Raw genomic sequence first — 115343 nt, 5'->3', positions numbered from 1 at the left:
CACTTAGGAATTGAAATAATATATTTTCCTGGGAAAATTTGCGTGTATCTATAGTTTTTTAAGGCCTCAGGATAATTCTCATGTAAATCTGCAACTACTTTTGGTTTGGTCCTTAACTTTCGTCGTGCTTTTAAAGCTGGTGGCAACATATATAAATCATTCGCATGAATAAAATGTATATCCTGTGTTGTTGCTACTTTCTTAATGTGTTTATACCAAAAGGAAATCCAAAAATCAAAGGGCGTATTACCCAATCCCTTCATTTTGTTTTTCTTGAACAATGAAACTGGAATTCTAATGATTTTTGCACCATAAAAATCTTCGGTTGGCTTTTGGTCCCCATGATTGAGACATAAAACAGTTACGTTGAAGCCAGATTTACTCAGCGACATAACTTCATTTTCGACTCTCATATCACTTGTAAATTCATTGTCAAGTAACATCAGAATATTAGAATTGGCCATAATACACAGTTTTCAGCTAAATTAATAAATCAATGGAAATATTATTCAGTTTTGATTATATAAACAAAGGTTTTTCTATTGTGAAGCCTTAAATTCATAACATTTCAAACGCTGCTCTGAGCAGTTCTTTAACCTCTTCCGTAAGTTCAATTTGTTGCTCATTTATATGAAAATCTGTTTTATACAAAGGCAGTTGAGTAATCGCATTCGATTCTAAAGCCAAAAGCGAAAAAAGTAAGGATTTCATGGCATGTTCTCCCCTTGGTTCATGTGGAGTAAAAGTAATAGGAATAATCTTTTTATTTGAAAACTCTCCAGAATGTGTGCACCACTCTATCATATTCTTCAGCACTGCGGGAATGTTATGTGTGTATTCAGGAGTGGAAATAATTACTACTTCAGCTTCTGTTAATTGTGTTTTGTATGTTTTAATCTTTTCAGGAATACCACTTTTTAGCCGTTCGGTTGTAAATAATGGAAATTCAGATAAATAATCAACTATATCAATTGAATGCTCATCTTTAAACAATGTTTTAATTGCTTTTAAGAGTTGGTAATTACTCCCATTTTTACTTGCCGAACCAGATATTGCCAGGATTCTCATGTTTAATCTCTATTTATCTAGCAAGATAATGATTTTTTAGTGTCTTGATGTTGACTTTTGGGTAGTTGCCTTCGAAGGGATATTAAATGTAGCCTTCGAAGGGCTCAGTCAACATGGTCACACGCAAACACAGGTCCTGCCGAAGAGAACAACTGAATCACATTGAAATACTAGAATCCATTTTTATTTCCAGGTCCTTTAACTTCGCATCCAGCTCCTCCTCTATTTTCATTAATGAATCTATTGAAATGTGTGGTTCTAAATCTTCAATTTCTATTTGTGTACTGTCAATATTCATTAGCACTTCATTCACATCGTTTTCAATTTCAGCTTGATGATTACATCCTAATGATAAGATCATAATTCCAAAAACAAGGATTATTTGTTGGTAAAAAAGCATAATTCAAAATTATAAAAACATGTTGATTGAATCCATTATTTCAAAAATTATTGCTAAAAAAAACTGATTTTGGATACTTTTCTTGAATTTACTAAAGCCATTAAAACCTTGGACTTTTGAATAACTTATAGACTAAATTTTATTTTTTTTCAATTAAAATCACTCACTTTTCAATTTGAGTTTCGTTTAACTTATAACACAAACACTAAAATGACACTCATGAAAAATCTTCCACATGTATCAGCAGAAATTTCTAAGAATTCACTTTTTGAAATAAATTTAAATGCCTATTTCCAGAAAATAATGGCTTTTCTATTCGTCCTGGTCTTTTCCACTCACCTGCATTCTCAAACAACAGATTGTATAGATTTTACATCATTTCCAGTTGATCATTGTGATACTTTTTACTTAAATTCAAATCCTAACCAATTCTTATATGTGGGTTGCACGAACCAAAGTTATGGGGTTAATTTATTTGATGGAATTTACAATACTGGCATCAATATGGACTTCAATTTCGATGGGTCAAATCAACAGATTGAAATCGAAGGTTATGGTTTTATAGGTCAATATGGTCAAATGGGTTACAGCATAAATGGTGGACCTTTTTTCTACCTTGATGATACTTTCCCTCTTGTTTCTAACGGTGTTACCATCGATTTGCAATTATCAGGTCAACAAAATAACTGGGACTATTACGAAATCACTTTCACAGGAGCAATTTCAACAATCACGCATGAACCTTTTGAATCTGGAATTACTGAAATTTGTACAGAAGAAATCACGCCAAGTACAGAAGATTGTATAGATTTCACATCATTCCCAACTGATCATTGTGATACTTTTTACTTAAATTCAAATCCTAACCAATTCTTATATGTGGGTTGCACGAACCAAAGTTATGGGGTTAATTTATTTGATGGAATTTACAATACTGGCATCAATATGGACTTCAATTTCGATGGGTCAAATCAAGAGATTGAAATCGAAGGTTATGGTTTTATAGGTCAATATGGCCAAATGGGTTACAGCATAAATGGTGGACCTTTTTTCTACCTTGACGATACTTTTCCTCTTGTTTCTAACGGTGTTACTGTCGATTTGCAATTATCTGGTCAACAAAATAACTGGGACTATTACGAAATCACTTTCACAGGAGCAATTTCAACAATTTCGCATGAACCTTTTGAATCTGGAATTACTGAAATTTGTACAGAAGAAATCACGCCAAGTACAGAAGATTGTATAGATTTCACATCATTCCCAACTGATCATTGTGATACTTTTTACTTAAATTCCAATCCTAACCAATTCTTATATGTGGGTTGCACGAACCAAAGTTATGGGGTTAATTTATTCGACGGAATTTACAATACTGGTATCAATATGGACTTCAATTTCGATGGGTCAAATCAAGAAATTGAAATCGAAGGATATGGGTTCTTAGGTCAATATGGCCAAATGGGTTACAGTGTGAATGGAGGACCTATGTTCTACCTTGATGATACTTTCCCTCTTATTTCTAACGGTGTTACCATCGATTTGCAATTATCAGGTCAACAAAATAACTGGGACTATTACGAAATCACTTTCACAGGAGCAATTTCAACAATTTCGCATGAACCTTTTGAATCTGGAATTACTGAAATTTGTACAGAAGAAATCACGCCAAGTACAGAAGATTGTATAGATTTCACATCATTCCCAACTGATCATTGTGATACTTTTTACTTAAATTCCAATCCTAACCAATTCTTATATGTGGGTTGCACGAACCAAAGTTATGGGGTTAATTTATTCGACGGAATTTACAATACTGGTATCAATATGGACTTCAATTTCGATGGGTCAAATCAAGAAATTGAAATCGAAGGATATGGGTTCTTAGGTCAATATGGCCAAATGGGTTACAGTGTGAATGGAGGACCTATGTTTTACCTTGATGATACTTTCCCTCTCGTATCAAGCGGAGTAACTGTCGATTTACAATTAACAGGTCAGCAAAGCAATTGGGACTATTACGAAATTACCTTCACAGGAGCAATTTCAACAATTACGCATGAACCTTTTGAATCTGGAATTACTGAAATTTGTGTGGAAGAAGAAATTTTGTCTACGGAGAACTTTTCAAAGAATGAAATCGAAGTCAATGTTTTCCCGAATCCTACAAATGCTGGAATTACGATTCAAACTGACGAAAAAATTGAATCTATTCAATTAATTGGAATGAGTGGACAAATCTTTGAAATAGAATTAACCAACAACAACTATCTTGATTTAAGCATTTTAAGTTCTGGTGTCTATCTTTTGAATATTTACACGAATGATGCTGTTATTAGAAAAAAGGTATTAAAAAGGTAGATCTTTATTCGTAATTTAAGCCTAATAAAACTTAAAGCGTATGAAAAGCATTAATTCTTTTGAACTCAAACGACTCAACAAACAAGGCTTATCAACTTTAATGCAATGGGCATTAAAAGAAGGCTGGAATCCAGGAGAGAATGATATCGATGCATTTTGGGATGCAGATCCAGATGGTTTTTATGGAATCTATAATGAAAATGAATTAATAGCAGGCGGAGCAGTAATCTCCTACAATCAAGAATTTGGTTTCATGGGATTATTCATCGTTCATCCAGATTTTAGAGGAAAAGGTATAGGAAATAAATTGTGGTACTTAAGAAGAGATTTACTAATTAATAGGCTAAACACCGGTGCTCCAATTGGAATGGACGGAGTTGTCGCTATGCAACCCTTTTATGAAAAAGGTGGATTTAAAAAGGATTTCAGAGATGAAAGATACGAGTTTCAAGGTCAAAAATCATCGGTGAGCAACAAGCTTTCAAGTATAAAGTCAGCAGATATAGACACTATCATGGCTTATGATTTAAAAAGATTTGGATTCCCAAGAACCGAATTCTTAAAAACCTGGCTCACCCTCCCCAACAGTAAAGGTTTTAAATACGTGGAAAAAGACCTTATTAAAGGTTACGCAGTAATTCGAAAAGTTAAATCAGGATATAAAATAGGTCCTCTTTTCGCTGAAAATAAAGAAATAGCGGAAGAAATCTTCAAAGCATGTCTTAACACTGTTGAAGGACAATCTGTTTACCTAGATATTCCGGTAATCAACGAAGAAGCTGTGAAATTGGTTAAGAAATATAACGGAAAGTACGTCTTCGAATGTGCGAGGATGTATTATGGAGAAGTTCCAAAAGTGGATGTTGGGAAGGTTTTTGGAATTACGACTTTTGAGTTGGGGTGATTTTAGAAAAACTGAGTTAATTACAGTATTTGCGGCAATCAATTCATTATTAAAATCTTTGATAATTTCGAGAATCTCAGTTTTTAAACTCTTCAGAAAAAGGACTTTCAGCCAACGATTTAAATGTAAAACTTAGTTTTTCAAATCACTCAAAATCGAAGTGTCTGGGATTCTACAACTAAATTTGAGTTTTCATTACTTGCTTTTTCCCTTTTAGAACCTGAATTAGTGACTTAAAATTTTCGTTAAATTCATGACATTTCTTTGATGTCATTACTTTTTCTTTAATACTCAGATGAACTGCAGACAACAAGTAATATTCCATTGGTTAAAACAATACACAATATTTTAAATTTTGTTCATATTCGAAGAATAATTAGAGCCAATTTTCATCTTCAAATCGATAAGCTATATCTTAAATAATTATATATTTGACCTCGAAATGGGGTGCTTACAATTTATTTGTAGGCTGAGATGATACCCAAGTGCTTCAATGAACTGAGCCTGATCCAGGTAATACTGGCGTAGGTATTTTACAAGTGGAAATGAATAGTTATTCATTACATGTGCTTGATTCGTCGTCCTATTTCATGAATTATAATAATATTAATCATGGAATGGATATATTCATCATTAACGTCTTGGCAAGTTATAGGAACTGCTTTTGGAATAACGCAAGTATTACTAGCGCGAAAGAACAATGTCAATAATTATCTTTTTGGATTAGTTTCCATCATTATTGGAATTTGGGTTCGTTTTAGGACCAAACTTTACGGAGATATTTTACTCGACTTATACTATTTAGTAATGAGTATCTATGGTTATTTTTACTGGAAATTCGGAAAGAATAAAAAACAGGCACCAATCGCTTATTCAAATAAAAAAGAACACATCAAGGCGATATCAATTGTAATGATTAGTTTCATTCTCATTCTTATTTGGTTAAAGAACTTTACGAACTCAGATGTTCCATATTGGGACGCTACGACAAGTGCTTTCGCTTTTGCAGGAATGTGGTTAATGGCGAAAAGAAAAATTGAAAACTGGGTTTACCTGAACATCAGCAATTTCATTTCATTGCCTTTACTTATTTATAAAGAACTATACATCTACGCTGGACTTACAGCATTTCTATTTATTGTAGCTATTTCGGGTTATATAAAATGGCGTAAAATTATTAAGAATGAAGAAAGAATTGTCGATGCAACAAATTAAAGAAGCTTGTCTCAATGTCCAAGAATTTCCAAAAGAAGTATTGGACTGGACACATGAAAACAACTGGTGGAACATTTGGGTGCCGAAGGAATATGGCGGGTTGGAGTACTCATTAACCGAAGGACTAAAACAGCTAAAAGATTTTGCTAAAATTGACGGCACATTAGGATGGACCCTTACATTGTGTAGTGGTGCTAATTTTTTCATTGGAAACTTACAGAAAGACGTCGCGAAAGAACTCTTTAATACACCAAACATCTGTTTAGGAGGCAGTGGCGGAAATTTCGGAACTGCAGAAAAGAATGGGAATGAGTATATCCTAAATGGAAAATGGCGTTATGCAACAGGATCAAAATACCTTACTCACTTCACACTTAATGCACAGGTAACTGAAAAAGGAATCGCGTTAAAAAATGAAGATGGAACACCTCAAATTCGCTCCTTCATTATTCCTAAAGAAAAAGTGACCATCATTGAAGATTGGAACACGATGGGACTTGTTGCGTCGATTACCAACTCTTTTAATGTGGAGAATGTTACTTGCGATAAAAAATATAGCTTCTTGTATAAAGAAGTATACTTGCCTCAACCCTTATATCAAATCGACTTTTCAACGTTTGCTGATTTAACCTTGTGGGTAAACTATATTGGAATGGCTGAACATTTTTTAGAGCAGGTTAAAATCTTTAATGAAGAAAGTTTATATGCAGAACTTGAAGCAATCATTTCAAATGTTAATCAAGAAATAGCTGTAATTTCAACAAGTATTGAAACCTTGTTAAACAATGGAGATTTACTTTCTCAAGACCAAATTCAAGACATACATTTGAAAGCTAAATCAAATGTGCGCGCCATTTCTCTAGCCATAATAAGCATTTATCCTTTCTTGGGAATAAAAGCAGCTTCTTACACCTATCCTATCAACCAGATTTTTAGAGATTATTTCACAGCGACGCAACACCATATTTTTGTTAAGCGGTAATCCTATATTTATCAATTTAGTAATGCTAGAGATTTCTGGCATTACTTTGAAAAGGCGAAAATCTAAATATTGAAAGTCGTAATTGAAATCAGTCAACGGAGAAATTGGTGAGATTTTATGGCGGTAAAGAAGTCCTCCATTTGTATTATTTGAAACAAGAAGAGTTATTAGTTTGCAATCCTAACCCTTTTAATAAGTTTTCAACTTTTTAAACCTCAAGCTCACACTGCTTCTCACTCCCTAGAATCCTCTGCCTGTCGATTTATCGGTTACTTCCCAATACAAAAATTAGCAAATATATTCCCCAACAAATCATCAGATGTAATCTCTCCAGTAATACTCGACAAATGTCTTATCGCGCTTCGGATATCCATTGCCAATAAATCCCCAGAAATTTGCATTTCTAAAGCTTGCTCTACTTGTTTCATATCTGCTAGTGCATTTGAAAAAGCTTCGTAGTGACGAGCGTTGATTACGATAGTGTCACTTTCTGTAGCCAATTCTGAAACTGATTTTGCTAATTCAGCTTTGATGTCATCTAAACCATTGTGTTTTTTCGCTGAGATGGCAATTACAGGATATTTCTCGCTGTATTCGGCAAATTTATCTTTGTTCAATTCTTCGGTTTTGTTGGCCAATAAAACGATAGATAATCCATTGCGTTCTAATTTATTTAAGTCAAATTGAACCTCTTCCTTTGATAAATCATTGGCGTCGAAAACATAAAGTAGGATGTTGGATTTACCCACCTCTGAAATGGCGCGTTCAACACCGATCTTTTCAATTTCATCAGTTGCTTCACGAATTCCTGCAGTGTCTATGAAATTATATAAAATTCCATCAATTGTTAGTCGCTCTTCAATCGTGTCTCTCGTTGTTCCAGCTATCGAAGAAACAATCGCGCGTTCTTCATTCAACAAGGCATTCAACAAAGTGGATTTCCCCGCGTTTGGTCTTCCTGCAATAACAGTACTCACACCATGTTTGATTGCATTTCCATAAGCAAAAGAGTCCGTTAATAAAGTCAATTTTGCTTTCAATTCGATGACTAAATCATTCAATTCAGTTCGGCTGGCAAACTCAACATCTTCTTCCGAAAAATCGAGTTCTAGTTCGATTAATGATGCGAAATCCATCAAACGTTGGCGTAAATGAGCTATTTTATCTGAATAACCACCACGCATTTGATTCATTGCAATTTCGTGACTCTTTTTAGAATCGGATGAAATTAAATCTGCTATTGCTTCGGCTTGAGAAAGGTCCATTCTACCATTGAAATATGCCCTCATGGTGAACTCTCCTGCTTTTGCCATTCTACAACCTGCTTTGAAAAGTAAGTTTAGAATTTGCTGCTGAATAAATGTTGAACCGTGACAAGCGATTTCAGTTGTGTTTTCACCAGTAAAACTTTTACCTTCTTTTAATACAGTAACTAGAACTTCATCGATGACATTATTTTCTTGATCTCGAATCGTACCAAAAAGAACAGAATGCGAATCAACTTTCGTTAAATCCTTTGAAAATATTTTAGAAGTCAATGTCAGTGCATCCTCACCCGAAACACGAATAACAGCAATTGCTCCCACTCCATTTGCAGTTGATAATGCACAAATTGTATCTTTCTCGATTAATAAAGCCATGGTAAATGTTCTATTTGTTTAGGCTGCAAAGATAGGAAATTGTTTGAAGCCTTTTGCACTATTTAATTATTGAACGTGGTATTGGTTGGATGGAACGCGGTCCCCAAAGCTTTCGGGAACACGGATGCAAGCAGAGCGGATTATGGCGGATTTTTTATTCCCTTGAAAAGATAGTTACCTTAGACAAGCTCAGTCAACGAAGCATTATCCCGTTGACTGAGCCTGTCGAAGGCAGATAAATGAGCCTGTCGAAGGTAACGGGATCGAACTCTCAAAAGCAACGGAAACTTACCCCAGCTCCTTCTCAAACCACTTCCAAAGTGGATCATTTGGAACATCTGCTGTAATATGAACTGGTTCTTTTTTTACGGGGTGGATAAAATTCAACCTTCTGGCATGTAAAGAAATACTTCCGTCTTTATTGGATCGTTTAGCTCCATATTTTACATCTCCTTTAATGATACAACCAATATTGGCCAATTGTGTTCTAATTTGATGATGTCTTCCTGTTTTCGGATGAACTTCCAATAGAAAATAGCGATCACTTTGTGCAATCAATTTATAATCCAAAACAGCCTCTTTCGACTCTGGCGTATCTTTTTTTACTGTGTAACTTTTATTTTGATCTTTGTTTTTCTTCAGATAATCAAGTAAACTTCCAGAATCTTCTTTGGGTTTCGTTTCCACAATAGCCCAATACACTTTCTCTACGTCTCGTTTCTTGAACAATTCGTTCATTCTAGAAAGTGCTTTACTTGTTTTAGAGAAAACAACCAATCCAGAAGTTGGGCGATCTAAGCGATGAATAACACCACAAAAAACATTTCCCTGTTTATCATATTTTTTAGCAATCCACAATTTTAATTTATCAGGCAAAGGAGTATCCCCTGTTTTATCACCTTGGGTAATATCACCGGAAGCCTTATTGACAGCAATTAAATGGTTGTCTTCATAAATAACATCAACCTCCATTCTTAATATTGTTCTTCTTTATTTGGGAAATCTCCAGTTCTCACGTCTTTAATATAACTCTGTACTGCGTTTGTCATTTCTTCAAACAAGTTATGGTATTTTCGTAAGAATCTTGGATTAAAGTCATTATTGATTCCTAACATATCGTGGACAACCAAAACTTGACCATCAACTCCACCACCAGCACCAATTCCAATAATTGGAATACTCACTTCTTTAGCAACTCTTTCAGCTAAATCGGCTGGAATTTTTTCTAAAACAATAGAAAAACAACCAGCATTCTCCAAAGCTTTAGCATCTTCAATCAATCGTTTTGCCTCTTCTTCTTGTTTTGCTCTTACAACATAAGTACCAAATTTATATATTGATTGTGGAGTTAATCCCAAATGTCCCATCACTGGAATTCCAGCTGTAAGGATACGAGAAATAGATTCCAGCACTTCTGTTCCACCCTCCAGTTTCACTGCGTGACCACCAGATTCTTTCATTATTCTAATTGCAGAAGAGAGTGCTTCTTTAGAATTTCCTTGATAAGAACCGAAAGGCATATCCACAACAACCAGAGCGCGTTCAACCGCACGAACAACAGAAGCTGCATGATAAATCATTTGGTCTAAAGTAATCGGTAAAGTTGTTTCATGACCTGCCATAACATTCGAAGCAGAGTCACCTACCAAAATAACATCTACCCCAGCAGAATCAATGATTTTAGCCATCGAAAAATCATATCCAGTCAACATTGAAATCTTTTCGTTGTTCACCTTCATTTCTTGCAACGTATGTGTAGTCACACGCTTCACGTTTTTATGTACAGACATAATCAAAATTGTTTAGACACAAATGTAATAGAACAAATCAAATTGGTGGTTGAATTTTGAGAAATTTGTGTACGGGCGATTTGCAAATCGCCCTTTCACAATCCCTACACCATCACCAAATCATGTCTCTTATTTTTTTTCTTCTCTCCAAGATAAAAATCAATCCTCCCCAAAGCCAATCCTGCCCATCCAACTTGATTAATCAACACCTTCTCTCCTATTTTATTTAAGTGAACCTCTGGTTTTGGTAAAAATGTATGAGTATGTCCTCCAATAATCAAGTCAATATTTTCAGTTTCGGAAGCTAATAATTGATCATTATCCACGAATTGTTTTGGTTCATATCCTAAATGTGACAAACATATTACTAAATCACATTCTTCCTCGAAGCGAAGATGTTTTGCAATCCTGTTTGCTATTGGAATTGGTTTTAGCCATTCTGTATCTTGATAGTTCGCTTTGGCAACTAATCCTTGTAAACCAACGCCTAGACCAAAAACTCCAACTTTGAATGGTCCTTTGTTGAATATTTGATATTCTTTTGTTACGTCCTTTATTATTGTATTGTCGAAATTATAATTTGAACAAACAAATGGAAAATCACCATATTGATAAGCATTTAAAAAACCGTCTAATCCAGCGTCAAAATCATGATTCCCCATTGTAGCACAATCATAGCCCATGTGAGCCATGAGTTTCATTTCTAATTCACCTTGAAACTTGTTAAAATATGGTGTTCCTTGAAAAATATCGCCTGCATCCAATAATAGAACATTCTTTTCTTTACTTCTAATTTGTTTTAGTTTGGCATATCTTCTTGCTACTCCTCCTTGATTTGGATATTTAGCGTGTGTTGTTGGAAAAGTTTCAATATTTGAATGGGTATCATTGGTATGTAGAATGGTAATTTTATTTAATCCTTGTGGATCTTTAGGAAAACTCAATAAATTTGGGCTAATTGCTAATCCAGCTCCAACAACAATGCTTTTTTGTAAAAATATTCGACGTTCCATATTACCATTTTATGCGGTTATCCAAAACTGGACGAAGTGTATCCATCGCCTCTACTCTTTTAATCAATGCTTCTCTTAGAAAAATCCCTGTATCGGTGCTTTCATAACTTTGCTTAAAGAAACTCATGTTGTCTCCTCCATTCGCTAAATAATCAGTAGTTATTACATATAAAGTATCTCCAAAAGGTTCATCATTCATCAAACTTACCATATCACCATCAATTTGAAATCCTCCTGTTGGCTCTCCCCCAGATTTCTTTAAATAATTAAAAATTGAGACGATTTCCTTACCTGGCAATTTAACTAGAACAACCGTATTGTCGAATGGCATCAATTTATAAATATCCCCAACAGTTATATTTCCTTTTGATATCGGTGACCTTAATCCACCGTGATTCATAATTGAAATATAATGATTCCCTTCTAGCCAATTATTTTCTTCGAGGTAATTTTCTGTTTCATCAATTACGAAATTTCCTAAAGTACTTTCAGGTCGATCTCTTAACAAATCTTCAGTTGCATAACCGATAACCCTGTCCATATTAGCCGCTAATTCCTTCTTGAATGGTGCAATAAATGCTTGCAAACTATCATCAGGTAATGTAGCAGTATTGATTTCAACTTTATCAGTTTGGACAAATACAGAAGCAGAAGAGCAGGCCAAAAGACCTGCTCCTACTAATAGTGTCCATAAAATTTGAACAATTTTCATGGTTTAATTCATCTATTATTGAACGATAATTCTTTTGACTAAATTACCTTTTTCAGTATTAATATTCAATAAATATGTACCTGCTTTGAATTCTGTTACATCCACCTCAACAAATTGTGTTGAAGTTGTAAATGTTCCAACTTGTCTTCCTGTCATATCCATCACATCCACTGATGTAATTTCTACACCATTCAGCTGAACATAAACAGTTTCGTTGCTTGGATTTGGGAAAATAGATAAGTTGTTGTCGATAAAATCAGTTGACAAAGCTAATTCACAACCACTTGCATCATATGACATACTGTAGAAGTCAACATAACAAGCGAAATCAACGCTGTCAATATATGGGTTTCTATTGTCCTGAATATTGTAAATTAATTCGTGGCGAGCAATCTCGTAGTTATCTGGTAAATCTGCAAAGTGCCAGTTCTTCAAGATATTTTGATCTTGGTTTGAAGGAATACTCCAATTATCACCAGTTCCATTTGCACCATTGTATGCAGTCGCCATATAGAAAATTGATCTGGCTAAATTTCCTTTTTGAATATCTCTTGGCTCATAAACAAGAGCACCATTCGCATTTTCACCTCTTGCTCCTTCTAAATATTCGAAAACTGGTGTTCCAACGATTTCACCGAAAGGTAAATTACTTCTTGGTGTATTCGCTTGATTTAAGTTAGTTGGATATAAATTGTGGTAATCTGCATATTCCAATTCCTCATTTGTTCCATTTGCTGGAAATGTTGGCATCCAGGAATGAGCATAAGTATGTTCTCTAGAGTATCCTGTAGCAGTCCAATCGAAAGAACCAGAATACACCTTGCGTTCTCCAGAATATACACAAGTTACATAGCTATCACCATTCACAGTATCCTTTGCTTCAAAACCATCCATCAAAAGTGTTTTATACAAGAAATACGAACTGTAATCATGCGCATTAATCAATGTTGTTAAGTCATCCACTAATGTTGTTGAACCGCTATTTAAAGCTCCGTAATAAGAACCAATGTTACTTCCAGTTGAAGTTTGGTTACCTACCGCATTACTTACCTGGTTATAGTTTACAAAGTTTCCGAAACCATTCATTGCATAAACTGAATAATAATAATCCAAATCTGCGCGAATTCCACGCGGAGTAAATGTTAAGGAATTTCCAACATAGGTAACTTTTCCATCACCAATTACATCACCTCTTTGGTATGCAGTTCCATCAACTGGAGCTCCTGTTGGAGCGCTACCTTCTTTCCACACGACAATGTATCCTTCTGCATCTGATGAAGCGTTATATTCAACATTCATGGTATATGCTTGAACATTTGAAAACGCTAAAGCTGAAGGTCCATTTACTGGTTCTGTTGCTAAATTATCGTTTCCTATTCCGTATAAATTTAAAGTAAATACTGGAAAATCAGGATCATTAGAAGAAATCTCAATAGTTGAAATTCTTGAACCATTTGAAGTTGTTGAGAAATCAATTGCTCCCATAGTATTTGCTCCTCCTGCAATTGAACCTGTCATTACAGTTGTTGAAAAATCTGCCGAAGCATTTCCTGTAAAATCAATTGCTGAAACAGTTAAATCATTTACCCCTAAATTTCTCAATTCAATTGGTGTGCTCGCTGTGGCTCCAATTTGAATTGTAGAACCTTCAAGAACTGGAATTCCATTTACAACAACTTCAATTTTCTTGTCTGGTGCCGTATATCCAAAAATGTCGTTGATATCACGTGGCAACAATTGGAAAAGTCCATTGTACTCACTTAATAAACCAACAACTGATTGTGAGCCTCCAGGAATAGTTTGACCTGCCATAGCTGTACCTGAATTAATACGAATTGTTCCTGTATTAGTTCCATCGGTAAAATTGTAATTTGTACTATTTGCGAACGTTGAACCAGCATCAGTAAAAGTCACATTGTCTATTCTTACCAATCGACCTTCATAGTTATTTCCTAAATCAACTATGTTAATATTCCAAGGATCGATTTCCGTTTGAGCACCGTGATTTGTTAAAGAAGTTATTGGGTCAATTTCAAGTAATCCACTAAAATCTTTAATTACTCCTGTTACAGTAACAGAATCTCCTCTATTTACTCCCCCAACTTGTGAACCACCATAAATTGGAAGTCCTCCCGTTTCATCTTGAATATAACGAATAGGTCCTAATTCACCACCATCTGAAGAAACACCTTTTATGGTAACCGTTGCACCCACAGGGAAATTTCTTGCATCATTTATATCTGTCTGAGCAACCAAGGTTGTCATTGATAATAAAGCTCCGAAAAGCAAAAATTTATTTTTCATTTTTTTAATTTTATTCTATAATTTATTAAAATTCAAATCCTAATGAGAAGTTCACACGAACTCCTTGTCCAAAGAAAACTCCAGATGAAGCAGCATCAAAATAACTTCCATTTTGATTATTTCTTGCATCAGAAATATACAATGAATTTAAAGCGTTAAATACATTCCCTCTCAATATTAAGCTCGATTTATTAAATTTAAACCTATATCCGGTATGGAATGAAAGTAATCCATAAGATGGTATTTGCCATGATTCAGTTCCACCATTACCGTTTGCAACACTTAAAGAGAATGGATCAAAATCACTAAAATAACGATCAAAATAAGTATATCCTACTTTAATATACAAACTTCTAATTGGCTCAAAACGAATTGCAGCAGAATAAGTACTTTGTGCAGCATCACCAACATGAACCCCTTTTGCATCAAATTCAAAAACTTGACCAACAACATCAATTTTTTCTGATGATTGCCAAGTCCAATCTCCAAGTGAAACCATTCCTTCTAATGCTACATTTCTAAAAATTTTATACACCGCATCAAATTCAATCCCCATGTGTAATGCATCCATTCCATTTACGTTAGCCCTAATAAATTCAGTTGGATCGTTTGGATCTGGTACTGCTACACCATAAGGGAAAGGTTTATTTTCCCACATTGTATAATATCCATTAACGTTTGCTGTAAACTTTTTAGAACGATAACCATAACCAGCTTCAAAGGCTATAATATTTTCATTTAAAATTTCTTCAAAGAACATATTTGTGTTGTTATCGATAACATTACTAAATTGAGGTGTTCTAGATAAATATCCAGCATTTACAAAAACATTTGAATTTTCTGTAACGTTATAATTAGCTCCTGCTTTCGCTGTAAATCCAGCCAACCATTTCCAATCTGTCTGATTATATTGTAAATCTGGATGATTTGGGTGGTATAATTCACCATTGTATTCTATAACATCCTGTCCTCCTATATATAAAGTAGTGTCATCCAAATGAATCTCTCTTTTCTCACTATAATCAATTCCTTTATATCCATTCACTACAGTTGATAAATTCACAAACGTTGACCATCTCCCCTTAGAATATTCAGCTTGTCCAAATGCACCAGCCCATTGAACTAAAGCATCTCTATGATTGTGGTAAGGTTCCCAACCAACTTTATCACCTTCTCTTTTCATGTTTGTTGGGGCATTTTTATCTTGAGAATTTATCCAATAATTTCCTCCTAACAAATCTGTCAATTCAGTGTAGTGTTCTCCTTTATAATAACGATAATCTAATCCTCCAGAAAATTTCCAATATTCATTATAATCATAATCAAATTGTGAAACTCCACCAACCCAAGTGTGGTTGTTCACTGAAGCAGTCATGACTTGCGAAGATTTTAATAATGTTGGACTATAACTAGGATCAACAGAAGGTACTGTTTGTCCAAAAAGTGTAATTTCTTGATTGTTTTTAATAATCTTGTCCCAATCAATGTTACCATTTTCATCATAAACAATCCCACTTGAGTTTCTCAATCGCTCTCCTCCACCTCTTCCGATAGATACATAAGCCATATTAGAAATAGATAATTTATCGTTCACCTTCCAAAAATCCTTTAATGTAATTTGAGGTTTATGGTAGTAATTTCTTCTTTCAGATTTCACAACCCTGTCGCCATTTTCATTAGTAACATATCCAAAGTGCTGATTATGTCTTATTCCTAAATCTGTTAGAGGCGCACCTTCTTGAACAGTAATTCCTTGATCTCTTGCATAATCAGCATCCCAATAAGAAATTGGTTGATTGTAACTTCTTTGACCATGTTGTTGAGGAGCACCAAAACCGCTTAACGATATCAAGTGTTTACCAACTCTTTTTTGAATTTTCAAATAATAAAAAGCTCCTTCAGTGGTTAACCCATCAACCCAACCGTCACCTTTCTTATATGAACCTGAGAATAAAACTCCCCATCCATTTTTTAATTTACCTGACTTATAAGAAAGCGATGTTCTCAAAAAGTTTCCAGAACCATACTCCTGATTAACTTTAATTTCTCGTTTTCCACCTGTAGGTTGCGTAATAATATTCATAGTACCACCAACGGACGGCATAGCCAATTTTGTAGCACCTAAACCACGTTGTACCTGAATTTGATTCGTAATTTGATCTAAACCAAACCAGTTACTCCAATATACAGCTCCGTTCTCCATGTCATTTACAGGAACTCCATCAATCAAAACACCAATGTTTCTTTGGTTAAATCCACGAATACTAATTCGTGCATCACCATCTCCACCCCCTTGTTGTGTAGCGTGAACACCTGGTGTTGAATTCAATAACATTGGTAATTCCTGTGAACCCAACTCTTCTGTAATTTGCTTAGCAGAAATTCGACTTACTGCCACAGGAGTTTTTCTATCTACAGCCAATTGACCTATAACTTCAACTTCTTCCATTTCTTGGGTATCTCCCATAGAAAAATCTTTAGTTACAACTGGCTCGTCAATGGAGATAGTTGTAATTAAAGTATCATAAGAAAACATTGAAATCTTTACTTGGTAGTCTCCGTAAGGTAAGTTTTGAATTAGAAAAGACCCATCTAACTGCGCTTTAGACCTATATTCATCTGAAATATAGACATATGCACCAATAATTGGTTCGTTTGTAGAATGGTCAGTTACTTTTCCCTTAAACGTTCCGCTTTGTGAAAAAGCTATAAATGGAAGAAGGAATGCGAGGATTATAATTTTATTTAACACAACAGTAAAAATTGATATGAAAAAGGGGAGCTTTTAACTCCCCATTTTTTTTAATTTCTTATTTAACAATTACTCGACGAGAAGTTACTACTCCGTTTGATGTTTTCAAATTCACCAAATAAACACCTGGTTGATTTCCTACAGAGATTGTATTGATACCCGCGTTATTTTCTTTAGAAAATACTTTCTGTCCAACAGCACTAAATACTTCAACACTAACAATGTTATTATCACTTGTGAAGTTAAATTCACCGTTTGTTGATGGATTAGGATAGATTGATAAATTCAATGTAACTTCATCGTTTACTGACAATGTGTTACAATCACAATCGTGACTTCCTAAAGTTTTCCAGTTCCCTTCGATACGTGGATCTCCGTTTGAATCTAGAATTGGATCACCATTCGAATCCAACATAGGAATAACTGGCGGTAAAGAATCCCATTCAACTAAAGCGTTAAATACAGGAATAATTGCCGATGTTACACCTTTTTTAATCCCTTCTTTACGAACTAAAGAGTGATCAGTTGTAAGAACTGTTCCAACACCTACAAATGGAGCTGTATCCGTCCAACCATTGTATGGGTCTCCAACATCTGGATCTTCACCAATTTTACCAAAAACATCAATTAATTGAGCATTTGAAATATCAGCAATAGTTCCTTTTGCTAAAACAACTGCATCATTTCCATTAAAATACATTGCTCTTGAAACGTTGTAATCTGGGCTATAAAAACCATCAGCACGTTCTTGTAATGAGTCCCAAACTGGAGCCTCTTGACCAGTACCGTTTTCGTCTCTTTTGTCCAAAACTGCTACGTAAACCTCTTTTGCTCCAATTGTACCTGACAATTGAACTCCAGCATCAGGACCTACAAATGTAGCTCCGTTTGAATAACGAACAATCATGTAATCACTTAAGTTAATAGGTGAACTTGTTGGGTTGTAAATCTCGATAGCTTTGTTGTTGGACCAGCCTTCAACATACTCAGAGATAAATAATTCAGAACAATCTTGAGCGCTAACTGAAGCACTTAAAAGAAGTCCTAGTGAAAGTAAAACTTTTTTCATAGTTATTATATTTAATTGATAGAAGTTACAAATTGAAAAAAACAAAAACAGTTGTGAGTTTGAGTAAACTATATTGAATACAACTTATTTAATTATCGTTTCTTTTGGTTTTATCATTTATTGGTTTCAGCATGAAATAAAATTGCCTCAAGGAGAACAATAAATGATTTTCAATACAAAATTAAGGCTTTTTATTGAACCAACTATTATCGAATTATTAACAATTTTCATTTTTATTCAAAAAAAGAACCTATAATCAAGCCTTCTGCTTCTGATTTGAATACATTATATCTACATTAAAGTCCGATCTTTTTTCATTATTCATGGGCTTTAATTAACTAACCAACCAATTAAAACAAAATAAAAATAGAATCTCTATATTGAAATTATGATGTGGAAAAAAGTAATACTTAGTATACTTTCTGACATTATTTGATAAAAATAACCTAATACATAATTTTGAATCTGTATTCTAGAATTGATTACAATTCATAAAAAGTATAAAATTCCAATCCTCAGATATTTCTATTATCTTCGCAAAAACAAGATATATAATGAAAAATTTTACCTTAACGGCAATCATAGTCGTATGTTCATCTTTTATCAGTTTCACTCAAGAAAAGGATTCTACAAATGAATTAACAGTCGAAAAAATCTGGAAAGAATTTCAGTTCTATGGAAATGGAGTGAGCGGTTTTAGTTCCATGAAAGATGGACAGCATTATTCCCGTTTTGCGTTGATAGATGGCAAAAAATCTATTATGCGTTATTCTTTCGAAGATTTAACAGGAACAGGCGAAACGATTTTAGATGGAAAGGAATTAGTCTATAACAACAAAGCTTTAAAAATTGATTCTTATGAATTCAATGATGATGAATCGAAGTTATTGTTGACTGTAAATCGTCAAAAGCGCTACAGAAGAAGTTTTACTGCAGAATATTTTCTTTATGATTTAAAAACAAAAGTACTGTCACCTTTAGACGCTGAAAGAATACCTCAGACTTTAGCATCCTATTCTCCGGATGGAAAAAAAGTAGCCTTTATTCATAAGAATAATATCTACGTAAAAACTATTGCCAGCGGGAAAGTAAAAGCCATTACAGAAGATGGAAAAGTGAATGAAATAATAAACGGAACAACTGACTGGGTCAACGAAGAAGAATTTGCTTATACAAAAGCTTATGACTGGTCGCCAAATAGTGAATACCTTGCATACTTGCGTTTTGATGAAAGTAAAGTTAAGGAATTCACAATGATGTATTTTGAAGACCTCTACCCTAGCCCTTACACTTTCAAATACCCTAAAACAGGTGAGGATAATTCAAAAGTAACTTTGAATATCGCAAAAGTAAAGAACGGGAAATCTAAAATTATCGACTTAGGCAACTACGAATATATTCCCCGTATAAAATTCTCATCAAAGGAAAATAAATTATTAGCACTGACTTTAAATCGTCATCAAAACCACTTGAAATACCATTGGATTGATACAGATGATAAAAATATGACCGCAAAAGTAATTTATGAAGAAAAAGACGAAGCTTATGTGGAAATAGATGATAATTTATATTTTCTTGAAGATGGAAAACATTTTATCAGAACAAGTGAAAAAGATGGTTTCAATCACATTTACAAAATTGGAATTGATGGATCTAGTCAACAAATTTCAAAAGGAAATTGGGATGTTATTGAATTTATGGGTATCAACGAAGAAACGCAAACGATTTACTATACATCTGCAGAGGAAGGTGCACAATATACAGCACTTTATTCTATTCAATTGGATGGAACTAAGAAGGATAAAATAAGTGAAAAGAAAGGAACTAATTCTATCACTTTTTCACAAGGTTTGAAATACTATGTAAACCGTTGGTCCAATATTAATACACCACCAATTTATTCTTTACATGAAGCGAGTGGAAAATTAATTATGGAGTTAGAGAATAACGAATACCTAAACTTCTACATCGAAGAAATGAATTTCCAACCAAAGAAGTTTATTGAAGTTGAAGGCGCTGAGAAAAGTTTAAATGCTTGGATTTTATTACCACCCGATTTTGACAGTACAAAACAATATCCAGTTTACTTTAACATATATGGTGGACCTGGTTCAAATATGGTTAAGGACGCATATGACGGAGGAAATGGTGCTTACCATCAGCTTTTAGCGCAAAAAGGATATATTGTTATGAGTGTTGATCCCAGAGGAACAATGTACAGAGGAGCTAAATTCAAGAAGTCTACATATTTAGAATTGGGTAAATTAGAAACTGATGACATGATTGCAGTTGCACAATATGTAAAGAAATGGGATTTTGTTGATCCAGAGCGCATTGGAATTATGGGTTGGAGTTATGGAGGATATATGGCTTCATTAGCTATTACTAAAGGTGCGGATGATTTTAAAATGGCAATCGCTGTTGCTCCTGTTACTAACTGGAGATATTATGATAATATTTATACTGAACGATTCATGCGTACACCTCAAGAAAATGCATCGGGTTATGACGACAATTCGCCTATCAACCATGTTGATAAATTAAAAGGTAATTATTTCATTATTCACGGTTCTGGAGATGACAATGTCCACGTTCAAAATGCAATGGAAATGATCACAGCTTTAGTCAAAGAAAATAAGGATTTTAAGCAGTTTATCTACCCAAATAAAGATCATGGTATTTATGGCGGAAACACAAGAAATCATTTATTTAGAATGATGTTAGAATATACAATAGAAAACTTATAATTTGTAGTTTGATCTATCAATAATTAATCCACGAATTAAACTAAACAGAAATCTGTTTGTTGATTAAAGGCAAAGAATTGCACGAAAAAGATTAAATAAATGAAAGATTTAATTAACTTAGGCAACCGAATTAAAGTACATTAAAAACGAGTAAAAAAAAATGAGCGAAACTGCAAAATTAGAAATTGGAGGGAAAACATATGAATTCCCTGTTATCACTGGTACAGAGAATGAAAAAGCAATAGACATCAAGAAATTGAGAGGTACTACTGGAGTAATTACAATAGATCCTGGATTTAAAAACACAGGTAGTACTACAAGTGCAATCACATACCTAGATGGAGAAAACGGAATTTTAAGATACCGAGGTTATCCAATTGAACAATTAGCAGAACAAGCCACTTTTTTAGAGGTTGCTTTTCTTCTTATTTATGGAGAATTACCAACTGAAGCTCAATTAACAGACTTTAAGAAAAGCATCACAAATCATACTTTGGTTCATGAGGACATGAAGCAGTTTTTCGAAGCTTACCCTTCAAAAGCTCACCCGATGGGAGTCTTAGCATCAATGGTTGTTAGCTTATCTACTTTTTATCCAGAATCTCAAGATCCAAATAGATCATCAGAAGCAGTTGATTTAACAGTTCACAGACTTTTAGCTAAGTTACCAACTTTAGCTGCAATGTCTTACAAAAACGCTGTTCGTCATCCTTTTATTTATCCAAAAAATGATTTGGATTATGTAGAGAATTTCTTGAACATGATGTTTGCAATGCCAACGGAGGAATACAAACCAAATCCAGTTGTAGCAACAGCATTAAACAAATTATTAATTCTTCATGCTGATCACGAGCAAAACTGTTCTGCATCAACTGTAAGAATTGTTGGTTCTTCTCAAGCAAATCTTTATGCTTCTATCTCAGCGGGAATTTCTGCACTTTGGGGACCTTTACATGGTGGAGCTAACCAAGCTGTAATAGAAATGCTAGATAAAATTCAAGATGATGGAGGTGATTTAGATAAGTGGATAAATAAAGCGAAAGACAAAGATGATTCTTTCCGTTTGATGGGATTCGGACACAGAGTTTACAAAAATTTCGATCCACGTGCTAAGATTATCAAAAAAGCAGCGGATGATGTTTTAGAACAATTAGGTGTTGATGATCCAGCTTTAGACTTGGCAAAAAAAATGGAGAAAATTGCATTAGAAGATCCTTATTTCGTAGAAAGAGGTTTGTATCCTAACGTAGATTTCTACTCTGGAATTATATACAAAGCACTGAAAATTCCTTCTGAAATGTTTACTGTAATGTTCGCATTGGGAAGATTACCAGGATGGATTGCACAATGGAAAGAAATGATTGAAAACAAAGAACCAATCGGAAGACCACGTCAGATTTATACTGGTGCTACAGAACGTGATTATGTTTCTATTGAAAAAAGATAATTTCAAATTTATTATATCGAGAAGTCCAAACAGAAATGTTTGGACTTTTTTTGTACCCTGCAGTTTTTGAAGAAGGAATTTTACAAATTATACTTTGGCAAAAATGTATAGTCACACTCCTACTAATATTCTCAAAAACCTTATATTCACAAAAAAGTCAAGAGTAAAATGAAAATACATCCATTAAATACAGGAAACTTTAAATTAGACGGTGGTGCAATGTTTGGTGTTGTGCCAAAAACATTATGGTCAAGAACCAATGAGCCTGACGAAAATAATATGTGTAGTTGGGCTATGCGTTGCATGCTTATCGAAGATGGTGATCGATTAATGCTTATTGATACTGGAATTGGTGACAAACAAAGTGAGAAATTTTTCTCTTATTATTATATGTTTGGTGATGACTCATTAAAAGGAAACTTGAAGAAGTTAGGTTTTTCACCCGACGATATTACAGATGTTTTCTTAACTCACCTACATTTCGACCATTGTGGTGGAGCTGTAGAAAGAATTGGTGAAAATCGATTTGCTCCAGTTTTTAAAAATGCAACTTTTTGGAGTACCGAAAAACACTGGAAATGGGCAACAGAGCCTAACGCGAGAGAAAAAGCTTCATTTCTATCTGAAAATATCCTTCCCTTAGAAGAGTCTGGTCAATTGAAATTTGTTACCAGAACAGGAGATTTCAGTAAAGAAGTTTTTAATGATATTGATTTACTATTTGTTGATGGACATACAGAAAGTCAAATGATTCCACATATTCGCTACAAAGGTAAAACCATTGTTTTTATGGCTGATTTATTACCTTCAGTTGGTCATATACCATTGCCTTATGTTATGGGGTATGACACGCGACCTTTAATAACATTAGATGAAAAAGAAAAATTCTTAAAGAAAGCCGCACAAGAACAATACATTTTATTTCTTGAACATGATCATTTGAACGAATGCTGCACTTTGAAAGAAACAGAAAAAGGTATTCGTTTAGACCAAACATTTAAATTCAACGAACTATTCTAATTAAATATTTTATTCTTCTATTATGGACAAGTACATTAAACAGCTTTTACTTCTTTATTCAAAAGTTATTTTACCGGAATTTGGTGCAATTGTAATTGCCAATGAAGAAACTGGTGAACTAATGTTTAATGAATACCTGACTTATGATGATGGAAAACTTTCCACCTTGTTAGAAAAAGAGTCTACCATGGATATACAAGCAGCTAAAAATAGTGTTGCTAAGTACATTCGCGAATTAGAACTTCTTCTCAATAAAGGGGAAACATATTCAATTTTTAAATTGGGTGAGTTTAGAAAAGATAAAGACGGCTCAATAATATTTGAAGGTAACATAAAAACTGGCGGGCCTTTATCGTCTGACTCAACTATGGGGCCTTCTCCTACCCCACCCAACAAATCTGAAACGACTTCTAGACCTATTAAGAAAGTGGAAAATGAAGTTATAAAGGATAAAGAAAATGATATTTCAGAATCGAAAGTAGAAAAACCTGAACAAGCTACAGAAAAAGTTGTTCCACCAATTTCAAAACCTGAAGAGAAGGTTAAACCAAAGGAAAAGATTGAAGAGAGAACGAAAAGCAAGGAGGAAAAAATTGAGGCTAAAGCCGAGAAAGTAATAGTTCCTCCTCCTGTTTCAAAATCAGCGGACAAGGTTTCTGAAACTTCTGAACCTAAGAAGAACACTTACATAGAAAAAGAAAAACTCACCGATGGTTCACCAATAGTTGAGCCGATTAAAAAGGATGATGTTCCACCAATAATAATCGCAGAAGAAAATAAACGAAAAAGAGGATGTTTATTCTGGATATTATTACTGTTGGTTCTTTTAATAATTGGTGGAAGTGTATTTGTAGCTACAAATTATGAAAAGGTTGAAGAGTATTTAGGTTGGAACAGTAACCAAGAATTAGAGAATGAAGCTACTGAAAAAGAACAACTTGAAAAAGAAAAAGCTCAAGCTGAGGCAGAACGAAAAAGAAACGAAGAATTAAATAAGCAAATAGCAGATACAATGATAGTTGATCTGTCTGAAGAAGTAAAACTGGATTCAATTGAAAATTTGATTCAACCGGAAATGGAATTAGAAGAAGAAAAAACAGCTGTGACTGTACCTGTTTCATCTTCAAAGGGCAATCACCACATTGTGATTGGCTGCTTCAATGAAAAGTCGAATGCAGAAGGTTTAGTGAATAAATACAAACAAAAAGGATTCGATGCTAAAATCATTAGTCAATTAGGAGGTTTGTACTTTGTTGCCGCTCAAAGCTATTCAACCTTTGAGGAAGCTAAATCAGAATTATCTCGCGTAAGACAAGATATTGAAGGTGCTTGGCTTTTTAAGCAATAAATTAAAACTTAGCTATTCATTTAAAAATGGACAAAAAGAAGAAAATAATTGATGTAAAACAGGTCATTCATGAGAAGAATCCAAAACTTTTAAAATTTCTTCCCGGGTTTATAGTTCGCTATTTACAGCGCATCCTTCATGAAAAAGACGTAAATCAATTCATAAATGATCACAGCGAAGATTCTCCAATTGAGTTTTGTCTTTCTGTGATGAAAAAATTCAGTATTGACCTAAAATTTGAAGGATTAGAAAATGTACCTGATCAAGGTGGAGCGATTTTAGCCATGAATCATCCTTTGGGAGGAATGGACGCTATGGCTATGGTAACCATACTTCATGAAAAGCGACCAGATGTTAAGTTCGTTGTTAACGATGTTTTAATGCATCTGGAAAACTTACAACCCATATTTGTTGGTGTAAATTTACATGGTGGAAATGCCGCGGCATCATTAAAGAAAGTTGATGAAACTTTCCAAGGAGATGATTTATTGTGCATTTTCCCTGCTGGATTAGTCAGTAGAAAAATTGATGGAGAAATTGTAGATTTAAAATGGAAAAAAACATTCGTTACAAGATCCATAAAATACAATAAAACAATAATTCCCGTTTTTATTGATGGTGAACTATCAGATTTCTTCTATAATTTATACTCAATTAGAAAGAAATTAGGCGTTAAGGCCAATATTGAAATGTTATATTTAGTGAATGAACTTTATAAACAACATCATAAGAAAATAAAAATTAAATTTGGCCCCCCCTTACAAGCAGCGAACTTTGATAATTCTAAATCGCATGATGAATGGGCACAGTTTGTTAAAGATAAAGTCTACCAATTAAAAGATTGATATGCCAGAGAAAGAAGAAAAAATAATTGATCCTATAGAGCGTCAGCTTATTAAAAATGAGTTAACGAAAGATCGATTTGGTCGATTAACTAGAAAAGGAGACAACGAGATATACATAATAAATCATCACAATTCTCCAAATACAATGAGAGAAATAGGTAGATTACGCGAATTATCTTTTCGTTCTGCTGGTGGTGGAACAAAAAAATCCATTGACATTGATCAATATGATACCTGCGAGAATTGCTACCAACAGCTTATCGTTTGGAGTCCGGAGGATGAAGAAATTATTGGTGGATTAAGATTCATAAATTGCGTGGATATTTTAACCGATAATCTAGATGAATTTATTCCTATGAGTACTTCTCATTATTTTAATTTCTCTAATCAATTTAAAACAGATTTTCTCCCTACAGCGATTGAATTAGGAAGAAGTTGGGTTCAGCCAATGTATCAACCTTCGGTAAACCCAAGAAAGGGATTGTTTGCATTGGATAATTTATGGGATGGATTAGGCGTTTTAACTGTAATCTACCCAAACTTGAAATATTTCTTTGGTAAAGTTACAATGTATCCCGATTATCATGAGGAATCACGTGATTTCTTATTGTACTTCTTACAAAAATATTTCCCAGACCAAGATGGTTTAGCAACATCTATGTATCCATTAAAACAATCTTATGATGAGGATAAATTTAAAGCTTTATTAGAAGGTAAAAATTTCAAGGAAGGTTTTAAAGTACTGACGCAATTTGTTCGAGAAAACGGAGAAAATGTGCCACCCTTAATGAATATTTACATGCACCTCTCTCCTACTATGCGTTCTTTTGGAACTGCTGTAAATCCAGATTTCGGCGGGGTCGAAGAAACTGGAATTGTTGTTACAATTGCAGATATTTATGAGGATAAAAAAGAAAGACATATTGCGCCAGTGGCGAATTAATAAAATAATTCTGTAGAGGTGTAATACATTACACCTCTACAGAACGGTTTAACGCTATTGTAAAACTACCTTCTTCGTATATTTCTTATCCTCATGAATAAACGTCACCAAATAAATCCCTCTTGCATATTGTGCAATATTCGTTTTTAAAACGCGATTTTTCTTTAAATCAGTAAATCGATTCATGATTTTCCCAGTAATATCGGTTACAAACATCTCATTTATATCTGCTCCTATTTTTATATTTAAATCACCTTGTGTTGGATTTGGCCAAATGTTCCATTCTATTGAAATTAAAGTATCACTTGCGAATGGGTTTTCCTCTTCTTCAATCGTAGTTTCTTCTTCACAATCTTCAACAAACGAGTAGGTATCTATAATTCTAACCATTAAATCGTTCAGTAATTCTACTTTATATTCATCTGTAGATGGTTCAATATGAGAACCACCAATTCCACTATGATTCGTCAAAAATGCATAAGTTCCGTTTGATCCCAAGGCAAAGCAACGCATTAAATATTCCGTATCTTTTTGAATTCCACTAGCTGCTAAGGGCACAATCCTAATTCCTTTGGAAGCTGCTTTTCTTGCAATAACTTTCAATTCTTGACGAATTTGAGGATTGTTATGTGGCGGTGCATCCAAAACCAAAAACATAATTCGTGTTCTAGCGTTTTCACTCCACTTGAGACTATCAATTGCTTCATTCATTGCCAATTCTACAGCTTCTTCATAATCTCCACCTCCAGCTGCACTTTGCTGGTTAATGAAATCAATTGAAGAGGAAAGAACGTCAGTGAAATCATGACGACGTGTTACGTATTCATCTGTATGGTCACGATAAAATACATTTCCAAAATTAAAAGTCAATTCGGGATGATCATTTTTAGATTTGAAAATAACATGATTCAGTTCATCTTTCAGGTAGTTAATTTCGTCTCCCATTGAACCAGTGGCATCTACAACAAATGCGATATCAACCACATCTGAAGCGCCACATTCTGCATTTATTGTTAAAGAATTTACCCCATTTTGAAATGTAGTTAAACGACGAATCGTGTGGGTTTCTCCTTTATAACTTACGATTGCTGATGCTGTGTTGCTCCATATATCATTTATTCCCAGCTTTCCCCACAGTTCAGCTTTTCCAGTATTATCAGTACGACTTTCATAACTTACAGCTTTGTTTTCATCTAATAATTGAACCAGAGCGTCCACAATTGGATATCCATCTGCATTTTTTAATTGAACAGTATAGCGTTCTGAAAAGGACAAATCCCATTTTTGTTTATATACTGAAAGTTCATTTTCGGCGATATCATTCCACATTTCCCATTTTGCAAAGTCATTTATTTCCCCTGCTGTTAATGAACCAGATCGTGAAGAACCCTCAATGCTTTTATAGTCTTCAGATTTGGGAACATCTAAGGAAGTGATAGATGGTTTACTTATTCTAGGTGGGCTTTTCCGAATAGACTTAGTTTCTGCTACTTCTTCCATAGCATCACCAAACATCATCCTTTCTTCTTTGGAATAACTGTATGATTCAATTGATTCAGTTTTGGGAAGATCATATCTTGGTGCAACATATCCATCCTTCTTTGCTAATGCAAAATCATCTTTTTCATCTCCCGTAACTCTAATATTTTTGACCAATTTATCGTGTCCTTCATATTTGAATTCAACACGATAATATCCTGTGTCTAACTTCACATTGAAATTTCCTAAATGATCTGTTAACACAGAAGCGACTTTCTCTTTTCCTTTATAAATATCCACATTTCCGTACCCGAGAGATGCAATATTCCCAGAATTCATGTTTCCACTAATGGACTGTGACCAGGAGCTAAAGGAAAGAAAAATTGTAAAAAGTACTGTAAATAGGCGTAAACGTTTATAATTCTTCATGATTTCTTTTTTGATACCTACTTGTACAGTTCAAGTTTAAATCGGTTCAAAATAAAAAAAGTATAAAGGAGAAACAGTAATTTCATCCTGTAAAAAACACAATTCTATAGATTATAATTCTCATTCATTTTCCTGATTCTTTTTATCAATTCCTTTTTCAAAGCTTCAGGTTGTAAAACTTGAACATCTCCTCCATAACTCAATAATTCACGTATTAATTCTTCGGAAACGAGTGCAAATAATTCAAATATAGATTCTTCTTTACTTTCTTTTAATATTCTTTGACTTTCATGGAATGGTTGAGAATTGATGTATTTAGAAGCAATGTTAGTAGCTGTGAATATTATTTTTTCTGGTCTTGCGTCTGAAGAAGCTGTAATTCCAATTGAATGTCTAAAAAATAAATCAGGTTTGAAAGCTGCTGGCTTCTCTCCCGTTTGTTCAATGATATCTAGATCAGAGATTCTGTCTAAAGCATAGGTAATAACTCTCTCTTTAACTGAATCATAGCAAATCAAGTACCATCTGTTATTGTATTCTTTCAATAATAAAGGAGTTACTTTCCTTTGTTTACGCACTTGCGTTACAAAACTTTCGTAAGTAAAATAAGCGATATATTGATTCTTAATGGCAGAAAGTAACGGTTGAAGAAACTCATTACCAATAGCAGCAGTAGATTTTTCGAATTGAATGAGTTGATCAATATCTACATCGGCATTTCTAGAATCTGAATCTACATTCACTCTATCTATGATTTTATTCAGTGCGAATCCGAAATTTTGAAACATCTCTGTGTCCTTAAATTGAGAAAGCGTGCTTAATGCAAATTGAATTGAAGCAATATCATCTTCAGACAATGGCTTTTCATTGATTGTAAAATCAGGATTTTCGTAATAATAACCTTTATTTGATTTAGAGTATTTAATTGGCGCATCAAGTTCCTGCCTCATGGCAAAGAGATCTTTCTCGATTGTAGAGTCCGAAATATGCTTTCCATTAGTATCTCCATACAATTCCATTTCACAAGCATAGCGTAAATCAAGCTTTGAAGGATATGGATTGAATGAATTACCTAATGCTTTATCAATAATTCGATAACGGATCAAAGCATTTTTGATGTGAGGCATAAATAAAAAATTTTAATCTTTTTAGAATTGCTTGAGTATCTGAATTCTTTTTTCGATTGGTGGATGAGTAGCAAACAACCCTTTCAAACCACCAAATAGACCCATTGTAGTATCTTCAGGTGCATTTTCAATAAACATTTCCTGAACATCCTCACTTTTTACTTGATCAACATGATGATTTCCAGAAATCTTTTCCAACGCTGTAGCTAAAGCCAAAGGATTTTTAGTCATTTCAGCAGCACCAGAATCTGCCATATATTCTCTTTTCCTACTCAGTGCAAATTTGAAAAGTATAGATAAGAAATAAGCCAAAGCGGCTAGAACTACAATTATAATCATAATTGCAGCACCACCTTTATTATCATCCTTACTTCTTCTTGAAGACATTCCGCCATACAGAATAGATCTAAAGGCAATCTGCATAATAAAAGAAAAAATTCCTACAAATACAATTGACACAATCAACAACTTGACATCACTATTTCTGATATGCATCAATTCATGAGCAATTACACCTTCCAATTCTTCATCTGTTAAAGTGTCTACAATTCCTCTGGTCAGTGTAACTGTGAATGTTTTTTCATTTATACCACTGGCAAAAGCATTCAAAGCAGAACTTTCAATAATTCTCAATTTTGGCATTTTCATACCAACACTCATGCATAAGTTCTCTGTCAAATTGTATACTCGCATATTTTCCTTACGAGACAAACTATGAGATTTAGCGGCACTATTAATCATTGTTGAATTGGCAAAATAAGCCACAACAAACCAAATTCCTACAGCCAATAAAACCATAGGAATGGCATTGGTAAATTGCTCTAAAACAAAATCTAAAGGAGGTAAACCTTCTTCAGTGTAATTAATAGCATAGAAGAAGATAAAAACCATAACTAAAACCAATAACGGAAATGCCATTAGTAATAGTATTGATTTTCTATTGTTTGAAGATATCTGCTGTTGCAGTCCAACATATTTCATATTCGAAACAGCCAATTTTTAAAATTTAATTTCAGGAGCTACTTCTAAAGTTACACGTTGAGCTTCACCTAAGTCGAACATTGGTTCTTGTTTAAATCCAAACATCCCAGCAAAAACGACATTAGGGAACTTTTGTACCGAAACGTTCAATTCTTTTGTTGTCGAGTTAAAGAATCTTCTAACTGCAGCCAATTTATTTTCAATATCAGAAAGCTCATTTTGCAACTGCATAAAATTAGAACTTGCTTTTAAATCCGGATAAGCTTCCACTTGCAAACTTAATCCACTTAATGCAGAATTCAATTGCTTTTCTGCTGCGATTTTCTCATTTACTGAAGATGCATTCACAGCAGATTGTCTTGCAGCCGTTACAGCTTTCAACACACCACTTTCATGATCCATATATCCTTTTACAGCTGCTACCAACTGTGGTACCAAATCATGACGCTGTTTCAATTGAACATCGATATCTGCAAATGCATTTTCTCTATTTTCTCTTAATCTTACAAGTGCGTTATAAATAGCAACAACCCAAATCACTAAAACAACTCCAACTATTATGGCAATCCAAAATCCACTCATTTTCTTTCGTTTTTATTTAGTTCTAAATATACGAAAATTTCATTTAGAAGAAATGGAGTTAGATAATATTGTGAATTATCTAAACCTAGAAAGCAAAAAAGTCCTGACGAATTCGCCAGGACTTTATAAAATTTAATATACGAAACTATACAGCCTCTATTTCTTCAACTTCGTTATCATGTTTATGATCTTTACTTCTCATTAAATCAGCAACTATTGGTGTTGCAATACACACAGAAGAGTATGTACCTACAATAACACCAATCATCAATGCGAATACGAATCCTTTAATTGCACCACCATCAAAGATGAAAATAGTTAACAATACAATGAATGTAGATAAAGAAGTATTCACAGTACGACCTAATGTAGAATTAATCGCATCATTAATAATTTCATTTTGTGTTCTTCTACGGTATTTATTCAAGAACTCACGAATTCTATCAAATACTACTACTGTATCATTAATAGAGTAACCTACAACTGTAAGTATCGCTGCAACGAATGCCTGATCAACTTCCATATTAAAAGGAAGAACTCCATGTAATAGCGCAAACAATCCAAGTACAATAATCACATCATGTGTCATAGCTACAATTGCACCCAATCCATATTGCCATTTACCGAATCTAATCAAAATATATACAAAGATGATGATTAACGATAATATGATTGCTATAGAAGAAGAACGTTGTAACTCCTCAGAAACTGTAGGAGAAACTGAACGGCTATTTTCAATAGTTGCAATTCCAAATTGTGCTTCAGCACCTTCAAGAGCAGCTAATAAATCCTTACGAACGATAGCCTCTGAATTAGGTACATTTTGCATGTAATCCGTAGCAATTTCAACACGGTAATCTGAGTTTCTGATTTTCACTTCAACAGAAGCAGCTGCTCCATTCGTTTGTAAACCATTACGCAAAACTTCTTTGATTTCTTCAACGTCTTGACCAACTGGTTTATCAAAAACAGTTTCATAAGTTCTACCTCCAGAAAACTCAACAGATGGTTTCAAACCACGTGTAGAGATAGCAATAATACCACCTAGAACTAATATACCTGAAACAATATAAAACTTCTTACGGTTCTTAATGAAGGCTACATTAATGTTTGTAAATGCATTTTTAGTCATTGGTGTAGTAAACGCAAATCCTTTATTTCTTGCGATTTGAGATTCAAAAATCAATCGAGTAATGACCACTGCTGCAAAAACAGAAGTGAAAATACCGATAATTAAAGTAGTTGCGAAACTTTCAATTGGTCCTGTTCCGAATGTTTTCAAAACAATAGCAACTAATAAAGTAGTAACATTGGCATCAATAATTGAAGAAAGTGCATTTCCATAACCATCTTTAATTGCCAATTTCATTCCTTTCCCTTCACGTAATTCTTCACGAACACGTTCGAAGATCAGTACGTTTGCATCTACTGACATACCAATTGTAAGTACGATACCAGCGATACCCGCTAATGTTAAAACCGCCCCAAACGCTGCTAAGAAACCAACGATTAAAACAATATTGATAATCAAAGCGATATCTGCAACCAAACCAGCACGACCATAGTAGAATACCATGTAAATCAATACTAGAGCAAGAGCAAATGCGAACGAGATTAATCCTGAACGTGAGTTTTCAGCACCAATCGTTGGTCCTACAACTGCTTCGTCTACAATAATACATGGAGCAGGAAGAGCACCCGCATTCAATAAATTAGTAAGGTTTTGTGCTTCTGCAACAGTAAAGTCTCCAGAAATCAAAGTCTGTCCACCTGTTATTGCTCCATTAATGATAGGTGCACTATACACTTTATCATCCATAGTAATTGCGATAAAATTCCCAACATTTTCTGATGTCATTTTACCCCACTCTTCAGCACCACGATCGCTCATGTCAATACTAACACCACGTTCTGCTTGATTAGGATCAAAAGATAAACGTGCATTTTCAATATCTGTTCCTCCAACTCTAGCTTTTAAGTCTTGAGGAATTTTCAAAGCATATAATGTGTAATATGTAGTATCGGCAACACCAAGATTTTCACCCTTAGATCCCCAAACGAATCTTATGTTTTCTAACATTAATTCTTCCGACTTTTCATACAATATTGCATTAACCTTAGAAGTATCAGCTGCCTTTGAGAAACCTAAACGCGGACTATTTTGAAATCTATTTTCTGCATCGATATTCACTTGGAACATTCTACCAAATGATGACAATTTGAAAGTAGTATCACTCGCTTCGTTATCCTCTTCTAATGCTAATTCATCTTCTAATGATAACACTGAAGAATCTTGCTCAGTTGCATTTTCATCGTTGTCAGCTACTGTAGAATCAGAATCTTCACTAAACAAATCATCAAACTCATCATCACTTACATCATCAGAGCGTTCAATCAATAATTCATTAAAGAACCCTCCTAATTCTTCACCTTTAAAAGCAAGGTAAAACTCTAAATTTGCAGTAGATTGCATTCGTTGTCTAACGGTAGCTTGATCTTTTACACCTGGAAGTTCAATATATAAACGATTGGCGTTGTTATCTTTTGTGATATTTGGTTGAGCAACACCGAATTGGTTAATACGATTTTCCATAATCGTTTCAACACCATCCAATGCACCTTCAGACAAACCTCTTAAGTAAGTTTTTGTTACTTCATCAGTTGCTTTGTTCGAGATTTCAGAAACGACATCATCTGTAGAAAACTCACGAATCAACAAACGCTCTGGGAACATTTCTTGGTGCTTAGCCGCAAAAATATCAATAAAATCACCTCCCTGAGAATTAAACTGCTCTAAAGCTGCTTCATATGGTTTATTGAAGTGTAAATCTCTAGGATTTAATGCTGCATTTCTTACTAAATCAGACATTGAAAGCTCAAGTGTTACAGACATTCCACCTTCAAGGTCAAGTCCTAATGATACACTTTTCCCTTTCACTTCACTAAAAGAGTTACCTAAGTAAACAACTTCTTCATTTTTTTCTTTTAAAATTTCATTAATAAAAGCTGCTTTTGCTAATGCAAAGGCTTCGTTATCATTTTTGAAATTTACGAAAGTCCCGTTAGGTAGTTTTACAGATTCATCGCCTGCACTCGCTTTAAGAGCTTCAACTCTTTCAATTGCCAATTGCTCAGCCTCGTTTTCAATACCACTTCCGATGAAAGAAAATGATATTTGGTAGATACTTACTACCAGTAGTAAGATAGTAAAAAACCAGAAAAATCCTTTATTACGCATAGTTAACGTGTCATTTGTTATTTAATAGCTGGCAAATATAGAATTATCATTTATTAATCACAACCTAAAGTTAAGATGTTATGCATTTTTTTTGAATTAGATTTATTTAAGTTCGTCGAACCCTTCACCCATTCGTCGAAAAAACAAATATTTTTTATAATTCATTCCATGTATATCCACTTATTCAATGAAAAGTTATTTAGATTATGTTAATTTTGTTGAACTCTTTAAAAAAAAGAATCAATAAAATTAACAAGTAAATTTAAGTTATGAAAAGACGAATTATTGCGCTGACTTTTATCAGCACTTTGCTTTTTTCTGGATTTGCAAAAGCAGATGAAGGAATGTGGCTACCTTTTCTTTTAGGTAGAAATTACGAAGACATGAAAAAGCATGGGTTAAATCTTACACAAGATGAAATCTATAGTATTAACAATGCTTCATTAAAAGATGCTATTGTTTCTTTTGGAGGTTTTTGTACCGCAGAAGTTATTTCGAAAAAAGGATTATTATTAACTAATCACCACTGCGGTTACGATGCTATTGCTGATGCTTCAACAGAGGAAGAAAATCATTTAGACAATGGGTTTTGGGCAAAAAGCCTTAGTGAAGAAATCGCTATTCCTGGATTAACGGCAACCTTCGTTATTTCTATTGCTGATGTAACTGAACAAATCACGAAAAATCTTACAGCAGATATGACTGAAGAAGAACGTGCAATCAAAATTAGAGAAATATCAGCTGAATTAACTAAAGAAGCTGTAGGTGAATCTAATTACAAAGCATTCGTTCGAGATTTCTTTGAAGGTAATGAATTTTACATTTTCGTAACAGAAACTTACCAAGATGTTCGTTTAGCTGGAACACCGCCAGAAGCTATAGGGAAATTTGGTCATGACTCTGACAATTGGATGTATCCTCGTCACACAGGAGATTTCTCAATGTTTAGAATTTATTCTGGATCAGACAACAAACCTGCAGCATTCAGTGAGGAAAATATTCCATACACTCCTAAGCACTCTCTTCCTGTATCTATTAAAGGATATGAAGAAGGAGATTATGCAATGGTATTCGGATTCCCTGGTTCAACAGATCGTTACCTTTCTTCTTTTGGTGTTGAACAAGCTGTTAACATCGAACAACCTAAAAGAGTTGAAATCCGTAGAAAGAAATTAGATATTATGAAGAAATATATGAACGAAAGCACTGAAGTTCGTTTAAACTATTCTTCAAAGCATGCGCAAGTAGCTAATTACTGGAAATATTTTATTGGTCAATCTGAGCAATTAAAAAACAATAAAGTAGCAGATAAAAAACGTGAATTAGAAGCGAGATTTAGTGACTTTGCTAAAACAAACCCTGAGTATGCTTCAATTTTAGAGACAATTGAGAAAGCATACAAATTAACAGACAATCAAGTTTATGCTGATGTATATCAAAGTGAATTTATTTATTCTGTAGATCTTAACTTAAATGTGTTCCGTTTTGTTTTATTAGAAGGCTACATTGAACAAGGAATGGGAGATAGAGCTTATTCTAGTTTCAAAGATAGAATGATGACTTTCTACGAAACTGCAAACCTTGATCTAGAATTTGAAACTTTAGAGGAAGTTTTAAAAATGTACTACAAGGACATTCCAGCTGAAATGATGCCTGAGTTAATTAAAACAGCAGGTGATAAAGGAAAATTAAGCAAATTGGTTAAAAAAGCGAGAAAAAAATCGATTTTCTCTTCAAAAGCTAAGTTCGAGAAGTTTGACCAATTGGTAGAAAAATCTGAGAAATTCCCAATGGAAACATTGAAAAAGGATCCATTGTTTAAGTTGATAGAATCAATTTATTTAGAATATAATAAATTGACTGAAAACGAAGAGTATGTTGTTGCGATGAGTGATCTTGAGCGCGCAAATAGATTGTTTGTTAAAGGATATAGAGAAATGGATACAGACAAAACATTCTATCCAAATGCAAATAGCACCTTACGTTTAACTTATGGTTCAATTCTTCCTTATTCACCAGAAGAAGGTAAGCAATATGATATCTATACTACTTTAAAAGAAGGATTAAAGAAAGAAGATCCGAATAACCCTGAATTTCATGTTCCTGCAAAACTTAAAGAATTGTATAACCAAAAAGATTATGGAAGATATGCAAATGAAAAAGGAGAAATGGTAGTTAATTTTATTAGTAACAATGATATTACAGGAGGAAACTCAGGTTCTCCAGTTTTAAATGCTGATGGTCATTTGATTGGAACGGCATTTGACGGAAACTGGGAAGCAATGTCTGGAGATATTTTCTTTGAAAAAGACATCCAACGTACAATTTCTTGTGATATTCGTTATGTACTATTTATCGTTGAGAAATACGGTGAAGCTCATAACCTAATTGATGAAATGGAGATTGTTGAATAAACGATCTTATTAAATATTTAAAGCCTCGACATAATTGTCGGGGCTTTTTTGTTCTTTATACTTGTCCCCTACTTCAACTCAATTTTGTATTTTTAAAAGTTTTAAGTCAAATTTATTTAATATATGATTTTAACGATTGAGGATATTCGCAAATACCTAACTTATCGATTACCTGGAGAAGATGCTCATATTCCTATGTCACCAATGGGAAGAGGAAGATCTTCAGAAGCCTTGTCCCGATCTATTAATCACCGAGAAAGTGCAGTGGCTTTAATTATTTATGAATACCAAAATGAATTAAAATGTATTTTGACAGAGCGCTCTCCTTATCGAGGAATGCACAGTGGTGAGATTTGCTTTCCTGGGGGAAAAATGGAAGAATCAGATGAAGATTTAAAACAAACGGCTATGCGTGAATCGGTGGAAGAAATAGGGTTGAAATATGAAGGCTTTGAACTGCTTGGAAAATTAACTCCTGTATTTATTCCAGTGAGTAATTTTAGTATTCAACCTTTTGTTTTCTATTACACACAAGCTCCTGTATTCGTGCCTAACATTAGAGAAGTTGCTGAGATATTCACTTTCCCAATCCAACAGCTTTTTGAAAAGGATATTATTAAGAAAACAAGAATTAAACTTTCAGGAAATCGAGTTTTAGATGATACTCCATATTTTGATATAAACAATAAGGTCGTTTGGGGTGCGACTGCTTTGATATTGCATGAGTTTAAACGGATTTTTAGTAATGGTTAATGAATCACTTCGAAGAAGGGATTGAGCCTAAGCTAAGGTTTCTATACTAAAAGTTAAATTACGCAATTATTTTGTCCAACACAGCACCACTTAATCAAACATTTCTAATTCATCACTAGAAAATAGAATACCCAACATATCCAACCACTTCTTTAATCAATCCAAACCATCCGGTAAATGTGTCAGCACTTGGAATTATAAATTCATCCCATTGATAATAACGCTTTTTTCCAACATATTGATCTGTAGAAAATGGTGTTACTGTCATTTCCTCATTATCAAAAGAAGCTTTTGCTCTTTTCATGTGTCGAGCAGAAGTAATTAAAAGAAAGGACTCAAAATGCGGATAAGTTTGTTGCATTAAAGCGACAGTAAATTTAGCATTTTCGTGGGTATTTCTAGACTCTGTTTCTGTGATAATATCGATTTCTGGAATACCCCATGAAACGAGTTGGTCTTTCAGTTGGATAGCTTCATCAAGGCCTTTATCAATCACACTACCGTGTTTTCCAACAATACATATTTTCTTGATTTTTTCTGTCTTATACAAGTCAATGGCTTGCCAAATTCGATCACCTCCTCTTCTAATACTTAATCGATCGACACTGTTATCGTATTCAAACATACCGCCAAGAACAATTCCGACATCATGATTAGAAATTTCACTTTTATTTATTGCAGGTACTTCCCACAGGCGAAGTGCTTCTTTGTAAATTATGGTATTAGAAAAGAAAAAGGCGATTACTATTGTAGCCACTTTTGCAAAATGTTTTAGCTTCTTTTTCTTAGCAAAAAACCAAATTAAAATCCCAATTAATAACCAAGTGAAAGGTGTAATTATGAAGTAAATAACTTTAGACAATATCAATATCATGGCGTAATATCCTATGTGAACACAATAAAAATCGTATATTTGTGTCTAAATTAAATTAATAAATCAATACTTTTTTAAATTATGGATAAAGAAATACTAGACAAAGAAAAATACTTTGGATTTACCCAAGACGATATTTGGGCGACACTAACTGAAATAGGATTAAACCTATTAATTGCAATTGTAATTTTCATTGTTGGGATGAGATTAGCTAAGTTCTTCAGTAAAATGGTCGTTAAAATTCTTGAGAAAAAAGGATCAGATGCAGGTTTGATTACTTTCATGAGAGGATTGGTAAGTGGACTAGTAAAAGTACTTACAATAGTTACTGTTTTTTCTCAAGTTGGAATCGAAATGACATCTTTCATTGCAATACTGGGTGCCGCTGGTTTAGCAATAGGTATGGCTTTCTCTGGAACGCTGAGCAATTTAGCAGGAGGAGTTATGTTATTAATTTTCAAACCATTTAAAGTTGGCGATTATATTCAGTGTCAAGGAGAATCTGGTACTGTAAACGAAATTCAAATTTTCCACACAGTAATGACAACTCCAGACAATAAAACGATTATTATTCCTAATGGTCCTTTATACAATGGAAATATTACAAACTACAGTATGCAGCCAACACGTCGTGTAGATTTCACATTTGGATTTGGATATGGTGAAGATCTAAAACTGGCAAAACAAACTGTTTTAGACATTTTAAATAGCCACCCTAAGGTAATGCAAGATCCTGCACCATTTGTAAAATTAGGTTCTTTAGGAGATTCATCAGTTAATTTAACTGTTCGTGTTTGGTCTAAAAAAGAAGATTATTGGGATATTCACTGGTATGTTAATGAATTGATCTATCAAAAATTCGATCAAGAAATCGATGGATTATCTATTCCTTACCCACAGATGGATGTTCATGTAGATGGAAATGCATAATTTCTGTTTCAAAATAAAACTAGAAAAAAAGAGCCGCAATTGCGGCTCTTTTTTTTGATGTAATTTTCTGTTTCCGATAAAGAATAGAAGACTAAAAAACTACTCAGAATTCGTTTCTACTCCTCTCTGATTGAAAAGTAAGTTCCGCCAGGAGAAATATTTATTTTCACTACGTTCCAAGTAATGAATAAAATGAGTAATTTATCAATGAATGACTTTTTAAGTTTTGTTATACGATAGAGTTTACTCAAAGTAATCTCCCCGGCATCTTTTATTGTATTTAAAATTAATTGCTCGTCTTTATCGAAAGTTTGAGGAGTTGAAGTTTTTGTACGTTGCTTTTTCCAAACACCGATAAGAATTTTACTCGCTAACAAAGTATGATCGGCTCTTCTCACATAAGTCTTCCAAACACCATCATCATCCAATGCTTTAACTGGCTTATTAGCTACTTCATCCACCGTGATTTCAAGGACTAACTTATGATCATCTTGCATGATTTGTGTTTTCACTGTCAATTCTGGCTTGCAATAAAGTGATGCCGCTCCTTGAATTACATGGAACTCTTCTTCCGGATTGACACCAACAACCTTCCCATTGTCTTTAACTCCAATTAATAATCTACCACCATCTGTATTAGCAAATGCGGCAAGGGTTCTGGCAATTTTCTTAGCGTCGTCAACTCTAAATTTGAAATCTTGCGTTTGATGCTCGCCTTCCCTAATATAGGATTTTAGAATATTCATAGGAAATATATTTACTAATATGTTCTAATTAAAATAATTGATCATTTGAAATCAATCCACTCTTATAAAGTTATAGCGAAGTTAAGAAAAAGGTGTGAGTTCCAATTGTGCCTAAAGACATTTCAACCTATGAATTTCAATATTTCATCATCCGTCATAATTTCTTGATGAGAACATAAATAAACTTCTCTTGCTCCAATTTGTTGTGCAAAATCTCTATAAATTCTACTTTCAGAACTTGATATTTCGGTGATTTCAGAATCCACAGGCTGCAAAATAATCCTTAAACCCTTATCAAAAAACAAATTAGGAGGATATAAAAGTTCTTTGATTACACCTATCAAGAAAACTTCCGCTGCTTCATAATCCGCAATAATTAGCCTATTATTTGAATAAGGCTGATGTGATAATCGAACTAAACTTTTACCACCTTCTAAATGTTTTATTTCAACACGATCCTTGAACAAACGAATATATAGCGTGTGTTTTGATGTCAGCCATTGGTATATTTCGTTCATTAATTTCATTTCATACGCTCTTCAGTAATAACCTGGAGTATCTGTAAGACATTGGTTCATAGAATCTATGGGAAGATGTTAAAAACAAGCTTAAAGCAGTGTATAGCGTTTTCTTATTTAAGATTAACTATTCCAAATTTCCCAAGCTTTTGCCGCTTGTTGTTTAAGCATAGATAAACCATTCAAAGTATCAGCTCCGCTTTCTCGTGCTATTTTCAAGAATAAAGTCTCAGAAGGATTATAAATCAAATCTACCACGAAATGGTCTTCTCCGACTAAATCAATTGGAAAAGCTGGTTTTTCATTTACATTAGGAGCAGATCCTAATGGCGTACAATTAACAATCATTGGAAAAGACTTCACCATTAAATCACTGGCTTGATCGTACCCAAAAATCATTTCATCCTCTTTTGGAGTTCTAGACAAATAACCAACAGTTATTCCTAGATTTTCTAAAGTGTAAGCCACAGCTTTTGAGGCTCCACCAGTTCCTAGAACTAGGGCTCTTTCATGAATATTACGCAAGAAAGGTTTTATTGATTGACCAAAACCAAAAGCATCGGTGTTATGACCAATAGATTTTCCATCTCTGAAATGAATACAATTCACCGCGCCTATTTCTTTTGCTTCAGTACTTAACTCATCTAGAAATGGTATTACAGCTGTTTTGTAAGGAATTGTAACACTGACACCCTGAAATTCAGCGTGAGCACCTTTCATCCAAATTTCTAAAGCATGAACATCAGCCAATTCAATGTTTTCAAAACTGGCATCAATTTTTTCAGTTTCAAATTTTTCCTCAAAATGACTTTTAGAGAATGAATGTCCAAGAGTTTTACCTAATAATCCGAATTTTCTAATGTCTTTCTGACTCATACTTATACTTTTTCCGATTTATTCCCGAATTTATCTAATAAGTAAACCAAAAGGTATCCGAAGAGCGCCAATAGCACAACATAAAGAATTTGTGGCTCACCAATAAAATTGTCCGGCATCACATTGGCCATCATCCAATCCTCTTTTCCATCAGAATGAACAACAATTGGAGCATCTCCTATTTGATTTTTCCAAGGCCAAATCTTTAAAAGAGAACCAATTAAAAACCCAGAAAGAATGGCTAGAACCAAGTTTTTGAAGTTTTCAAACAAGTATTTTAAGAGTCGACTAAATGATAGGATTCCAATTAAACAACCTAAACAAAATAGCCCGATAATGGTAAAGTCTAAATTTTTTAAACCTTCAATTACCAAAGCATAAGAACCCAGTAAGACTAAAATAAAAGAACCGCTAATACCAGGTAAAATCATGGCACAGATTGCTATAGCTCCACTGAGGACGATATACCAAGATTCTCCCCCACTCGCCGTGACATGAACAGTAGAAATGTATGCAGCAATGACGGTTCCCAAGATTAAACCAATAACAGTTTTAATGTCCCATTTGGTGATCGTTTTCATAATTAATTGAGCACTTGCTACAATTAATCCAAAGAAAAATGCCCAAAGTAAAACGGGAAATTCATCCAACAAATAGGTTACAACTCGCGCCAATGATAAAACACTAATGGCAATTCCTAGAAGTAATGCAACGAAAAAATTACCATTTACATGTTTCCAAAAAGGAGAAAGACCTTCATTTTTCAGTTTTCTGAACGCCGCAAGGTTAATATTACTAATACTACCTATCAATTCTTCATAAATCCCAGTAATGAAAGCGATTGTTCCTCCAGAAACACCTGGAATAACATCTGCTGCTCCCATTGCCATTCCTCGTAAAGTAATCCCGGATAATTGTGGAAGTGACCTAGATTTTTTTTCCATTATATTTCAATTGATTGATCAATTTCATTGACATATGCCTCTACTCCACCGATTACAATCCCTATTTTAGAAAAGTTATGATTAGTTTTTAAGAAATTAGCAACTGCTGCTGCTCGTTTTCCTGAACGACACATAACATAAGTCTCTTTTTCACAATCAAGTTCAGAAGCACGTGTAGGAATATCTGCCATGGGAATATGCTTGCATGCAAGGTTTCCAATGTTGTATTCATAATTTTCACGCACATCTATCAACGTAAACTTAATATCATGCTTTAATGCTTCAGCGAGTTCTTGTACAGTTATATCTTTCATCAGTTTCAATCAAAATAAATTCTCGGCAAATTTAACAAAAACTAATTAGGAATGCGAGAAGACAATTATGAAATACGAATTTGGAAATTACGAATTTTGTACTAATAAAGAGTTAAAAGCATTTCGTTGTTTTCCTAAATAGAATTTCAACAACAAATGTTTATATTTTTTGAATTCGTAATTCGCAATTGAACGATTCGTAATTATTTAATTTTTTATCTTTAGAAAAAAATTAAATTAAAAGATGAGTAAAGCAATAACGGAGGAAAGTAAAGAATTTTTAGAAAAATACTTAAATAATGCCTCTCCAACTGGTTTTGAATCTCCAGGACAAAAAATGTGGTTAGAATATATTAGACCTTACATCGATGATTACATGGTTGACAACTATGGTACAGTGGTAGGTGTTATAAATCCTGAAGCGGAATACAAAGTTGTTATTGAAGCCCATGCAGATGAAATTGCTTGGTTTGTACATTATATTACGGATGAAGGATTCATTTATGTTCGTAGAAACGGAGGTTCAGACCACATGATTGCACCTTCGAAACGTGTAAATATTCATACAGATAAGGGAACTGTAAAAGCTGTTTTTGGATGGCCAGCGATTCATACACGTCATGACGAAGATCCAAAACCGAGTTTAAAAAATATCACTTTGGACTGTGGTTGTAGTTCGAAAGAGGAGGTTGAAAAATTAGGTGTTCATGTTGGTTGTGTAGTTACTTTTGAAGATGATTTCATGATTTTGAACAATAACCGCTATGTTGGAAGAGCATTAGATAACAGAATTGGTGGTTTTATGATTGCTCAGGTAGCGAGATTGTTAAAAGAGTCGAAAACTGAACTTCCATTTGGATTATACATTGTAAATTCTGTTCAAGAAGAAATAGGATTACGTGGGGCACAAATGATTGCGCAAAAAATTAAACCTAATGTGGCAATTATCACTGATGTCTGTCATGATACCGGGACTCCACTTATTGATAAAAAAGAACATGGTGATTTTAAAGGTGGATTGGGTCCAGTATTAACCTATGGTCCTGCTGTTCATAACAATTTACTGAAACTGATAATTAATTCAGCAGATAGTGAAAAAATTCCATTCCAACGTCAAGCCGCTTCTCGTGCAACGGGAACAGATACAGATGCTTTTGCGTACAGCAATGATGGAGTACCTTCTGCTTTAATCTCTTTGCCAATTCGCTATATGCATACAACCGTAGAGATGACTCACGAAGAAGATGTTGAAAATACGATTAATTTGATTTTGGCATCAATTAAAAAGATTGAAAATAACCAAGATTTTAGATATTTTACTTAAAAAGTAGGTTTTGATTTAGACAATGAGGTGCAAGCTCACGGAAACTAAATTCAACAGGAAGATATTATTTATTAGTAATTAAAAAACCCGTTCTGACTTGTTAGTCAGAACGGGTTTAGTTTTTATAATAAAAATATTTTAAAACATTATTCATTACGAGTTGCTCTTAAAGCATTCAATTTGACTTTATTTTCTTTTTCATCTAAAGTCGCTTGGATGAAAAATTTAGATATTTCTGTTTTATTAAAACTGTTAAAACCTACTTCCACATCATTTGAATATTTCTTTCTATATTTATTCAAAAAACATGAAACTACTTTTCCTATTTAGCATTATTTTGATTCTGACAAGTTGCGCAACAAAAGTGCAATACAATGATCCTGTTCCGATACATGATACTTTCACGTTAAATGCTCCCCAAATTGGTGAAGACAGAGTGATTAATGTTTGGTTGCCGCCAAATTATGATTCTACAAAAGATAAATTCCCTGTTTTATACATGGCCGATGGCGGTGTTGTCATGGAAGACTTTCCACATATTGCAAATACGCTCGCTAAACTCATAGAAATAGATAGTTTACCACCACTTATTCTTGTAGGAATTGAAAACACAGAACGCAGAAGAGATTTGACCGGTTTTTCTGAAAATATGAAAGATTCAATTTATTGTCCTTTAAGTGATGGAGCGAAAGATTTTAGAGCGTTTATAACAAACGAACTATTTGATGAAATTGGAGAAAAATACAGGGTTTCTGATAAAAGGGGATTGATTGGAGAGTCACTTTCTGGATTATTTGTAATGGAAACATTCTTTTTACAACCAGAAGCATTTGATATTTATATTGCCATGGATCCTTCTTTATGGTGGAATGACAATTACTTAGTCAAAAATACCGAAAAATTAATGAGCGATTTTCCAGATCGACCTAAAAAACTTTGGTTTGCAGGTTCTGATGCTCCCGACATTTCTAAATTCACAAATCAATTGGAAGACAAATTACAAAACATGGCACCAAAAAATTTGAAATGGACTTATTCGGATGAGCCCAAAGAAAAACACCATACAATTTTCCGAGCTACCAAGGAGAAAGCTTTGATTTGGAGTTATGGAAATTGATAATTTAAAATCCGCTTGATTTTAAGAAGTCTCTCATTAAAGTAATAAAATATTCTACTTTCTAATGAAAAGTAAATTCTTCATTAAATAGTTTATAGTCATAGAGGAATATGAAAAACAAATGAAACTGAAAGAGTGATTACCATTAAAAGAATAAAAAGTTAAAAACTAAGTGATTCATTAAGAAAACTTACTATTTCATTTTTTTATTTCCGTTACGACTTGCAAACAATTTATTTTTTTCGTCCGAAACAATGACTAAAAATCGCTCATAATGTTTTAAAATATCTGAAATCAATTCATTTTCGGTAAAGAGTTGAACATCATAACCTTCTCGCTCATCGCCAAAATATGACTTTGGGAAATAAACACGATTATTTTCAACAGCATTTAAGTTTTGCTCATTCATCAGACTATCGGATACAAGTTTAGACTCATTTTTGACTCCATAAATAAAGTTATTGATTAAGTCATATTCAACTTCAATTTCAATCTTTTTAGGATCTTCAAAATAATTAAGCTTGGCATTCACACCATTCTCTAAAAACTCTTTATGCAAGCTTTCAAATGCAGGTATTACAGTCTTTTCGATATAACTATTCGTTGTATTTTTATCACTAAATGAAATAATTTGTTCAAGTCTTGATCTCCATGATTGACCTGACCACGGAACTGTTGAAACAGAGTAATTACGTTCATAATAGTTTTGATCAATAATTAAGGCCTTGACAAAGCTTACTATAAACAGAAGCATTATTATTGCAAAGGGTAAGGCAGTAATTAAGGTCATGGACTGCAATGCCTGTAGTCCTCCTGCCCGCAATAACATTAATGCTAACGAGGCGAGTAAAACTCCCCAACTAACAATTTGCCATTTAGGAGAAGAAACTGCATTTTTAGTGGCAATTCCATTCATTACGAATATCCCAGAATCGGCAGATGTAACAAAGAAAATAATAATTATTGCTAAAGTTAAAAAGCTCGTAATTTCTGATAATGGTAAATACTCTAAAAAGCTAAACATCAACACGTCTGGATCACCAGCAAGTAAACTCAATGCACCATTGGCTATATTTTGATCAAACCAAATCGCACTGTTTCCAAAAACGGACATCCAAATAAAATTAAACAAGGTTGGAATAATCAATACTGCTGAAACAAATTCTCTTATGGTTCGTCCTTTAGAAATTCTTGCAATAAATATTCCTACATAAGGAGACCATGAAATCCACCATGCCCAATACAAAATGGTCCAATCAAAAAACCATGGCTGTTTGGCCTCTTCACTGGCGTAAGTGGAAAATGTAAGGTCGAAAAAATTTGAAACATAGTTACCGAGTCCATCAGTAAAAGTTCCAATTAAATAAACCGATGGACCTAAAAAAAGAACAAATAATAAAAGTACCACAACACTAATAATATTGATACGGCTTAAAATCTTAACGCCTTTATCTAAACCACTTACTGCTGAAAAAACTGAAATTGAAACTAGGACAATAACAATTAATGCTTGATAAAAGAAACTAGTATCAGGAACCACGTTGAATTTTTCAAGCCCTGAATTCAATTGTAAAACCCCAAAACCTAGAGTTGTTGTAATTCCAAAGAAAGTACTGCATAAAGCAAATATATCAATTACATTTCCCCACCTTCCTTTAATTCTATCTTTCAAAAGTGGATAAAAACAGCTGCGTAAAGATAAAGGCAAGCGATAACGATAAGCAAAATAAGAAAGTGATAATCCAACTACTCCGTAAATAGCCCAAGCATGAACGCCCCAATGAAAGAATGTAAAGAGCTGTGCATCATTTGCCCTTTGAAAGGGTGTGTTTTCAGAAAATGCATCGTGTGTGTAATGCTGCATTGGTTCGGCTACACTAAAGTACATCAAACCAATTCCCATTCCCGCAGCAAAAAGCATGGAAATCCACGAGAAAAAAGAATATTCCGGTTTGCTATTATTCTTTCCTAATTTTATGTTTCCATATTTCGTAAAAAGTAAAAAGATCAAAAACAACACAAATGCAGTCACGGACCATACAAATACATAATATAAATTCTTAAATATGTAACTTTTTATAAAGTCGAGTATGGATATTGTAAATTCTGGAAAAATAGCAGAAAGTAAACATACACCAATAATAAATACCATGCTAGGAATAAAAATTCCTTTACTTAAAGTGGATTGTAACTTCAGCTTACTACTCATAAAACTTTTATTATTTAATCGAATTGAGTTTTGTGGGCATACTTCCCCTCAACTTATGATATTTTCATCTCAAATTTCAAAAGTAACAAGATAATAATTATGATGAAAAAAGTATGAAGGATATTGGAGAACAATGAATTCTTTCCGCAGCACTTCGTCATTCATTATTGATATAATCTCTCAAATGTGTTACTTTTGGGAAACAAAAAATTTATATCAAAACAATGATCAAACAAGGTAAATCATATTCTAAAGAAGGACATATAATATTTATAATCGGTAATGAATTCAAAACTGTTGAAGGAGTTCCTGCAATTGTCGATGAAAACGCTAAATCATTCATTGCTTCCGATGATATATCAGATTATTTAAAGTTAGGTGAACAATTTATTTTCTTCGTAAAATCGAATGATAATTTAGAGAAAATGCGTGTTGCTGGACATGAAATTAGAACTAAACTCGCGAAATCAGCCGAGGAAATTTTTATTTCTGGAAACAAAACTGCTTCACTAGCAGTTGCTGAAGGATTGGCTTTATCAAATTATCAGTTTTTAAAGTATTTTAAAGATGCAGATAAAAAACGTTATCAATTAAGTGAAATCAATTTATTGAATGACTTTGAAGAAAAAGAAATTAGTCGATTAAATAACACTACGAAAGCCGTTTATTGGTCAAGAGACATGGTAAATGAACCACTCTCCTATTTAACAGCACCGCAATTAGCGAAAGAAATTCAATCTTTTGAAAGTGTAGATAATTTAAAAGTGACAGTTTTCGACAAAAAGAAGATTGAGGAATTAAAAATGGGTGGATTGTTGGCAGTAAATTTAGGTTCAGTTGATGAGCCAACATTTACAATCGCAGAGTACAAACCAAAAAATCCTAAAAATAAAAAACCAATTGTATTAGTTGGAAAAGGTGTTGTTTACGATACTGGAGGTATGAGTATAAAGCCAACTTCTGGTTCAATGGACATCATGAAAAGTGACATGGGAGGAGCAGCTTGCATGGCTGGAGCGATCTACGCAGCAGCAATGAATGAGTTAGATTTACACATAATTGCGCTCATTCCAGCAACGGATAATCGTCCTGGTGGAAATGCTTATGTTCCAGGTGATGTGATTACAATGTATGACGGAACTACGGTTGAAGTTTTGAACACTGACGCTGAAGGAAGAATGATTTTGGCGGATGCTTTGGCTTATTCAAATGAATTAGAGCCTGAATTGGTAATTGATGCAGCAACTTTAACAGGTGCTGCGGTAGCTGCGATTGGACAGAAAGGAGCTTGTGTAATGGGGAATGCTGATCAAAAGATTATCAATGATTTAATCAAATCTGGTTACAATGTGCATGAGAGATTAGCTCAAATGCCATTTTGGGACGATTACGCAGAAGAAGTGAAATCTTCAATTGCCGATCTTAAAAATCTGGGTGGAAAATATGCAGGAAGTATTACTGCAGGAAAATTCCTTGAGCACTTTGTAAAATCGCCTTATATTCATTTAGATATTGCTGGACCAGCATTTTTAGGTTCAACTGATAATTATAAAGGAAAAGGTGGAACTGGAACTGGGGTGAGGTTATTGAACAATTTCTTAGAAAACTATTAATTCGTTGGGATTAGAATAGGTGGTTTTCGGTGGCTTCGACAGCTTTTTACTGAGCCTTCGACAGGCTCAGTCGCCGAAAAAGGAATCCCGTTGACTGAGCCTGTCGAAGGCAACAATTCAAAAGAGAGATCCGTTCACTGTCAAACGCAACATATTCACAAACATAAATTTTGCCATAAAAACGAAGGTTAACAAGCAAAATTTGTGTTATTTTAAACCCATATTGATTCAAATTAGCGTGAAAGAAATTATAAAACAGTTTAAGGATAAAACTCCGAATCCATTGTATTTAATCCATGGGGACGAGTCTTTCTATATTGATCAAATTACTGAAGCTGCAACTAAATATATTTTAGATGAGAGCGAACGTGATTTTAACTTGACCGTTTTATATGGAAAAGATGCCGATATGGGGAAGCTCCAAGAGCAAGTTAAGCAATTCCCTATGATGGCAGAACGCCAGTTGGTTATTGTGAAAGAGGCGCAAGATGTAAAAGATTGGGGAATGATGGAAGCTTATTTTGAGAAGCCCTCACCTACCACAGTTTTGATTTTAGCTCATAAACACAAGAAAGCCGATTCAAGAAAAAAATACTTTAAATCCATAAAGAAAAACGGGGTTATTTTTGAAAGTAAGAAGCTTTACGAGAATCAAGTTGATGGATGGATTATTACTTACTTAAAAGAGAAAGGGTATTCTATCAATCAAAAAGCGACTATGCTTTTGGTGGAATTTTTAGGAGCTGATTTAGGAAAAATAGCAAAGGAACTCGAGAAACTTATGTTAGTTCTCGAAAAAGGAACTCAAATTAGTGAAGTCCATATTGAAGAAAACATTGGGATTTCTAAGGATTACAACGCATTTGAATTAACTAATGCTTTGGCTTCTAGAGACATTTTGAAAGCCAACAAAATCATCAATTATTTTGAGCAGAACCCTAAAGCTGCACATATAACGCAATTAATTCCATTGTTATTTGGGTTTCACGAAAGATTAATGAAAGCTCATTTTTCGAATGCCAGTGATATTAACGGATTAATGTCTGCCTTAAAGATGAGTTATCCAGCAGCAAAAGAAGTTTTACAAGCCAAACGTATATACAATCCTAAAAAGATTGCCAAGAATATTTCAACACTCCAAGAGTACGATTTAAAAAGTAAAGGGATAAACCGAGGACCAGGAAGTGATTCTGATTTACTCCGAGAATTGATTTACCTTTTAATGCATTAATTTATTAAGATGAGAAGATTTTATATTGATATCGCAACTTTAGATCAGGATCAGGTTACATTACCACCGGATGAATCTAGACATGCCTCAAAGGTCTTAAGAATGATTGTTGGTGATCAAATGGAAATTGTAAATGGAACAGGCGTAGTCTTTACAGGAGAAATTACTAATAACGCACCAAAAGCAGTGGTGGTAAAGAAAATGGGGTTTCAAAAAGAAAAACAAGATGAACATCATATTCATATTGCAATTGCTCCCACTAAAAACAATGACCGATTTGAGTGGTTTTTAGAGAAAGCCACAGAATTAGGAATCCATGAAATCACTCCGATTTTATGCAAAAATGCCGAGCGCAAGCAAATCAAAAATGAGCGATTTCAAAAGATTCTGGTTTCGGCGATGAAGCAATCCAAACGATTGTTTATTCCGAAGTTAAACGAATTGACAACCATTGATGAATTTATAACGAAACACCCGAATGGATTGATCGCTCATTGTTATGAAGAAGAAGAAAGAAATACTTCAATTCATAAGCAATTAAAACGAGATTCAAGCAATTGGATTAGCCATAACACCCCAATTTTAATCGGACCAGAAGGAGACTTTACCTTAAATGAAGTTAAAAAAGCACTCGAAAATGGATATCAAGCCGTAACTTTGGGTAAAACACGTTTAAGGACAGAAACTGCTGGAGTTTATGCATGTATGAATGTTAAGTTATTTTTTGAAGAACGTTAGAAGTCCAATTATGAAATTAATATTGAGTATTTTATCATTTTCTATGCTGTCAATTGCTTTTGGACAAGGCAGTTATCAATTGGCTGTTCTAAAATATAATGGTGGTGGAGATTTTTATGCTAATCCAACCGCTGTGCCCAACCTTGTGGAATTTGCCAACCAGCAATTAAATGCTAACATTAATCCAGAAGTTCCATATGTAGATGTTGGTTCTCCTCTCCTATTCACATATCCATTTGTTCATATGACGGGACACGGGAATGTTGTGTTTTCCAATTCTGAAAGAGAAAATTTGAGGAATTATCTTATTGGTGGAGGATTTTTACACATTGATGATAATTATGGCATGGATCAATACATCCGTCCTGAAATAGAAAAGTTATTCCCTAATTTAAAAATGGTAGAAATACCTTTTGATCACCCTTTATTCAAACAAAAATTTAATTTCAATGGATTACCCAAAATTCATGAACATGACGGAAATCGTGCTCAAGCTTTTGGGGTGTTTATTGAAGGAAGGCTGGTTTTACTCTACACCTATGAAACCGATTTGGGAGATGGTTGGGAAGATATTTCTGTTCATAGCGATACACAAGAAAACCATGAGAAATCTTTAAAAATGGGACTTAACATTTTACAATTTGCACTAATTAATGGAGGTTTAGAATGAAAAACATAATAAAATACACAATTCTCACATGCGTATTATTCATTAATACGACATTTGTTTTGAGTCAGAAAATTGATTATAAAAATCCACCAAAACAAGAAAGCACCTATCTTTTTAATGTTTTAAAATACCATAGACAGCCTACTCCTCCACTTTATATGACAATTAAATTTGAGGAGATTTTAAAACTACCAACAAGTGAATGGGTTGGATCAGATAGTCTTTTTTACGCTTATGAAAATGTACATTTGGAAAAATATGAATTGGCATTAAGTATTTTTGCAAGATTGAATATTGATACAATTCAAGAACCTCACGCGCAAATGCTCTACAGAACAACATTACAGCATTTAGATCGATTCGAAATGTTGAAAAATTATAATTCTAGGACCATTTCAGATGATAAATCAATGATATACAGCATTAAGTCCGCTGTTTCAGATTTAACAAATGCCTATCAAAAATCAAAACAAAAAACATTCATTCAAGATTCCACCTCCATTTTTACAATTTTGAAAGATCCATCCTTAGAAGAATTTAATCGAGATAAATCACCACAAAACAACAAATTAGTGAGTATCGCTTTCGCAATTGATTCAGCCTTAAGGTATTTCACAACTTTTCATGATGGGAATGACTATATTTTATCTCAAGCATTTGAGGAAATGGGAGATTTTCAAAAAAAATATTTCTATATCACCAATGCACATTTTTATTATTCTGCATCTCGTCATTACTATACCAATGATTTATATTTAGCTGAAAAGTATAATAATATCAACGATGAAATGAGTGAGAAAAACTTTATACCCATAAGTTTTAAACACAAATTTGGAAAGGTAATCAACAATCGTTTTCAAATCAAAACAAATTTCAAAGAGAAGTCTGAAATAGATTCAAGTTCAATATCAAGTTATACTCCACCACCGAAAAAAAAGGGTCAGAAAGATTATTTACCATGGATTGATAACTCTATTCTTATTTTAATAATATTAGCCCTTGCATTGATTTTCGTTGTTTTTATTTTAAAAACTAAAAAGCAGTAGTTTATCCCAAATGACATTAATCTGTGCGTATTTTAAATCAAATTACAATTTAAATTTTGATTAGTTCTACCCTATTGTAATTTAAGAATAAAGCTTCTCAATCATTTTCTTTTCAAGTGCTAAGCCTACATGAAGTTATTCAAAGCATATAAACCATGTAAGCATATAATGAGTATCTAGAAAATTATCAATAGCCTATAAAAGTAAAGAAGCTTTCAGTTTCTAATTGTTTTCTTTTTATTAAACTTAAATTGTAAGCCGTTGAAACATTATAAGTTGGGTATTCTGATTCTATTAAATGAGTTATAAATGCTCTTTCCATTGAGTTGATGTGCTTACAATTCTAATAGCCCATCATTTCAATTAAAACTCCTATTTCTTGCATTAATCTGATTCACCAGGTATTCTCCTCCTTATTGAAAAGCGAATGTTATTCAAAAGTTTTACTGACCAATAAACTCATTGGCTTGAAGGTAATATTTTACTACTAAAATATCGGATAGATTTTTACTAAAAAATTCAAAATAAGCGTCAAAAGATGATGATTATTGCCAAGCTAAATTAATAAATTGTTAACAAATAAAAGAAATGGGTTTTAGAATCTAGTAATAGTGAGAAATTGAAAACTCTATAAAAGCGTAAGAGGGAATTGGACGAGCGTCCATATTCCCTCTTACTAATCAACCTAACCTAACCACCTAAATCATAACAAAGGTAGTAAAACTTTTTATTCAATCACGAATAATAATCCAATAATTAATAAATATTTTTAAACATGTTAACTTAGTGTCAATTCTATATTATTTTTAATTCGTTTACTTGATTAATAATTATTTTTATTTAGGATAAAAAGAAAGGTTTATAAAAACACCTCCGCCATCATACATCTGGCACTACCTCCTCCTAAAGTTTCAATAGTTGTAAGATCGCTAAATAAAATATCACAGTGGCTTTCTATACTTACGATTTGACTTTCTGTTAGACTACTGTAAGCTTGTTCACTCATTACCATAGCTTTACTACCATTTTCACTTTCAACCTGCAACATATTCCCAGCAAACGAGTGCATTTGTCTTTCTGAAATTTCAATTATTTCTTTTCCGTCATTAGTTAAGTTTTGAATAACTATATTTCTTTGATCTATATCATCAATAGACTCTAAACAAACAACTGCAAAGGTTTCAGCAATCGACAACATCACATTTGTATGGTAAATTGGTTTACGCATACCATTTACAGTTTGATTGGCCACAAAAACAATTGGAGTATAGCCTTGATCATTACTAAATTCATGAACTAAACTTTCGTGTGATCGTTCAGACAGTCCACAGTAAACTTTTTTATTTCCTCTATCTAAAACTAAACTTCCTGTGCCTTCCAAATACTTATTATCATCTTCATTCCCTATGTAATCAGATACAATTATGATAATGACATATTCCGTGTCACCAATTTGACATATCAATTCTTCTCTTCGTTCTACCCTTCTATTCACAGCAAATAATGGATATAGAATTGCTGTTTTTTCTTCGTGAAAGGATACCCAGTTGTTTGGGAAGACAGAGTCTGGAGAATTGTTTTCAGCAATATCGTCGAAAACATGAACTTTAACTCCATAATCTCTTAACTTTTGAACGAGTCCATCAAATTCATTTTGAGCTGCAAGATTAATTTCTTCAGGTGTGCCTTCAATATCTTGTTGAAAAAAATTATTCTCCGCTGTTTCTTCATTTTTTCGAAAAGCCACGGGGCGAATCATCATTAATTGGTTAGTTGTTTGTTTCATAACTTATTATTTAGCCTACAAGGTATTAAAATAAGTTAATTAATAATTATTACCAATTTGGTTTTTTCCAATATTCATTCTAATTCTTTTAGATCTAATTGGGCAATAACTGATCAAATACTATCCACTTTTACAAATCTCTCAATTTATACATCATTTCTCTCACTTTATCACGCATTAAAGCTGCATGTGCATAATTCTGAATTTTAATAGCTTCTAATTTTTCTTTCTCCAAAGCTACTATTTGACACTCTATTTCTTTTTTACTCATGGCATAATAATTTTTGTGGGTTTTCATTTAAAATATGATATCCATATTTCATTTACAAAGTTAGAATTGAAGAACGTATTTTTTTTACGTGATATCCATCGATTTATTCAAAACTCATACGAAAGTAATTATTTTTGATTAAATATTAACCAAAAATACGACTATTTATTTAACAGCATATATATTATATGCCTAAATTCATTTACAAACAATTTTCATATAGCCGTAATAATTATTACCCCTTATCGGAATTTTTCACGTTGACTAATAGTGAATAAAAAAAATATTTTGTTCAATAAAGGAGACGCTCCATTGACAAAATGAGGATATGAAACACTAATCATGATTACGTACTAATAAATAATAAGAAAAATAGAAATTCTTGAATGATCCTGTTAATTGAAAATACTCATCTTATCCTAAACTCATACCATAGTATAAAACAAACAGTAAAGTATCTAATACGTATTTGAAGAAATAAAATTTTAAAATTGTAATTGCTTATAATATTTTCGTACATTTGATTAAAATATAAACACCTAAATACCTAATCATGGAAATTTATTTATCTTCGAACTTAAAGTTACTCCGAAAAAATCGCAAGAAATCACAGGAAGATGTTGCTCAAGAATTAAGTTTGACCAGATCATCCTATTCTGGATATGAAAATGGAGTTGCAGAACCGGGAATAGAAAATTTGGTAAAAATAAGTACGTTTTACCGTATTCCAATGGATGATTTACTTAAGAAAAATCTAGCAGAGCTATCAGAAAGTGACTGGGAGGCTATTGAAAAGGGAGTATATTCAGACATTAAAGGGAGAAAACTACGTGTTTTAACTTCAATGGTTTCCGAAACTAATGAAGATATTATTGAAATGATTCCCCAAAAAGCAAGTGCTGGTTATACCTCGGGATATGCAGACCCTGATTATATCAAAGTATTGCCAACTTTTCAATTACCATTTTTAAAAAAAGATAGAAAATACCGTTCTTTTCCAATCTTCGGTGATAGTATGCCACCCGTTTCTTCTGGGTCATATGTTGTTGCTGAATATGTTCAAAATTGGGAAACCATCAAAAACAATCATCCATACATCATAATAACAAAGGAGGATGGAATAGTATTTAAAGTTGTTAATAAAATAGCTGGAAGAGAAAATTTCATTCAATTATCTTCTACAAACCCACTATATGAACCATATTTGATTGATATAAATAACGTAATCGAAATTTGGAAGTTTGTTAATTACATTTCACATGATTTACCAGAAGTTACTATTTCAGATAATGATTTATTAAAATCAGTAAAGTCCATTCAAAATCAAGTAAACGAAATGAGGTCTTTCATGGGTAAGGATTTTTAGTAAATAAAATTTAGGCCAATACTCTATAATTCCTTAACCTCAAGTATATGCTTAGATATCAATCCTCCAATTTTACAAGCTGCATTTTGAGATCCATTCAATAAAAAATCTCCTACCTCAAAAGTTTTGGCTGAATAATCAAAGGCCACATAATTTTTTGGTTGCTTATTTATTGGCAAGGAATAAGGTATATAATATAATTTCACCAAACGTGGTTCTGGAATATTAAAATCAGATTCTAACTCCTTCTCTACCTTTTTCGCCAGGTCCTTTTCACTTAAGCCTTGTGAATTTAAAACCGTTATGGAAATTAATGATTTCCCCTTATGCATTTTTAAATTCTGATGAATACTAGGGTAAAAAATATTATTAATTAGCCTATCAGGATTTGCATTTAATCCAATCCTAGGTTGAGAAATTATTGCAGGTGATTTATGTTCAAAATATAAATTATAACACTCTTGCCATTGACCAGAATCTTTGCGATTCTGATAGTTAGGAATAGTATTTATTACATAGTCAAACGATTCGGATTCCCCATTTTTTAAGTAAATGGTTTGATCTTCTATTTTTACAACTTCACTTTCGAAATGGAAGTTAACTCGTTCTAGCTTTGAAACTATCTGTTGCGCTATAGTCCCTATACCATTTTTTGGAATTTTCGCCTTTCCGCTAGCAAACATTTTAAAAGTAAATAAAAACATTCTAGAAGAAGTAGATAAATCATTTTCTAAGAATATCCCTCCAAAAAAGGGCTTAAAAAAACGATCAATAATCGTTTCAGAAAAACCATATTCATTTAAGAACTCAAAAGTACTTATACTCTCCGTTTTAAATATTTCAGAGATAGATTGCCCATCCACTTGCTTCTTTAGCTTATAAATAAGCTTCTTATCTCCAAACCCGCCAATGTCCGAAAAAATTGTTTTCCAAAGAATATTTTTTGTTCTAAACGGATCACCAACTTCCGTGGTTTTACCATTTCTGAAAATTGTTGCTGCTGATTCTAGATTAAGTAAATTAATTTTTGATAAATCAATATGCTTTTTTAAATATGGATATGACGTTAATAAAACTTGAAAACCAACATCTAAATTCCAGCCATCGATAGTTTCAGTGCGCATTCTCCCTCCTGCTTGATTCAACTTTTCAAAAATAGACACTTGAAAGCCTTTCTTATTAAGCTCTTTGGCAGCTACTAAACCAGTTAATCCAGCACCAATAATCCCTACTTTAGTTTTAATCATGTTATCTTTAGTTTATTCTAAAAGAAAGTTTGCGATTTGAAAAATATGCAATTTAAGAATATAATATTAATGACAATATTTGCGGCAAATCTAAGATTTTTTTGTGTTTAGCTAAAAAGAAACTAAAATTATTCCCAAATCAGTTGCTGAATTGACTGATATAATAATCTTCTGAAAATTCAATAACATAATTTTCAATAAAGGAATTCCCATTAATTCTTGATGTAATTTTTAAACTAAATCACTATTTTGTTGTTACTTCATAGTAATAATATTTGACTTTTATCAAATGAAAAAGTAATGACAAACGAAAACAAAATCTCTTTGAGAGATTCAGGATACACATTCACTAAATTCGAAGAAGATGAGAAATCTCCATTTGAACGCTTGCTTGAGATATTTCAAGAGTTAATTGTCCATACTTCAGGCGATATCGATGAGACCTTAGATTGGATGGATCAATTGAATCAAGATTACAACTTATATACTGAGGAATACACCAAGGAAGATTTTATTGCAGATTTAAAGAAACACGGTTATATCAAAGACGATGATGACAAACCTGATGGAAAAGGCTTCGTTATTACAGCCAAAACAGAGCAAGTAATTCGAAAACGTGCTTTAAATCAGATATTTGGTGAATTAAAAAAATCTGGCAAAGGTAATCACAAGACAAAACACACCGGTGCCGGACAGGACACAACCGGAGAAATGCGTAAATATTCTTTTGGAGATAGTATAGATCAGATAGCAATTACAGAAAGTGTTAAAAATGCATTTACGAATAACGGAATTGATGATTTTCGATTAACAGAACAGGATTTGGTCGTAAATGATACACATCATTCCGCCCAAATGAGTACTGTATTGATGATTGACATCAGCCACAGTATGATTTTATATGGCGAGGATCGAATTACTCCTGCGAAAAAAGTCGCTATGGCGTTGGTTGAATTAATAAAAACTCGATATCCCAAGGACAGTATAGATATTATCGTTTTTGGAAATGATGCCTGGCCAATAGCAATCAAAGATTTACCTTACCTTCAAGTTGGTCCTTTCCATACAAATACAGTGGCAGGATTAAATTTAGCTTTGAACATTTTACGTCGAAAGAAACATTCAAACCGTCAAATATTTATGATTACCGATGGTAAACCAAGTTGCTTGAATTTACCAGATGGAAGATACTACAAAAACAGTAATGGTTTAGATCCTTACATTACAGGGAAATGTATGAACAAGGCTAAAGAAGCTAGAAAATTAGGAATTCCAATTACGACCTTTATGATTGCTCAAGACCCTTATTTACAATCTTTTGTAGAAGAATTTACTGAAGCAAATCTTGGTAAAGCATTTTACACTGGCTTAAAAGGATTAGGCCAAATGATTTTTGAAGATTACGAGAAAAATAAAAAACGAAATATAAAATAACTATGAGCCAAAATACAAATAAAGAAATAGATCTCACATCAATTAAGACTTACGGTGAACTTGAGAATTCAGGATATTCTCCGCGTTCTATAAAAGATGAATTGCGTGGTAACCTCATCGAGAAACTAAAGAACAAAACTCCAATATTCGAAGGAATTATTGGTTATGAAGACACTGTGATTCCACAAATTATATCCGCAATACTTTCAAAGCATGACATTAACCTTTTAGGCTTAAGAGGTCAAGCAAAAACACGGATTGCAAGAACTATGGTGGATTTATTGGATGAATATATCCCAATTATCAAAGGTTCAGAAATAAATGACGATCCTTTCTGCCCTATTTCTCATTTCGGAATTTCAGAAAAAGCGGACAAAGGTGGAAACTTACCAATAGAATGGTTGCATAGAAATGACCGGTTTTATGAAAAGCTAGCAACACCTGACGTTACTGTAGCAGACTTAATAGGAGACATTGACCCAATTAAAGCGGCTACACTGAAGTTAAGTTATGCTGATGAACGTGTGATTCATTATGGAATGATTCCGAGAGCAAACAGAAGTATATTTGTAATAAATGAAATCCCAGATTTACAAGCGCGAATTCAAGTGGCACTTTTCAATATTCTTCAAGAAGGCGATATTCAAATTCGTGGATTCAAGATGCGTTTGCCGTTGGATGTAAACTTCATTTTCACAGCTAATCCAGAAGATTATACCAACCGTGGAAGTATTGTAACACCATTGAAGGACAGAATTGGTTCTCAAATTTTAACGCATTATCCTAAATCGATTGAAATTGCTAAGAAAATTACTCAACAAGAGGTTATTTCGGATGTGAAGAATGAAAACATTTTGGTTCCTGAAACAGCCAAAACACTATTAGAACAAATTGTCTTTGAAGCAAGAAAATCTCCGTATATCGATGCCAACAGTGGGGTTTCTGCTAGAATGAGTATTTCGATGTATGAAAATCTAGTTTCAGCAGCAGAATTGAGAATGTTAAAGAATGGACAAAGCAAAACCACTGTTCGAATGTCAGACTTCGAAAACATCACACCGGCAATTACTGGAAAAGTAGAACTGGTTTATGAAGGAGAACAACTAGGAATAGAAAACGTAGCCAATGAACTAATTGGCTCTGCAGTAAAAACGACTTTTAATTCGTTGTTTCGTTCCATTAAGAAATTGAAAAAACCAGGATCTTCGGATGAATTCGATGCTATTGTTCAATGGTTTATGGAATCCAATGATTTCGAATTAAAAAATGATTCAGCGGACCAAAAACATGCGGAACAAATGAATAAAATCAAACCTTTGGAAGAGGCATTGGACAAGTTTATATCTTCAGGTACAGAAAACGAACGCATTTTTCTTAAAGAATTAATGCTGTGGGGGATGGTAGAATATAAACTTTTAGCGAAAAGAAAACGTGAACAAAGCACAAGTTTTTTTGATGAAATAGTAGGCTCATTTTATGAAAACTAAAAATAAACGTCCATATTTACCTGATGAAATTTTGGAAGGAATTTCTTCTCCTGCGGAAGATTTTCAAAATAAAATTATTCGGCCAATCATTAAAATGCAAAGTGATTTGTTAATAGCACATCTTAAGAACCAATTGAAAAAGTCTAAAATTCAATTGGATCAGTTACCCGACACGAAAAAAGAGAAAGCCTTGGCTGATTTGTTTTCCAAAAATCAAGCGTTCAAAAGAGAAATCAATGGAATGGTGATTGGTCATTTTACGTTAGAAGAGTACAACAAATATTTAGATTTCAGTAAAGAGATTAATCGACGAATAACTCAAATTGTATTGAACAGGTGTACGGACTTAATCCTTAATCGCTGATTTATAATTATTTGAAATTTACTTTGCAATCATAATATATGAATTTATCAAACCCTCAAGAATTTAACATCTTGAGGGTTATTTTATTTTACTAAACAAATAGTTTGATTACAAAGTTCTATCCATCTGTTTTTCAACTTAAAACTGTTCATATTAATTCAAATTTTATTTGAAACAATAATAAAAGTACGCAACTTAATTAATCGTTGTTTCGTTACATTTGCGCCATGAAATTTATATTACTAATTGCCTCCATTTTTATCTTTTCTTTTTCATTTTCACAAAATGTTACCAAAGTTTTTGGTGGTGCTCAAAATGACCGAGGTGAAGTAATTATTGAATGTGCAAATAATGACATTATTATTGGAGGAATAACAACATCTTTTGGCGCTGGAGGGGAAGATATCATCCTTACAAGATTAACACCTATTGGAGGAATCATTTGGAGTAAGGCTTATGGTCTTCCTGGGAATGAAGAAGGCCTTCCCTTAAATATTTATGAGACTGTTAATGGAGATATATTATTGGCGTTTAGGTCAAATTCATTAACTCAGTCACGATCAGGTGTACTCATGAGGTTAACATCTTTAGGTAATGTAATTTGGCAAAAAGAAATTGGAGATCCTAGTGGAAGTATAGAAGCTACACGTGGATTAATAGAACATCCTGACGGTTCAATTTATGTAGGTATCGGAACAAATGGATCATTTTTCGGTTCATCTGATGGCATGGTAACTAAATTAGACATGAACGGTAATATTGTTTGGTCTAAAATTCTTGGAGATGTTTTAAACGACCACGTTTGGAACATTATACCGCTTCCAAATGGTGAAATAATGGTAAACATGAATAGTGAAAACCTAGGTCCCGGCAACAGAGATGCATTGTTCGTAAAATTTGATAACCTTGGAAATATTTTAAATCAGGTTGCATTTGGAGGAACAGATTTTGACATGATGACTGATTTAGACTTTGATCCAGCGATTGGATATGTTGTTTCTGGAGGAACTGAGTCTTTTGGTCAAGGAAACAGAGATGCTTTCATCGCAAAGTTTGATACAAGTTTAAACTTGGTTTGGTTTAAAACTTACGGTGGGACAAATTTTGATCATGGTTCTACAGTTCAAATTATAGATAATAACCATTTCGTTATGTATATGAATTCAGATTTGACAAATCCAAATGATAAGCAGATGACTCTTATAGGAGTTGATAGTTTAGGGACTACCCTTTACACAAAATCAATTGGAGATGAATACGATCAACAAATTGAAGAGTATACTAATCAAGGTTTTGTCTATTCTCCCACTCAAAATAAAACATTTTTAACTAACAATTATTCAAATGCAGCCAACAATACAAATATGCTTTTCCAAGTAATTGATGGTTTACCTAATTCATATTGCGTAGATTCTATTCTATTAGAAGCTTTTCATACCCCTTCAGTTATGCCTATTACATTAGGTATAACAGATATCGGTGTAGCGACAAACGTTTCAATGACAGTCACCGATGTCACAACTTTAATTGAAGATGAATTCTGTCCTTGTCCTTTTAATATTCCTTCTCTTTCAGATACAACCATTTGCGATGGAACCCCACTTCAATACAATCTTGATCCAACTCTGAATTATGAATGGCTGCCAGTTTCATCTTTTTCTTGTTCAAATTGCCCTGATCCGCTTTTTATTGGAACCACTAATACACAAGTAAGTATTAATATTGACAACAATGTTTGCTTTGATACATTAACATTTTCAATTACTGTGAATCAAGTGTCAGCCGTTAACTTAACAGGTCCTGACACACTATGCGAGTCAGATGTACCCGTAATCTTTGATGCGAATGGCGTTCAGGGACTATGGTCTGGTAATGGAATTATTGATGCACAAAACGGAATATTTGATCCGCTTGGGTTATCTGGAGATATTGAAGTATATTTTTACACCAATAACATTTGTGTGGAAGAGGACACATTAGTAATATTTGTAATACCCGCAATAACAGCTACGATTACTAATAACGATATGATTCTATGTTTTGAGGATAATCCTATACAGCTTCAAGTTTCTCCAAATACAGGTACATGGTCTGGTTTTTCTCCAAGTGATATAAGTGGAAATACTTTTTTCGATCCTGCATTAAATAGTGTTGGGGTGTTCACAATTTTTTACACACCACAAGGAGCATGCATAATCGCCGACTCTATTCAAATCACGGTTGTTGATTTTAATGTTGATGTAACCGAAAACTTATCACTTTGTAATAATGAAAACGGAAATATAACAACTAGTCCGGCTGGAGGAACATGGTCTGGAGTAAACAGCGCTCAAGTTATACAAGGAAACAATTTTATTCCTTCATCACTATCTCCTGGAAATTATGAATATGTTTATACTGTAAACAATGGATGTACAAAAACTGATACTTTATTTGTAACTGTACATGAATCTCCAAATGTTAATTTAGGGGAAGATGTCTCAATTTATATTGGTGAAGATTTTGAAATCGAATTAAACAACCTCTCTTCATCTGATTACATAACTTGGTCTACGGGAGAAAGCTCAAATACAATTCTAGTTGATGAGGAAGGTCAATACCTTGTTTCAGTAATGAACGAATTCGGTTGTATTGATTCTGATTCAATTTATGTTACAGTTTTATGCGAGGCCGCTTTATACGCTCCGAATACATTTACTCCTGACAACAGCAGTGTAAATGATCAATTCAGAGTTTATGGCGATAACTTTACTTTTGAGCATCTAGTAATTTATAATAAATGGGGCCAAATTATGTTTGAATCTTATGATCCAAATGGAGCTTGGGACGGAACTTATGGTAATCTTGTTGTCCAAAGCGACACTTATATATACAAAGTAGAATATTACGAATGTGATTCCGCAGAGAAGAAAACAAAAATGGGGTATATAAATGTATTGAAGTAGTTTTTTATTGATTCGTTATTTCGAGAAATGATTTTAGTAAAATCCTGTTGTAGTAAAGTCATTGATTGAACTTGTATCAGGTAATTTCGAAGGAGCTTGTCTTTTTTTCGTGATACTTGAAATTTGAAACAACCACTGTATTTTTTTTGGACAAAGGTAATTTAAGAAATTATCCGTGCAAATTAATCAGTTCAATTCCAAAAGATAGTTAAACACCATAGCTCATTCAGCCGAAATAAATAATAATTCCTATTTTTCAAATTCAATTATTGAATATTCTATTAATTAATAAACAAATATGTGTTTTTCAGCAGAAGCAAGTTTTATAGCAGGGTCAGTTTTAACTGTGATAGGAGTTGCGACAATTAAAAAAACAACCCATAAACGCCAATTGTGGTTTGCTAGTATCCCTTTAGTATTTGGAGTTCAACAACTTGCTGAAGGAGTATTGTGGTTAACTCTTCCCGCCCCTGATCAAATTGCTTTACAACGGATGTCCACCTATGTCTTTATTTTCTTTGCTCAAATTATTTGGCCTTTTATAGTTCCTTTTGGTGTGCTGATGTTAGATAAAAAAAGTGATAGAAAACTCATTCAAAAAATATTGGCAGGTGTTGGAATTTTAGTGAGTGCTGCCCTCGCCTATTTCCTGATTGCTTACAATATGGAAGCAAAAATTTTAGATCACCACATCGCATATCATAATGATTATCCCGAAAAAATTTATGAATATGGTGCTATTTTATATGCTGTTGCGACAATTCTATCGTTGTTTTTCTCCAACGTAAAGCGCATGTGGCTGTTGGGTGTTTTCATCGCTACATCTTACGCAATTACACTTTATTTTTATGAGAATCATGTGCTTTCTGTGTGGTGTTTCTTTTCTTCTTTGATCAGTGTTTATATTTATATATTGATTAATCGAGAAAGAAAGCTGACTGTAAATGAGTCGAGTTAAAGGAACTAAATTTCTTATAAAAAGAACTGAGGAAATGAAGTTCATTTCCTCAATTCTACTTTTTATCTAAAAACATTTTACTCACTTCCGAAGTATTCATTGCCCATTGCATATCATAAATTTCATTGGCCTCTTCTGGAGTTTGAACAATAGTTAAGTTTTGAACTTCAGATTTCAATTTTAATAAATTTCCAATTTTTAACTTAGCATCCAGCTTTTTCGTCAAAGTTTCTACTCCCGAAACGTCGAGATTTTGAACAATTTGCCCATCAAAAGGCATTTCTAACCAAATAATTTCTCTTGAAACAACATCGAGAACTCCAAATACCATCCCTTTGGTAAGTGACTGCTTAATTCTAACTTGATGTTGTAAGGAGCTTGGATTATAAGCAACTCCACTTGGTGAAATTTTCATTGGAAATTCACTGTTCATCCAGCCCACTGTTAAATTCGGTGTTAAACTTCCATTTGTATATGAATTACAAGTAAAACTAACATATTTTGCTCCTAAATTTGTCAATTTATTCAAATTAACATCGATATATTCAGCCGTTCCAACTTTATTAGGAATATTCTGAATATCTCCACTGTGCTGGCATCCTGGAATAGTAAGTCGAGAGTATGAACAAAAATCACTCTCATTTTCATAAGCTACATTACAACTCAAATCCATGTCGAGATGCTGAGCTGGTAAACCTTCTCCCCATTGTAAAAATAAACGAACATTTTCTCCTGCGACCTTAAACTTTGTTCCCATCAAAGCGCCTTGCAAATCTTGAATATGATCTGTTCTGTCGCCAATAGCAAAAGGAATGTTAAATAACTCATTATCAATGTACATCGTTTTACATGTCGTTTTCGCGTTCTGTAATTTACTTTTAATTGCTGCAAAACTCAAATCTTGAATAAGTGATTGCATTCTTTTCAATTCGTCATCACTATATAAACAAAGTAATTTATTGACCTCAATTCTTTTGCTGATTCCACCAAGTGGCTTTACCATTCTTGAAGCATTTTTATCAAAATACAAATCCGCATACATATTTAAAGTAAAAATTAAACGAGAAGGAACTTGATTTAAAATCTCCTTGAAATGTTGGATTGTAACATCTGGACCAAACCACAACATTGTTGAGAATAACGATCTTGCAAACAAACCAGGTCTTTGTTTTAACAATGCGAAAGTTTGAGCTGCGTCAGTTTTTAATTTGAAATGATTCACTTTTCCTTGCCAAACTTCATATTGTCCAGTGTAGAAAAGATCAAGTAATTCGGCCAAGTTTTCAAAGCCTTTTTTCTTACTGAATTCTGTTAATCTCAACGCTCGAATTACCCTTACCCAAATACCTCTTTTAGAATGCATATTTTCACATTGTTCAGGAATATCCAAACTCAAATTATTTAACCAATTGGCATACATTCTGCATTCTGATCTATTGAATTTCAATTTTAAATCGGACAACGCTTTTATTTTCACCTCAGAACTTTTATCTAATTGACAATACAAATTCGAAGCATTCCTTTTCATTCGGTTAACGATTGTTTTAGGTTCAATAATTTGCAATAAACCAGTATGTTTGAACCATAAGTATCGAAGGATATCTGTTGGGGTTTTGAAAAACTGTCCAGCCAATTCCAATTGATTACTTTCAACTAAAGCATCAATAACAATCATTAAAGTTTCTTTAATTTTTACTTTTGATTCATTAGAGACTCCAAAATGGTGAATTAAAATATTAAGACCATCAACTTGGGTTGCATCAAGAACGACTGGAGATTCTAAAAGAGATTTTAATTCATTTTTCAAATCATTTTCTGTCCACAATTCAAGAATTTTCAACTTGTTTTCACTAGTAGTATAATTCAACTCATCAAATTGGAAAGGAGTTCCACAAAATGGACAACCATTATAGTGTTCAATTGGAAATGTATTTTCTGGTATTAGGTGTCCACATGGCAGTTTAGTTCCATTATTCAAATGAAAAACATTAGAAAACCATGTTATGATATGATCAATAATGGTTTCATTAGTTGAGATATCCCATTGTTTTACCAAAGGTGTCCAGTTTTTATTTACACCTGAAACCTCTTTCAATATATTAAATATTTCTAATTTGCGTAATGGAGAAATACGGTTAACCTCATACAATAATTCCTCAGAAAAAGTGTAACCCAATTTCGCACAATTTGCTAAAAACTCGCTTGTTGTTTCGTTGATTTGTGTTTCTATATCACCCGTGATCCAATCCTTTTGAATTACGATTGCATTTTTTCGAATGGCTACTTTTATTACATTAGTTTTCATAAATTTGACCTTGACTTAAAAGTGAGGCAGGTAGGATTCGAACCCACGTCCTGGACTGGAATGTTGAAGTAAGTTTTTATTGACCCAAAACTACTATTTGACTCTTTCATAAGTAAGTATCTCAAAAGTAAATGAGTAATTTAAAAACTGACCTGCTCTACCAGCTGAGCTACTGCCTCTAAATATTAAAATAATGTTCTGTCCTTCGACATTACAAAGATTGGATCTTAATGCGCAAGGTAAGTACGTAGACAGAATTTTAATAATTAATTTTTCAACTGCTCCGCTTTTTTCTGCTTGGCTTCCATTTTTTTTCTCCTTTTCACTTTCCATGTAGCGTTTTTCTGCCAATCACCAGCCATAATTGATCCAAACGGAATTACTTCATCGATGATGTTTCCCAATCCAAATTCATCCATTTGATTTCTCACACTTTCTGCATTTTTATAAGCTGAAGGCAATTCTGAGATATCAATTTCGTTGGAGTAAAATCTAATATCTAAACCTTTCGTTTCCTCTTCAAAAACTTCTTTTATTGATTTCCCTTCTTTGCTTCTTTTATGGGCTGTTCTGCTCATATTTCTTCCTGCTCCGTGCGGCGCAAATCCTAAATTATTTTCAGTTGTTTCTCCTCCAACAATTAAAACTGGTTCTGCCATATTTAATGGTATTAATCTTGGTCCAGTAATATCAGGCATAAATTTTTCATTTAAGGGAGTTGCTCCTTTCGCATGATAGAATAAATCTCCATCTTTGAATACAAAGTTGTGTTCATTCCAAAACCTATTTTCAACTTTAACACCTACTTTTTCGGCTGTCGCGTCATGAATGCAAACATGATTTTGCTTTGTCCATTTTCGAATGACTTGCAAAGCATCCCAATAGATTTCACCTTCTTCAGAATCAGCTGGAATCCATGCGTTTTGCTTTAAAGTTTCTTTTGAGATTTCTCTTCTGAATTTCTCAGCCAATTTCATTCCGGTTGTAAAAAGTCTAGCTCCAACTCCACGGGATCCGTGATGTGTAACCATCATTGTATTTCCAGTTTTCTTCGAAGTTCCAACAAACAAAAAGTGATTTCCATCCCCTTGAGTTCCCAATTGTTTTCTCGCTAATTGAATAAAACTATCATTGTTAAGGATTTTATTTGATTGAAATTTATCCAATAATTCTTTAGGAAATCTGTATTGTTCATTTCTATCTCTACCTCCTCCTCCAAAATGAGTTGAGGCATGAGCTGCATCCATAATTAATTGTGGATCAACTCTTCCAAAATCCGTTAACATTACCGAACAACAAATATCAGCACTGTGAAAACCTGGGTGAATCGCGTTTTTTGTTACCACTACTCCTCCAACCGGAATTGTACCAACAGCCCCCGTAGGACAGGCGTCTGGCATTATGGAACCAGCAACGACAGTGGGTGTTTTCATGACTTCATTCATTGTTTTAATAACAGAGTCAATATTCTCTTTTTCTAATTCATTTTCAGCACGAATATTAATCTTGAATGGAATTGGTTCTTGAAGTAATGGAATCATAGGTTGAGTTCTATATTGTTCCAAATAAACCAACATTTCGGCTTCCGTCAATTGGTTTTCATTGATGTATTCAATTGCTTCTTTAAACCATTTGTTAGAAGTAAATCCTAATTCAATAAGCGTGTTTCCTGTAACTTTAATTCCATTTTTCATTGTTTCTGTTTTAATACGCTACAAATATTGGAAGATACTGCGCAATCATTATGCGTAGTTAAAATTTAATTTTAATTTAGTGAAATGGCTCAGAACAAAAATGCACTTATTCGGTATAAGACTATCGACAAATGTTTACAAAATAAATATAGAAAATGGACTCTAGAGGATTTAATTGACGCTTGTTCTGATGCTCTAAATGAATATGAAGGACGTGATATCAATGTGAGTAAAAGAAGTGTTCAACTTGATATTCAGTTAATGCGAACTGATAAATTAGGCTACAACGCACCAATTGTAGTGTATGATAAAAAGTATTATCGTTACGAAGATGAAAATTTTTCAATAACGAATATTCCACTTACTGAAACAGATATGAATGTACTATCTGAAACAGTTGAAATGCTAAAACAATTCAAAGATTTCTCACTTTTTTCAGAATTAGATGGAATTATTCAACGCCTAGAGGACAAAATATATACTGAAAAAACCACTCAGCCTGCCATTATTCATTTGGATAAAAATGAAAACTTAAAAGGATTGCAATACTTAGACACTCTTTATCAAGCAATATTAAAGAAAATATGTCTGAACATTACTTATCAATCTTTTAAAGCGAGAGCATCTTCGGACTATGTTTTTCATCCCTATATCCTTAAACAGTTTAATAACCGATGGTTTCTTGTTGGACGTCAGGCAAAACAAAAACAAATTTTGACACTTGCACTCGACAGAATTACAAATATTGAATACAATTTAGATACCCCATATTTAAACGAGAATTTTAATGGTGATGAATTTTACAAAAACACAATAGGTGTAACAGTTCTAAATGATGATCAATTACAGGAAATTGAACTCCAAATAGACCGACCTAATGCACCTTATGTTATCACCAAACCATTTCATCATTCCCAAAAAGTAGTTGGAAGATTACAAGATGGAAGTGTGATTATCAGTTTAAAAGTTCATCTTAACTTTGAATTCGACCGACTTATTCTAGGATTTGGTGATTCCATTAAGGTCTTAAAACCTAGATATTTAAAGAATAGAATCAAAAGAAAACTTAAAAGAGCCTTGGAAGGTTATGACAATGACGTTAACAATGATAAGATCAAGGTTTGATACATCCACAAAATAACTTTCCGTCATATTTATGATTTGACAGCTTTAAAAATATCCTTCCCCCCTTCCATCAATCAACTGAAAAAGTGATTTTTACATTCACTCTAAATTCGGTTACTTCATCATCTTCTACACATGCACTTTGCTCGTTAACATAAACGGAACATATATTCTTAACACTCTTGGATGCATGTTTAACTGCTTTTCTCGTTGCATCTTCCCAGCTTTTCTCTGAGTTTGCTAAAACTTCAATTACTTTCAATACTGCCATAGTGTGTTTCTTTAAAAGTTAATAATGAGATCAATATACAAAATAATTAAGAAGATTTCGGGAAAGTATAAAGAAATTTAACCGCTCTCGCGCTGAGTTTATCGCAAATGTTTGTGCGAAAATTCCAAAGAAGAATTGATAATCAATCTGTGATTCCTAAAGTTTTGGATAGTTTATTTTATTTATAATTCTATTTTAAATCTGAAATGGTTGTAAAGAATCGTTGAAGTTTTATTTATAGAATCATTAAATTCTAATACTGATTATTCTTCAAGTTTCAGCAATCTGCTTTTCAAATTACTCAGTTCAATTTCTTCAAATTTGGTTTCTGGTGCTTGTATTGAAGTAGTCGTATCCACGATAGATAAAAGAACTTTATCATTCTTTGTTTCCATGACTACATAGTAAACTGGTTTTTTGGTTGGAATACTTGAAAATCCAAATTTCCCACCAAGCCTGCTCGCCGGAAGCAAACACTTTTCTTCTTTAAATACTAGGGTTGTAAATTTTTCACTTGAAACATCTAAATCGGTTTTCATAGTGATCAATGGAGAGTAATTTCTAAATCTATCACAATTTATCCAACCCAACCTTGAAGTGCTAAACCCATAAAAACCAAGATCTGCTGATGAACCTTCCCCCTGTTCAACTCTCTGATTTCTCAAAACATTTTGTAATTCATAAACGTTATTTATACCCAAACTATCCATTAATCTTTGAATAGAGTCATTGTAGACAAACCTAAGCTCAGGTCCCTGAAAACGATTTCTTCTTGAAAAAATATTTCCGAAAAATCTTAAACCACGCTCAATCTTACAAAAGAAGAACTTGCATTCCTCCTGGCCTATAGGAGGTATTAAAGATGTATTTGAAAAAATACCACTTGGAAAGAAAATAGCTCCTCTTGCATCTGAAGAGCCATTATTTAATTCCCAATTCATCGTTTGAAGCGAGTCATGTTCGCCATAAAAGAGTTCCATATCTTCCTTAAATTCTGTGGTTGGCATGAAAATATTGATATTTTTCTGAGCTTCAATTTTTTCACCCATTTCATTGTAAACTGTTATCTTCATCATTCCGCCTGTCTCCAATATCCTACCATCAGATGTAGTACTCAATCTTTCGCCAATCATACCAACAAAAGAATACACTTCCTTGATTTCAACATTTGCAAATTGTGAAGGCGTGTCAAAAGTAAAGGCATTGATTTGAATCACTGAACCTTCCTTTAAAATTAGAATTGTATCTCTATCAGTTCGAATGCGAATATTTTGTGTTTCAACCGATAATTCATCGTAAACATCTTGAAGCGTTAAAGTATTTGATTTAATTGGAGTGGTAGGTTTATCATGAATAAGCATAACCTCCACCCTCCTATTGTTTTTCTTTCCACCTTCCTCCTCATTTGAGAAAGCTGGTTTTTGTTCTCCAAAATAATCAGACTGAATCGGAATATTTACTTTTCCTTTTAAATATTGATTGATGCTGTTCACGCGCTTTTTAGATAAGTCTATGTTATAACTATCAGATGCATCGCTATCTGTGTGTCCAGAAAGATATACCTTTTTAATCTCCTTAGTTTTTGACAATAAACTATCTATTTTTAACAACTCCTTAGAATTAGCTGAATGAGAATCTACTTCGAAATAAATGTTCGTAAAAAGTGTGTCTTGACTAATAGTAAAATTACAAGCCGAAACAAAAATGAAAATGATTGAAAAGTATCTATACATAAGTAGTCGTTTATATTAGTACGATGAAAGACAAAGAATAGTATAGTAATGAATAATTAATTTCAAATTATTTTTCCTACCAGCCGCCACCACCTCCTCCTCCAGCGCCGCCACCAGAAAAACCTCCACCACCAGAAAATCCACCAGCAGAGCTACCAGCAGCTGATGGCGCAACTGAAGCCGTTGCAGAAGCTGCCGAAAGTGCGCTGAAATAGCCTAAACTTGCGTAAGAATAACCACTCACATAATAATTACTCGACTTAAATTTCGCTTCAATTTCTTGCGCTTGGAATTTCTTTCCCCATTCATCCGCTTTTCCAAAAGCTATGGCATACGGAAGGTTTTTCTCGAAATAATCAAAATTCATATCGGGTTTATTCACGGCATTAATGCGCTGTTCATCTGCATATTTTATAAATCTTTCAAGACCTAAAATGTGATCTAATTTTTTACGTCCTTCTTGAGTGGGTTGATAGAAAAGACGCATAAAAACAAGATTCATGATGAGCATTATCGCCCCAAGCAATGGAATAATTAATCCAAATCCTTCGAAATAATTAAATGCGATGATCATTCCAACAATTGTGAGTACAGGAAAAATGTATTGAGGTAAAAATAGTTTTCTGTTCTTGTTGAAATAAAGTCCTGCTTGTTTATTTTCTATATGCGTAATTAAATATCCATGGGCTTTAGACACCTGAGGATTGTACTTTTTTCTAATGAAAATAGAATCATCATTCAATAAAAGTGCTTTCAAAAAACCTTTTTCAACTTCATTTAATTTTTGCTTTTTAGAATTTTTATTGGTTCTAATAATTTTAAAACTTTCTGCTTTTCTAGACGAACCCTCCTTCTCTATTATAATATGGCCTTTTACTGCCAATTGAAGAAGTTGAGCTGCAAACATATTTTCATCCTCTTTTCCTTCATTCATCAAAAATAAGACCTCCGCAGGACTCCAGTTATTTGGTGGGTAAAACTGCGGAATAATTGTTCCTTTCTTTGGGTCTTTTCCATGTTTCAACCACAAAATAAAGTTGACCAAAAAGGAAATCAATAAACCGGTTACCCCTATTATTACTAAAGCATGATCACGAAAAAAGTAAGTCATTTTTGTTGTGAAAGGAATTTCAGAGATGACTTCTTTATCGAAAGCTACAAGGATAGTTAAATTACTCTGTGGCTCAAGTTCAGTAGCCGTAAACAAACGCTTACTTGTCGATATTGATTCAGATTGGAAGTTTTTTTCATCCGTGGCTCCGTATTCACCTATCCATCCATTGTAATCTTGAATACCGGTATTATTTGGTGTGGAAATCGTGGCAGATAAAGAATCTATTTTCATCCCCCAATGATTACCATTTACTTTCCACATTACTTGACAATTGTTATCATTGCAAAAAACCGTACGATCAAGTAAGTAAGTAATTTCGTAAGAATGTCGTCCATTGAACAAGCGTGTATCTTCAGAACCAATATAGATTCGAATTCCACCTTTTATATTTTCAGTTTTAAAATTCGCTGGACTTCCACTTTTCTTTACACTTTGAATAGTCAGCAATTGGCGCACTTTACCACCTGGCAATTTAAAATTCAACGGAATATCACGATAAATTCCTCGCTTTATATCTCTCCCTAGGGAAAGAACATCAATTTTTTCGGTTACTAAAACGCTTCCATCCTTTTGGATTTGAATATCACTATGAAATGCATAAATCTTCTCTTCCTTATCGAATAAGGTAAAAGAGCACAATAAAAAACAGGTCAGAAGTAGTAATAAATGTCTCATTCGAATATTTTTTGTGGTTCACGTTCAAAAGACTCAATCTCGTAAAAAGAACGTTCTTTAAATCCGAAGGGTCCTGCTAATATATTATTTGGAAAAATTCCAATTTTTGTATTAAAGTCCCGAATAGTTCCGTTCAAATATCTTCTCGACATCGCCAATTCATCTTCCACCTTTGTAAGTTCCTTCATCAATTCCAAAAAATTCTCATTTGCTTTAAGCTGTGGATAATTTTCAAAAGTGACTTTAATCGAGCGACTCACCAAGTTCAATCCTGCATCCTCTTTCTCTTTCTGCAACATTTCATTATCTTTTGAAGAGCGCATTGAAGTTACTTTCTTAAACAAATCAGCTTCATAATTGCTGTATCCCTTCACCATTTCCACAAGTTTAGGAATTAATTCAAAACGCTTTTTGAGTTGAACATCAATTCCTGAAAGTGCTTCCTTTACAGATTCACGAGCAGTAATGAGTCGATTGTAGATAATCCATGTAAGAATAAGGAGAATTACAATCAGCGTGGAGAAAGAAATAATAAAATACATGAAGTAAAAGTAAGGATTTTGTTTTTATGTGGATAGGTCTTTTCTTTATTCAAAATTCATTTCTAATTTCAGAATTGATGCCATATTTCCATTAGTAAATCAAAGTTAAGGCTTGGAATGAGGATTAAAATGTATAATCTTATATGATCACAATTGCTCACCTCTTCACTGCTCCTTCATAAATCCCAATCCAATCCTCTACAGTCATTTTCTTCATCAATTCACCAACCAATTCATATGGAACATCATTCATTTTTTTGAAACGAATACAGCTTTTTCCCATATCAAGTTTTGTTTTGGCGTGTTTTGGATATTCTTCAACGAACCAAGCAAGTAATTCTGGATTCGCATAAATCCCCATGTGGTAAACGGCTATAAAATTCTTTTGGGCTGCGATATTAATAAAAGGCAACGGCAATGAAGTGTCGCAATGATAACCTGCAGGATAAGTTTCTTTTGGCACCACATATCCAACCATTTTATAGATGACGGTTTCTTCAAATCCTTTTGGAATATTATCTTGAATGGTTTTTTGTAGTTTGAGGAAAGCTTCTTTTTTATCTTCTGCAATGTTGTCGATGTAGTCTTGGATTGTCATATTCTTAAATTCTCTTTATGCCTTGCAAATTAAGTAAAATTCTCGTTTTCGGATAACAAGTTGAATACTATTAAACGAGCATCTGCTTAGTTTGATAAAAAATGTTCAAAACTAGTCGTTTATTAACCGTTATAAACGGCTAGCAGTCTGGTATAATTAGGATTCAGCGATTAGGCAAAAGGGATTCTCCTCTTCTGCCCTGATGGAAATGGAAAGCATGATGAAATGAATTGCACATTTGTCATTTTTAAAAGAGCGACAGTAGAAGCTCCTTTTTAAAATAGACAAGGTAGCAAATTCATGAAAAATCTTGAAATTGTAGACAGATAATGGCAGCCAAAAAAAAAGCAGAAATACCTAAGTACCTCTGCTTCTATTCCAATATCTAGTTTCTATAAACCTTTTATTCAAACATTATTCTGAGTTTTGCATAGAAAGTTACAAAGACTATTCTTGTGAACCTTTTAATTTCATGAGCTTATTTATATAAGTGATTGAAATTTAATACGAGCAAAACGACGTATTTGAAACTTTATAGCAAAACACTAGCTTGTAAATAACATCTCTCTCAACTTAGGGAAAGGCCACATCTCATCATCAACTAAAATTTCTAATTTATCTGTGTGATACGAAATCTGACTAAAGAAAACCTTTACCGTATCGCGGTATGCTTCTGCTCTTTCAGCGATGTCTTCAATTTTATTGGCTTGCTTTCTGTTTTCTAACATTGTGCGAGAAAATTCTTGCATTTTGTTCATGTGCATAGACAAATCAATCAAAATTCCTTTTTGAGCTGTTGTTCCTTGACCTGCTTCATCACCAAGAACTGATTGAAGTCCTTGAATGTTTTGGATCAATTTATTTTGGTACTCTACAACTACTGGAATTACGTGGTTTTGAGTTAAATCACTGATCAAACGCGATTCAATTTGAATGCGCATGATGTATTTTTCGTATTCAATTTCTTGCCGAGCAAGTAATTCTCTTTTTGTAAATACTTCCATTTTTTCGAAAACATCGATCACGTCTTGACGTTCCCATACTTTCAATGCACTTGGTGTATCTTTAAGGTTACTCAATCCTCTTTTCTCTGCTTCAATAACCCATTCCTCACCGTAACCGTTTCCTTCAAAACGAATATCTTTTGATTCTTTAATTAATTTTTGAAGTTCTTTAAGAATTGCTTCATCTTTCCCGTTTCCATCTTCAATTCTTTTATCAACAGCAACTTTAAACAATTGCAATTGTCTCGCAATAATCGTGTTGATTGTAATCATTGGTTGTGCACAGTTTGCTAATGAACCCACAGCGCGGTATTCAAATTTGTTTCCTGTGAATGCAAATGGAGAAGTTCTATTTCTATCGGTATTGTCCAACAAGATTTGTGGAATTTTCCCAATATTTAATTTTAATTCTGTTTTATCAGCTGGTGTCATTTTACCTGCTTTGATGTTCTTTTCTAGATCATCAAGCAAAGATGTTAAATGCGAACCAATAAATGCCGAAACAATTGCTGGTGGTGCTTCGTGACCTCCTAAACGGTGATCGTTTGATGCACTTGCAATTGAAGCTCTCAACATATCTGAATGTTCGTGAATCGCTTTTAATGTGTTTACCAAAAACGTTAAGAACTGTAAGTTACTTTTTGGATTTTTTCCTGGAGACAATAAGTTAACCCCAGTATCTGTAGCTAAAGCCCAGTTATTGTGTTTACCTGATCCGTTTAATCCTGGAAATGGTTTTTCGTGTAAAACAACTCTAAAATCATGTCTTCTTGCAACTTTTTCCAATAAATCCATCAATAGTAAATTGTGGTCATTCGCTAAATTACATTCTTCGAAAATTGGAGCACATTCAAATTGATTTGGCGCAACTTCGTTGTGACGAGTAGTAACTGGAATACCTAAACGGATAGCTTCCATTTCGAACTCACGCATGAAATTCGTAATTCTCGCTGGAATAGAACCAAAATAATGATCATCTAATTGTTGACCTTTTGCTGGTGGATGCCCAAAAAGAACACGTCCTGTCATCATCAAATCTGGACGCGCATTAAAAAATGCTTTGTCAATTAAAAAATATTCTTGTTCCCAACCTAGAGTTGCGATTACTTTAGATACGTTTTTATCAAAATACTTACAAACATCAACAGCTGCTTTATCAATTGCGTTTAATGCTTTCAACAAAGGCATTTTGTAATCCAAAGCTTCACCTGTATAAGCTATGAAAATTGTTGGAATACATAAAGTGCTGTCTATTACGAATGCTGGGGAAGATGGATCCCATGCTGTATAACCTCTTGCTTCGAAAGTATTACGAATCCCTCCATTCGGAAAAGAAGAAGCATCTGGTTCTTGTTGAACTAATAAATCTCCACTGAACTGTTCAATTGCACGACCTGGTGCGATTGGTTTAAAGAAGGCATCATGTTTCTCTGCTGTTGCTCCTGTCAAAGGTTGAAACCAATGTGTATAATGTGTTGCTCCTTTTTCTAAAGCCCATTCCTTCATTGCTGAAGCTGCTACATCTGCAATATTACGGTCAATCTTTGTACCGTGTTGAATTGCACTTTTAATAGATTTATAAGCTTGCTCTGGAAGGTATTCACGCATTTTATCTTCATAAAAAACATTTTCTCCGAATTTCTCCGAAATTTTCCCAGTCCATTCGAACTTTTTTACTTCACGATGTAAAACATCTTGGTACGCACTTTTTCTAACAGATGACATAGTTCTAATTTTGTTTGGACAAAAATAGAATTTTCAATCGAAAGATTTTTATAAAAATTTATTTTTTTTGAAATACTCAAAAAAATTAGGGGTAAATCAACAAAAAACAGACAATACTCAAAAAATACCCCCAAAAAACAATAGTCAAAATCAAGAAATAGTATTTATCAACTGCTCAACACACTTTTCATGTTCTTTCTTTAACTCTAAATCAATAATCCCGGTTTCTGGTGTGAAATTATCATTAAATGATGGTAAAGAATAAATTGCAATTAGGTTAGCTCCAAACTTAGGAAAACGTTGTTCAGCTGCTCCGAGAACATTCTTAGCTCCATAACCTCCGGGTGAAGTTCCCATTAAAAGCATCGGGATATTTTTAAAAAACTTAGTTTGAAACCTTGAACACCAATCTAAGAGGTTTTTCGCTGCTACGGTATAAGAACCGTTGTGCTCAGCCAATGAAACAATTAATCCATCAGCGCTTTGAATTTTGTCTAGAAACTTTTTAATATTATCTGGATAGCCTTCTTCTTCCTCTAAGTCCACCCCAAAAACGGGTAATGCATAATCCGTAATATCTACCCATTCTGTTTCAATCGATTCTATTTGATCCAGTGTAAATTGAACCAATTGCTTATTAATCGATTGAGAACTGTTACTTCCTGCAAAACCTATTATTTTCATTCCTTTTCTATTGTTTTATTTGAATAATGATTGTTGAGAAGACTAACAAACAATTTGGAGTTATTGTTCATGTATCTTTTCGTTCTATATCCACTTACCCACACTACTCCATTGATGGCATTGGTTAAAAATATTTCATCTGCAATTAAAATATTTTGTGGGGTAATTGTTGATTCATAAACTTTCACTTTATTTTCAATAGCCAAATTAATGATGGTCATTCGCATTGTTCCAGCCAAACAGCCTTCATCTAATCCGGGAGTGTATAACACACCATTACTCACTAGAAACAAGTTGGAATTTGTACTTTCTAAAACATTTCCTTTTTCATCGGTGATTAATAAGTCGTCCAAACCTTTTTCTTTGGCTTCAATTGCTCCCATGACATAAACCAAACCATTTTTCGTTTTAAAATTTGAAAAAATGTTGTTAGGCTTCCGAACAGCGGTATACAAATCAACTTCTAATCCTTTTTGGTTAAGTGTAAATTCATTGTGTTCAATCGGATATGCTTCAATATAGTAGGTAACTTCATTTGTGTCTGGTTTATATGTTCCTCCACTTGCTCTATCAATAGATAACCGTACTCGCCCACCTTCATTGATTTGAGATTTTTTAATTAATTCTTCAATTTTTTCTCTAAAAAAGTCAATGGTAAAATAATTTGGTAATCTCATCTTCAAGACATTCATCCCTTCAATAAGTCTCAATACATGAATCTCAACGTTGATTGGTTTTCCTTTAAGGATCCGAATACTTTCAAATAATCCGTCTCCATATAGATGTCCGCGATTTGCTGAAGATAAGGTTGGACCATTATTCTCCATTAAATTTCCATTATTATTTACAAAATTTGTTTCCATGTTAACTAAATATATATTCAAAAAATGCAGGTCCTTTGCTGAAGTTGATTAGCAAAACATAAATAATTCCAAAAACAGCCCCTCCGAAATGAGCATCATGAGCTATTCCTGAACCTCCTTTCTTACTCATATAATATTCAAATCCCAAATATAAAATTCCAAATAACCAAGCTGGAATTTCAAACGGAATGAACATCAAGTAAATCCCTCCTTCTGGCATCCACAGAATTGAAGCGAATAATACTGCAGAAACTGCACCTGAAGCTCCTAAACTCAAATAATTAGGATTATCTTGGTTTCTCAAATATGGCCAAACCGATGCTGCTAATCCACCTAGAAAATAAAGTAAGAGGAAATGTAAACTACCTAAGCCTTGACCAAAATAATCAACAAAAATATATTCCATTATTCTACCAAAAGAAAACAAAACAAACATATTAAATATAAGATGCATTGTATCTCCATGAATAAAAACATGTGAAATTATGCGTGAATACTCCTTCTCTCTTTTTACTTTATACGGATAGAAAATCCATTTATATTTAAGTTCAGCGTCTTTAAACGCACGTAATGACCACAAAACTGTAGCTACAATTATAATTAATGTAACTGGGGAATTTAATAAATTCATAAATGTTTGTTAACCTTTCCTAAGGGTTCTAAATATTAATAAAAAAAGCTCTATTTTCACAAAGTAACCGAACTATATGAAAAACAAAATTACACTTCTACTTCTGTTCATATTAATGACTCATTTATTCATTAAATGCGGCTCGGGTGCTGAAATTAATGAAAAGGAACTAAATGAAACAGAAAAATCAAGCCAAATAAATACAACGATTAATAATTTAACTATAGAAACTCTGAATATCAGCAAATCAGATAAAGATTGGGCTATCCAATTTTACAATTCTATAAACAATAAATCGATATGGATTGAGAATGGAAAACTGCCCGATTCAATAGAAGATTTTTTCAACTATCTGAATTCAGAGATTGCCTTAAATTTGCCCATAGGATTTTTATCAAATGTGTCTTTTCAAGCAAATGAAAGTTTAGAATCCAAAGAAATTAGGGTTGTATTAAGAAGTGCAGAATTCCTTGCATTAAAGGATACAACTTTAATTGACTACAAGAATAATTCTTTAAATAGAATACAATTGATTTCTCCAGAGCAATTTTTGAATTTTATAAAGGAAAAGAAAACTTCCGATTCATGGATAGATCACTTAATAAAATATAAGGAGAAAAATTCGAGATTGATCCAATTGCACTATGCCTTAAATCAATTTACCTCGAAATATGGAGTAGAAAATAAGATCAATGAAAATATTTACTTAAAAACGCCTGAAGATAGTATGGCTTTCGTTTTTGTAAATAATCAATTATTGAGTAGAAATTTTATCCCAGAAAGGATTACCGATACAAATCAATTGAAAGTAGAATTACAATCTTTTCAGCTTATGAATGGGTTAAATACTGATGCAAAACTAGGTAAAAATACAATGGAGGCTTTGTTAGAGACAAACTATTCACGTTTCATCAAAGGTGTTATTACACTAGACAAAATGAGAGATTTACCCGACTCATTAATTGGTGGTAAATTAATCACAATTAATATTCCAAGTTATTTATTGCATTTATATAATGGCGACCAAGTATTAAATACTTCAAAAGTGATTATTGGAACACAAAGAAATCAAACTCCGCTTTTCACTTCTGTAATGAAATATATTGTGGTGAGTCCTTATTGGAATGTGCCCTACTCTATTGCCAGCAAGGAAATTCTGCCTAAATTAAAAACCGACAGCAGTTATTTGAAAAGAAATAATTATTCAATTTTAGACAGAGAAAAAAATGTTTTAGTTCCAGATAGTATAGATTGGAAAAAGTACAGCTCTAGAAATTTCCCATTCTTCGTTAGACAAGAACCTGGTCCAACAAATAGTTTAGGCCTTGTAAAACTGCTTTTTCCAAATGAAAATTCGATTTATATTCACGACACACCAAATAAAAGTCTTTTTTCTAGAGATGTGAGAACTTTTAGTCATGGATGTGTAAGAACGGATTCACCATTCAAATTAGTTCAAGATATACTTTCGGCAGAAAATCACAAATACATTGATTCAGTTGATATCTATAAGGAAAACCAAAAGGAAACATATTTGATTCTAAGCGAAAAGTTCCCCGTAACCATTATTTATCAAACTGCTGGCATTAACGATTCCACTCAGCAGGTTCAATTTTTCAAAGACGTTTATAAAAAAGAAGAAAAATTGTATAAATTGTTCCGTGAACCGACTGTTGAATTATAGTTCAAAATTTGTATGTAGGGGAGTTTTGCAAACGCCCGATACATAAATTTCGAAATAAAATTCGGTACCATCGACCAAGATTTTATTACTTTTGTTAAAAAAGTAACAACATGAGCACAATCGTTTCCCCTTCTGTATTATCCGCTGATTTCGCCAACCTGGAACGCGATGTAAAAATGCTAAACAGCAGTTCAGCTGAATGGCTTCATATCGATATTATGGACGGACAATTTGTTCCAAATATATCTTTTGGTTTACCTGTTATGAAAGCAATTCATAAACACGCAACTAAACCTTTGGATGTTCATTTAATGATTGCAACACCAGATGATTATATTGATGACTTCAAAGAAGCAGGCGCAGAAATATTAACTGTTCATTACGAAACTTGTCCTCATTTACACCGCACTTTACAACGCATAAAAGCAGCAGGAATGAAAACAGGTGTTGCTTTGAATCCTCATACTCCAGTAGATTTATTAAAAGATATTATTCACGATATTGATTTAGTTTTAATCATGTCTGTAAATCCGGGTTTTGGAGGTCAAAAATTCATTCCACAAGCTGTTGAAAAAGTAAGAGCGCTAAAAGGTATTATTACTGAAGCCAAAGCAGAAACTTTAATCGAAGTTGATGGTGGAGTAAATTTAGAAACTGGAAAATTATTGGTAGATGCAGGAGCGGATGCACTTGTAGCAGGTAGTTTTGTGTTTGGATCTGATAACCCAGTAGAAACTATCGGAAAACTGAAAGCTCTTTAAACATAAGTTTAAAAAAGTATTAAAATAAATTGCTCTTCTTCACGAAAGGTAATATTTGTGAAGAAACTAGAACTATACAATCCTCAATCACATTTTAAAATAACAATAAAAATGGCGCTTTTTCAAGCGCCATTTTTGTGTTTATATTATTAGTCTTCTTGACTAAAAGCACTCCACATCCAGTGCATTTTTTCTCTTCTTGCCATAAAACCGGTAATCAAACCATCGGTTGATAAATCACCAATTTCTCTTGCAACTTCAATTGTATCGACCATAAATGAAAATAAAATTTCATAATCATTTAAAATCTCTTGTACTATTTCTTTAGAAGTTAAATCTGTGCCTGTTTCTGAGATTTCAGAAACTTCCAAATAATCTTTCATCAGACTATATGGAGTTGCTCCAAAAACTCTGATTCTTTCTGCTACTTCATCAATTTCATTGAAAACCTCAGTATATTCTTCCTCTGTCTTTTCATGGATATCAAAAAACTCTCCTCCAGTAACATTCCAATGATAGTTACGCAATTTTTGATAATGCACATGTAAATTAGCTAATAGCAAATTCAAATTATTCACTACACTTTCGGTTTCTTCTGCATCGAAACCTAAACTTTTAAATTCTTTCATTTTTGTTATATTTTGTCTTTATTTAATAATTGTTCTAATTGTTCTTTATATTCTTTTAATGACTTAATAAAATCATCGCTTTCTTCATTTTGATCATTGGGAATTGTTTGTGGTGATTCCATTAAATGTTCATAAACAGCTGGCTTTTCATCACGTAATTTATTAGTCAATTCATTGATTTCTTTTTCTAACTCTTCCTTCTTTTCCATAGCTTTACATTTATTAAACTTTAATAATTCCAAAGTACTAAGAACTTTTCAAATTTGCTCATAAATCACTATTAAAAAAGCTTAAAAAGTAGATGCCTTTATTATTATTGAAGGTAAACAATCTGTTACAGTAATTTATAAAAGGTTTTTTTAAGAGAGAACTTATCCATACTTATTTCATCATAGAACCTAAACATAAAATATTTCCAATATATTTATGGAATATTACTATTTAAAGTATCTCAACAGTTAGATGAACATTAAAAGGAAAAAATTTGGAAATTATTCAGACACTGAGTTACTCATCAGTTACAGGTCTAATAATGATAAAAAAATCATCGGTGAACTCTATAATCGCTATGGTCATCTAGTAATGGGGACTTGTCTCAATTATCTAAAAAACAAAGTAGATGCTGAAGATATTGTGATGGAAATATTCATGACCTTAGGAGATAAAATAATAAAACATGAAATAACTTACTTTAAATCTTGGCTTTTTGTTCTCACTAAAAACAGTTGTTTGATGGTCCTGAGAAAGAAAAAGCACAACAACCTTCAACTTAATGAGGAAATTGTTGCTCAAGAAGATGAAATAGAAGACAAAGAATTAAAAGAAATAAAACTAACAGAATTAGAAAATGCAATTGAAGAATTAGATCCACCACAAGATGAAGCAATCAAACTATTCTATATTCAACAGTTATCCTACAAGGAAGTGAGTGAAAAACTGAATCTCACTTTAAACAAAGTAAAAAGCGCAATTCAGAATGGAAAACGCAACTTAAAAATTAAATTAAAAGAAAATGATATTTTTAAATCTGCTTAATAGGATTTTCGGTCCCAAAAAACCATTAAGTCGTCAAGAAATTGAGGATTATAAGTCAGGCGCTGGAAATTCTCATGATACAGAATCTAAAGCAGCAGGTTCCGAATTCAATGACGAAGCATTAGAAGGTTGGAAAAACTCGACTTCATCTGTTCACAATGGAATGTTGGCCACAGATCAAAAGATGAATGAATTTATAAATAATACGAATGGGGGAGGTACTACGAAGAAAGGAATGACTTTGAGTTTTATTTTATTCACCTTAACAATGTTGACTTTAATTATTTTTACCTATCAAGGCAATTCAGCAGTTGAGAAAAAACCTCAAATCGTTCAAGAACTTGAAAACAAAGAAGAAATTGAGAATGTACGTGATCAAGAAATTGATTTTTACACTGCCATTTCACCAGAAAAGCAAATCACTTCAAATGAATTGATAAAGAATCAAGATATCCAGAAAACTGAGGCAAAAGTTCTTGAAGAACCAGTACCCGATAAAGAAAATAAAGATGTAGAGATTGATAAAACGCAAAATGAGAATATTCAATTGCCAATTCAATCCTCTGGGAAAATTCCGAATTCAAACAAAAGCACCCTATCCTATAAAATTGTAAAGGAAGTCTATTTATCAGAATTAAAAAATGTTGATTACAGAGCATATAGAAGTCGACCAATCAAGGTTCATAATGATTTAAATGTTGGACTTCCTGCAAATCAATCATCCAAAGAAGACAAGCAAGAATTCCCTTCGTTACAAACAACCGAAATAACTTATATCGATTATTTAAGGAGTACATCTGAAATATTTAGTCAAGGAAAATACAAAGAGGCGCTCAAAAATTATTTGACAATTCTAAAAACTTATCCCAACGATGTTAATGCGAATTTCTATGGTGGTTTATGCTACTTTAACTTAGGTCAATTCAGCGAATCTATTGACTTCCTAAATAAATCCTATACTTTAGGATATGGAAATTTTAGAGAAGAAGCTAGATGGTTTTCTGCAAGAGTATTCTTAGAACAAAACAAGAAAAACAAGGCAAATAGATTATTGAAAGAGATTATTGAAGAAGGTGGTTTTTATAGTGAACATGCGAAGGTATTGTTGAATTTGTAGGAGGTGCAATGCATTGCATCTCCTACAATTCCAACTATCGCAAGGGCGATTTGCAAATCGTCTTTACGCAAATCGGCCATACAAACATCGCTAAAAAAAACTTTTATTTTCTCGAACCATCTTTTTCAATAAAGGACTTGGTCTGTATCTATCCTCTCCATATTCATTGAACAATTCTTGTAAATCATTCAAAACATTTTCGATACCTATCTCATCAGCCCATTTCAATAATCCTTTTGGATAATTTACTCCTTTGGTCATCGCTAAATCGATATCTTCATTTGTTGCAACATTTAAGAAAACCGCGTCTGCTGCTTCATTTATCAGCATTGCCAAAATCCTTTTTAAAATTTTATTTCCTAAAACCTCATCTTTATTTGGCTCAACTGCTATAGCGTTTTCACTATAATCAAAGAAACCTCTCCCCGATTTTCTACCATAAAATCCTGCTTCAGAATGACGTTTCTGAGTAAAAGAAGGTTTAAATCTAGGATCATAATAAAATGCGGCAAAAACAGTTTCTGTTACGGTATAGTTTACATCATTTCCAATGTAATCCATTAATGTAAACGGTCCCATTCTAAATTTACCAAGTTCAGTCATTGCCCAATCAATTGTGGCGAAATCAGCAACTCCTTCTTCATAAATGCGTAAAGCTTCTCCATAGAATGGCCGCGCTACTCTATTCACTATAAATCCAGGAGTGTCTTTGGCTAAAACTGTCACTTTCCCCCAAGAATCGACCATTTCTCTTGCTTCTTTAGCTACTTTTTCACTCGTTTGAACCGCAGGAATAATTTCAACCAGAGGCATTAAAGGTGCTGGATTGAAAAAATGAATTCCAATAATACGCTCTGGATTCTTTAAAACCGAACCTATTGATGCAATTGAAAGTGAAGAAGTATTCGAAGCCAAAATACAATGCTTATCAACTATAGCCTCCATTTTAGAAAAAACGGCATGCTTCACTTCAACATTTTCAACAATTGCCTCAATAATCATTCCTGAACCTGAAAAATCTTGCATCTCAGTGGAAAATTTAATTCTGCCCAATAAATCATCTCCAAAATCTTGTGTCCATTTTCCCTTCTCAATTAAACGATCAATGATTTTATTTAGTTTTTCTTTCGCCGAAATAATCGCTTTTTCATTTACATCAACCAACACAACTTCGTGACCAGATTGTGCAGCTACTTGTGCAATTCCAGCACCCATAGTTCCTGCACCAAGAACACCAACTTTTATTTTACTCATTACTTCTAATATTATTTTCTCGTTAAAAAATTGTATTATCTTCCTTTAAATTCCGTTTTCCTTTTTTCAAGAAAAGCTTGCGTTCCTTCTCTAAAATCTTCGGTAGATCCAGCTTCCGCTTGCAATTTCTCTTCGACGGCCAATTGTTCTTTTAAAGAATTGTTTAATGATGCATTCACAGCTCTCTTTGTCAAGCCATAACCTCTTGTTGGCATTTTCGCCATTTTAGAAGTCATTTTTTCTATATAAGCATCAAATTCATCATCTTCTATAGCCTTGTAAATCATATTCATCGATTCAGCTTCTTCCGCCAAAACTTTGTCTCCCGTCATCATTAAAGCCAATGCTTTTTGAGTTCCGATTAACCTTGGTAAAAAGAATGTTCCGCCAGAATCTGGAATCAATCCGATAGCTGCAAAAGCTTGAATAAAAGCTGCTGACTTTTTTGCTACCACGATATCACATGCCAATGCAAGGTTTGCTCCTGCTCCTGCTGCAACTCCATTGACTGCTGCAATTACCGGCTTTTCTATTTCACGCAAGCGTATAACAATTGGATTGTAATGATCTCCCACAATATTTTTCAATGGTGGACCATTAGGATCTGTCGCCTCCGCTAAATCCTGTCCTGCGCAAAAAGCTTTCCCTTCACCGGTTAAAACTATAACTCTGACCTCATCATCTTTTTTACATTCATCCAATGCACTTTGAACAGCAAATGCCATTTCTTGATTAAAACTATTATATTTTTCTGGGCGGTTAAACTTCAATGTTGCAACCCCATTTTCTTTTGTGAATTGTAGAACCATTTTAATATCTTTTTGCTAAAAATATAAAAGAATCAGCCATTATTGAAAGATAGCAATTGATTTTTCAATTAATTCTCATCATTTTTGAAGATTAATTCAATAACACATGAGAAAAAAGTACTATGCAGTTTTTAAACCTTATGATATGCTATCTCAATTTACAGGAGATGAAAACGCTAGTTTATTAGGTGATTTATATAATTTTCCAATTGATGTATACCCTATTGGCAGATTAGATAAAACGAGTGAAGGTCTGCTTTTATTGACAAATGATAATGAATTTAAAAATCGTGTTTTAGATCCAAAAAACAAATTACCTAAAACCTATTATGTTCAAGTTGATCATGAAATAACTCAAGAGGCTTGCAAAGAATTAGCTTCAGGTACAATATCTATAAAACACAATGGAAAACAGCATAGAGTTGCAAAAGCCGCGTGTTTGAAAATTGACCCACCTAATTTACCTGAAAGAAGCGTTCCAATTCGTGTTAGAAAGGAAATTCCTACAAGTTGGATATCCTTGACCTTGAGAGAAGGGAAAAACAGACAAGTAAGGAAAATGACAGCTGCTGCTGGATTCCCAACTTTGCGATTAGTAAGGTACTCAATTGGTGATTATGAATTAGGAAAGATGAAACCAGGGGAAGTTATTGAGATAGATCCAAACGAAGTCATTTCAGGTTGGAAAAATAGCTAAAACACCTCAAGGTTAATAGCTCATATTTAAGCAGGCGTGAACCATTTTTGACTCTAACATTCTACTTAAATTCTATATTTCTATGTTTTAAAGGTTACCAATTTCCTATAATTCAATTATATTTAACATATTGTTGGATTTAGTTTTTATTATATCAGGTATTTATGTAATTTTAGTGTATAAATTAATAATTCAATATGCGCTTCATTACAATATTATGTTTTCTTATTCTTTCGAATTTCACTTTTAGTCAAGACTATAGAAAAACAGAATTTTCAATAAATAAATCCAAAACGATTACAGATTTTCAAGAGCAAAGTCCATATTTTGAAGTTGTAAATAATTTGGAAATGCCAGTACCTGGAGGAAGTTCTGCTAGATCACATTTAATGGATCAAAAAATATTAAGCAAGGAATTTTATAAAGACTCTAAAGAAAGTTATCAAACTCCATATCTTAAATCAAATCTTCAACCGATCGTTGGTGATTCTTTTATTCCAATGAGTTGGTACAATGGTTCTCAATATCCTGTTTACGCTGGAATTCCAAGTGACAATACATTAGCAGTTTCAAATAACGGAGTAATGATTTTATCAATGAACAGTTATCTTTGGTCTTATGATATAAATTCTGATACTACCTTGTTTGAAGATCAAAAAATTTCACTTCGTGGTTTTGTTGACGGAACAGGTGCTAGCCATTATTACGATCCCAAAATAGCTTATGACCCAATCGAGGATAGATTTGTTGTAGCAATATTAAAAGATAATGAGCCTTCTAAAAGTGAAGTAATTATGTGTTTCAGTTCAAGCAATGACCCGCGAGACCCATGGTACATATACAACTTACCAGGAAATCCATTAAACAACAATAGATGGACTGATTTCCCAACTATTTCGATTACGAATGATAAGATTTATTTCACAGGAAATTTAATTGTACCAAATGAGCCTTGGCAAACAGGATTTGATGGTTCCATTATCTGGGAAATGGATAAAGCTATGGCGTATTCTGGAGATATTAATATGCAGGCAGTACTTTATGACAATATTACTATTGAAGGTAAGTACTTAAGAAATTTGCATTTAGTTACAGGCTCCAACGGTAATGTAGATAATCAGTTTTTATTGTCAAACCGAAATTTCGACATTCAAAATGACACAATTTTCTTATTAGAAATAAACAATGGGACATTAAATATTAACTCATTAGTTACAGATATTCCTTATGGTGTTCCACCAAATGCTAGACAAGTTGATACTGATACATCCGATGCAACTAGTGGTTTACAAACCAATGATGCACGTGTTCTTGGTGGAATTCTGATTGATGATGAAATTCAATTTGTAAGTAATACTATAAATCCTTTTACTGGCTTCTGTTCTATTTATCATGGTTTAATATCAAATGTCTTTAACTCTCCAACTGTTAAAGGAAGAATAATTGGAGATTCCGACAAGGATTTTGGATACCCTAATATTGCTTGGTCTGGAAATGAAGAATGTGACCGAGAAGTGATAATTGGTTTTAACCATTCATCTTTTGTGGATTTCCCTGGAAATTCTACAATTTATTGCAATAATGATCGCCAGTATTCTGAAGTTCTCGAAATTAAAGCTGGACAAAACCATGTTGATCGTCTAAGCGGAACATACGAGAGATGGGGTGATTATTATGGACTGCAAAGAAAATACAATAGTGGAGAAATTTATTCATTTGGATTTTTAGCCATGGCCAATAGTGGAAATTCAGGATTTTTAGCTCAACTTTATAGTCCCGATACTTCTAGAATTATAGTAAAACTAAATGTCATAGATTATAACTTTTGCAATGTAACTACGGAGGCTACTATTCTTGGAGGACTTCCTCCATTCGAATACTCTTGGAACAATGAAGATTTCACTTCAATTAACACATATCAAGGTGGATGTGTCAACGACACAATTCAATGTATCGTAAGAGATGCAAGAGGTTGTACCGACACAATAAATTATATTATTCCTCCAAACAAAAACACATCAGGAAGTGTTTATCCTAACCCAGCAACTGATTTAGTTTCAATTCAATTTGAAATTGATGAAGTACAAACTGTATATCTCGAAATCTATGACGCTGGAGGAAGATTGGTAAAAAGATTAGAAACTCTTGTTGCAAAGAAAGGTCTAAATGAATATACTTTTTCAATGAATCCATTAGCTAGTGGTGTTTATTCAGTCATTCTTGTTTCAGATGGAGAAATTATTCAACAAGAAAAGATTATCAAGCGATAAAATCATTTATTCTATCTCAAATCACTAATTGTGATTTATAGCTATTTTCTTTTTTAATGAATCCTAAAGATATATTAATTGAACATCAAAAATTTCAATGATTTCCTTTTATCTGGTCCATCAAACAACCTAATGATTATTTTTGCGACTTATTGAAAATTTAAAATGCAACTTTCTATATCATATAAGCAAATCCTTAAGGTTGCCTTACCTTTAATGTTGGGAACTTTCATACAGTCCATCGTAATGATTACCGACGCCTCATTTTTAAGTAGATATAGCACATTAAGTTTTGATGCCAGCGGCAATGCTGGGTTGATATATGTTACATTGTTTATGGGATTAACTGGTTTAGGAGATGCCTCGCAAATTATAATGGCTCGACGAATTGGGCAAGGAGAAAGTAAAGCTTTAAATTCTACATTTCAATCGGCCCTATTTATTATCTTTTGTTTCGCCATATTATTTTTCTATTTAATTCAAAATCATATTGGTGACATGCTTATGGGATATTCGAAGAATAAGAAATTAGCTCAGGAACAAATTGATTTTCTCTCTGTGCGTTCATATGGTTTTTTTATGGGAGTACTAATGTTGGCGTTGAATAGTTTCTTTATGGCAACAGGAAAAACATGGGTAATAATGGTGAGTACAGCATTTTTCGCCACCTCAAATATTATATTAGACTATCTTCTCATCTTTGGATTTTGGGGAATTGAACCAATGGGAGTTAAAGGCGCAGCTTTAGCGTCTGTTATTTCCGAAGGTTTAACCGTAATAGTATTATTAGTTTTATTATTTCGTTCTAAAGAAAGAAAGATATATGAAATTTTCTCTAAATTTCAAGTCACAATAAAAAGTCTTCGCAGATTACTAAACGTAGGGATGCCATTAGTGATTCAAGGCTTCTTTGCTTTGGCTACCTGGACAATATTCTTTACTTGGATTGAACAATTGAGTACATATGACCTAACCGTTTCTCAGAATATACGTGCAATATATTTTTTAGCATTTGTGCCCATATTTGGATTTGGCGCCACCACTAAAACCTACGTAGCTCAGTACATGGACTCTGCGGATAAAACTATTATACCAAGAGTGGTAAAACGCATTCAATTTTTAACTATGTTATTTCTATTGGCTATTTTCCATGGGGCATTACTCTATCCAGAACAATTGGTTTCAGTTATCAACCCTGTAGAAGTTTATATTGAAGATAGTGCTTATATATTGAGAATGATTTTTGGTTCAATACTGATATTTGGGATATCCACACCATATTTTCAAACTATAAATGGATCAGGCAACACAAGAGTTTCTTTGGCCATAGAAATCCTTGCAATGATTGCTTATATTATTTATGCTTATTTTACTATTAAGGTATGGAATTGGAGCATAGAAGCAATATGGACTGTAGAATATTTATATTTCATATCTATTGGAGGATTATCATTGTTATATTTAACTTTATTTAATTGGCGAAAAAAAGAATACTAATGAAAGAGAAGAAGGATTTAAATATCGTTTTTATGGGAACCCCTGAATTTGCGGTTACTATATTAGAGAAACTAATCAAAGAATCATATAACATAAAAGCAGTAGTTTCTGCTCCAGACAGACCAGCAGGTCGTGGACGTAAACTTCAAGGAAGTGCGGTTAAAGATTGTGCTCTTCGAAATGATTTACCTATTTTACAACCAACAAATTTAAAAGATGATGAATTCATTAATGAACTGAATTCATTCGATCCAGATTTATTTATTGTAGTTGCATTTAGAATGCTACCTAAAGTTGTTTGGAAAATCCCAAAAATGGGTACGTTTAATCTTCACGGTTCAATACTTCCACAATACAGAGGTGCTGCACCAATAAATTGGGCAATTATTAATGGTGAAACGGAAACAGGAGTTACAACCTTTTATATTGATAAAAAAATTGACACCGGACAAACGTTAATGAGTAGAAGCTTATCAATAGGTGAAAACGAAACCGCTGGAGCTTTACATGACCGCATGATGGTTTTAGGAGCTGAAGTCGTTTTCGAGACAGTTGAACTGATTCGATTAGGAAACGCTCAGCCAAAACCTCAAATTGAAGGAGACTTAAAACCTGCTCCTAAAATTTCTAAACAAGATTGTTTTATTGATTTAACTCAACCTATTCGAAGAATTCACAATTTTATTAGAGGGATGTCTCCTTACCCAACAGCTTGGATTAAATTAAGAAACAAGGAAACGAATGAGGAGAAAACTTTGAAATTATTCCATTCTGAGATTTTAAACGAATTAGAACATTCATCTAACACTTTGAAAAAGGAAAACAAGGATTTGATATTAAATACTAATACAGGTACGATAAAGTTAAATGAAATTCAGTTAGAAGGTAAAAGGAGGTTGGATAATGTATCCTTTTTAGCAGGATTTAATGTAAATGAATGGGAAATAATCAGTTAAATTCATTGAGTACTCTCCGTAAATAAGAACTTTTAGAATTGTGTGAGAGCGCAAGATAATTACCAAATAATGTACAACAGTAGGCCAATTGGAAAAAATTTTCAACTTAAAACATCTAGTAGCACTTGACAATTAATTTCAAATAGACATGTTAAGTCTTATTGAAAGTCCATCGGAATACTATTTTTTAATCAAATATCAAACTTTTACAATGTTTTATATTTTTTTTTCACTCAAACACTTGTGAATAGTGGATATTCCGCTATATTTGCTTAAGTATAATTTTAACAATTAAAAAAACTATAACTATGAACAAAGCAGAATTGATCGAAGCAATGTCTTCAGAAGCTGGATTGTCAAAAGCAGATTCAAAAAAAGCTTTAGACGCATTTATTAACGCAACTACTGATGCATTAAAAAAAGGTGATCGCCTTTCTTTGATCGGATTTGGTTCTTTTTCTATTTCTGAGCGTGCTGCTAGAACGGGAAGAAACCCACAAACTGGTAAAGAAATTCAAATTGCAGCAAAAAAAGTTGTTAAGTTTAAAGCAGGTTCTGAGTTAGCGGGCTCTGTTAACTAAATTGCAATTCAGTTAAAAAATTGATGGGAGCTCAAAAAGCTCCCTTTTTTTATCTTTTAAATATGGATGTTGAAGAAAAATTATTGAATGCATTGTATTCTATCATTACCAAAGAAAAAATTGAGAAATTCGAGCGTATTTCTTCTGAAAGAACAAGGCATATAACGGTAGTTGTTGAAAACTTATACCAAGAACACAATGCCAGTGCCGTTATGCGAAGCTGTGATTGCTTTGGTATCCAAGATTTACATGTTATTGAAAAAGACAACAATTTTAGTGTAAACAGAGACATTGCTTTAGGAGCGGGACAATGGGTAAATCATCATCACTACACCGACATTCTATACCCAACTACTACCTGTATTCAAACTCTAAAGAAAAATGGTTATAAAATTGCTGCCACAACTCCGCATACAGATGCTTTTACCATTAATGATGTACCTATTGATGAACCTATTGCATTTTTATTTGGAACAGAACAAACAGGACTTTCTGAAAAAGCCCTTGATTTAGCAGACTATTATGTTAAAATCCCAATGGTCGGATTTACAGAAAGTTTCAATATTTCTGTTTCTGCAGCTTTAACCATAAATACTATTCGAACTCGATTAGAAAAGCAAAATGAATTTAATTGGAAACTTAGTAAAAAAGAACAAACAGAATTAAAAATTGAATGGTGCAAGAAAATTATTAAAAACCCAAATGGCGTAGTTAAGGATTTCCTACGAAGAATTGCTATAAACGAAATTTAAATCTATTCTTTAATCAATTAAATGTTCTATTTTTTGTATTTTTAGCAAACTAAATAATTAAATACTTTATACGATGGGAAGAGGTGATTTAAAAACAGCAAAAGGTAAACGTTTTAGAAGTTCATTTGGAAAGTCTAGACCTAAAAAAGCAGGTACAAATTTGAATATTCCAATTGCCAAAACAAAAGAATCCAAAATAGTTACTCCTGCAGCCACAAAAAAACCTACATCTAAAAAAGCTGAAGAAAAAAATGATAAAAAGAAAGTAACATCAAAAGTTGCTTCAAAGAAAACTGAAGTCAAGGCTTCAACAAAAAAAGAACCAAAGCTAGATAGTGAAGTTGATGATAAAAAAGAAACTAAATAAATGAGTTAAAAATTAACTAGAGTCGTCAGAATTGTCGACTCTTTTTTTTATTTATTCTATTTAGAATTTAAACTATAAATCCTTTCAAAAAACACATATTTATTAACATATTTGTAAAAAAAAGAACCGACATGAAACATAATTTTGGAGCTGGACCTTGTATTCTACCGCAAGAGGTCTTTAAAGAAGCTGCAGCCGCAGTACTTGATTTTAATGGATTATCTATTCTTGAAGTCTCGCATAGAAGCGCGGATTTTGTTAAAGTAATGGAAGAAGCTCGTGAAAACGTAAAAAAAGCTTTAAATGTTCCTGAAGGATATACAGTACTATTCCTACAAGGTGGTGCAAGTCTGGGATTTTTAATTGCCGCTTATAATTTTGCTGGAAAGCACAAAAGAGCAGCTTACATCAACACTGGAACCTGGGCTACCAACGCAGTTAAAGAAGGTGCAAATGCTGGATTAGAGGCTATAGAAATCGCATCATCTAAAGACAAAGGATTTAATTATATTCCTGATTTCAACGAAATTCCTGATGATATAGATTTCTTACATTATACGTCAAACAATACAATTGCAGGAACTCAGTTTAAAACAATTCCAAAAACTGACGTACCCTTAATTTGTGATATGTCTTCTGATATTTTTTCACAACCAATAGATGTTTCAAAATTTGATTTGATTTATGCTGGTGCTCAAAAAAACCTTGGTCCAGCTGGTGCAACTTTGTATATCGTTAAAGATAGCGCTTTAGGAAAATCAACTTTACACATCCCTAGCTATTTAGACTTAGCTGTTCATGCCAAGAAGGACAGCATGTTTAATACTCCACCTGTTTTTTCAGTTTTTGTTTCTAACCTAAACTTGAAATACATGTTGAAGAACGGAGGTGTTGAAGAAATTGCAAATAAGAATCAAGCAAAAGCAGATTTGTTATACAATGAAATCGATAACAATCCAAATTTCGAAGGAACAACTGAAGTAAAAGACCGTTCATTGATGAATGTTACTTTCCGTTTAACTGACGAAAGTAAAAAAGAGCGTTTCGATAAATTATGGAATGATGGTAATATCATTGGGCTAAAAGGTCACCGTTCAGTAGGTGGATACCGTGCGTCAATGTACAATGCTTTAGAATTGAATAGCGTTCAGGCACTTGTAAAGATAATGAAGTCCCTATAAAATAAATACTAGAAGAATTATAATGAAGATTTTAGCAAATGACGGAATTTCGTCAGAAGGTATAGAAAAATTAGAAGGAGCAGGATTTACTGTAGTTACAGAACATGTACCTCAAGATAAGTTAGTTGAAACAATTAGAAAAGAGAATTATATTGGTTTACTTGTTCGTTCCGCTACAACAGTTAGAAAAGATTTAATTGATGCATGCCCAGAATTGAAATTTATAGGTCGTGGTGGTGTTGGTATGGATAACATTGATGTAGAATACGCTCGTAGTAAAGGAATAACTGTAGAAAATACACCTGCAGCTTCCTCCCAATCGGTGGCTGAACTAGCAATGGCATCCTTGTTCTCTTTGTCTCGTTCAACTTATGATTCCTATAAAGAAATGCCGGGAAAAGGTTACGAAGACTTTAAAGGACTTAAAAAGAAATACAGCAAAGGTGTTGAACTAAGGGGGAAAACTTTATTAATTGTTGGATTTGGCCGTATTGGTCAAGCACTTGCAAGTTATGCTTTAGGAATCGGAATGAAAGTTATCGGTATCTCTTTGGATGAAGAAGAAATTGAAATCCCTATCTCTATCGAAGGTGTAGGTCAAGTAATAAGTAAAATTAAGACAACTACAAATCTAAATGATGTATTAGGTGTTGCAGACTATATCTCTATGCACGTTCCTAAGTCACCAGATGGAAAAGCGGTAATAACGAAATCCGAGTTTGAAAAAATGAAGAACGGTGTTCGAATTATGAACATTGCAAGAGGAGGAGTTATTGAAGAAGATGACTTATTAGAAGCTTTGAGAAGTGGAAAAGTAGCAGCTGCTGCTTTAGATGTATTTGAAAATGAACCATCTCCTAGAAAAGATTTATTGCAACATTCTCAAATTGCAAATACTCCACATATTGGTGCTGCAACTTCAGAAGCACAAGGAAGAATTGGTACTGAGTTAGCCGATAAAATTATTGCAACATTCAAAAATTAAACTGATTAATTCAGATTTATAAGCGTTCTTCCTTTGGTTGAACGCTTTTTTATTATTGTTTAGTTATCAAATTGATTCTTTATCTCTTTATAAAATGCTTCTCACGAATAAATAAAATAAGTTTTAAAACTAATGTCTTATTCATTTTAGATTGAAATTCTACATCGACCTTTTCTAAATTCGAAACTTTAATAAAGATATCAAGGGTTAACCTATTTCGCACAGCGTTAATACCCCCTTATCTTTATCCCAATTATTATTGCTCAACGGTAGAAACTCAAAAAACAAACCATTCAAAATTTAATAATAAACTTGAGAATTTCAATGGAATTCAATTTGATTGAAATTAAGATATCGTGATAATCTTAAAAATAGCTTATACTTGCAAAAACTTTACTGAAATTATGAATTGTCTATTAACTGGAGGAGCTGGAATTGTTGGAAGTCACATTATTTTTGAATGGGTGCACAAATCGCTTGTTGAAAAATCGGTAAATCACTTATATGTAGTAATTCGAAACAATGATAAATCGGCTCAACAACGTTTGATCGATATTCTTCAAGATGAATCACGACCAGCATTTCTTAATCAGTTTACAATTGAAGAATGTTTAGAGAAAATAACTGTCATCTCTGAAGATTTATCTAAAATTTCCAATGAAATTCTAACTCAGTTTGACTTCAATACTGTTATTCATTGCGCTGGCTCAACAAGTCTATTGAATACAAATGACTCCAAAACAATTGTTCACAATCAAAACTATCAGGTAACAAAGCATCTTTTGGAACAACTTCCAAAGACAGTTCAACGCTTTCTTTATATTAGTACAGCCTATTCATTTGGAATTCAAGATCAAAAAGTGAATGATAACATTTCAAATTACGATGTTAAGAACTTCAGAAATCCCTACGAACAATCAAAATATGAAAGTGAGCGTTTTGTTAAAGAAACCTGCCGCTCACTAGGTATTATTGCTCAGATTTTAAGACCTAGCATTATATGTGGACGATTAATAGACAAGCCTTTTTTTGAAACGCCTAAATATGATGTCTTTTATTCGTGGCCTATTTTTTTAGATAAATACGCCAATAAACCAATTGATAAATTCAGAATTTGGATTGATAAAAATAGCGGATTAAACATTGTACCTGTAGATTTTGTATCAAAAGCCATTTTATATGCTTTCCTTAATCCAGAAATTGGTGAATTAAACATTGTTAATCCTAAACAAATATTACACAAAGATTATGTTGGAGATGTACTAGAAGCTTTTGATATCCACTCCTACAAGTATGTTGAAGAAAAACCTGAAAATCAAAATACCTTCGAAACATTGTACTACAAAACTTTGGGAAGTTTATTTGAGAAATACATTTCAGTTCCTGATTTACAGTTTAACCCTGATTCAATTTTAAAATTGATAGATCAATTAAAGTTAGACATCACTTTAGGAGTTCACGAGAATTTCATGAATTTGATCAATTTTTCGGTAGAAAAAAAGTTTAGGAAGAGTTATTAGACTATTCATGAACCCGAAACAACTATTCCTCACTGATGCAATTGGAGCTTTACTAACATCCCTCCTATTATTTTTGGTTTTAGGCCAATTAGACCAGTATTTCCGAATGCCAAAAAATGTTCTTTATTTATTGTCTGGAATAGCGTTCGGTCTGTTTATTTATTCTTTGAGCTGTTATCAGTTTGTAAAATCAAAATGGAAACTTTTTTTAAGTATATTAATATTTTTAAACAGTTCTTACTTATCACTTTCGATTGTATTCATCATTAAATATTTTCCAAAATTAACTCAGTTAGACTTATCTTATTTTATTGGTGAATTTGTGGTTATTGCGATTCTAATTGGATTTGAATTGAAGACTATTTCAAAAGAGAGATAGATAGGATAAAGAAAGCTCCAATAAATTATTAATTTAGCTCCAATATTGAATTCTAATATCAGAAAACAAACTACAACTTGAAAGAATATCCTAAAGACATAAAATTCAAATACAGTTGGCGTAAATACCAAGAGCGTGTTCTCACTGAATTAGATGAACATTTATTGGATAAGCATTTACATATAATTGCTCCACCCGGTTCTGGCAAGACCATTTTAGGTTTAGAAGTGGCTATTCGTCTCAATAAACCCACTTTAATTTTAGCTCCTACTCTTGCGATTAGAAATCAATGGATTCATAGATTATGCGAACTATTTCTACAAACTCAAACAACTCCTGACTGGATCTCCAGAGATATTAGAAATCCAAAATTCCTGACGGTAGTAACCTATCAAGGTCTACATTCAGCATGTAACAATTTGAGAAATACAGAAGAAAACCTTGACGAGGAAGAATCAGAAATACCTCATAGTAAAATAGAAGAATCTTTAAATGTTAAATTTGATGAAATTGTAAAAGGATTACAAGGTCAAAAAATTCAAACTATTGTGGTTGATGAAGCCCACCATTTAAAGAATGAATGGTGGAAAACCTTAACGCGTGTAAAGGAGAAATTGAATCCCATAGTTGTGGGATTAACAGCTACTCCTCCTTATGATGTCACTCCAAATGAATGGCAACGTTATATTGAATTAAATGGTCCGGTGGATGCAGAAATTTCAGTTCCAGAATTGGTGATTGAAGGTGATTTGTGTGCACATCAAGATTACGTCTATTTTACTTTACCTTCTGAGGAAGAGAATAAAAAAATCCTAAAATTCAGAGAAAATATTGAAAAAACGTTTCAAGAATTAAAGAATGAAGAAACCTTAATTAAGGCTATTGAGAATCATCCAATCTGGAGAAATCCTGAAAATAAATTGGATTGGATTTATTCAAATCTTTCTTATTACTCCGCTTTGATAATCTTTCTTAACCACAACGAAAAAGAAATTCCCTTATCACATCTTGACATTATTGGAGATAAAAAGTTTAAAATTCCACCACTTGATTACAAATGGATGGAATCAATTTTAGATTTCTTTCTCTATAAAGAAAAAGACCATTTTATTAAATACGAAGAGTATAAATTTAAATTAGAAAACAAACTTAGAAGAGTTGGTGCCATTGAAAAAAGACGAATTGATTTTTCTAATAATCAACGAATTACGGGTTTTCTTACATCAAGTATTAGTAAATTAAATGGAATTTGTAAAATTGTTGATTTTGAGTACAATCAGTTAGGTGTAGGTTTACGAATGGTAATTCTTACGGACTATATTAGGAAAGAGTTCTATGTCAATTCCGTTGAAAACAATATTGAATTAACCAAAATCGGTATTATTCCAATCTTCGAAAAACTACGACGAAACAATACCAATAATAAAAAAATAGGTGTTTTAACAGGTTCAATGATTATTATTCCAAAATCAGCGTATTCAACTTTTGAAAGTTTATTTAATGCGCGTGGAATTACAAAAATCAACTCATCACCTGTTCCTTATGATAACAACTATATCTTAATCCATCAAAATGAACAAATTAAAAACAGTATAATACATATTGTAACCCAAATATTTCAAGGTGGTGAAATTGAAGTTTTAATAGGAACAAAATCTCTACTTGGAGAAGGTTGGGATGCACCAGCAATCAATTCTTTGATACTAGCCAGCTTTGTTGGGTCTTTTGTTTTATCAAATCAAATGCGTGGTAGAGCAATACGCACCCAAAAAGGAAATCCTGCAAAAACTGGTAACATTTGGCATTTAGCTACTTTAGATCAAACTTCAGTAAATGGTGGCCAAGATCTAGAATTACTAAGTAGAAGATTCAGAAGCTTTGTTGGTGTATCATTCAAAGAAGATGCGGGAATTGAAAATGGAATTGGTCGGTTAAACTTAGCGAACAAACTAAACAACAGAGAGGAGATTGAGGTGAAAAATAAAAATATGTTCGCTTTGGCTGGAGACCGAGAAGATTTAAAAAACAGATGGAACTTGGCTTTAGAAACTGGAATAACATTAGTGGAAGAAATAAAAATTCCATTTAATGAAAAAGGAGATTACAAAGCCACTAAGTCTATGTACCTTAATAAAACAATCGCAAACCTCTTAATTTCATTGGGCTTTGGATTACTTGCTTATGGCGTAGAAGCTTTACAAGGTTTTGGACGCGCTGCCAGAGGAATAAAATCTATGCGAGAATTATATTTTTTCCTCATCGTAGTGGGAATTTTAGGTATTGTTTTATTTGGTAGATTAGCTTTTAAAACATTTAGATTATTTGTTAAATACCGTGACATATCAAAGGATATTCAAAATATTGGTAAGGCTTTAATTCAATCTTTATTAAAAGTAGGACTTGTCCATACTAAATCTTCAGATTTAAAAGTTAAATCTAAAGTTGATGAATGGGGTTCAGTTTATTGTCATTTAGAAGGTGGTACAACTTTCGAAAAATCGACATTTATAAACTCTCTTTATGAAATAATTGCACCAATTGATAATCCTAGATATGTGATTACTCGTAAAAGTAAGTTACTTCTTTTCATAAGTCAAAAAGATTATCACTCTGTTCCTGAAATTTTAGGTAAGAACAAAGCCATGGCTGAAAACTTTGAAGATAACTGGAATAAGCATGTTGGAAACTGTGATTTAATATTTACTAGAACTTTAGAAGGTAGAAAAGCGCTATTAAAATCAAGAATGAAATCGCTAGCGGCCCAATTTGAAGAAAAAATAGAACATGTGAATAAATGGGAAAGGTAAAAGACTTAGTTTATATTCAGGAATGGTATAACACGCACTAGTCATTTTTTGTCAATAGTAATTACCCTAATCATTATGGTCTTTATTCACTACAATTAAAAGCATAAAATACGGAGTATATTCGGAATATTGATATTCAAACTTCTTGGTCTACCACAAAATTTCAAAGTAGAAATAAATACAAACCGTAAAATATAATTTTAACTATTTTTGCTGAGTTCAAAATAAACCCCTCTTCCTTTATCTGTTAAATAAGGAAAAATAGCTTGGTTTATCAGTTCTGAATATTCTACAATCATTTTTTTACTCAATTTATGCGTTGAAATTTCCGCTGATGAAATCCAAAAATTTCCTAGAATTTCAAACCTCTTATATAAAAAAAAGTATTCGTTTTCTAAGGTCTCAGTTAATAGTATATCCTTCCTTATCAATACATCAAATAATGAACTAAACTGCTCTTCACGTGATTTTGACAACTCTAAATAATGTGCTTTAATGATTTCGTTTTCTCTCATAATTTGCACAAAATCAAGCATAAAAAAGCGATAATCAAAGAAGTTTTTCATTATCGATGATGACATACTGAACAGGGTTGCTAATCCTAAATCAGTTGCATCATTTTTGAACATCTCCTCCTCTATTTTTGAAACCAATTGAAAGTACAGTGACTCAATTATAAACTCCCTTTTTTTATAATGGTAGTTTAAATTACCTTGACTAATTCCCATTTTATCTGCAATTGTCCTAAGCGTTACTTGTGACAATCCATCCGAATTAAAAAGATTTAAAGCCGTTTCCAAAATGCGCTCCTTTGTATTTTTCATATGTCAAAAATAAATAAATTAGTATTCATGACCTAATTTTAAATATTTTAGTACCTTTGACCTAATAATTAAAAATTGTATAGATGAAAACAGCATTAGCAAGCTACAAAACAGCAAGTTGGTCTTTAATACTAGTAGGAATCGGTCACACACTTACTGATCTAACTTCCCCTAAAACAGAAGAACAAATTAATTTTATTCTACAAATGAAGAATTTTACATTTGAAATACTTGGATCGGAGAACAGCATTTACTCTTTTCATCAAGGCTATAGCTTAATGATGGGTTTATTGCTCTTCGGATATGGTTTAATAAATCTCATGATTTCGAAAAACAATCAACAAAAAGAAATCCCAAAGAACATACTGGTATTGAATATTGTCATTTCCCTAACTAGTCTATTATTATCAGTCAACTATTTTTTCTTTGTACCAATAATATTAATATCTCTGGCCTTAATTGGTTTTTCTGTTTCACTTCTTTTAAATTTTAAACACAAATGAAAATAACGATAATTGGTGCTGGAATTGGTGGATTAACTTCAGCCATTGCTTTACAACAAAAAGGATTCGAAGTAGAGATATTTGACTCCACTCCAGAATTTAAAAAAGTAGGTTCTGGAATAAATCTAGCTATTAATGCTATGCAAGTATTCAAAGAATTAGGTTTGTATGACCAAATATATGAGACAGGAAGTTATACGCGTTCAATGAAGATTACGGATGAACAACTAGCGCCTATATCTACAATTGACCTTACTCATTTTGAAATAAAGTTCAATGTAAAGTCAGTTGCGATTCACCGAGCATCATTACATCAAATACTCTTAAACCAACTTAATGATGTATCAATTCATCTAGATAAAAAGGTAGAAAATGTAACTCAAACAGACAATGGAATCGATGTTTATTTTAAAGACGGAACCAAACATCATACTGCCGTACTAATAGGATCTGATGGAGTTCATTCGGCCATTAGGAAATCAATAATTGACAATTCACACATTCGGAATGCCAAGCAAATTTGTTGGAGAGGAATCACAACCTTGGACTTACCAGAAAAATATCAATCAGAATTAAACGAAGCTTGGGGAAAAGGTAGACGTTTCGGTTTTGTCGCTATTTCAAAGAATGAGTATTACTGGTATGCATTAGCGAGTTATGAAAAAAATTATCAATCTGAATTCCAGGACATTGATTTAGTGGACTACTATTCAGATTTCAATCCAATTGTTGGTGAAATTATAAAATCAACTTTGAAAGAGAATATCATAACCAACGAGATGCTAGATTTAAAACCAATTTCAATATGGTATAAAAATAATATTTGCTTATTGGGTGATTCAGCTCATGCTACGACTCCGAATTTAGGTCAAGGAGCATGCCAAGCGATTGAGAGTTCACTCGTTCTCGCTAACTGTTTAGAAAAACATCAAAATCCTGAAGAAGCATTTAGAGCGTTTCAAAAAACAAGAAGAAAAAAAGCGGTAAAGGTAGTGACCACAAGCTACAAGGTGGGAAAAATATCACATATAGAAAATCGATTCTTAATTAAAGTCCGTAACTTTCTAATGAGAAATATCAATGCAGGCACCAAGCAATCTGAGCAGCTTTTTAAAATCTAAAAGAAATCTTTGGCTGCTCAATTTACAGTTGAAATAGAACATTTTAATCAATGGGAAATGTAGGACACTAAGTTAATTTTTGAAAATGATAATACTGACTGATAAACTTCTTGTTTTAAACCAATTTTAAATTCATAACATAAAAGACTTAACTTAATAATTCATTGAACTATTCAACTGGAATTACTAAAACTAAAAACATGAAGCTACTATGCTTATTTGGAATATTGATTTTTACAATCTCTTGCTTAAAACAAAATTATCTAGTGCCAAAAAGCATTACAAACAAACTTTAATTGACGATAACACATTTTTGGTTACTTCTATCGCAACAAATAAAACCTACGGATTATCACCTGAGAATCCTGTGGAAATTGGTGGTGCTAATGACATGTATGATTCAGGAAAGCTAAAAGTTCCCTTCGGAATTGGAATTAAAGAATAGAACATTTTTAAACTTCCGCTACAACCTCCTTTTTCATATACCTTTTCATGAACCAAGCGATAATCAGTGTAGTAAAGAATGAAAAGCCTCCATACAACACAGCTATTAATGATAGTCCATCAATTTGAATAACATTATTTGCTAAGAAAATCGCTAGAGCAGAGTTTTGCAAGCCCATTTCAATTGCTATTGTGTATTTTCCTTCGTGGTTTATTCCGGCAGCTCCAGAAGATAAAAACCCAACAAACATTACTAATACATTTAAACACAGCGCTGGTAATAGTAAATCCCAGTATTCAATCATCGATTTATCGCCGTTTTCTTTTTCATTAATGAGAACCAACAAGAAAACTAAAAACATTATTCCTGGAAGGATGAAGCGCAATGGTTTTCTTAGTTTACCTATAAAAATGGGAAAATAATGTCTAGCAATTAAACCCAAAATTACCGGAATAAATACTGTTAATAAAACATCCTTAAATGTTTCTAGCATAGATAAATTGATCTCTTTAGTGGAAGTCCAAAAATATGAAAATGCTATATTAAGGATAAAAGGAATTGTGAGAATGATCAAAAAACTATTACAAGCAGTCATGGAAACAGAGAGCGCTACCCTTCCATTCAACATGTAGGTAACAATATTTGAAGAAGTTCCACCTGGACAAGCAGCTATTAGCACGATACCTAATTGATAAATAGGATCTAAATCGAATGCAAAAGCAATTCCGAAACCAATAAGTGGCATTAGGATTAATTGACCAAATAATCCAAAACTTACCGCTTTAGGAGAAATAAGCACACGCTTGAAATCAATAACAGTAAGACCTAGCCCGATTCCAAACATAATTACAGCAATCGAAACTGGTAATAAATAGTCTAGGAATGTTTGCATTTAAGAAAGTATTAGTAGGCTTTTTTAATGCGATCCATTGTTCTCTGGTCGTCCTTCTCTTTTAGGTCTGCTCGTTTATCATAAAGTTTTTTACCTTGAGCTAAAGCTATTTCTACTTTGGCATAACCATTATCATTAATAAAAAGACGAAGTGGGATAATTGTAAAGCCTTTTGTCTTCATCTTTTTATCTAGTTTGTTGATTTCCTTTCGATTCAACAATAACTTTCTGTCTGCTTTGGCTTTGTGCTGATAAAATGAAGCATTTCCATATTCTGCAATGTGCATATTACGTAAATAAACCTCGTTATTTTCAATCACACAAAATGCTTCAAGAATACTCGCTTTTCCTAAACGAATACTTTTAATTTCTGTTCCTCCCAATTGAATACCTGCAACGTACTTATCAAGTAGTTGATATTCAAAACGAGCACGTTTATTAACTATGTTTATACGATTGTTATTTGTTGACATATTTAACTTCCCTTGTTGAAATGAGATGATCTAAATCGATTTGATTTAATCGGATAACCCCAAAGTAAAAGAAAATAATTGTAGTTGTCATCAAAACATGACTTAAATCTTCCTTATTAAACCAAAGATGAGGGTTGATTTGCATGGTAAATATGAAAATTGAAGGAATTAAAATCAAAACAGCATAAACTGTATATTTAAATGAGGTTAAACCTTTTCTCCAATAGTATATTCCAAAACCCATACAGAAGAACAAATACGTAATTGAAGCATCGGCCATTACGAAAACAAAGGACTGCAAAGAGAGTGCTAATGCAACAAAAACAATAAATTTAACGTAAAGAAATCGGATTAATCCTTTATACAATTTAGGATTAATCACATTCAAGCTAATCATCGCTTTCCCAGCGTGAAAAGCAGATACCAAACCTAAAGTCCAAGTAGGGAATTTTCCATATACACCAGTATACTGAAAAAACATGTGTCCAAAACCACTAAAGAACGTACTCAAGCCAAAAATTAAATAAAACATTTTCCAATGTTTCTGAAAGTTAGTTTCAACTATTTTCATTTTTGAATAAATGATAAAGCAGGTAACTGCAATTAGCAAATTTGTTACCATCGCCATTGGTTCTTGTAAACATAATCCCATAAACTCAAAAGGTAATTTCTCAGCTGGGATATCACATATTTTTTCCATATTCCTAAATAATTCGGCAAAAATAAGCAATTCTAAATTAATAGTAGTGTTGAAAATTAACACCAGAGACAAAACTGTGTTTATTTTAAGTTTTCCACTTCAATTATCGAAAAATTTCAATCTATTTTCATAAAAGCTAATTACATTTGCAACTGTGGATTTACCTTCAAAATATTTAAACGAAGCTGTTGAACAGTTTGCCTCCCTACCTAGTATTGGGAAAAGAAGTGCCTTACGTTTGGTTCTTGACTTATTAAAACGTTCTCCTGAGGAAATCGATAGATTTTCAAATGCTTTAATAGGTATAAAAGAAAATATCAATTATTGTGAAAATTGCGGAAACATTTCAGACAACAAAATTTGTGTGATTTGTGCAAACCCAGCACGTGAGCATAGAACAGTTTGCATAGTTGAAGATATTCGTGATATTATGGCAATTGAAGCAACACGAAGTTATAGAGGAATTTACCATGTTTTAGGTGGAGTTATTTCACCAATGGATGGACAAGGACCAGAAGATTTAAATATTCCTACCTTATTAAAGAAAGTAGAACAAAATAAAATCGATGAAATTATTTTCGCTTTAAGTTCAACCATGGAAGGAGATACCACAAACTTTTACATTTACAAGAAGATTTCTCCCTCAGAAATTATTGTAACAACTTTATCCAGAGGAGTTTCTGTAGGAGCAGAATTACATTACGCGGATGAGTTAACGTTAGGTAGATCAATTTTGCAAAGGCTCCCCTTTGAGTCTACTTTCAATCAAAAGCGTTAAAACATTATTAATACCCTAGTTTCAGAGACACTACACAATTATTTACACTTCTTAACAATCTATTAATAGAATAGTAATCATTTCCTTAAAGTTTTGTAATATTCTTTGAAAGTAGGTGCTTTGTATTATTAAAAACCCTATATTGTGTTATCAAATTTAAAGTAATTTGTTTGCTTTTTTTTACTAACCGAATGCTACAAGCATTCACAAAAAAACAAATATATGGACGTAATATTCAACACAGACAACAACATCGAAGGGAAAGAAAGAATTGAAGCTTACTTTACGAAAAAAATAAAAGAAGATTTAAATCGTTTTGAAGATAAAGTAACGCGCGTAGAAGTTCATCTTTCTGACGAAAATGGTGACAAAGGCGGAAACAATGATAAAAAATGTGTTTTAGAAGTTCGACCACAAGGATTAAAGCCAGTTGCAGTTTCAAGTCAAGACGATACAATTGAAAAATCAATAAGTGGAGCAACCAAAAAAATGGTGAGTAGCTTAACCACTTTATTGGGAAAATTACAAAATCACTAATTGATTATAAAGTTAATGAAAAGCGCTCTAGAAATTGAGCGCTTTTTTTTATGGTCTGTTATAGGATAGCAATCATTCGAATCCATTTTAAGCCATACGCAATTAAATAGTCCAAAAAACTCAGTATAAATATTTTACCTTTTACATAGCACACCTATTTTTTTGAAATTTAAATTATGATTTCCCTCCGAATGATTCCTAATTTCAACATTTATACAATTCATATACACCATTCATCTCCATTATAAAGTATTTCATCAATTAGAAATTTATGATGTGAGAAAATTTACGTTTCTTTGGAAATAATATCTAAAAATAAAATAATGAAAAGAATATTTTCTGCGGCATTAGCAACTACATTCATTTTTGGTTTACATGCACAAAAAAGTAAGATAGACTTCGTCGAATACGATCTCGATAATGGGATGCATGTTATTCTTCATGAAGATAACTCCACTCCTATTGTGGCTGTTTCTGTACTTTATCATGTAGGATCGAAAAATGAGAATCCAGACCGTACAGGTTTTGCACACTTTTTCGAACACCTCATGTTTGAAGGAAGTAAAAACATTGATAGAGGTGAATTTGACCAATATATCGAAAGGAATGGTGGTACATTAAACGCCAACACTTCCCAAGATAGAACTTATTACTATGAGATTTTCTCCTCAAACAATCTTGAGTTAGGTTTATGGTTAGAGTCTGAAAGACTATTGCATGCAAAAGTTGACAATAAAGGAATTGAAACCCAACGTGAAGTTGTAAAGGAAGAAAAAAGACAACGTGTCGATAATCAACCTTATGGCTCTTTTATGGCATCAGCATTTGACTTATTATACGAAAAACACCCATATAAATGGACTCCGATTGGATACATGGAGCATTTGGATGCAGCACAAGAAGAAGATTTTATTAACTTCTATAAAACATTCTATGTTCCTTCGAATGCAACACTTTCAATTGCTGGTGATATAGATATCGAAGAAGCTAAAGTGTTAATCGACAAATATTTCGCTACGATTCCTAAAGGACAAGCAATTAACCTTTACCGTGATTACTTAGCCTTGGACAACGATGCATTTACTGCTAAATATGGAAAAGGAAAAGCAATCTTTAATGACAAAGATTTCTTTAACACAACATCGAAAGATGGAATGGCAATGATTAACGAATACAAGAAAAAAGAAACTGTAATTCCTCGTCCAAACATAGTAGAACCAAAATTGGAAAAAGAAATCGTAGATACTGTTTATGATAACATTCAATTGCCTGCAGTGTTTATTGGATACCACTCACCAAAACAAAACACGAAAGAAGCTTATGCTTTAGAAATGTTGAATGCAATTATTTCTGGTGGAACAAGTGCAAGAATGAACAAAAATATCGTTGAAGAAAAAGAATTAGCGATGGCAGCATTCTCATTCGCATTCCCATTAGAAGATCCAGGAATCGCACTTTTCGCAGGAATTGCTGCTAAAGATGTTGAAATCGACAGTTTAAAAAATGCTTTAGATATTGAAATCAATAGAGCTAAAAATGAATTAGTTACGGAAACTGAATTTCAAAAAGTGAAAAATCAATTTGAAAATGATTTTTACTCTGCAAACAGTTCTGTAGCAGGAAAAGCTGAATCTTTGGCTGATAATTATGTGTATTTCAAAAATACAAATTTAATTAACGAGCAATTAACAGTTTATGATGACATTACGCGCGAGGACTTGATGAAAGTAGCTAATAAATACTTCACTAAAGATGCACGTTTGGTATTGTACTATTTACCGAAAAAATAACAGATTAAGCAGTTTAATAAAATTCAAAATAAGATGAAAATGAAAAATATAATATTAGGATCAGCACTTGCTCTTACATCTGTATTTGCATTTGGACAAGTTGACCGAACAAAAGCTCCGGTACCTGGTCCTGCTCCAGAAATTAATATTCCAGAACCAATTGTCTTTGATTTAGATAATGGGATGAAGGTTATTCTTTCGCCCAATGATAAAATTCCAAAAGTTTCTTTCAATTTAGTTATGGGTTCTGACCCTAGACTTGAAGGTAAAAAAGCTGGTCTTTCTGACATGGCTGGAGATTTATTAATGTCTGGAACAACGAATAAAACAAAAGATCAAATTGACAATGAAACTGATTTCATTGGAGCGTATCTATCTGCAAACAGTTCTGGAATGTACTTGAGTGTGTTAAAGAAGCACATGGAAAAAGGTTTGGATTTGATGACTGATGTTATGAAAAATGCAAATTTCCCAGAAAGTGAATTTGAACGCGTTAAGAAACAATATGAGTCAGGATTGTTTTCGGTTAAAACTGATCCAAGTTCTATGATGTCTAATGCAATGTACAAAGCAATCTTTACTGATAACCACCCTTACGGTGAGGTAATGACTGAAGAAACATTGAACAACATCAAACGTCAAGATGTAATTGATTTTTACAAAAAACAATACACTCCAGCTGGAAGTTACCTTGTAATTGTTGGTGATATCGATGAAGCTCAAGCAAGGAAAATTGCCAAAGAAAGGTTCGGTTCTTGGGAAGGTGGTGTACCTTACGAAAAGGATTACAATAAAGGAATTTCTCCACAAGGAAATCGTGTAATTTTTGTTGAAAAACCAGGTGCTGTTCAATCAGTTATTAGTATTGCATTCCCAGTTGACATGATTCCTGGTGATGAAAACCAAATTAAATTGTCTACATTAAACAAATTGTTTGGTGGTGGTGGTTTTGGTACTCGTTTAATGCAAAACTTACGTGAAGACAAGGCATACACTTACGGAGCATACTCAAGTGTTGATGTTGACAGAAAAGGAAGTTATATTAAAGCACAAGGAAGTTTTAGAAATGAAGTCTCAGATTCTGCGATTACTCAATTCTTGTATGAATTCAATAGAATTACACAAGATATGGTTACTGAAGAAGAATTATCTTTAAACAAGGCCTCAATGGCTGGAAGTTTTGCTCGTACTTTAGAATCACCACGTACGATCGCTAACTTTGCTTTAAGTACATACAGAAATGATTTACCTTCTGATTACTATCAAACTTACCTTAAAAAATTAAGTGCAGTATCAGAAAATGACATCATGAACATGGCAAAAACTTACATCACACCTAACAACTTGAACATCATTGTTGTGGGAAACAAGGATGTTATGGAAAGTTTGAAACAATTTGATGCAGATGGAAACATTGAAGTTTTTGATGCTTTCGGGAATCCTAAAATAGAAACAAACTATACAGAAGCAGATATTTCTAAGACTGAAGTTTTCGAAAAATATCTAATGGCGGTAACTCAAACTTCAAAAATGAAGAAAGCCAATAAGAAAATCAATAAAGTGAAAACTTTAAAGAAAAACGCCGTTGTTGTTCCTAATCAAGCTCCTATGGAATTGAAAATGACAACTTACTTCATGGCTCCAAACATGGCTGCATCTAAAATGGAATTCAACGGAATGGTTCTTCAAGAAGAAAAATTCAATGGAAATAAAGGTGTGACTAAAATGATGAATCAACAAGGTGGTTTTGATACAAAAGAAATGACTTCAGAAGAAATCGCTGATAAGAAGAAAACTGCAGCAATCTTCCCTGAATTTAGCTTGTTATGTAACGAAAGTGATTTCGAATTACTTGGAGTAGAAAATCGGGATGGTGTAGACATGTATGTTGTTAAATACATAATCGGTAAAACAACTACAACCAATTACTACAATAAGGAAAATGGTCTAAAAGTTTATTCTGAAACACTAGAAGTAACTGAGGAAGGACCACAGAGCATTACAGCTGTTTATAGTGAGTTTACAGATTTCAAAGGATTCTTATTCCCAAAGAAAACTGCCCAAATGATCGAATCAGTTGGAATGACTGCTACCTTAAAAGAAGTTGAAATCAATGGAAAAGTTGATGAAAAATTGTTTGAAGTAGAATAATTTTCTAATACAAAATAACATATGAAAATGCGGTTCTTCGGGACCGCATTTTTTTTTGGTTAAACCCTTGATAGTTTTATGTATATTTGAATTCGCAAAATTTAGAATGTTATAGTAGAAAAGTAAATTACATGAAATAACTTTTATTCTAAACTTTCATTACAAATTTTGTCCATTAAACTAATTTCGAAAATGAAAATTATTAACTACATAATTATTGCATCATTCTACTTTATGCTAACATTATCTTGCACAAAAAAAGATAAAAAAATAGAAGATCAAACCTCTCCAGAATTAACAATTGATTGTTCAGACTTAAATGGAGTTTGGGTTGAGATAGCCTGGCAATACAACGATTCAGGATCAACTAGCTATAGCTACGGTTGCGATAATGATGGATATTGTTGCGGAGCTGTTGAAGTTAATGTTTCAGGAAGTTCTTTTAATGTTAATGATACCATTCTTGTAAATGGATTACAATACAAAATCTCATTAAAGTCTAATAACAATTCAGGTTGTTTTACTAACGATAACCATATGGAAAACTTCAGATGTGGACTTGCCCTAAGCATGATTGAACCTCCGCAAAATTCTAAACATACGCTGGTACTCGGTAAAAGAAGGAATGACTAATAGTCAATAATTATTTTAATATCGCTGGAAAATGGATTAAAAAGGGACAAAAGTTGAAAATACCATATTTTTAAATCAAAACTAAATCCAATGACTATTTCATTTAAAAAAAATAGCAAATTGGCCTTTTTTACTAATAAGAAACAACGATAATTTAATGGTTGAACAAGTATTAAAACCTTAGCGGGGTGTCAGAATATTAAATCAAAATCCTTAAACTTGCACAAATCCAAAAGCAAATGAAGAAAATCATTACAATTCCCAATGCTCCTGCTCCAATCGGACCATATAGTCAAGCGATTATGAAGAACGATACTTTATATGTAAGTGGACAAATTCCATTGGATCCAAAAAGCGGTGAATTACAATTGGAAACTATTCAAATAGCAACAAAGCAAGTAATGGAAAACATAAAAGCTTTGGTTGAAACATCAGGTTTAAAAATGTTAGATGTTGTAAAATGTTCGATTTTTTTGAAATCTATGGATGATTTTGTCGCCGTTAATGAAGTTTACGCTACATATTTTAAAAATGAACCTCCTGCAAGAGAAACAGTTCAGGTATCTAAATTACCATTAGATGTGCCTGTTGAAATATCTTGCATTGCGATACGTTAATCTTATTCTAAACAATACTATACGACAGAAAAACCTTGGAAAAAGAAGTTATCAGAATATCTGTAATTATCGTTAACTACAATGTTGAGTACTTTTTAGAACAGTGCCTCAACTCAGTTTATGATGCTTTAAAAAATGTTCAAGGAGAAGTTTTTGTTGTTGACAATAATTCAATTGACGGTTCCGTAGAAATGGTTAAACGTCAATTTCCACAAGTAAATTTAATTGCCAATAAAGACAATCCAGGCTTTTCTGTTGCTAACAATCAAGCGATTCGAATTTCCAAAGGAGATTATGTTGTGCTTTTAAACCCAGATACAGTTGTTGAGGAAGATACATTCCAAAAATGTGTCGACTTTATGGACAAAAACCCTGATGGTGGTGGTTTGGGAGTAAGAATGATTGACGGAAAAGGCGTCTTTTTACCAGAAAGTAAAAGAGGACTACCTACTCCCGCAGTTGCATTTTATAAGATTTTCGGTTTATCCAGAATATTTCCAAAAAGTAAAACTTTTGGTCAATATCATTTGGGGTATTTAGATGAATTCGAAACCAATGAGGTAGAAATCCTAAGTGGTGCATTTATGTTAATGCGAAAAAAAGCATTGGACAAAGTAGGCTTACTTGATGAAGCATTTTTCATGTATGGTGAAGACATCGATTTATCATATAGAATTATTAAAGGAGGTTACAAGAATTACTACTTTCCAGAAACTCAAATTATTCATTATAAAGGAGAGAGCACAAAGAAAAGCAGCATCAACTATGTTTTTGTATTTTACCGTGCTATGGTCATTTTTGCTGAGAAACACTTCTCACAAAAAAACGCCAAACTTTTCTCTTTCTTCATCAATTTAGCCATTTACTTTAGAGCTGGACTAGCATTGTTAAATCGTTTTATTAAACGAATACTTCTTCCCGTAATCGATTTCACTATAATAGTAATGGGATTATACGCTCTCAAGAAATTATGGTCAATTGAAAGCATCGACTTTCCCTTACATGTAATAAAATATGCTTTACCTGGCTACGCACTTACTTGGTTGATTACTAACTTATACACTGGATCTTACGACATTCCAATTAAACTAAAATCTTACGTTTCAGGAACACTTCTGGGAACAGGAGTTATTTTAGTAGCCTATGCCCTACTTCCAAAAGAATTACAGTTTTCTAGATTGTTTATTTTATTAGGTGCTGTATTGGTTTTAGCTTATTATTTAATCTCAAGAATTGCTTTACATTTTGTTATAGGAAAGAAATTCGATTTAAGAGGAGTGAGAAATAAAAACTTCGCTATAGTAGGAGAACCTGATGAAGTTGAGCGCGTTAAGCAAATCCTTAAAAACACTGCGAATAAAGTGAGTACTATTCACAGTGTTTCACCTAACAAAGATAAGTCTGAAAATGACAGTGGAGTGATTAATCAATTGGATCAAATTATTGATATCCATGAAATTGATGAAGTTATTTTTTGTGCAAAAAACACAAGTGCAGAATCAATAATAAATTGGATGTCAAGAACGGCCGCCAATAAAGTAGAATTCAAGATTGCTCAACCAAATAGTATGTACTTAATAGGAAGCAATTCAATTGACACAGCAGGAGACTTGTACATCATGGAAATCGATAAGATTTCTACTGCCTCTAGCAAGCGAAACAAGCGAACTTTCGATTTTATTTCGGCCTTATTTCTATTGTTATTCCTACCAATATCAATCTGGTTTTTTAAACATAAATCTCAATTTATCAAAAATTGTTGGTCAGTTTTATTAGGTGAAAAATCTTGGGTTGGCTATTCTTACGATCCAAATCCAGCACAAAGAAATTTACCTAGAATTAAAACCGGTATTCTTACACCAGCTGAAGAAAGAGCAGATAATGAGAATAAGTCAATACGATCAAAACTGAATTTGATTTATGCTCGAGATTATTCAATCATCACAGACATGTTGATTCTAAGAAAGTATTGGAGGAGGCTAGACCGATAAATCAAGGTTTTTCGTTTGTTATAATTGAAATTTTGATTACTTTTGTACTTCAAAAATTGAGTATAATTCTTTAAACTAATATATGTCACAAGTAGAAATTCGCCTTCCGAAAATGGGAGAAAGTGTTACCGAAGCAACTATAACAAACTGGTTAAAAGGTGTTGGAGACACGATTGAAATGGATGAACCACTTGTAGAAGTGGCAACTGACAAAGTTGATAATGAATTGCCTTCAGAAGTTTCTGGAACTGTTGCAAAGATATTTTTTGAAGTGGATGAAGTTGCCCAAGTTGGTGATGTTATCGCATTGATTTCAACGAATGGAGAAGTTGCTTCTGAACCAGAAAAGAAAGATGTTGTGGTAGCTGCTGAAAAAGTGGACAATAGCGTAAATGAAGCAATTGCAGCTGTTAGTGGAGCATCTGATTTAGACAAGAATGGTCCAAGCGGAAAATTCTATTCTCCTTTAGTGAGAAGCATAGCTGAAAAAGAAGGTATTGCTATGGATGAATTAGAAAGTATCTCTGGATCTGGTCAAGGAGGACGTGTGACCAAGAAAGATATTTTCGATTATATAGAAAACGGTGGAAGCAAAAGTACACCAGCTCAACAAGCTTCAGTGCCATCTGCAGCACCTCAAGCAGCTGCTAAACCAGCGCCAAAACCATCAAATATTCCACTTATGGAAGGTGATGAGATCATTGAAATGGACCGTATGCGTAAAATGATCGCAGAACACATGGTACGTTCAAAACAAACTTCGCCACACGTAACTTCATATGTTGAAGCTGATGTTACAAATATTTGGAACTGGAGAAATAAAATTAAAAACGATTTCAAAAAGAAAGAAGGTGAAAACTTTACTTTCACGCCAATATTCATTGAAGCAATAGCAAAAGCGATAAAAGACTTCCCTTTGATCAATGTTTCTGTAGATGGAGATAGAATCATCAAAAAGAAGAACATTAACATAGGGATGGCTGCAGCACTTCCATCTGGTAACTTAATTGTTCCAGTAATTAAAAATGCCGACAGATTGAACCTTTATGGTTTAGCTAAAAAAGTAAACGAA

General features: G+C 33.1%; 98 protein-coding genes (2 of these 98 only partly in view). 53 read left to right on the top strand and 45 right to left on the bottom strand.

Annotation, left to right across the window (positions count from 1 at the left end; genetic code table 11):
• The 3 genes from C6368_RS04660 to C6368_RS04650 form a co-directional block, all read right to left on the bottom strand.
• A protein-coding gene (locus C6368_RS04660; RefSeq protein WP_107038010.1) for a glycosyltransferase family 4 protein crosses the window boundary here: on the bottom strand, positions 1-464 show its start. 733 nt of this gene lie to the left of the window's left edge; the window shows 464 of its 1197 coding nt (coding positions 1-464); it begins with the start codon at positions 462-464; its stop codon lies off the left edge, out of view.
• A gap of 94 nt (positions 465-558) precedes the next feature.
• Positions 559-1068, bottom strand: a complete 510-nt coding sequence (locus C6368_RS04655; RefSeq protein WP_107038009.1) for an NADPH-dependent FMN reductase — start codon at positions 1066-1068, stop codon at positions 559-561.
• A gap of 157 nt (positions 1069-1225) precedes the next feature.
• A complete protein-coding gene (locus tag C6368_RS04650; protein WP_234369082.1) occupies positions 1226-1429 on the bottom strand; it encodes a hypothetical protein in 204 nt (67 codons plus the stop codon).
• 258 nt (positions 1430-1687) lie between these two features.
• Here C6368_RS04650 and C6368_RS04645 point away from each other — a divergent pair, with 258 nt between their 5' ends.
• The 4 genes from C6368_RS04645 to C6368_RS04630 all read left to right on the top strand — a co-directional run bounded on the left by C6368_RS04645 (position 1688) and on the right by C6368_RS04630 (position 6930).
• Complete coding sequence (locus C6368_RS04645) at positions 1688-3829, top strand: T9SS type A sorting domain-containing protein (protein WP_159038434.1); 2142 nt, start codon at positions 1688-1690, stop codon at positions 3827-3829.
• A gap of 40 nt (positions 3830-3869) precedes the next feature.
• Positions 3870-4733 (top strand): GNAT family N-acetyltransferase, encoded by an 864-nt coding sequence (locus C6368_RS04640; RefSeq protein ID WP_107038006.1) that lies wholly within the window; start codon positions 3870-3872, stop codon positions 4731-4733.
• 612 nt (positions 4734-5345) lie between these two features.
• Positions 5346-5948: a nicotinamide riboside transporter PnuC gene (pnuC, locus tag C6368_RS04635; RefSeq protein WP_107038005.1), complete on the top strand. Its 603-nt coding sequence runs from the start codon at positions 5346-5348 to the stop codon at positions 5946-5948.
• Positions 5917-6930, top strand: a complete 1014-nt coding sequence (locus C6368_RS04630; protein ID WP_234369081.1) for an acyl-CoA dehydrogenase family protein — start codon at positions 5917-5919, stop codon at positions 6928-6930. The genes pnuC and C6368_RS04630 overlap by 32 nt, the downstream gene beginning before the upstream one ends.
• A gap of 269 nt (positions 6931-7199) precedes the next feature.
• Here the strand turns inward: C6368_RS04630 and mnmE are convergent, their stop codons facing one another.
• The 8 genes from mnmE to C6368_RS04590 all read right to left on the bottom strand — a co-directional run bounded on the left by mnmE (position 7200) and on the right by C6368_RS04590 (position 18210).
• The gene (gene mnmE / locus C6368_RS04625; RefSeq protein WP_107038004.1) at positions 7200-8570 is read right to left on the bottom strand and encodes a tRNA uridine-5-carboxymethylaminomethyl(34) synthesis GTPase MnmE; all 1371 of its coding nucleotides are present in this window, start codon (positions 8568-8570) and stop codon (positions 7200-7202) included.
• Between the two features lie 288 nt (positions 8571-8858).
• A complete protein-coding gene (locus C6368_RS04620; RefSeq protein ID WP_107038003.1) occupies positions 8859-9542 on the bottom strand; it encodes an RluA family pseudouridine synthase in 684 nt (227 codons plus the stop codon).
• Positions 9543-9544: 2 nt separating this feature from the next.
• Positions 9545-10360 carry a 3-methyl-2-oxobutanoate hydroxymethyltransferase gene (panB, locus tag C6368_RS04615; protein WP_107038002.1) on the bottom strand — a complete coding sequence of 272 codons (816 nt, stop codon included), beginning with the start codon at positions 10358-10360 and terminating at the stop codon, positions 9545-9547.
• A 104-nt stretch (positions 10361-10464) separates the two neighbouring features.
• Entirely contained in the window at positions 10465-11373 is a 909-nt protein-coding gene (locus C6368_RS04610; protein ID WP_107038001.1) for a bifunctional metallophosphatase/5'-nucleotidase, read from the bottom strand.
• A gap of 1 nt (position 11374) precedes the next feature.
• Positions 11375-12085 (bottom strand): 5'-nucleotidase C-terminal domain-containing protein, encoded by a 711-nt coding sequence (locus C6368_RS04605; protein ID WP_107038000.1) that lies wholly within the window; start codon positions 12083-12085, stop codon positions 11375-11377.
• Between the two features lie 15 nt (positions 12086-12100).
• Positions 12101-14389, bottom strand: coding sequence for an endonuclease (locus C6368_RS04600; RefSeq protein WP_107037999.1), 2289 nt, complete (start codon positions 14387-14389; stop codon positions 12101-12103).
• Positions 14390-14414: 25 nt separating this feature from the next.
• Entirely contained in the window at positions 14415-17141 is a 2727-nt protein-coding gene (locus tag C6368_RS04595; RefSeq protein WP_107037998.1) for a TonB-dependent receptor, read from the bottom strand.
• Between the two features lie 58 nt (positions 17142-17199).
• Positions 17200-18210 (bottom strand): lamin tail domain-containing protein, encoded by a 1011-nt coding sequence (locus tag C6368_RS04590; RefSeq protein ID WP_107037997.1) that lies wholly within the window; start codon positions 18208-18210, stop codon positions 17200-17202.
• A gap of 554 nt (positions 18211-18764) precedes the next feature.
• Here C6368_RS04590 and C6368_RS04585 point away from each other — a divergent pair.
• The 6 genes from C6368_RS04585 to C6368_RS04560 all read left to right on the top strand — a co-directional run bounded on the left by C6368_RS04585 (position 18765) and on the right by C6368_RS04560 (position 26560).
• The gene (locus tag C6368_RS04585) at positions 18765-20957 is read left to right on the top strand and encodes a S9 family peptidase (protein WP_107037996.1); all 2193 of its coding nucleotides are present in this window, start codon (positions 18765-18767) and stop codon (positions 20955-20957) included.
• Positions 20958-21117: 160 nt separating this feature from the next.
• Positions 21118-22404, top strand: a complete 1287-nt coding sequence (locus C6368_RS04580; protein WP_107037995.1) for a citrate synthase — start codon at positions 21118-21120, stop codon at positions 22402-22404.
• 168 nt (positions 22405-22572) lie between these two features.
• Positions 22573-23424: an MBL fold metallo-hydrolase gene (locus tag C6368_RS04575; protein WP_107037994.1), complete on the top strand. Its 852-nt coding sequence runs from the start codon at positions 22573-22575 to the stop codon at positions 23422-23424.
• A gap of 22 nt (positions 23425-23446) precedes the next feature.
• A complete protein-coding gene (locus tag C6368_RS04570; protein ID WP_107037993.1) occupies positions 23447-24772 on the top strand; it encodes an SPOR domain-containing protein in 1326 nt (441 codons plus the stop codon).
• Positions 24773-24798: 26 nt separating this feature from the next.
• A complete protein-coding gene (locus C6368_RS04565) occupies positions 24799-25617 on the top strand; it encodes a 1-acyl-sn-glycerol-3-phosphate acyltransferase (RefSeq protein ID WP_107037992.1) in 819 nt (272 codons plus the stop codon).
• Between the two features lies 1 nt (position 25618).
• Positions 25619-26560, top strand: a complete 942-nt coding sequence (locus C6368_RS04560) for a GNAT family N-acetyltransferase (protein ID WP_107037991.1) — start codon at positions 25619-25621, stop codon at positions 26558-26560.
• Between the two features lie 54 nt (positions 26561-26614).
• On the opposite strand, the gene C6368_RS04555 is transcribed toward C6368_RS04560, so the two are convergent.
• The 5 genes from C6368_RS04555 to secD form a co-directional block, all read right to left on the bottom strand.
• Positions 26615-28468 carry a T9SS type A sorting domain-containing protein gene (locus C6368_RS04555; protein WP_107037990.1) on the bottom strand — a complete coding sequence of 618 codons (1854 nt, stop codon included), beginning with the start codon at positions 28466-28468 and terminating at the stop codon, positions 26615-26617.
• A 104-nt stretch (positions 28469-28572) separates the two neighbouring features.
• Positions 28573-29595: a helix-turn-helix transcriptional regulator gene (locus C6368_RS04550; protein ID WP_107037989.1), complete on the bottom strand. Its 1023-nt coding sequence runs from the start codon at positions 29593-29595 to the stop codon at positions 28573-28575.
• Positions 29596-29616: 21 nt separating this feature from the next.
• On the bottom strand, positions 29617-30576 hold the full coding sequence (locus C6368_RS04545) for a M48 family metallopeptidase (RefSeq protein ID WP_107037988.1): 960 nt from the start codon (positions 30574-30576) through the stop codon (positions 29617-29619).
• A gap of 18 nt (positions 30577-30594) precedes the next feature.
• Positions 30595-31158, bottom strand: a complete 564-nt coding sequence (locus tag C6368_RS04540) for a LemA family protein (protein WP_107037987.1) — start codon at positions 31156-31158, stop codon at positions 30595-30597.
• A 145-nt stretch (positions 31159-31303) separates the two neighbouring features.
• A complete protein-coding gene (secD, locus tag C6368_RS04535) occupies positions 31304-34396 on the bottom strand; it encodes a protein translocase subunit SecD (protein ID WP_107037986.1) in 3093 nt (1030 codons plus the stop codon).
• A gap of 269 nt (positions 34397-34665) precedes the next feature.
• Here secD and C6368_RS04530 point away from each other — a divergent pair, with 269 nt between their 5' ends.
• Positions 34666-36810: a S46 family peptidase gene (locus C6368_RS04530; RefSeq protein ID WP_107037985.1), complete on the top strand. Its 2145-nt coding sequence runs from the start codon at positions 34666-34668 to the stop codon at positions 36808-36810.
• A 123-nt stretch (positions 36811-36933) separates the two neighbouring features.
• Positions 36934-37563 carry an NUDIX hydrolase gene (locus C6368_RS04525; protein ID WP_107037984.1) on the top strand — a complete coding sequence of 210 codons (630 nt, stop codon included), beginning with the start codon at positions 36934-36936 and terminating at the stop codon, positions 37561-37563.
• Between the two features lie 115 nt (positions 37564-37678).
• On the opposite strand, the gene C6368_RS04520 is transcribed toward C6368_RS04525, so the two are convergent.
• Complete coding sequence (locus C6368_RS04520; protein ID WP_159038433.1) at positions 37679-38320, bottom strand: YdcF family protein; 642 nt, start codon at positions 38318-38320, stop codon at positions 37679-37681.
• 198 nt (positions 38321-38518) lie between these two features.
• Here C6368_RS04520 and C6368_RS04515 point away from each other — a divergent pair, with 198 nt between their 5' ends.
• The gene (locus tag C6368_RS04515; protein ID WP_107037982.1) at positions 38519-39367 is read left to right on the top strand and encodes a mechanosensitive ion channel family protein; all 849 of its coding nucleotides are present in this window, start codon (positions 38519-38521) and stop codon (positions 39365-39367) included.
• Positions 39368-39483: 116 nt separating this feature from the next.
• Here the strand turns inward: C6368_RS04515 and C6368_RS04510 are convergent, their stop codons facing one another.
• The 5 genes from C6368_RS04510 to C6368_RS04490 all read right to left on the bottom strand — a co-directional run bounded on the left by C6368_RS04510 (position 39484) and on the right by C6368_RS04490 (position 42765).
• Entirely contained in the window at positions 39484-40113 is a 630-nt protein-coding gene (locus C6368_RS04510; protein ID WP_107037981.1) for an AlbA family DNA-binding domain-containing protein, read from the bottom strand.
• Between the two features lie 122 nt (positions 40114-40235).
• A complete protein-coding gene (locus tag C6368_RS04505; protein ID WP_159038432.1) occupies positions 40236-40631 on the bottom strand; it encodes a hypothetical protein in 396 nt (131 codons plus the stop codon).
• A gap of 123 nt (positions 40632-40754) precedes the next feature.
• Positions 40755-41507, bottom strand: a complete 753-nt coding sequence (locus C6368_RS04500) for a shikimate dehydrogenase family protein (protein WP_199851591.1) — start codon at positions 41505-41507, stop codon at positions 40755-40757.
• A 2-nt stretch (positions 41508-41509) separates the two neighbouring features.
• Complete coding sequence (locus C6368_RS04495; protein WP_234369080.1) at positions 41510-42451, bottom strand: DUF368 domain-containing protein; 942 nt, start codon at positions 42449-42451, stop codon at positions 41510-41512.
• Positions 42451-42765, bottom strand: coding sequence for a rhodanese-like domain-containing protein (locus C6368_RS04490; RefSeq protein ID WP_107037979.1), 315 nt, complete (start codon positions 42763-42765; stop codon positions 42451-42453). The genes C6368_RS04495 and C6368_RS04490 overlap by 1 nt, the downstream gene beginning before the upstream one ends.
• A gap of 244 nt (positions 42766-43009) precedes the next feature.
• Between C6368_RS04490 and C6368_RS04485 the strand changes: the two genes are divergently transcribed.
• Both C6368_RS04485 and C6368_RS04480 read left to right on the top strand, forming a co-directional pair.
• The gene (locus C6368_RS04485; protein ID WP_107037978.1) at positions 43010-44089 is read left to right on the top strand and encodes a M42 family metallopeptidase; all 1080 of its coding nucleotides are present in this window, start codon (positions 43010-43012) and stop codon (positions 44087-44089) included.
• Between the two features lie 307 nt (positions 44090-44396).
• On the top strand, positions 44397-45206 hold the full coding sequence (locus tag C6368_RS04480) for an alpha/beta hydrolase (protein WP_107037977.1): 810 nt from the start codon (positions 44397-44399) through the stop codon (positions 45204-45206).
• Between the two features lie 193 nt (positions 45207-45399).
• On the opposite strand, the gene C6368_RS04475 is transcribed toward C6368_RS04480, so the two are convergent.
• Entirely contained in the window at positions 45400-47415 is a 2016-nt protein-coding gene (locus C6368_RS04475) for a BCCT family transporter (protein ID WP_107037976.1), read from the bottom strand.
• Between the two features lie 224 nt (positions 47416-47639).
• Between C6368_RS04475 and C6368_RS04470 the strand changes: the two genes are divergently transcribed.
• The 5 genes from C6368_RS04470 (at position 47640) to C6368_RS04450 (ending at position 52713) form a co-directional block, all read left to right on the top strand.
• Positions 47640-49028, top strand: coding sequence for a leucyl aminopeptidase family protein (locus tag C6368_RS04470; protein ID WP_107037975.1), 1389 nt, complete (start codon positions 47640-47642; stop codon positions 49026-49028).
• Between the two features lie 238 nt (positions 49029-49266).
• Positions 49267-50259 (top strand): DNA polymerase III subunit delta, encoded by a 993-nt coding sequence (holA, locus tag C6368_RS04465; RefSeq protein WP_234369079.1) that lies wholly within the window; start codon positions 49267-49269, stop codon positions 50257-50259.
• 9 nt (positions 50260-50268) lie between these two features.
• Positions 50269-50997, top strand: coding sequence for a 16S rRNA (uracil(1498)-N(3))-methyltransferase (locus C6368_RS04460; protein WP_107037974.1), 729 nt, complete (start codon positions 50269-50271; stop codon positions 50995-50997).
• Positions 50998-51007: 10 nt separating this feature from the next.
• A complete protein-coding gene (locus tag C6368_RS04455) occupies positions 51008-51667 on the top strand; it encodes a DUF4159 domain-containing protein (RefSeq protein ID WP_107038029.1) in 660 nt (219 codons plus the stop codon).
• Positions 51664-52713 (top strand): hypothetical protein, encoded by a 1050-nt coding sequence (locus C6368_RS04450; RefSeq protein WP_107037973.1) that lies wholly within the window; start codon positions 51664-51666, stop codon positions 52711-52713. Before C6368_RS04455 ends, C6368_RS04450 begins: the two co-directional genes overlap by 4 nt.
• An 859-nt stretch (positions 52714-53572) precedes the next feature.
• On the opposite strand, the gene ctlX is transcribed toward C6368_RS04450, so the two are convergent.
• Both ctlX and C6368_RS17245 read right to left on the bottom strand, forming a co-directional pair.
• The gene (gene ctlX / locus C6368_RS04445; protein ID WP_107037972.1) at positions 53573-54499 is read right to left on the bottom strand and encodes a citrulline utilization hydrolase CtlX; all 927 of its coding nucleotides are present in this window, start codon (positions 54497-54499) and stop codon (positions 53573-53575) included.
• 130 nt (positions 54500-54629) lie between these two features.
• The gene (locus C6368_RS17245) at positions 54630-54797 is read right to left on the bottom strand and encodes a hypothetical protein (RefSeq protein WP_159038431.1); all 168 of its coding nucleotides are present in this window, start codon (positions 54795-54797) and stop codon (positions 54630-54632) included.
• Between the two features lie 526 nt (positions 54798-55323).
• Here C6368_RS17245 and C6368_RS04440 point away from each other — a divergent pair.
• Entirely contained in the window at positions 55324-56136 is an 813-nt protein-coding gene (locus C6368_RS04440; RefSeq protein ID WP_107037971.1) for an XRE family transcriptional regulator, read from the top strand.
• Positions 56137-56159: 23 nt separating this feature from the next.
• Here C6368_RS04440 and C6368_RS04435 read toward each other — a convergent pair whose 3' ends face one another.
• The gene (locus C6368_RS04435) at positions 56160-57383 is read right to left on the bottom strand and encodes an FAD-dependent oxidoreductase (protein WP_107037970.1); all 1224 of its coding nucleotides are present in this window, start codon (positions 57381-57383) and stop codon (positions 56160-56162) included.
• Positions 57384-57683: 300 nt separating this feature from the next.
• Here C6368_RS04435 and C6368_RS04430 point away from each other — a divergent pair, with 300 nt between their 5' ends.
• The 5 genes from C6368_RS04430 to C6368_RS04410 all read left to right on the top strand — a co-directional run bounded on the left by C6368_RS04430 (position 57684) and on the right by C6368_RS04410 (position 64571).
• Positions 57684-58817: a vWA domain-containing protein gene (locus C6368_RS04430; protein ID WP_107037969.1), complete on the top strand. Its 1134-nt coding sequence runs from the start codon at positions 57684-57686 to the stop codon at positions 58815-58817.
• A gap of 26 nt (positions 58818-58843) precedes the next feature.
• Positions 58844-60304 (top strand): AAA family ATPase, encoded by a 1461-nt coding sequence (locus C6368_RS04425; RefSeq protein ID WP_107038028.1) that lies wholly within the window; start codon positions 58844-58846, stop codon positions 60302-60304.
• Positions 60294-60668: a glyoxalase gene (locus C6368_RS04420; protein WP_107037968.1), complete on the top strand. Its 375-nt coding sequence runs from the start codon at positions 60294-60296 to the stop codon at positions 60666-60668. Before C6368_RS04425 ends, C6368_RS04420 begins: the two co-directional genes overlap by 11 nt.
• A gap of 227 nt (positions 60669-60895) precedes the next feature.
• A complete protein-coding gene (locus C6368_RS04415; RefSeq protein WP_107037967.1) occupies positions 60896-63613 on the top strand; it encodes a T9SS type B sorting domain-containing protein in 2718 nt (905 codons plus the stop codon).
• Positions 63614-63911: 298 nt separating this feature from the next.
• Positions 63912-64571: a DUF6629 family protein gene (locus tag C6368_RS04410; RefSeq protein ID WP_107037966.1), complete on the top strand. Its 660-nt coding sequence runs from the start codon at positions 63912-63914 to the stop codon at positions 64569-64571.
• Positions 64572-64626: 55 nt separating this feature from the next.
• Here C6368_RS04410 and C6368_RS04405 read toward each other — a convergent pair whose 3' ends face one another.
• Positions 64627-66876 carry a hypothetical protein gene (locus C6368_RS04405; RefSeq protein ID WP_107037965.1) on the bottom strand — a complete coding sequence of 750 codons (2250 nt, stop codon included), beginning with the start codon at positions 66874-66876 and terminating at the stop codon, positions 64627-64629.
• 266 nt (positions 66877-67142) lie between these two features.
• Positions 67143-68570: an RtcB family protein gene (locus tag C6368_RS04400; protein WP_199851590.1), complete on the bottom strand. Its 1428-nt coding sequence runs from the start codon at positions 68568-68570 to the stop codon at positions 67143-67145.
• Positions 68571-68654: 84 nt separating this feature from the next.
• On the opposite strand from C6368_RS04400, the gene C6368_RS04395 reads away from it, so the two are divergent.
• Positions 68655-69695, top strand: coding sequence for a helix-turn-helix transcriptional regulator (locus C6368_RS04395; RefSeq protein ID WP_107037964.1), 1041 nt, complete (start codon positions 68655-68657; stop codon positions 69693-69695).
• A gap of 70 nt (positions 69696-69765) precedes the next feature.
• Here C6368_RS04395 and C6368_RS04390 read toward each other — a convergent pair whose 3' ends face one another.
• The 9 genes from C6368_RS04390 to C6368_RS04350 all read right to left on the bottom strand — a co-directional run bounded on the left by C6368_RS04390 (position 69766) and on the right by C6368_RS04350 (position 79535).
• A complete protein-coding gene (locus C6368_RS04390) occupies positions 69766-69966 on the bottom strand; it encodes a dodecin family protein (protein ID WP_107037963.1) in 201 nt (66 codons plus the stop codon).
• 263 nt (positions 69967-70229) lie between these two features.
• Positions 70230-71699, bottom strand: coding sequence for an OmpA family protein (locus C6368_RS04385; protein ID WP_107037962.1), 1470 nt, complete (start codon positions 71697-71699; stop codon positions 70230-70232).
• Positions 71700-71775: 76 nt separating this feature from the next.
• On the bottom strand, positions 71776-73488 hold the full coding sequence (locus tag C6368_RS04380; protein ID WP_107037961.1) for a DUF2207 domain-containing protein: 1713 nt from the start codon (positions 73486-73488) through the stop codon (positions 71776-71778).
• Positions 73485-74030: a LemA family protein gene (locus C6368_RS04375; protein WP_107037960.1), complete on the bottom strand. Its 546-nt coding sequence runs from the start codon at positions 74028-74030 to the stop codon at positions 73485-73487. The genes C6368_RS04380 and C6368_RS04375 overlap by 4 nt, the downstream gene beginning before the upstream one ends.
• Positions 74031-74187: 157 nt before the next feature.
• Entirely contained in the window at positions 74188-74628 is a 441-nt protein-coding gene (locus C6368_RS04370; RefSeq protein ID WP_107037959.1) for a DUF1801 domain-containing protein, read from the bottom strand.
• Positions 74629-75173: 545 nt separating this feature from the next.
• Positions 75174-77357: a glutamine synthetase III family protein gene (locus C6368_RS04365; RefSeq protein ID WP_107037958.1), complete on the bottom strand. Its 2184-nt coding sequence runs from the start codon at positions 77355-77357 to the stop codon at positions 75174-75176.
• 150 nt (positions 77358-77507) lie between these two features.
• Complete coding sequence (locus tag C6368_RS04360) at positions 77508-78041, bottom strand: NADPH-dependent FMN reductase (protein WP_107037957.1); 534 nt, start codon at positions 78039-78041, stop codon at positions 77508-77510.
• On the bottom strand, positions 78038-78904 hold the full coding sequence (locus tag C6368_RS04355; RefSeq protein ID WP_107037956.1) for an aminotransferase class IV: 867 nt from the start codon (positions 78902-78904) through the stop codon (positions 78038-78040). Before C6368_RS04355 ends, C6368_RS04360 begins: the two co-directional genes overlap by 4 nt.
• Position 78905: 1 nt before the next feature.
• Positions 78906-79535, bottom strand: coding sequence for a rhomboid family intramembrane serine protease (locus C6368_RS04350; protein ID WP_107037955.1), 630 nt, complete (start codon positions 79533-79535; stop codon positions 78906-78908).
• A gap of 76 nt (positions 79536-79611) precedes the next feature.
• Between C6368_RS04350 and C6368_RS04345 the strand changes: the two genes are divergently transcribed.
• Together C6368_RS04345 and rpe are read left to right on the top strand one after the other, a co-directional pair.
• Complete coding sequence (locus tag C6368_RS04345) at positions 79612-81219, top strand: L,D-transpeptidase family protein (protein ID WP_107037954.1); 1608 nt, start codon at positions 79612-79614, stop codon at positions 81217-81219.
• A 110-nt stretch (positions 81220-81329) separates the two neighbouring features.
• Positions 81330-81980, top strand: a complete 651-nt coding sequence (gene rpe / locus C6368_RS04340) for a ribulose-phosphate 3-epimerase (RefSeq protein WP_107037953.1) — start codon at positions 81330-81332, stop codon at positions 81978-81980.
• Between the two features lie 149 nt (positions 81981-82129).
• Here the strand turns inward: rpe and C6368_RS04335 are convergent, their stop codons facing one another.
• Both C6368_RS04335 and C6368_RS04330 read right to left on the bottom strand, forming a co-directional pair.
• Positions 82130-82609, bottom strand: coding sequence for a Dps family protein (locus tag C6368_RS04335; RefSeq protein ID WP_107037952.1), 480 nt, complete (start codon positions 82607-82609; stop codon positions 82130-82132).
• 5 nt (positions 82610-82614) lie between these two features.
• On the bottom strand, positions 82615-82818 hold the full coding sequence (locus C6368_RS04330; protein WP_107037951.1) for a hypothetical protein: 204 nt from the start codon (positions 82816-82818) through the stop codon (positions 82615-82617).
• A gap of 253 nt (positions 82819-83071) precedes the next feature.
• Here C6368_RS04330 and C6368_RS04325 point away from each other — a divergent pair, with 253 nt between their 5' ends.
• Both C6368_RS04325 and C6368_RS04320 read left to right on the top strand, forming a co-directional pair.
• Positions 83072-83644, top strand: coding sequence for an RNA polymerase sigma factor (locus tag C6368_RS04325; protein ID WP_107037950.1), 573 nt, complete (start codon positions 83072-83074; stop codon positions 83642-83644).
• The gene (locus C6368_RS04320) at positions 83622-84761 is read left to right on the top strand and encodes a tetratricopeptide repeat protein (RefSeq protein ID WP_107037949.1); all 1140 of its coding nucleotides are present in this window, start codon (positions 83622-83624) and stop codon (positions 84759-84761) included. The genes C6368_RS04325 and C6368_RS04320 overlap by 23 nt, the downstream gene beginning before the upstream one ends.
• A gap of 90 nt (positions 84762-84851) precedes the next feature.
• Here the strand turns inward: C6368_RS04320 and C6368_RS04315 are convergent, their stop codons facing one another.
• The gene (locus tag C6368_RS04315) at positions 84852-86006 is read right to left on the bottom strand and encodes a 3-hydroxyacyl-CoA dehydrogenase NAD-binding domain-containing protein (protein WP_107038026.1); all 1155 of its coding nucleotides are present in this window, start codon (positions 86004-86006) and stop codon (positions 84852-84854) included.
• A gap of 44 nt (positions 86007-86050) precedes the next feature.
• Positions 86051-86824, bottom strand: a complete 774-nt coding sequence (locus C6368_RS04310; protein WP_107037948.1) for an enoyl-CoA hydratase-related protein — start codon at positions 86822-86824, stop codon at positions 86051-86053.
• A gap of 106 nt (positions 86825-86930) precedes the next feature.
• Between C6368_RS04310 and C6368_RS04305 the strand changes: the two genes are divergently transcribed.
• From C6368_RS04305 to C6368_RS04250, 11 genes are all read left to right on the top strand, one after another.
• Positions 86931-87521, top strand: coding sequence for a pseudouridine synthase (locus tag C6368_RS04305; protein WP_107037947.1), 591 nt, complete (start codon positions 86931-86933; stop codon positions 87519-87521).
• 197 nt (positions 87522-87718) lie between these two features.
• On the top strand, positions 87719-89791 hold the full coding sequence (locus tag C6368_RS04300) for a T9SS type A sorting domain-containing protein (RefSeq protein WP_107037946.1): 2073 nt from the start codon (positions 87719-87721) through the stop codon (positions 89789-89791).
• A 165-nt stretch (positions 89792-89956) separates the two neighbouring features.
• Entirely contained in the window at positions 89957-91288 is a 1332-nt protein-coding gene (locus tag C6368_RS04295) for an MATE family efflux transporter (RefSeq protein WP_107037945.1), read from the top strand.
• Positions 91288-92244 carry a methionyl-tRNA formyltransferase gene (gene fmt / locus C6368_RS04290; RefSeq protein WP_107037944.1) on the top strand — a complete coding sequence of 319 codons (957 nt, stop codon included), beginning with the start codon at positions 91288-91290 and terminating at the stop codon, positions 92242-92244. The genes C6368_RS04295 and fmt overlap by 1 nt, the downstream gene beginning before the upstream one ends.
• Before the next feature lie 302 nt (positions 92245-92546).
• Positions 92547-92825, top strand: a complete 279-nt coding sequence (locus C6368_RS04285) for an HU family DNA-binding protein (RefSeq protein WP_394336201.1) — start codon at positions 92547-92549, stop codon at positions 92823-92825.
• A gap of 62 nt (positions 92826-92887) precedes the next feature.
• Positions 92888-93577 (top strand): TrmH family RNA methyltransferase, encoded by a 690-nt coding sequence (locus C6368_RS04280; protein WP_107038025.1) that lies wholly within the window; start codon positions 92888-92890, stop codon positions 93575-93577.
• Between the two features lie 73 nt (positions 93578-93650).
• Entirely contained in the window at positions 93651-93944 is a 294-nt protein-coding gene (locus tag C6368_RS17375; protein ID WP_199851588.1) for a 30S ribosomal protein THX, read from the top strand.
• A gap of 131 nt (positions 93945-94075) precedes the next feature.
• Positions 94076-95125 carry a 3-phosphoserine/phosphohydroxythreonine transaminase gene (gene serC, locus C6368_RS04270; protein WP_107037942.1) on the top strand — a complete coding sequence of 350 codons (1050 nt, stop codon included), beginning with the start codon at positions 94076-94078 and terminating at the stop codon, positions 95123-95125.
• Between the two features lie 22 nt (positions 95126-95147).
• Entirely contained in the window at positions 95148-96110 is a 963-nt protein-coding gene (locus C6368_RS04265) for a D-2-hydroxyacid dehydrogenase (RefSeq protein ID WP_107037941.1), read from the top strand.
• A 404-nt stretch (positions 96111-96514) separates the two neighbouring features.
• Positions 96515-97630 (top strand): SDR family oxidoreductase, encoded by a 1116-nt coding sequence (locus tag C6368_RS04260; RefSeq protein WP_107037940.1) that lies wholly within the window; start codon positions 96515-96517, stop codon positions 97628-97630.
• Between the two features lie 456 nt (positions 97631-98086).
• Entirely contained in the window at positions 98087-100816 is a 2730-nt protein-coding gene (locus tag C6368_RS04250) for a DEAD/DEAH box helicase family protein (RefSeq protein WP_107037938.1), read from the top strand.
• Between the two features lie 200 nt (positions 100817-101016).
• On the opposite strand, the gene C6368_RS04245 is transcribed toward C6368_RS04250, so the two are convergent.
• Positions 101017-101640 carry a TetR/AcrR family transcriptional regulator gene (locus tag C6368_RS04245; RefSeq protein ID WP_107037937.1) on the bottom strand — a complete coding sequence of 208 codons (624 nt, stop codon included), beginning with the start codon at positions 101638-101640 and terminating at the stop codon, positions 101017-101019.
• Between the two features lie 83 nt (positions 101641-101723).
• Here C6368_RS04245 and C6368_RS04240 point away from each other — a divergent pair, with 83 nt between their 5' ends.
• The 3 genes from C6368_RS04240 to C6368_RS04230 all read left to right on the top strand — a co-directional run bounded on the left by C6368_RS04240 (position 101724) and on the right by C6368_RS04230 (position 103709).
• Positions 101724-102143 (top strand): LIC_13387 family protein, encoded by a 420-nt coding sequence (locus C6368_RS04240; protein ID WP_107037936.1) that lies wholly within the window; start codon positions 101724-101726, stop codon positions 102141-102143.
• Positions 102140-103264, top strand: a complete 1125-nt coding sequence (locus C6368_RS04235; RefSeq protein WP_107037935.1) for an FAD-dependent monooxygenase — start codon at positions 102140-102142, stop codon at positions 103262-103264. The genes C6368_RS04240 and C6368_RS04235 overlap by 4 nt, the downstream gene beginning before the upstream one ends.
• A gap of 211 nt (positions 103265-103475) precedes the next feature.
• Positions 103476-103709, top strand: coding sequence for a hypothetical protein (locus C6368_RS04230; protein ID WP_107037934.1), 234 nt, complete (start codon positions 103476-103478; stop codon positions 103707-103709).
• A 7-nt stretch (positions 103710-103716) separates the two neighbouring features.
• Here the strand turns inward: C6368_RS04230 and C6368_RS04225 are convergent, their stop codons facing one another.
• From C6368_RS04225 to C6368_RS04215, 3 genes are read right to left on the bottom strand one after another with little or no spacing between them, the layout of a single operon-like run.
• Positions 103717-104601: a bile acid:sodium symporter family protein gene (locus C6368_RS04225; RefSeq protein WP_107037933.1), complete on the bottom strand. Its 885-nt coding sequence runs from the start codon at positions 104599-104601 to the stop codon at positions 103717-103719.
• An 11-nt stretch (positions 104602-104612) separates the two neighbouring features.
• Positions 104613-105074 carry an SsrA-binding protein SmpB gene (gene smpB / locus C6368_RS04220; RefSeq protein ID WP_107037932.1) on the bottom strand — a complete coding sequence of 154 codons (462 nt, stop codon included), beginning with the start codon at positions 105072-105074 and terminating at the stop codon, positions 104613-104615.
• Positions 105061-105774 (bottom strand): DUF6962 family protein, encoded by a 714-nt coding sequence (locus C6368_RS04215; protein ID WP_107037931.1) that lies wholly within the window; start codon positions 105772-105774, stop codon positions 105061-105063. Before C6368_RS04215 ends, smpB begins: the two co-directional genes overlap by 14 nt.
• A 154-nt stretch (positions 105775-105928) precedes the next feature.
• Here C6368_RS04215 and recR point away from each other — a divergent pair, with 154 nt between their 5' ends.
• The 8 genes from recR to C6368_RS04175 all read left to right on the top strand — a co-directional run.
• On the top strand, positions 105929-106552 hold the full coding sequence (gene recR / locus C6368_RS04210; protein ID WP_107037930.1) for a recombination mediator RecR: 624 nt from the start codon (positions 105929-105931) through the stop codon (positions 106550-106552).
• 222 nt (positions 106553-106774) lie between these two features.
• The gene (locus C6368_RS04205) at positions 106775-107089 is read left to right on the top strand and encodes an HPF/RaiA family ribosome-associated protein (RefSeq protein WP_107037929.1); all 315 of its coding nucleotides are present in this window, start codon (positions 106775-106777) and stop codon (positions 107087-107089) included.
• A 323-nt stretch (positions 107090-107412) separates the two neighbouring features.
• Entirely contained in the window at positions 107413-108879 is a 1467-nt protein-coding gene (locus C6368_RS04200) for a M16 family metallopeptidase (RefSeq protein ID WP_107037928.1), read from the top strand.
• Between the two features lie 39 nt (positions 108880-108918).
• Positions 108919-111030: a M16 family metallopeptidase gene (locus C6368_RS04195; RefSeq protein ID WP_159038430.1), complete on the top strand. Its 2112-nt coding sequence runs from the start codon at positions 108919-108921 to the stop codon at positions 111028-111030.
• A gap of 192 nt (positions 111031-111222) precedes the next feature.
• Positions 111223-111663, top strand: coding sequence for a hypothetical protein (locus C6368_RS04190; RefSeq protein WP_107037926.1), 441 nt, complete (start codon positions 111223-111225; stop codon positions 111661-111663).
• 239 nt (positions 111664-111902) lie between these two features.
• Positions 111903-112280 carry a RidA family protein gene (locus C6368_RS04185; protein ID WP_107037925.1) on the top strand — a complete coding sequence of 126 codons (378 nt, stop codon included), beginning with the start codon at positions 111903-111905 and terminating at the stop codon, positions 112278-112280.
• 35 nt (positions 112281-112315) lie between these two features.
• On the top strand, positions 112316-114271 hold the full coding sequence (locus C6368_RS04180; protein WP_199851587.1) for a glycosyltransferase family 2 protein: 1956 nt from the start codon (positions 112316-112318) through the stop codon (positions 114269-114271).
• Positions 114272-114353: 82 nt separating this feature from the next.
• A protein-coding gene (locus tag C6368_RS04175; protein ID WP_107037924.1) for a dihydrolipoamide acetyltransferase family protein crosses the window boundary here: on the top strand, positions 114354-115343 show its 5' portion. 324 nt of this gene lie beyond the right edge of the window; the window shows 990 of its 1314 coding nt (coding positions 1-990); its start codon is at positions 114354-114356; its stop codon lies beyond the right edge, outside the window.

The sequence above is a fragment of the Brumimicrobium mesophilum genome, assembly GCF_003025005.1.
Taxonomy (GTDB): Bacteria; Bacteroidota; Bacteroidia; order Flavobacteriales_D; family Crocinitomicaceae; genus Brumimicrobium; species Brumimicrobium mesophilum.
The sequence above is the reverse complement of the archived record's forward strand: the minus strand, read 5'-3'. Positions and strand labels throughout refer to the sequence as shown.

What these genes read in the sequence shown, in the direction of transcription:
- C6368_RS04655 (WP_107038009.1), bottom strand. Translation starts at nt 1,068, where the DNA reads ATGAGAATCCTGGCAATATCTGGTTCGGCAAGTAAAAATGGGAGTAAT.
- C6368_RS04650 (WP_234369082.1), bottom strand. Translation starts at nt 1,429, where the DNA reads ATGATCTTATCATTAGGATGTAATCATCAAGCTGAAATTGAAAACGAT.
- C6368_RS04645 (WP_159038434.1), top strand. Translation starts at nt 1,688, where the DNA reads ATGAAAAATCTTCCACATGTATCAGCAGAAATTTCTAAGAATTCACTT.
- C6368_RS04640 (WP_107038006.1), top strand. Translation starts at nt 3,870, where the DNA reads ATGAAAAGCATTAATTCTTTTGAACTCAAACGACTCAACAAACAAGGC.
- pnuC (WP_107038005.1), top strand. Translation starts at nt 5,346, where the DNA reads ATGGAATGGATATATTCATCATTAACGTCTTGGCAAGTTATAGGAACT.
- C6368_RS04630 (WP_234369081.1), top strand. Translation starts at nt 5,917, where the DNA reads ATGAAGAAAGAATTGTCGATGCAACAAATTAAAGAAGCTTGTCTCAAT.
- mnmE (WP_107038004.1), bottom strand. Translation starts at nt 8,570, where the DNA reads ATGGCTTTATTAATCGAGAAAGATACAATTTGTGCATTATCAACTGCA.
- C6368_RS04620 (WP_107038003.1), bottom strand. Translation starts at nt 9,542, where the DNA reads ATGGAGGTTGATGTTATTTATGAAGACAACCATTTAATTGCTGTCAAT.
- panB (WP_107038002.1), bottom strand. Translation starts at nt 10,360, where the DNA reads ATGTCTGTACATAAAAACGTGAAGCGTGTGACTACACATACGTTGCAA.
- C6368_RS04610 (WP_107038001.1), bottom strand. Translation starts at nt 11,373, where the DNA reads ATGGAACGTCGAATATTTTTACAAAAAAGCATTGTTGTTGGAGCTGGA.
- C6368_RS04605 (WP_107038000.1), bottom strand. Translation starts at nt 12,085, where the DNA reads ATGAAAATTGTTCAAATTTTATGGACACTATTAGTAGGAGCAGGTCTT.
- C6368_RS04600 (WP_107037999.1), bottom strand. Translation starts at nt 14,389, where the DNA reads ATGAAAAATAAATTTTTGCTTTTCGGAGCTTTATTATCAATGACAACC.
- C6368_RS04590 (WP_107037997.1), bottom strand. Translation starts at nt 18,210, where the DNA reads ATGAAAAAAGTTTTACTTTCACTAGGACTTCTTTTAAGTGCTTCAGTT.
- C6368_RS04585 (WP_107037996.1), top strand. Translation starts at nt 18,765, where the DNA reads ATGAAAAATTTTACCTTAACGGCAATCATAGTCGTATGTTCATCTTTT.
- C6368_RS04580 (WP_107037995.1), top strand. Translation starts at nt 21,118, where the DNA reads ATGAGCGAAACTGCAAAATTAGAAATTGGAGGGAAAACATATGAATTC.
- C6368_RS04575 (WP_107037994.1), top strand. Translation starts at nt 22,573, where the DNA reads ATGAAAATACATCCATTAAATACAGGAAACTTTAAATTAGACGGTGGT.
- C6368_RS04570 (WP_107037993.1), top strand. Translation starts at nt 23,447, where the DNA reads ATGGACAAGTACATTAAACAGCTTTTACTTCTTTATTCAAAAGTTATT.
- C6368_RS04565 (WP_107037992.1), top strand. Translation starts at nt 24,799, where the DNA reads ATGGACAAAAAGAAGAAAATAATTGATGTAAAACAGGTCATTCATGAG.
- C6368_RS04560 (WP_107037991.1), top strand. Translation starts at nt 25,619, where the DNA reads ATGCCAGAGAAAGAAGAAAAAATAATTGATCCTATAGAGCGTCAGCTT.
- C6368_RS04555 (WP_107037990.1), bottom strand. Translation starts at nt 28,468, where the DNA reads ATGAAGAATTATAAACGTTTACGCCTATTTACAGTACTTTTTACAATT.
- C6368_RS04550 (WP_107037989.1), bottom strand. Translation starts at nt 29,595, where the DNA reads ATGCCTCACATCAAAAATGCTTTGATCCGTTATCGAATTATTGATAAA.
- C6368_RS04545 (WP_107037988.1), bottom strand. Translation starts at nt 30,576, where the DNA reads ATGAAATATGTTGGACTGCAACAGCAGATATCTTCAAACAATAGAAAA.
- C6368_RS04540 (WP_107037987.1), bottom strand. Translation starts at nt 31,158, where the DNA reads ATGAGTGGATTTTGGATTGCCATAATAGTTGGAGTTGTTTTAGTGATT.
- secD (WP_107037986.1), bottom strand. Translation starts at nt 34,396, where the DNA reads ATGCGTAATAAAGGATTTTTCTGGTTTTTTACTATCTTACTACTGGTA.
- C6368_RS04530 (WP_107037985.1), top strand. Translation starts at nt 34,666, where the DNA reads ATGAAAAGACGAATTATTGCGCTGACTTTTATCAGCACTTTGCTTTTT.
- C6368_RS04525 (WP_107037984.1), top strand. Translation starts at nt 36,934, where the DNA reads ATGATTTTAACGATTGAGGATATTCGCAAATACCTAACTTATCGATTA.
- C6368_RS04515 (WP_107037982.1), top strand. Translation starts at nt 38,519, where the DNA reads ATGGATAAAGAAATACTAGACAAAGAAAAATACTTTGGATTTACCCAA.
- C6368_RS04510 (WP_107037981.1), bottom strand. Translation starts at nt 40,113, where the DNA reads ATGAATATTCTAAAATCCTATATTAGGGAAGGCGAGCATCAAACGCAA.
- C6368_RS04505 (WP_159038432.1), bottom strand. Translation starts at nt 40,631, where the DNA reads ATGAACGAAATATACCAATGGCTGACATCAAAACACACGCTATATATT.
- C6368_RS04500 (WP_199851591.1), bottom strand. Translation starts at nt 41,507, where the DNA reads ATGAGTCAGAAAGACATTAGAAAATTCGGATTATTAGGTAAAACTCTT.
- C6368_RS04495 (WP_234369080.1), bottom strand. Translation starts at nt 42,451, where the DNA reads ATGGAAAAAAAATCTAGGTCACTTCCACAATTATCCGGGATTACTTTA.
- C6368_RS04490 (WP_107037979.1), bottom strand. Translation starts at nt 42,765, where the DNA reads ATGAAAGATATAACTGTACAAGAACTCGCTGAAGCATTAAAGCATGAT.
- C6368_RS04485 (WP_107037978.1), top strand. Translation starts at nt 43,010, where the DNA reads ATGAGTAAAGCAATAACGGAGGAAAGTAAAGAATTTTTAGAAAAATAC.
- C6368_RS04480 (WP_107037977.1), top strand. Translation starts at nt 44,397, where the DNA reads ATGAAACTACTTTTCCTATTTAGCATTATTTTGATTCTGACAAGTTGC.
- C6368_RS04475 (WP_107037976.1), bottom strand. Translation starts at nt 47,415, where the DNA reads ATGAGTAGTAAGCTGAAGTTACAATCCACTTTAAGTAAAGGAATTTTT.
- C6368_RS04470 (WP_107037975.1), top strand. Translation starts at nt 47,640, where the DNA reads ATGATCAAACAAGGTAAATCATATTCTAAAGAAGGACATATAATATTT.
- C6368_RS04460 (WP_107037974.1), top strand. Translation starts at nt 50,269, where the DNA reads ATGAGAAGATTTTATATTGATATCGCAACTTTAGATCAGGATCAGGTT.
- C6368_RS04455 (WP_107038029.1), top strand. Translation starts at nt 51,008, where the DNA reads ATGAAATTAATATTGAGTATTTTATCATTTTCTATGCTGTCAATTGCT.
- C6368_RS04450 (WP_107037973.1), top strand. Translation starts at nt 51,664, where the DNA reads ATGAAAAACATAATAAAATACACAATTCTCACATGCGTATTATTCATT.
- ctlX (WP_107037972.1), bottom strand. Translation starts at nt 54,499, where the DNA reads ATGAAACAAACAACTAACCAATTAATGATGATTCGCCCCGTGGCTTTT.
- C6368_RS17245 (WP_159038431.1), bottom strand. Translation starts at nt 54,797, where the DNA reads ATGAAAACCCACAAAAATTATTATGCCATGAGTAAAAAAGAAATAGAG.
- C6368_RS04440 (WP_107037971.1), top strand. Translation starts at nt 55,324, where the DNA reads ATGGAAATTTATTTATCTTCGAACTTAAAGTTACTCCGAAAAAATCGC.
- C6368_RS04435 (WP_107037970.1), bottom strand. Translation starts at nt 57,383, where the DNA reads ATGATTAAAACTAAAGTAGGGATTATTGGTGCTGGATTAACTGGTTTA.
- C6368_RS04430 (WP_107037969.1), top strand. Translation starts at nt 57,684, where the DNA reads ATGACAAACGAAAACAAAATCTCTTTGAGAGATTCAGGATACACATTC.
- C6368_RS04420 (WP_107037968.1), top strand. Translation starts at nt 60,294, where the DNA reads ATGAAAACTAAAAATAAACGTCCATATTTACCTGATGAAATTTTGGAA.
- C6368_RS04415 (WP_107037967.1), top strand. Translation starts at nt 60,896, where the DNA reads ATGAAATTTATATTACTAATTGCCTCCATTTTTATCTTTTCTTTTTCA.
- C6368_RS04410 (WP_107037966.1), top strand. Translation starts at nt 63,912, where the DNA reads ATGTGTTTTTCAGCAGAAGCAAGTTTTATAGCAGGGTCAGTTTTAACT.
- C6368_RS04405 (WP_107037965.1), bottom strand. Translation starts at nt 66,876, where the DNA reads ATGAAAACTAATGTAATAAAAGTAGCCATTCGAAAAAATGCAATCGTA.
- C6368_RS04400 (WP_199851590.1), bottom strand. Translation starts at nt 68,570, where the DNA reads ATGAAAAATGGAATTAAAGTTACAGGAAACACGCTTATTGAATTAGGA.
- C6368_RS04395 (WP_107037964.1), top strand. Translation starts at nt 68,655, where the DNA reads ATGGCTCAGAACAAAAATGCACTTATTCGGTATAAGACTATCGACAAA.
- C6368_RS04390 (WP_107037963.1), bottom strand. Translation starts at nt 69,966, where the DNA reads ATGGCAGTATTGAAAGTAATTGAAGTTTTAGCAAACTCAGAGAAAAGC.
- C6368_RS04385 (WP_107037962.1), bottom strand. Translation starts at nt 71,699, where the DNA reads ATGTATAGATACTTTTCAATCATTTTCATTTTTGTTTCGGCTTGTAAT.
- C6368_RS04380 (WP_107037961.1), bottom strand. Translation starts at nt 73,488, where the DNA reads ATGAGACATTTATTACTACTTCTGACCTGTTTTTTATTGTGCTCTTTT.
- C6368_RS04375 (WP_107037960.1), bottom strand. Translation starts at nt 74,030, where the DNA reads ATGTATTTTATTATTTCTTTCTCCACGCTGATTGTAATTCTCCTTATT.
- C6368_RS04370 (WP_107037959.1), bottom strand. Translation starts at nt 74,628, where the DNA reads ATGACAATCCAAGACTACATCGACAACATTGCAGAAGATAAAAAAGAA.
- C6368_RS04365 (WP_107037958.1), bottom strand. Translation starts at nt 77,357, where the DNA reads ATGTCATCTGTTAGAAAAAGTGCGTACCAAGATGTTTTACATCGTGAA.
- C6368_RS04360 (WP_107037957.1), bottom strand. Translation starts at nt 78,041, where the DNA reads ATGAAAATAATAGGTTTTGCAGGAAGTAACAGTTCTCAATCGATTAAT.
- C6368_RS04355 (WP_107037956.1), bottom strand. Translation starts at nt 78,904, where the DNA reads ATGGAAACAAATTTTGTAAATAATAATGGAAATTTAATGGAGAATAAT.
- C6368_RS04350 (WP_107037955.1), bottom strand. Translation starts at nt 79,535, where the DNA reads ATGAATTTATTAAATTCCCCAGTTACATTAATTATAATTGTAGCTACA.
- C6368_RS04345 (WP_107037954.1), top strand. Translation starts at nt 79,612, where the DNA reads ATGAAAAACAAAATTACACTTCTACTTCTGTTCATATTAATGACTCAT.
- rpe (WP_107037953.1), top strand. Translation starts at nt 81,330, where the DNA reads ATGAGCACAATCGTTTCCCCTTCTGTATTATCCGCTGATTTCGCCAAC.
- C6368_RS04335 (WP_107037952.1), bottom strand. Translation starts at nt 82,609, where the DNA reads ATGAAAGAATTTAAAAGTTTAGGTTTCGATGCAGAAGAAACCGAAAGT.
- C6368_RS04330 (WP_107037951.1), bottom strand. Translation starts at nt 82,818, where the DNA reads ATGGAAAAGAAGGAAGAGTTAGAAAAAGAAATCAATGAATTGACTAAT.
- C6368_RS04325 (WP_107037950.1), top strand. Translation starts at nt 83,072, where the DNA reads ATGAACATTAAAAGGAAAAAATTTGGAAATTATTCAGACACTGAGTTA.
- C6368_RS04320 (WP_107037949.1), top strand. Translation starts at nt 83,622, where the DNA reads ATGATATTTTTAAATCTGCTTAATAGGATTTTCGGTCCCAAAAAACCA.
- C6368_RS04310 (WP_107037948.1), bottom strand. Translation starts at nt 86,824, where the DNA reads ATGGTTCTACAATTCACAAAAGAAAATGGGGTTGCAACATTGAAGTTT.
- C6368_RS04305 (WP_107037947.1), top strand. Translation starts at nt 86,931, where the DNA reads ATGAGAAAAAAGTACTATGCAGTTTTTAAACCTTATGATATGCTATCT.
- C6368_RS04300 (WP_107037946.1), top strand. Translation starts at nt 87,719, where the DNA reads ATGCGCTTCATTACAATATTATGTTTTCTTATTCTTTCGAATTTCACT.
- C6368_RS04295 (WP_107037945.1), top strand. Translation starts at nt 89,957, where the DNA reads ATGCAACTTTCTATATCATATAAGCAAATCCTTAAGGTTGCCTTACCT.
- fmt (WP_107037944.1), top strand. Translation starts at nt 91,288, where the DNA reads ATGAAAGAGAAGAAGGATTTAAATATCGTTTTTATGGGAACCCCTGAA.
- C6368_RS04280 (WP_107038025.1), top strand. Translation starts at nt 92,888, where the DNA reads ATGGATGTTGAAGAAAAATTATTGAATGCATTGTATTCTATCATTACC.
- C6368_RS17375 (WP_199851588.1), top strand. Translation starts at nt 93,651, where the DNA reads ATGGGAAGAGGTGATTTAAAAACAGCAAAAGGTAAACGTTTTAGAAGT.
- serC (WP_107037942.1), top strand. Translation starts at nt 94,076, where the DNA reads ATGAAACATAATTTTGGAGCTGGACCTTGTATTCTACCGCAAGAGGTC.
- C6368_RS04265 (WP_107037941.1), top strand. Translation starts at nt 95,148, where the DNA reads ATGAAGATTTTAGCAAATGACGGAATTTCGTCAGAAGGTATAGAAAAA.
- C6368_RS04260 (WP_107037940.1), top strand. Translation starts at nt 96,515, where the DNA reads ATGAATTGTCTATTAACTGGAGGAGCTGGAATTGTTGGAAGTCACATT.
- C6368_RS04245 (WP_107037937.1), bottom strand. Translation starts at nt 101,640, where the DNA reads ATGAAAAATACAAAGGAGCGCATTTTGGAAACGGCTTTAAATCTTTTT.
- C6368_RS04240 (WP_107037936.1), top strand. Translation starts at nt 101,724, where the DNA reads ATGAAAACAGCATTAGCAAGCTACAAAACAGCAAGTTGGTCTTTAATA.
- C6368_RS04235 (WP_107037935.1), top strand. Translation starts at nt 102,140, where the DNA reads ATGAAAATAACGATAATTGGTGCTGGAATTGGTGGATTAACTTCAGCC.
- C6368_RS04230 (WP_107037934.1), top strand. Translation starts at nt 103,476, where the DNA reads ATGCTTATTTGGAATATTGATTTTTACAATCTCTTGCTTAAAACAAAA.
- C6368_RS04225 (WP_107037933.1), bottom strand. Translation starts at nt 104,601, where the DNA reads ATGCAAACATTCCTAGACTATTTATTACCAGTTTCGATTGCTGTAATT.
- smpB (WP_107037932.1), bottom strand. Translation starts at nt 105,074, where the DNA reads ATGTCAACAAATAACAATCGTATAAACATAGTTAATAAACGTGCTCGT.
- C6368_RS04215 (WP_107037931.1), bottom strand. Translation starts at nt 105,774, where the DNA reads ATGGAAAAAATATGTGATATCCCAGCTGAGAAATTACCTTTTGAGTTT.
- C6368_RS04205 (WP_107037929.1), top strand. Translation starts at nt 106,775, where the DNA reads ATGGACGTAATATTCAACACAGACAACAACATCGAAGGGAAAGAAAGA.
- C6368_RS04200 (WP_107037928.1), top strand. Translation starts at nt 107,413, where the DNA reads ATGAAAAGAATATTTTCTGCGGCATTAGCAACTACATTCATTTTTGGT.
- C6368_RS04195 (WP_159038430.1), top strand. Translation starts at nt 108,919, where the DNA reads ATGAAAAATATAATATTAGGATCAGCACTTGCTCTTACATCTGTATTT.
- C6368_RS04190 (WP_107037926.1), top strand. Translation starts at nt 111,223, where the DNA reads ATGAAAATTATTAACTACATAATTATTGCATCATTCTACTTTATGCTA.
- C6368_RS04185 (WP_107037925.1), top strand. Translation starts at nt 111,903, where the DNA reads ATGAAGAAAATCATTACAATTCCCAATGCTCCTGCTCCAATCGGACCA.